Below are 80,935 nucleotides of genomic sequence, written 5' to 3' on the forward strand. Positions count from 1 at the left end.
GCCATTTCAACGGCGTCGGCCGGATTGGGCGCGCGCCGCACCTCATCCAGCGCCTTCAGCAGCATCTGCCAGGTGCGCGACAGGGTGGCGGCCGGAATTGCGGCGCCCAGGGCCGCCAGCTTCTGCGCCTGGTCATTGGGCAGTCGGGTCGCATTGGGGCCCAGCATCTTGGCCACCGAGGCGGCGTGGCAGTGTTCAAGCAGGTCGTTGGTCACCTGCACCGGATCGGCGCCGAAACCATACAGGGTGCGAAAATTCTCCAGCGCCTCGGGCGTGCGGCCGGCCATGACGGATTCGAACAGGGCGATGGTCTGGCTGCGGTCGGCGAGGCCGAGCATGTCGCGTACAGTCTCGGTCTTGACCGTCTCGCCGCGCTCGGCCTGGACCAGGGCCTGATCCAGTAGGGACAGGCCGTCGCGCACCGAGCCCTCTGCGGCGCGCGAGATCAGGGCCAGGGCGTCCTGCTCGATCTTCATGCCTTCGCGATGGGCGATCCGGCCCAGGTGTTCGACCAGGATCTCGGGTTCGACCCGACGCAGGTCGAAGCGTTGGCAACGGGACAGGATGGTCACCGGCACCTTGCGGATCTCGGTGGTGGCGAAGATGAATTTGGCGTGGGGCGGCGGCTCCTCCAGCGTCTTCAGCAGGGCGTTGAACGCCTGCGTCGACAGCATGTGGACCTCGTCGAGGACATAGACCTTGTAGCGCGCCTCGACCGGGGCGTAACGGACACTCTCCAGGATGTCGCGGATGTCGTTGACGCCGGTGTGGGATGCGGCGTCCATCTCCATCACGTCCATGTGCTGGCCGGCCATGATGGCGGCGTCGTGCCGTCCCTGCCCCGTCAGGGCCAGGGACGGCTTGTCGATGACGTCCGTCTCGTTGTTCAGGGCGCGGGCCAGCAGACGGGCGGTCGTCGTCTTGCCGACGCCCCGGACCCCGGTCAGCATGAAGGCGTGGGCGATCCGGCCGGTGGCGAAGGCGTTGGTCAGGGTGCGCACCATCGCCTCCTGACCGATCAGATCCTCGAAGGTGCGGGGGCGGTATTTGCGGGCCAGCACCTGATAGGCGGCGCCGTCTTCCGCAGCAGGCTCCGGCGCAGGGGCAGGCGTGGACGCGGCGACGGGCGATGCGGTCTCTACGGGTGCAGGCTCAGGCGCAGCGGCGGGCGCGCCGAACATGTCGTCGGTGTTCTCGTCGCGTTCGACGACGTCGTCCTCTTCCCAGGGTGGGCCGTCGAGATTCGGGTCGTTGTCCGTCATGCGAAAAGTCTTACAGCGGGCGAGGTCCGCAGCGAAGCGGCCGTTCACTGAAAAGGTCGGATTCTCGCAGGTCGAAAACCAGACGCCTAAGCGTGATCGTGCAGGGGCACGTTCATCAGCCGCACGTGTTCATATCCGCGAGCCTGCAAGTCCCTAAGGATTCCAACCACGTCGGTAAAACGGTTGGATGCTTTCGGCTCGACGTAGATCGGGTTTCTAACGTCGACGTCGAGTTCGTATAGGCGAAGGCCGATTTCGCTCGCCGGGACGCGCGCAGACTTGTCGCCGTTATAGGTCGAAATCTCGACGGTCCCGTCCGGGTTGAGGTCGATCTGCGCGCCGTTTGTCTGAAGGGCTGTCTCGTAACATCCCATCGTCCGATACAGGCGGAACTCACTCACCTGCGGACGCGGCTCTTCAGGCGCCGATCCACAGGCGCACAAACCCAGCAGTCCAAGGAGCCATACAGGTTTCACAGGACAATGTTCGCAGAAGTTGTGTCTCCCCACAACCGTCCGCCTTGTCGTCTGGTGGGCGACGCCCACACGCGCTCAAGCAGCGAGCCGCCGCGCGGCGAGTGTTAGCGCAAAAAGAATGGAAGTAGAGACCGCGACCCGAAGGGGAATTCGTTGTGGCTGCTGCCTTCCGGCCCTGACCAGATTGGCGAAGCCTTCGCCCGCGATCTCCGAGAGGGGATATGACGGGTGCGGCGGGCGGAATCAAGGCCTACATAGGCGCATGGCCCATCAGAACATCTTCGCCGGCAATCCGCTCGACCGGGCCGGCGACCTGCGCAACGATCCCGAATGGCTGGCCGAACAGGCCGACAAGCCCTACGCCCAGGCGCTGATCCTGTGGGAGGGCCGCCCCCTGATCGAGGAGACGGCCGAGGGGCCGCGCCTGGCCTGGGTGTCCATGGCCCACGCCCGCGACATGGTCCGCGACCGCGAGGTCTTCCTGGGCCTGTGGAAGGCGGCGCCGGTCTTCGCCATCGAGTTCGAGGGTTCGATCGACCCGGCCGAGGGGCCGGTGCGCGGCCTGGGCGCCTTTCACGACATGCGCTCGGCGGCGGCCCTGCTGCCGGCGACGGACGCGGCCATGGCGGGCGGGGCCAAGAGCCTGTTCGACTGGCGGCGGAGGCACGGCTTCTGCGCCAATTGCGGCACGCTGAGCGAGACGGCCTCGGGCGGCTGGAAGCGGCGCTGCCCGGCTTGCGGGACCGAACATTTCCCGCGCGTCGATCCGGTCACCATCATGCTGCCGGTCTACAAGGGCGGGCCTGAGCCCCTCTGCCTGCTGGGCCGTCAGGCGGCCTGGGCGCCGGGGCGGATGTCGGCCTTGGCCGGCTTTCTGGAGCCCGGTGAATCGATCGAGGAGGCCTGCGCCCGCGAGGTCAAGGAAGAGGCGGGCCTGACCGTGGTCGACGCCGTCTATCACTCCAGCCAGCCTTGGCCCTTCCCGTCACAGCTGATGATCGGTCTGATCGCCGAGGTGTCGGACGACCAGGCCCAGCCGGACCAGACCGAGCTGGAGAGCGTGGCCTGGCTGACGCGGGCCGAGGCGAGGGCGGTGCTGGCGGGCGAACATCCGGCCATTTCGGCCCCGCCGCCCTTCGCCATCGCCCATGCTCTGATCCAGGCCTGGGTGGAGGGGGAATGAGCGACAGTGTCGTCGTGTCGGTGAAGTCGCGGTCCATGGCAATGGTCCCGGCCCTGTTGGCGTGTCTCGCTCTGGCGGGATGGGGTTCGACGGCGGCGGCGGACGATGATCTCGTCGGCTTTTCCGATCCTCTTTACTGCGTGCCGAACCCGACCTTTTCCGCACTGCTGAACGGCATGGTCGAGATGCAGCACTCCGGCGTCAGCTATGTCCCAGTGCTCAAGACGCCGCCGGTTCCGGCGCGCTTCGAAGATCGGGTCGGACCGCCGGTCCTCACGATCGACGGTGATCAATACAGGGCGACGTCGCCTCTGCGCGGCGCCTGGCAAGGTCTGCCGCTTCGTTCGCTCACTGTGATCGGTTGGGTCGAAAGCGAGGAGGGGTTCATCCTCGCCTTCGATGCGGATCGCGACGAGGTGCTGGCTGCAGTGAATCGCGCCGGCTTCGATATTCCGCCTGCAGGCTCCCTCTACCGGGAAGACGTCGTGATGGGCGTCAACATGGGGGTCGGAGAGCATGACGGGGCCGCCACGCTCTTCTGCATCCCCGGCTGATCGTCGGTCGTTTCGTCTCAGGCCAGCGCCCGCGCCGCCTCCAGATCAGCGGGATTGTCGACCGACAAGGGCGCCTCGTCGATGACGGAGGCCCAGATCTGCATCCCCATCTCCAGGGCGCGCAACTGCTCCAGCTTCTCACGCTTCTCCAGCGGCGACTGGGGCGCGGCGCAGAAGCGGTTCAGGGCCTCGCGGCGATAGCCGTAGACGCCGATGTGGCGCCAGATCGGGGTGTCGCCGTACAGGGTCGACCGGGTGAAATAGAGGGCGCGGCCCTGACGTTCGTTCTCGCCCAGGGCCAGGACCGCCTTGACCACGTCGGGGTTGGTGCGGTCCGAGGCGTCGGCTTCCGCGGCGACCAGGGTGGCGATGTCGCAGGTCGGCTCGCCATGCAGTATGGCGGCGCAGGCGACGGCCAGGCCCGGATCGGCGAAGGGCATGTCGCCCTGGACGTTGATGACGGCGTCGAAGTCGCCTTCCGGATCGATGGCGTCGACGGCGGCGCGGATGCGGTCCGAACCCGAGGGCAGGTCGGGATCGGTCAGAATGGCGCGGCCGCCGATGGCCTCGATGGCGGCGACGATCTCGGGGTCGCCGGCGGCGACGGCGACCGGCAAGCCCGAGGCCTCGGCCTGCTGATAGGCCCGCACGATCATGGGCTTGCCGCCGATATCGGCCAGCGGCTTGTTCGGCAGACGGGTCGCCGCCATGCGAGCGGGTATCATTATCAATGGATTCATCGGTCTGCCTCGTTCGATCGGCGTCCGGCGCGCGCCTGGCGCCGGTTGCGAACCCCGCGCTACCGTGCCAGACGTGAACAGGCAAGGAAGGCTTCGCTGCGTAAGATGGCGAGTACGGGAAACCTCTGGGACGGGAAGAGACGACGCGCATGAGCGGCGATCTGAAGTGGAACAAGATTTTCGGCGCGGCCCTGGGGACGGCGTTCGTCATCCTGGTCGTGCAACAGGCCTCGGGCCTGATCTATCATTCCGAGCCGCCCGAGAAGATGGGCTATTTCGTCGATGCGCCGGAAGAGGCCGCAGGCGGCGAGACGGCCGAGCTGCCGCCGGACTGGGGCACGGTCCTGCCGACCGCCGATCTGGCCGCCGGCGAGGCCGCCTTCGCCCGCTGCCAGGCCTGTCACGACGCGCACCAGGGCGGGGCCGACAAGATCGGTCCGAATCTGTGGGGCGTGGTCGGCGGACCGGTGATGCACCGCGCGGGCTTCGCCTATTCGGACGCCATGCAAAAGCACAAGGCCGAGGCCCCGACCTGGGGCTATGACCAGATCAACAGCTTCATCACGGCGCCGGCCCGCTATGTGCCGGGCACCAAGATGTCTTTCGCGGGTATTCGCGATACGCAGACGCGGATCAATCTGATCGCCTGGCTGCGGACCCAAGGCTCGGGCGGTTTCGCCATCCCTGCGCCGGATCCGACCCGTCAGCCGGGCGCAGCGGCCCCGGCCGAGGGCGCAGCCCCGGCCGATCCGGCGGCGGAAGGCGCGCCCGCGACCGAAGCGACCGGCGAAACCCCGACGACGGGCGCTCCGGCGACGACCCAGGCGACGCCGGCGGCTCCGCCCGCCGCGACCAGCCCGGCGCCTGCCGCACACTGATCCCGGCTCGAACATGAAAAAGGGCGGCCCCTCGGGCCGCCCTTCGTCGTTTAGGGCTTGGCGATCCTCAGAGGATCTTCGCCGCCTCGTCAAACGACAGTCGCGGCGAGCGCGGGAACAGATTCTCGTCCGTGCCATAGCCCAGGTTGATGATGAAGTTCGGCTCGACAGTGCTATCGGGGAAGAACTCGGCCTTTACCCCCGCGGCGTCGAAGCCGGACATCGGACCGACGTCCAGGCCCAGGGCGCGGGCCGCGATGGTCAGGTATCCGCCCTGCAGCGAGGCGTTGCGGAAGGCGCTTTCGCGACGGCCCGCCTCGTCGGCGAACCAGGCCTTGGCGCCCGGCGCGTGCGGGAACAGGGTGTCGAGATGTTCGTGGAAGTCGATGTCCTGGGCGATGATCAGGTTCACCGGCGCCTGCTGGGTCTTGGCGCGATTGCCCTCGCTCATCAGCGGGATCAGGCGCGCCTTGGCCTCGGGCGAGGTGACGAAGACGAACCGGGCCGGGTTGGCGTTGACCGCCGTGGGGCCGAACTTGGTCAGGTCATACAGTTTCTGCAGCAGTTCCGGCGCGACGGGGCGGTCGCTCCAGGCGTTGCGGGTGCGCGCCTCGGTGAAGAGTTGCGACAGGGCGGCGTCCGACAACGGGGCGTCGCGATTGGTTACAGCGTCATAGGCCATGGGGAGGCGTCCTGATTACAAAAGCAACAAATGCTGGTGCAGATCTAATGGCTTCCGCAACCGCATCAAGTGTGAATGGCGAAATTCACCGTTTCAGGATGTGAGGCGGGCGGGGCGGGTTGTGACGAAACACCCCTGTCGCGCGGCTGCGCTTCGCCCTATCTAGGGGGCATGAAAGACCTTACCCAACTGATGCAGCAGGCCCAGGCGATGCAGCAAAAGCTGCAGGACGCCCAGGCCAAGATGGCCGAAACCTCAGCCGAGGGCTCCTCGGGCGGCGGACTGGTGAGCCTGTCCCTGAAGGGCGCCGGCGAAATCGTCGGCATCAAGATCGACGACAGCCTGCTGACCCCCGGCGAGGGCGAGATCCTGGCTGACCTGATCGTCGCCGCCCATGCCGACGCCAAGCGCAAGCTGGACGAGATCAACAACGCCCTGATGCGCGAGGCCGCCGGCCCGATGGCGGGGATGAATATCCCCGGAATGCCGAAACTGTTCTGATGGCCGCCTCCGCCGGGCCGGAAATCGAACGGCTCATCTCCCTGCTGGCCAAGCTGCCGGGGCTGGGGCCGCGTTCGGCCCGGCGTGCGGCCCTGGCCCTGCTGAAGCGGCGCGAGCAATTGCTCGTCCCCCTGGCGGCGTCGCTGGCCGAGACGGCCGAGAAGGTCGTGTCCTGCTCGGTTTGCGGCGCGCCGGACACGCGCGATCCCTGCGCCATCTGTTCGGACGGATCGCGCGACAACGGCCTGATCTGCGTGGTCGAGGAGGCCGGCGCCCTGTGGGCCATGGAGCGGTCCGGCGCCTTCCGCGGCAAATATCACGTGCTTGGGGGGCTGCTGTCGGCCCTGGACGGGGTCGGACCGGACCAACTGCGTGTCGCTGAGTTGATCGGCCGGGTGAGGGGCGGCGGGGTGCGCGAGGTCGTCCTGGCCCTGCCCGCCACCGTCGACGGCCAGACCACCGCCCACTACATCGCCGAACGCATCTCCGGCCCGGAGGTCGAGGTCACCAGCCTGGCGCGCGGCGTCCCGGTCGGCGGCGATCTGGACTGGCTGGACGACGGCACCATCGTCCAGGCGTTGAGGGCCAGGCGCCCCACCTGACACCCGCCGTGACGATCCGTCCGGATTGATCCGATTCGCGAAACACGCTCTAGGTCGTGCTGACACCACCGTCGGGGGACGCAATGGGACGTGAAGTGAAGGTGGCGCTGGGCGCCGCGGCGGGCATAGCCGCCCTCGTGATCGGGTTCATCGTCCTGATCCGCTTCGCCGTGCCCCTGATCCTGGAAGCCCATTTCGCCGGCAGTCTGATCACCGCCTCGGTGGTCGGGATCGCCGGCATACTGGTCCTGTGCTGGGCCGCACGGCGACTGTTTGTCTGGGCGTCTCGCGCCCTGGGAGTCTCGGGGGGAGACCAATGAGCTTTGGAATCGGATCGGGCGGGATCAAGCCGCCGTCATTTCGTGGTGGCTCGGTAGGCCGCACCCTGCTGATGATCGGGGGGATACTGGTCCTGATCGTCGTCGCCTCCATGACCGTCTCCTCGTGCAGCGTCACGGTCGAGAGCGGCTATATGGGCATCAAGACCACCAAGTTCGGTCCGAACCCCGGCGTGCAGAAGGACGAACTGGGCCCCGGCTTCCACTGGGAGGGGATCGGCGAGAAGATCCGCACCTACCAGACCCTGCAGCGCACCTATTCCTACACGCGCGAGCCGAACGCCGACGGGCGCGAGAACGAGGAGATCACCTTCTCCGACGTCCTGGGCCTGCCCATGACGGCAGACGTGGCCCTGACCTTCAAGGTGCGCGAGGATCGCGCCGCCGACCTCTACGCCACCTGGCGTCAGGAGTTCGACGCCTTCATCGACGGACCGCTGCGGACCTCTGTCCGCGCCGCCATCGCCCGCGAGACGGAAAAGCTGCCGGTCGCCTGCAACGCCCAGCAGTCGACCGAGCCGGTCGTCTTGCCCGCCGTCGCCGCGCCCGGCGCGCCCATCGCGCCGGTTGGCACCCAGGACGCCGAGGACTGCCCCGGCCAGCTGATCGGCCCAGGCCGCCAGATCGTGCTGCAGAAGGCGATGCAGGCCCTGCAACGCGAATGGGCGCCCCAGGGGCTGGATATCATCCGCATGGAGTGGGTCGGTTCGATCCGCTATCCGGAGAGCGTCGTCACCGCCATCCAGTCGCGCACCACGGCCGAGCAGAACACCCGCGCCGCCCTGGAACGCGTCAATCTGGAACGCGCCAACGCCGAGGCCCGCATCGCCCAGGCCCGTGGCCAGGCCGAGGCCAACCGGTTGCTGGCGGAATCGATCCGCTCCAACCCCGAGGTGGTGCGTTTGCGTGAGGTCGAACGCACCCTGGGCGTCTGTCCTCTGGACGCCGAGACCTGTGTGGTCGGATCCGGCATCGACGTCTCGGCCCTGATCGCGTCGCGCAATGCGGCGGCGGGGGCGGATCGCTAGTCGAATTTCGCCTTCACGTCGCCCTGGTCGTCGATGGGAAAGCCGGGGTTCCAGGCGATCTCCCACAGATGACCGTCCGGATCCGCGACATAGCTGGTGCGGCCGCCCCAGTCGCTGTCGTGGGCCGGGCGGGTGATCCGGGCGCCGGCCGCCTCCATCCGCGCCAGGACGGCGTCGACCTCGTCGCGCGAGCGGGTGTTGTAGGCCAGGGCGATCCGGCCCGAGGGCGCGTCGTCGTTCGCGTCCTCGACCCCGGCGTCCCTCGCCTGATGGACATAGAGGGACAGGACCACGCCGTTCAGCTGAATGAAGGCGACCTCGTCCATCGGCGGGCCGGCCGGGGTCCAGCCGAGGGCCTGGTAGAAGGCGAGGGATCGGGCCAGGTCGGCGACCTGAAGGCCGACGACGGACAGGCGGGGCTCCATGGGCGGCTTCTCCTGGATTGCGCCGGATCGGCGATTCCGGTTAGGAACGGAGCATGAACATGCTGGTTCCGATCCTCGCCGTCCTCGCCGCCGCTCTCGGAGGCGGATTCCTGTGGGCCTTCATGGGGTGGCAGAGGACGCGGGGCGAGCTCGCCGCCGCCGAGGCGCGGATCAATCTGGTCGAGGAGAGCCGGGTCACCATGGCCGAACTGGTCAAGGCCCAGGCCGCCCAGTCGGCCCAGGCGGTGGCGGACCAGATGGTGTCGCGGGCGACCGAGACCTTCCGCGCCCAGGACCAGCTGGCGCGCGAACGGATGGCCGCCCAGCTGAAGCCGGTCGCCGACACCCTGACCAAATTCCAGGAACACGTCGCCGCACTGGAGAAGACCCGTTCGGAAGAGACCGGCGGCCTGAAGGAGCAGCTGACCCAGTTGATGGCGGCGTCTTCGGCGACCCGTGACGAGGCGCGCAAACTGACCGAGGCGCTTCGCGGCAACACCGGCCGGCGCGGGCGCTGGGGCGAACAGACCTGCCGCAACGTACTGGAGGCCGCCGGCATGGCCGGCCGCTTCGACTTTCAGGAGCAGAACTCGGCCGCCGACGACGAGGGGCGTCAGAACCGGCCCGACTTCATCGTGCGCCTGCCCGGCGGCGGCATGTTCGTGATCGACGCCAAGGTGCCCCTGGCCTTCGACGACGGCGAGGGCGACGAGGAGGCGCGCGCCCGTTCGGTCGGCCTGCGCACCGCCGCCAGCCTGAAGACACACGTCCGCCAGCTGTCGTCCAAGGCCTATCAGGACCAGTTCAAGCCCAGCCCGGACTTCGTCGTCCTGTTCGTGCCGGGCGACAGCTTCCTGTCCGTCGCCCTGGACCATGAGCCCGACCTGCTGTCGAACGCGATGGAATCGCGCGTGGTCATCGCCACTCCCTCGACCCTGTTCGCCCTGTGCAAGGCCGTCGCCTACGGCTGGCGCGCCGAGGAGCAGGCGGCCAACGCCGACAAGGTCGCGGCCCTGGGGCGCGAACTCTACAAGCGGCTGTCGGTCATGGGCGGGCACGCCTCGGCGGTCGGACGGGCCCTGGATCAGGCGGTCGGCAAATACAACCAGTTCGTCGGTTCGCTGGAGAGCCAGGTCATGGTCTCAGCCCGCCGGTTCGAGGATCTGCAGGTCGACCACGAAGGCAAGGAAATCCCCGCCCTGCCGCAGGTCGAGACCCAGCCCCGCACCATCACCCGACCCGAACTGACGGGACCATCGGACAACTGAGCTTGTCTATTTGACAAGCCTACTTGACATGGGGGCGGGGGTAGGTAAAGTGACCTTGTCATAAAGACAAGGAGGCATTCCGTGCCGCGCACTGTCGTGAAAATCCTGATCGGCCTGGCCGGCTTCCTCGCGGCGGCCTTCGTCCTCGCTTACGGGGCCGGTTATGTGATCGGCTATTTCTTCGCCGACGACGCAAAGGCCATGGCGTGGCTGACGGCCGTGGCCGCGCCGATCGTGCTGGGCCTGATCGGCCTGGTGACGATGGTCGGCGCCCTGTGGCTCGGGGCCATCTGGATGCGCTCCATCGACGAAGCGGCCCGCGAAGCGCACAAGTCGGCCTGGTTCTGGGGCGGCTCCGCCGGCATGGCGACGGGCGGTCTGGCGATCATCCTGTCCTTCCTGCCCCAGGCGTCGACCTGGCCGTTTCCCATCACCTTCCTCGGCCGCCAGGATCCCGCCGCCTACGCCGCCGGCGGCGCCTACGCCATGATGCTGATGATGCTGGTCGGCTATTGCATCGCCTGGGCCTGGTGGTGGTGGAAGCGTCGGTGAGGGCTGAACCATGAACAACCGCCTCAAGGTTCTGCGCGCCGAGCGCGACTGGTCCCAGGCGCATCTGGCCGAACTGCTGGGCGTGTCGCGTCAGACGGTCAATGCGCTGGAGACCGGCCGTTACGACCCGTCCCTGCCGCTGGCCTTCAAGATCGCCCGCGTCTTCGAACAACCCATCGAATCCATCTTCTCGGAATAGGAGATCGCCATGTCGATCCTGTCTTCCAAGTCTCCCAAGACCTTGACGCGGATTTTGCGTGCATTGATCATCGGCGCTGTAATGGGCGGGGCCGGCTGGTTCGTCGGCAAGGCCGTCGCAGATGCGACCGGCGGCGGCGACCTGAACCTGACCTGGTCCGACGTTCTGGCGGCCATTGTGGCTCTGGGCCTGTTCGTCAGCGCGGTCGCCGTGCTGATCACCAGCCTGGATCCCGTGAGGCTTAGCAAAATGTACGGGCAGGAGGAGGCCTCCACCCCAGCCGAGGTCGCTCAGGCGCGCGGCCAGTCGCTGTTGATCGGCTTCTCCGGTCTGCTGATGGTCCTGCCGCTGGCGCTTGAGCGCCTTGCGGCGCCCGCAGCGCCGGCGATGGCGGGCGTGCTCGTCCTCCTAGCCCTTCACACGGTGATGAACATTCGCGCCTATCTCCGGCTGGACGAACTGTACCGTCGCGCGGTGCAGGAACAGGTAATGGCCACCTTCCTACTGGGGCAGGGCCTTCTGTTTGTCTGGGCCGTGGGCGAACGCCTGGTTGGCCTGCCCGCCCTGGCCGCGTGGGACATCTACGTCCTGCTGATGACCTTCTATCTGGCCGCCAGCACCGTCGTCAGCGTGCGGCGCGGCCTGGCCTGATCCTTCTTCTGCAGATGAACTTCAATCCAAGGACAAGACCATGACACTTTCCGGACGCCTCAAATCCACTGTCTCCACCCTGGTCCAGGGCGCCGCCGGCGTCGCCGCCGGCCTGGCCCTGGTCTTCGCCCTCGCCGGTGTTCCCGGCGAGGCCCTGGCCCAGGCCGCGCCGGCCCCGGCGGCCGCAGCCCCCGCCATCCAGGGCGAAGGCCCGGCCCTGTGGGTGATCAAGGACGCCGACTCCACCCTCTATCTCTTCGGTTCCGTCCACGTGTTGCGCCCGACGACCGGCTGGGCCAGCCCGCGCGTCAACGCCGCCTTCGACAGCGCCTCGGACATCTGGTTCGAGATCAGCAATCCGGACGACCAGGCGGCCATGATGCCCCTGATCCAGCAGTACGGCCTGTCGCCGCAGACGCCTCTGTCGACCCGTCTGACGGCCGAGGAGTTCGCCGAACTGGATGTCGCCGCCAAGACCATCGGCGCCTCGGCCGCCCAACTGGAGCCGATGAAGCCCTGGCTGGTCGCCATTACCCTGTCGGTCGCCCCGCTGGTCAAGGCCGGCTATGATCCGCAGTCCGGCGTCGAACTGGCGCTGAAGGCCCGCGCCGAGGCCGCCGGCAAGACCATCCACGGCTTCGAGACGCTCGAGGCCCAGATCGGCATGCTGGCCACCCTGCCGGACGACGTCCAGGTCGACTTCCTGCGCGAGATGCTGAAGGACTACAAGGACGCCGCGACCCTGCTGGACGCCATGGTCGCCGCCTGGGCCCAAGGCGACGTCCCGGCGCTGGAGCGGCTGGTGGTCGAGGACATGAAGGCGGACTCGCCCGAGCTGTACAAGGTGTTGCTGGTCGACCGAAACACCGACTGGGCGAACCAGATCCAGACCCAGCTCCAGGGTTCCGGCACGGCCTTCATCGCCGTGGGCGCCGCCCACCTGGCCGGTCCGGACAGCGTCCAGTCGATCCTGAAATCGCGCGGCGTGACCGTCGAAAACGTCGAATAATCTCCGATCGCGGCGGCGACCTCAGGTCTGATTGACGTCCCAGACGAAGATCACCCAGAGGGCCGCCGCCGCCACGCCCGCCAGCAGGACGACCGCGAGACAGCCGAAACCGATGGCCTTCCCAGCGTCGCCGTCGTCCTGCCGCATGTCGCTCCCCTGATCCCCGGTCAATGACCTTGCCCCGACGCCTTGAGCGACGCCAGTGCTCCCGCTAAGGAGATGGTGAGCGCGGGTGTAGTTCAGAGGTAGAACGTCAGCTTCCCAATCTGGACGAATGCAAGATAATACAATGGTTTATCTGCAAACGGCGCAGACTCCACGCTAGACGACGCCTTGCTTGGCGCTCCCTGTGTAAACGAGTTCAACTTCGTCTTTCACCCTACGGTCCCTCGCTCTGACCACATGGAGGTTGCGCTCCTTCAGAGACCGCCGTAACCCGGTGGTTCCGGGGAGGAATGATGACGATCAATCTTGGCTCGATCTCGTTCGACGAGGCGATACTGCTGCGTCAGCTGCGACAGGATATGCGGGACGACTGGTTCCCGGATGCGTTAGCTTTTGACGACCTGCTGCGCCCCGGCAGTCCTCGCGAGCGTATCGAGGCAAACTTCGATCAGAACCATGGGGAGTACGTTCCGTTTGACCGAGATGTCTTCAATGTCCCAAAATCGAACTTTACGGTTCGCTATGGCCTAGAGACTGGGGTCAATGATCGCCTAGTTTATCACGGCCTGGCCGCGAATATCTCGCGATTTATAGACCCTTTGATCCCTTGGTATGTCTTCAGCCATCGTCGAGATCGCTATCGTGATGATGGACGATATCTTTTTCGAAGAAGTATAGGCGCTTGGCAGGATTTCGTCGGCGCTGTTCGCGCTCAGGTTACGACCGGAACGGTGCTCCTATCGACGGATTTAACTAACTACTTCGATAACATTAATATATCAAAGCTGAGAGTTCAGCTTAACTCGATGATACGAAGCGCATCCTGCTCGCCGTCGCAGAAAGGAGTGATGCGAAGCGAAGTGTCATTGCTGTTTGATTTACTGTCCAGATGGAGCTTTGATAGCGAGAGGGGGTTGCCGCAGAACCGAGATGCGTCATCATTTCTCGCGAACACCTACATGATGCCCATAGACGTTTTTATGCGGGATCGGGGGTATACATATTTTCGATATATGGACGATATCAAGATCGTCTGCGCCAGCGCATTTGAAGCGCGGCGGGCATTGAAGGATCTGGTTGTCGCCCTGCGCGATCTGGGCCTAGCCGTGAACTCAAAGAAAACTGTGATCTGTGATAGCGCAGATACCGCTACTCTTGACGAATGCCTTGATGCCGGAAGTCCGGACATTGCTCGTCTGGATGCGCTGTGGGCAACAAAGTCACGGACATCGGTTTCATCATCATTCCCTTTGCTTCGATCTGTAACGTCGCGCCTTCTCACAGATAGCGACGGCGTCGGTGTCGATGGTCGGGAGTTTCGCTACTGCATGAACCGGATGATCATGCTCGCTACGTGCACCGAGTTTGCGGTACCGGCTGCCTACTTCTCGCCAGTCACATCACTCGTCGTGTCTCGTTTAGCGGATCGTCCAGCAGCTACTGACCAGTTCGCGAGGTACCTTCGCGCGGTTGAGATCGATGCAATCAACGAAGATGCGCTCGCTGGGCTACTCTGCGATGATCGACGGTCTCTTTATGGTTGGCAGAACTACCGGCTGTGGTGCTTGGTCGCCCAGAAGGAGGTGCTGCGGGCAGACCTTCTAGCCCGCGCCCATGCGGTGCTTGCAGAGAAAACTGATGGCCCCTCAAGAGCCGGCGCGTCTCTCTATCTGGGAGTTGTTGGGCAGGAGGCGGATCGGTCAGCGGTCGCCCAACGGTTCTCAACCCTGAGCTCTTATCTCGGGCAGAGGTCGGCACTCATTTCGCTTCAAGGCTTCCGTTATGGCCCGATCATGCGTGAGAACGTGACGCCTTATGTTCGTTCCGATTTGGTGGGCGTCTATCGAAGTTTGCAGCGCGGGCCGCGTGTGTACTTCTCACCGCTAGAGCGCACTTCGATCACCAAAATCGTCGACTCGGAGCGTGATTATGCGTGACGTTGGCATCCTTGTTTTCTTGCCGGACTTCTTCGATCTCGACCGAGCGATGTTTATCTTTAAGGCATCGCCCAACGACCCTGCGCTGGTCGTGGAGCCGGGCAGTCTTAGGGCAATCCATCGACCAACAGTTGTGGTGGATGCGGCGAAGTTGGTTGCCGAACTCAAGCGCGGCGATCACCTGCCGCCAACGTGGCTACTCGATTTTTCTGACGCGCTGAAGTTGCTGAATGGTGTGGCAAAGAATGACGGTGGAGCGAAGCGGAATGACGCTTGGAGGTTCGTAGCGGCTCATGCCCGTGCTGCAAGCTCGTCGACTGTCGTCTCGCAGGTTCGAGAGTTGTTCAACGCCAGCGTGGATTGGCCGGAGTCGGCGGACGGTCCTGTCGAGCAGCTCACCCTCTTCGCTGAAGAAGTTTCGTCGGCGTGGTCCGCTGTATGTGATGCCCTGGAGGCCGCTGGCGAAGATGAACGCTACGAGCAGGTAGAGGCACCGGCCTCGCAGGTCTTTTTCGAGCGACAATCGTCCGGGATCGGCGTGGACCAGGATAAGCTCAAGAGGCTCCTGGAAGTCGCTGAGCGTGATAAGTACGTCGCGTACAACGAACTTGCTGAGATCATTAAGGCCAGCCCGTCTGGGTTAAGCGCTCGCAACGTCGGGCCTGTTTTGGCGGAAACAGATGCATCTCATTTGTCAGCATACGCTGATGCACCGAACTTCGAGGAGTATATACGGTTAGCTGCAAGCGAGTCCTTGTTTGCCGAAACCTTCTACAAGTTCATTCGGGCAGGGCGTGATGTCAGAATACTCGCCAGTCTTCAGGGTGGCGCCGGTTCTCGCGCCTATCCGGAGTTCCAGGTTATGGGCACCGTTACCGGGCGAGTGCTGGTCTCTAATCCAAGCCTCCAGCATCTTCGCAAAGATTTTCGATCCATCTTGGCTCCTGACCGGGGGAAGAAGCTTGCCTATTTAGATTTTGCGCAGTTCGAGCCGGGGATATTGGCGCATCTGTCTGGAGATGAGGGCTTCATCGCCGCCTACAACCGAGCGGATGTGTACGAGGAGCTTGCGATCGCCATGTTTGGCGATCGAGACAAGCGACCTGTCGCGAAGAGAATGTTTCTATCGTTCTGTTATGGCATGAGCCTCGAGCGGATAGTGGATCTCGTGGGTGGCGATGATCTCGACGAGCGTTCTCGGTCATTCAGGGCTTTTGTGGACCGCTTCCCGGGCCTCGCTGCATTCCGGGCGAACGCTGAACGTCAGCTCGTTGAGGATGGGTACGTTGGGACTGCGTTCGGAAATCGACGGTATAGAACTCAGGCAGGGCAAGAGCTGTCCCCTGCAGAGCGCAGGTGGCCGGTCAGTCAGGCGGTCCAGGGGACGGCTTCACTAGTCTTCAAGGAGGCGGTGCTCGCTTTGACTGCGCGTTTCGGCATTGGAGCGGTTTTGCTGCCGGTCCACGATGCTGTGCTCATGCAGTTCGACGTGCGTGGTTACAAGACCTCTGTCCGAGACGCGGCTGAGCTGATGCGACAAGCTATGGCTACTCGGTGCCCGACAGTTCAAGGTCGAGTGGTCGTGGTGGAGACGTTCTGAGGTCTCGCTTGAGTATACCCCGCGAGGCGTCGTCACGAGACGATTTCCCGCGTCTCGCATGGGTTATGTCCCGACTTCCGATACGGTCTCGGTGTATGGTCTAGACCTCAACGAGACAGGAGTGTCGCTTGGCGATCATCGGATACGGGCGGGTCAGTTCGACGGGGCAATCGCTGGAGATCCAGGCTCAACAACTCCGTGCGGCGGGCTGTACCAAGATCTTCGAAGAGAAGGTCAGTGGCACGAGTCAAAAGGGTCGCGTCCAGCTAGCCATAGCCCTGGATTACGTGAGGGATGGGGATGTGTTCGTGGTCACAAGGCTCGATCGTCTCGCGCGGTCCATGTCGGACCTTCGCGACATCGTAGACCGGCTGATGGAGAAGGGCGTCGAGTTTCGCGCGATCCAGCAAGGAGCAATCGACACGACCACGTCCGGCGGAAGGCTCATGCTGAATATGCTGGCGGCGGTGGCAGAGTTCGAAGTCGATCTTCGCCGGGAGCGTCAGCGTGAGGGCATCGATAAGGCTAAGGCTGCCGGAGTGTATCGCGGTAGGCCGAAATCTATCGCCGCTGATGAGGTGCTGCGCCTCCTTCGGGCTGGGGTCGGCCCCGCCGAGACGGCCCGCCGCCTGAAAATCGGGCGAGCGAGCGTGTACAGGATCAAGCGGCAGGCTGGGATGGGGCTAGAAGCCGCTCAGGAGCTCGTGGAGGCCGCATGAGCTGCACTTCCGGGCAAGTCCCTCGCGGGGCACCCCAAGGCGACTCTATGGAGCGGAAAATCGCCCCGTCCCACTTTGCCAAGACATCACGCATGCCGACGAGCGGCATTGACATTTCAGATAAAATGAAGTAATCGTGCGCGCTCGCCCACGTTTCTTATGAACATAATAGATACCGGGTTGATACCTAGTTTCTGATATAAAAAAGAAACGAAGCGGCTGCTGCACGCCTTCGGCGCGCAACTTGCCTACATCTCCAGCTCCTTCGCCAGCGCCTTCGGCGCGCTCCGGAAGCCGTCGATGTCGGCAAGTTCGTTTCAATGGCGCTCGACATACAGCATGCATTGCTGTATCACGCTTAAACGGTTCGAGGTTCGCTTCGACCTCCTCACCCGGACACCGCTCCGGTTCCGCTGACCCTTGAAGGGGTCGGTGGCTGATCCCCGAGGGGGTCAGTATCAAACCTTCTCTCCCCTGTTTGACATGCAATCGCTTTCTGCTGCCGGATCTTGGCTTCCGGCTGTCATCGACCAACGCGCTGCGTTGGCCGCCCTCAACTACGTTTCGCAGCACATCAGCTGGTGTCTGCATTTCTCCGGCTGGGATCCTGTATCCGTTTCGGTCGAAGACCCTACCTATCTCCAACTTTGTGCGGAGGGCATCGAAACTCCCCGATACGAAGATCGCGCTCGTGGTCATGTCGCCGATCAGGTTCTTCAGATCGTCGGCAGGATGACTCACCAGCACCTGCGATATCGCGGGATCGACGCCACCATCCGTGATGATCTCGCGGCGCAACGCGCCAAGCTCGACGATCTGCGATCATTCGTTCTTGCTCGGATCCGGAATGACCTGAACCTGCGAGGGGAGAGTCTCCCCGTCATCTGGTGCGGGAGGGTCGAGGACGAACTGTCCTGGCAGTTGCCAGAGGATGCGAAAGCTGTTCGCGGCTACCTCGGCATGGATCAGGTCGTCGATCCCAAGCCTTTGAAGCAAGGGTTCAACTACGTGTTCAAGTCGATGGCCCTCGCTGTCGATACCTCGGGCGCCCCATCCATCAAGGCAGACCCCTACAAACTGAAGGATGTCTTGAATGCGCGCCATGTCGGCGAACCTCGTGAGCGGGCACGTAATCTCGTCTACCGGGCGAGCTGCGCCTACCTAGCCCTTCTCCCTGCAGTCGAACTCCGGGCGTTGAGCGGCGATGAGGTCGTAGGACTGCTGCAGGCCGAAATCGGCTCACGAATGACATCAAGCGGTTGTTGGGGGCTGATTGATCTCGTCATTGCAAGCGACCGGCAACAGCTCGATCTAAAGCTTCCGGCGCTCGACCCTGTATGCGCTGATCGGCTTCTACGACTCATATCGGAGCAGGAGACGCGGCGATGCCGGGGCCTGTACGGACACATATCCGGAGGTGACAAATGATCACCCCCGTCCCGAGCATCACCATGCCGGACAACATCACCGCCCCCATCGCCTGGGAGGCTGCAGACTTCATCACCCAGCTGACCGACTGGAGGATCATCCAGGCCAACGCCGACCCTTTGACATTCGACATCGAGTGGGATGACGTTTTCGCAGGAGACTTCGACTCCTGCGGTGCCTGGGAAACACGAGACTTCGCAAACGCCCATATCGCCCAGTGGATCGCCGACCTCATCCGGACCGGCCTGAATAAGACCAGCATCCGGAAAATGAGTCTCCAGGTGCCCCAGGAAGCCCAGTCAGAGCCTTTCCTGGCAGGACTTAAGGAAAGGGTCTGCATAGCGCTCAGCGACGCTCTGAGAGTCCATTACGACCAGTCCTTGAAGCAGTGGGAGCGCGACGCTCGAACCTGCACCGGGCTGATTGAGGATCCCATCGATCAAGATCGTTTCCGGGCATATGTCGGTCTGGATCAGGTTGTCAGCGAGGACGCAGCTCGGAAGGCGATCAAATATGTCTTCCACCGGATGCACTGGCACCTTGAGCAGGACGACCGCTGGGTCACGCTTGAGCCTGACTGGCGGTTCTCACGCGCCGCTCCTCGCCGGGATGCTACTGATGAAGCGACCAGAGCAAGGGCATTGGTATGCCGGTGTGTGGACGTGCTGGCGAAGGAGGATCTCGACCTCCGTCTTCACCAAGGCGACCAATCACACATGACCCGCGACACTCTCCGGGACGATCTGGAGAAGCGGTTCGCCAAGGATGGTGTGTGGGGCCTGATCAATCTCGCACTGGTGAGAGACCGGATGGTGTTTTCGATCCCGTCGCCGAACCTGGAGCATAAGAACAGCAAGAAGATCGTGGAGCGTCAGGATAGGCGCTTGTTCAAGCCGCACCGGATGCGGTGGGAACCGAAGTCCTAGAGATCGTCGTCGTATCGGCACCCTGGTGCCTTCGGTGCCGACCGGGTTGGGACGCTTCCCTTACACCCCGGTCGGTGCTGACCATTTCACGACTTCTCAAGTGCAGCGCTGCGCTGCCCTGTTAGACAAATCCGGGGGCTGGGGAGGTGTTGTGAGCATACGCCACTAAAGCACCGCCTGCCCTGATAGCAGGTGTAAGGATTATGACGTGCGACGTCAGTTTCAGGCAATGACCAGTTCGACTTCTCCAATCGTCCGGTACGGCGACGGCTAGCCCTTACCGGGGGAGCGCCGGATCATTCCCGGTGTGCGGCCTAGCCTGGCGCAAGCCTAACTCCGATGTGCCATAGTCAGTCGGCTGACTTGTGCTGCGAGGCGCGGGAATGACGGAAAAGATCATGACGCGGGCCGCTCAATACGTCCGAATGTCGACTGAACGCCAGGATAGCTCAATCCTCCAGCAGAAGGCGGCGATCGCTACCTATGCGGCGCTGAACGGGTACGAGATCGTTCGCACCTATGCAGACGAGGGCGTGAGTGGACTGCTCATCGACCAACGCACCGGCCTCAAGGCAATGTTGGCAGACGTGATTTCCGGATCCCCAGGCTTTGAGGCGATCCTTGTCTATGATGTCAGTCGGTGGGGTCGGTTTCAGAACCCAGATCAGGCCGCCCACTACGAGTTCCTCTGCGTCGAAGCGGGGGTAGCCGTCAAATACTGCGCCGAGCAGTTCGAAAACGACGGCAGCTTCACCGCAACCCTGCTGAAGAACCTCAAGCGGATGATGGCGGCGGAGTACAGCCGGGAACTCTCCGCAAAGGTAGCCCAAGCCAAGGATCAACTTGGAGCTGCCGGCTTCTGGCAAGGCGGCCCGCCGGGTTACGGGCTTCGTCGACGGCATCTGCTGGCCGATGGCACCCTTGGACGAGTGATGGAGAGTGGTGAGCGAAAAGGTCCCCAGAACGGACGCACCACACTCGTGCTCGGTCCCGCTGATGAAGTCGCCGTCATCAGGAGCATCTTCCGAATGTTTGTGGATGAGAAGTTGGGCATCAACACAATCGCACGTCGCCTGACCCAATCGGGTCACTGCCGTGAGGGCCGCCGCCCCTGGAATGCGCACTACGTCCACCACATCCTCACTAGCCCCCGGTACGCAGGCACGAACGTCGTCAGAAAATCCCGTCGCCGGATGCGAGCGACAAACCCAGAGTACCTGCCAAGGTCCGAGTGGGTTTGTGTGCCCGGAGCGTTTGAAGCCCTCGTTGACCAGCGGACGTTCGACGCAGCTCAAGCTCGCCTGCACCGCAACCGGACACCGCTCACCGATCGGCAGATGCTTGATGGCTTAGCGCGGGTGCTAAAGCGCCACGGGACGCTAAATGCTAAGCTCATCAACTCTGCGAGGGAAATCCCCAACGCGCACCGATTTGTCAGGCGTTTCGGGTCTATCAACAACGCCTATCAACTAGTTGGCTATGAGCCGACTCTTCGCCAGACCGCCTCTTCACGAAGCTTGCAAGAACATCGAAAGGTGAAATCGGCGCAGCACACCGTTGATGGTTTGGGCGCTGAGGGTGTGATCAGCCTTCTTAGACGCTTGCTCGCTGAGCACGGTCGGTTGTCCATGAGCCTGATTAATGCCGAGCTTGGCCGTGCTGCGTATCAGCTTCTAGCGACCCGGTTCGGGGGAGGGCGGCGGCTTTACGCACTGGCGGGATATAGGCCAGGCAAGCTTCAGAACTCGAAGTTCAACCGGAGCTGGGATGAGACGCTAACTTCAGAGGAGGCTGAAGCGCTGCGGCTGCGCGTAGTCGGCGGTGAAGCAGTGCCCATTAGCTGGTGGGAGAGGGCGCGCGCGCCTGCCGGTGCCTCTGCTCTGGAGCGCGATTAGGGCCGTGGCTCCTCTCTGATTTTCAGGTCCCCCTCCATCCCGCCCCACCTGGTCAACGGATCAGGCATTTTACGACTCCGAAGGGATAGTGTTTATATCGGCTAAGTCTTTGTGCTGAGCGGGATTTGCAGCATGCCGAACGAACTCCAAGGGATCCTTGCTCTACTCGTCATCATCGGCCCCTTGGCGATCTATGGCGTCTTCCTGAAGCGACGGAGCGATCAACTCGATCGATTGATCGCCGCAGAGGAAGCTGCTGAGCGAGCGCGGGTTATCGACCCTCGCTGACCCCTTCGCTCTACCAACGCGACGCTCGTTGGTCAGAAAATAATATCGTCACCCACTGCGTTCGCCACCTCGTCGATGAGATCTGAGGGCGCAAGCCCGAGGGCTCGTGCGTACGCGACGAACTCTACGAAATCGAGCCGACGCCCCTTCGTCTCGACCTTCGCGACGAACGAGTATGGCTTCCCCATCTTTGCCGCCAAGTCCCGCTGCGACAGTCCAAGCGACTGACGGCGCTCGACGAGGAGGCTGACCGCCGTCTCATAGGAGGGGGACTGAACCCACACTCGTTGCATCGCCGCCTTCCCCTAGTGGAAGGCATTGGCTAGAGGTCGGCGGAAGTGCTTCTATCATGGGAGCATAGCGGAGATGCGGGGTGAAGATGGAAGCGACTAAACGCAGAGGCGTTCAGTGAGGGCGTTTGGTGCATATACGGTGGTCGGGATCCTGACCTTGATGATCGCTGGGTGCGATCAGGAAGGAGCTCGTCAGCGGGAGCAAATCGAAACGGCGCAACAGGCGGTGACCTCGGAGATGATCGACCCCACTTCGGTTCTCTTCAGCGACGTGACTGCTACCGCGACTTCAGTTTGTGGCTGGGTCAATGGAAAGAACCGGCTCGGCGGCTACGCCGGAAAGCAGCGCTTCATCTGGTCGGGCAGTGGACATGTCGAGCTCGAGTCGGAGTCTGACCCGGCGAAGTTCCCCGATCTGAAGCCACAGGCGCGAGATGCAAGCCGGTGCATGTTCAACGCGAGTTTCGGAGCCTGCAAGGGCGATGCGAGTGCTCCTGACGCCCTGTCGTGCATGGACTGGCTCGATACGAGCGTGAAATCCAACTAGCCGGTACGAGCCGGGCAAAAGCCACAACCAACTGACATTGCGTAGGTTACGGTCGCTCCATCCAAACATTGGAGCGACCATGACTACCTACAACCTCATCACCATGCTCGGAGACCAAATCTCAGGACTCGAGCCGATCATCTGCAACGAGCAACAGGATGCTGTCGCGTACTCGTGCGGCGTCCTCACTGAACGCACGAAGTCCCACGCCGAGATGTACGCGAACCTAGGCGTCCACTGGCTGGTCGAAGAAGGGGAGCGCTTTCTGGGAGACGCTACCGTCCCTGCTGGACGGAGAGTCGGCACCTGGAAGCTGGTTTTCTCCGGTGGTCGTCCGAAGCTGGCCTGGGTGGACTACAGCTCTGAAAAGCGATCGGTGAAATCCAGCCCGACAAGCATCTAAATGCCGGGAAAACCTTGTGTTTCTCTCGCGATGTGGTAAACTTCTCTTATCAAGTCGGCACAGGCGTGCTGCTTGTCCTCATCCCCGAGTAATCGGGGCTCAAAGGCGGCGGCAGCGCCTTACTGACTGCCTCAGAGTAAGTTCCCAATGAACCTGGAACCGTTCTCCACGTCCTCTGACGTGATCCCCAACGTGCGCCCTGCACGCCTCCAATCAATCCAGCCTCGTATGTTCACTGCACAGCAGGCCGCGACGTATGTCGGCTACAAGTCGACAGATATTCTGCGCCGCATCCCCGTCACGCCGGTGTCTCTCGCTTCAAATGGTGACGCCGCGCCACGTTGGGATCGGGTCGCACTTGATCAGTGGTTGGATGGGCTCGGTGGCATCGGAGTTGCCAGCTCGCAAGCAACCGATCTTGAAGCCGACTTTGCCGCCTGGGAGGCTGGCAATGGGCATTAAGCGACCATCTCTGCCCCACATACACCGCGTCGTTCGCCGCCTATCGGATGGTCGATACCATATTCACATCTACGCATATCGTGGGCGAGGCGCGCCGCGACTGGCAACATATTCTGGTCGAGATATGCAAACCGCCCGACATGCCGAACTCGCCGGCGTTGACGAACTGGTGAAGAGCTATGCGGCATCTCGCGTTGCAGGGCAGAAGCCAACCAAAACGGTCCACGACCTAGTCGTCCTCTATCGTGGCGACCCGGAAGGTTTGCCGAAGCTGGCTAAAACAACGCGAGCTCAATGGTCTCCCTGGCTCGATAAGATCGACAATCAGTTTGGAAGCCTAGAGCTACGTCTCCTCAAGGCGGCTGGGGCTAGAAACGCGATCAAACGTTGGCGGAACTCCATGGCAGACACCCCACGGAAGGCTGATTATGGCATCCAGGTTCTGCGGCGCGTCCTGTCTTTCGGCATGGAGGAGGGCTTGGTCGAAGCGAACCCGGCGGCGTCGTTCAAGAAGCTCCACAACGTCAATCGAGCCGACCAAATCGTGACCGACGATGAGCTCGCCGCCATACTGGCAAAAGCAACTCCCCGTGCTCGTCACGTGATCGGTCTTGCAGCCGCGACCGGACTCCGGCGAGGCGACCTGGTTGAACTGCAATGGGGTCAAGTTCGAGACGACCACCTAGAGGTGAATACAGGCAAGAGTAGCGGGCGAGTGACTGCGACAGTGCCTCTTACTCCGGCGGCAAGGGCCATCATCGACGACCTTGCTGAAGAACGGAGAGAGAGCGTCGCTAGGGGAGCGATCCCATCCGCGTTCATTTTGACCACGGAGAAGGGTGGGAAGTGGCTTCCAGCGTCCGTCACCCAAGCCTTCATAAGGGCGGCAGCCGCCGCTGGGGTTGCTAAGCGTCTGCATGACCTCCGAGGCACTGCTGCGACGCGACTGCTTCTCGCTGGATGCACTTCGTTTGAAACGGCCAAGATAATGGGCTGGGAAGAGAGGAGCGTCGATCGCATCCTCCACCGCTATGTGGATCCCGGCGCGATCGCCAGGAAGGTAATAGAGCGCCTTGCTCAGGCCGAAGTGACGGGATAGATCGGAACAGCTGGCGAACAACGCTGTAAACCACGCAGTAAACGGTGCATGTTTGTTCCTTTCTGCGTGGTGTCAAGCGATTGAAATCGTTGGGAAATGCGGGTGTAGTTCAGAGGTAGAACGTCAGCTTCCCAAGCTGAATGTCAGGGGTTCGATTCCCCTCACCCGCTCCAAATCCAACGGCGCAGAGGCCGCCTGGTGCGACTAGCGCCTCAGGAACTCGGCGACGGCCTGGTTCAAAGGGGCGGCGCATTCCTCGGGCAGCCAGTGTCCGCAATCCGGGATGACCAGGCCCTCGACATCGGTCCCGTATTCGCGAAGCTGATCGACCTGGAACTGGCCCATGCCGCCGTGCCCGCCTCCGCCGATCGCCAGGACCGGCATGGTCAGCCGCGTCGCCGAAAGAGGCTTGTTCCGCGCTGCGGTCTCGTTGAGGGCGCGGTAGTAGTCGAACGAGGCCTTGAGCGCCTGGGGCTTGGCGTAGGATGCGGCGTAGAGGTCCAGAAGCTCGTCCGAGAAGGCGGCCCGATTGGTGGCGTGTTCCTTGATGAAATGCTCCAGGAACATCCGCTCGTGACCGGTCACCAGCGTCTCGGCCAGGTCGCCCTTCGCCGCGAAGAAGCTGAAGTGCCAGACGAGAGATTCGCCCTGCGGGGTGAAGGCCGGGAAATCATAGATGCGTTCATCCGGGATCGGCGCTTCCATGAAGATCAGCCGGCGGATGTCCTGCTGGTTCTGGACCGCCATCGGATAGGTGTTCCAGATGCCGATGTCATGCGCGACCAGGTCGAACGGCGCATTCGGGCTCAGTTGTTTGGCGAAGGCGTGCAGTGTCGCGGCGACGTCCTGGCCGACATAGGACGGGGGCGGGCTGGATTGTCCCAAACCAGGAAGGTCGACTGCGACCACGGTGTGGGTGCGTGCGAGTTCCGGCATCAACTGATGCCACTCGTACCAGCTCTGGCCGAATCCGTGGACCAGCAGGACCAGGGGGCCTGATCCGCCCTTCACATAGTGAAGATCGACGTCGTCAACGCGGGTGGTCCTGCTTTCGAACCCGGCCGGGACTGGAAACTCCGTCTGTGCCTGGGCCTGCGCAACTTGCGTCTGGGCCTGTGCAGCCGTGGTGGCGAGCGCCGCAGCAAGCGCGGTCGCAGCGATGAGTTTCTTGAGCATTTCGAGTTTGTCCTGTGAGGAATGGGGAATGGGAGAGGTTCAGGCCCGCCGAGGGCCGGGCGGGAAACCCGTGGCGCGCGCGGTGAAGGCGATGGATAGGGCGATGAGCGTCAGGGCGAGAACCGCAGGCGGGAAGGTCCCGGCGCCGCCCTTCCCGAGAAGAATTCCGCCGAGGAGACTGCCGGCCGCGATGGCGCCGTTCCATACGACCACGTTCATCGAGAGGGCGATGTCCGCGCCGTCACCCGCCGTGTCGGCGAGCGCGGTCTGCAACTGTGTTGCGGCGCCGCCGAACGTCAGGCCCCAGGCGGCGGTCGCCACGAGCAGCACGGCCGGATGGGATCCCGCCAGGATCAGGGCGAGGGCGGTGATTGCAAAGATCGACAGCGCGACCAGCACCGAGGCCCGCAGGGCGCGATCGACGAAGCGGCCGGAGATCCAGATGCCGATCAGCGCCGCTGCGCCGAAGATGAACAGGACAAGATCGACGCGGTCCGCCAAGCCTGCGCGGGCGGCGAACGGCGCGATATAGGTGTAGAGCAGATTGTGGGCGAGCATCCAGAACAGCACCACGCCGAGGACGGCGCGTACGCCCGCCAGTCCCGCCACGCGGCCGAGGGGGATGCCCTTGCCGGCCTTCTGACCGGGATAGTTGGGCACGGCGAGAAGAATCCAGGCGATCAGCCCGATCGACATCAAGGACATGACTCCGAAGGCGAGGCGCCAGCCCAAGGTCGCGCCGAGCCATGTCCCAAGAGGCACGCCGAGCGACAGGGCGATCGGGGTGCCGACCATGGCGATGGCCATGGCCTGACCCTGCTGGTGAGGGGCGACCATCCGGCGCGCGTAACCGGCCAGCAGGCTCCAGGCCAGGCCCGCTGCGGCCCCCGCCAGGAAGCGCACGATGAGCGTCAGCCCGTAGTTCTGGGAAAGCGCCGTCAAGGAGTTGAAGACCAGGAAGCCGAAGACGGTCAGCAGCAGGACCGATCGACGTGACCAGGTCTGGGTCAGAAGCGTCAGCGGGATCGCGGCGACGAGCGATCCGAGCGCATAGGCGGCCACGGTTTGCCCCGCCAGGGACTGGGATACGCCAAGCCCGTCCGCGACCTGCGGCAGCAGGCCTGCCGGCAAGGTCTCGGTGGCGATGCAGATGAATCCCGTCATGGCCAGAGCGAGCAGCGCGGCCACCGGCATTCGATCCGCCGGGGGGCCGGACGGAGGGGTTTTTGACTGGGTTTCAGGCATGGCGTCCACTACTTATGTACCGAGCGGTGCGGAAGTAGCCGTGCATGCTTATCTGGTCAACGACTTTCGTATCGAGTAGTACATAAAACGAGAAGGAGGTGAGCGATGGCGCGAACCGGCAGACCGCGGACGTTCGATCGGGACCAGGCCCTGGAGGCGGCGCTTACCTTGTTCTGGCGGCACGGCTACGAGCTGACGTCGCTCAGTCAACTCAAGGAAGCGATGGGGGGGCTGTCCGCGACCAGCTTCTACGCCGCCTTCGGATCCAAGGCGGAGCTCTTTCAGGAAGTTCTTGCTCTTTACCGGTCCACCCAGGGACGGGTCACCGACGCCTTGCGGGACGACACAATCCCCCCACGGCAGGCGATCGAAAACTGTCTGAGAGGCTCGGCGCGGATGCAGACCGAAGCCCACCATCCCTCAGGTTGCCTTATCGCCCTGGGCGATGGGAACAGCGATGCTTGTGATGAGGCCGTGGTTACGGCCCTGCGTCAGGAGCGGCAGCGAAATCGCGACGCGATCAAGGCTCAGATCCAGCGAGCCGTTTCAATCGGCCAACTCCCCCAGACCGCCGATGTCGAGGGCCTCAGCGTGCTCTTCAACACCTTCCTCCTGGGCATTTCCATCGCCGCAAGGGACGGCGCAACGACCAGGCAGCTTGAGCAATCCATCGACCATGTAATGCTGGCTTGGTAGGGGCTCAGGCCCAGCGCCTTGCGGCAACCTGGGTTCTTTCGGAGGATCAACGCCGGCTCGTGGAGCCGACGGCCCCGTCCCGCAGTGGCGGAACGGGACTGCGAGGCGGGGCCTCAGTAAGTCACGGTCAGGGTGACCGTGTCTTCGAGCGCATCGGAAGCCAGACGCGCCGTGTTCGCCGCCGCGGCCGGGATGCGGGCGTAGATGGTGGCCGTGGCGGCCCCGGTGGTCGCATCCGATGTGTCGGCGATCCCTGCCGTGGCCGTCAGCGGCGTGGCGCGAGTCTGGTCGCTGTAAAGCACATAGCTGAGGCTGGACACGCCGTCCGTCAGGGTGCGTCCGCCCGTCGTGCCGGTATTGGCCGTCAGCGAGAAGGCGGTGTCGGCGGTGCAGGCGAGGGTGACGTCCGACTGGCCGAGCGCCTCTTCCACGGGACCGACGTCGCCGAAGTCGAGGGCTTCTGCATTGGTGATTTCGCAGGTCGGGGGCACGGTCGCCGTCACCGAGAGATCGGACGTGCTGGAGGTTTGGGCGAAGGCCGGAGCCGCGATGGAGGCGACCAGCGCCGCAGCGCCGAGGATGAGGGTACGCATGGGAATCCTTTCGAGGGGCGATAAGCGCCGGATGGCGCGGTGATCCATCTCCCCGACGCCCTGATCGGGGGGATAGGCGGTGGGGGCGCGGGCGGCGGCCATCAGTAGGCCACCGTGACGCGCACCGTGTCTGTGTAGGTTCCGGCGTGGACGAGGCGCGTTCCACGCGGGATCGATCCGTGTACGGTGGTCAGGGCGGAACCCTCCCCGAACACCTTGGTCACGCCGCCGACGCCGCCGACGCCGCCGACGCCGGCGGCCAGGCCGTCTTCGCTCCAGGGTTCAAGACAGCCCGCATCCTTGCAGAGGCGGTATGGCAGGCTGTGCCCCTGGCCGTCGGTCATCCGACGCTCACCGTCGGCGGGGAACAGGCCGTCGCCCAAATACAGGGTGTAGGCGGCGCCCTCGCCGCACTGGACCGCGACGCCGCCTTGGCCGGTGGCGGCTTCGGACAATTGTCCGCCGCCTTCCAGGACGCCGAACCGGACCGCCTCCGTGGTCAGAATTCCGCACCAGGCCGTCAGTTCGACCAAGAGTTCCGTCGTCGCCGTGAATGTTCCGCCGGCGACACGCCCCGATGTCCCGTCGCACGCCGCCCCCGTGTCCGATGCCGCGACATAGCCTTCCAGGCCGAGGGTTCCCGCATAGAGGCCCGCGCGGCCGGCGGGCTCGTCCGGCAGGCGAAGATGGATCCGGGTCACGGCGCGGGTGGTGGCGCCCTGGCCGTCGGCCACTGCCGGAATGTCCAGAGTGGTGAACGCGGCCCAGGCTGCGTCCGCGAGGACCGGGCCCGAGGCGGCGCCCGCCGAGAGGTCGTAGGGAATCTCGTCCGTCCCGAAGCGAAGCGCTGGACCGCCGACGCGCGTGAAGGCCAGGCAGACGACGGCGCTTCCCGGCGGCTCGCCGGTCGCGGCCGAGGCCCAGTCGCAACTGACGCTGATCTCGGGCGAGATCTGCGGCGCCGTCCCGCTGACATAGGCGCCCTGTGCGCCGTCCACAGCAGCGGTGCAGGCCTCGATCCGCACGGTCTGGGCGACCGCCGGCAGCGGCGCAAACGGCGCCCCGCCGGCCAGGGTCATCGCGCCGATCCATCCCGCGACCTGGCTCCAGTTCTGACCGGGGCGCACTAGCGACACAGGACTGGCCCGATCGTCGGCTGTACCGGGCCGGCGAGATCATGGTCGAACACGGCGTGGCAGATTCCCGCCGAGCCGAGATCGACGGCGACAGTGTTGTGCGCCTCCAGATCCCGGAGATAGACTTGGCCGTCATAGCCCGAGACGCCGGCGTCCCGCCCGTTGCGCCGGACTGCGAGGCCTGGCGGCAGCAGGCTTCCATCCGGTCGCTGGATCACGATGACGGCCGACTGGACCTTGCGCGCACCGAAATCGACGACGCCGCCCTGGCGCCACCCGGCCACGACGGTCCTCTCGGTCGCCTCGGCTTCCCAACCCTCAGGCAGGTCGATCGGATCGATGGCGATCCGGTGACCGTAGTAGGGAATCAGGGCCGGCAGTAATGCGCGGCCGTCGGCGTCCGTGCGCCCCATGCGCACGCCGCCCTGCATCACCTCGACGCCCGGTCCGGCGTTCCGGACGACGGCGAAGGCCTCGCCGACACGATTGGCGGCGAAAACGCCCCCGCCCGCCGCCACGACCGCCCCCTCGGCCTGAACGCCGAACCGCCATCCCGCCGTTCCCTGGTCCAGTTGCGCCCGCCAGGCCGCCTGGGCCGTCCGATAGCTGACCGAGGCCGTGTGCTGTTCGCCGCCGTCGTCATACCGGCGCGCGGACAGGTTCCAGCCCAGATCGCCCCGTCTCTGGCCGGACGACCGGCCGATCTGGCTCTCGACGCCGGTTCGCCGTGCGTCGCCGACAAGGCTTGTGCTGGCGCTGACGCCTCCCCCGAAACGCAGGCTGATCGTGGCGAAGACGCCGTAGCGATCTCGCCCGTCGAGGTCGGCGTAGCCGCTGACATAGAGGCTGCTCCGGTCGCCTATCGGCCGCGCCAGGGACAGGTTGACCGTGCGCTGGTCGAGGCCTGTCGTCGCGATCCGGGCATAGGACAGATTGACGACGGACCGGTCGAACCCCGGTGCGTAGGTCACGCCCGCACGATCGACGATGTGCGCCGCTTCTGTCGTGTCCCCCCAATTCACCGCCGTGGATCGGCGTCGGTCGGCGTCCCGGTGCAGCGACACCCGGACGAGGTCGTAATAGTCGCCGAAGGTGCGTTCGGTCGTGGCGAACAGTTGAAGGCCGCGCCATCGACCCTGGGCCTCCAGGGTGTATTTCCCCCCGGACGCCTGCCTGTAGCGGCTTGCCGACAGCGAGCCGAGCACGGCCCCGTGGCCGCCCAGCGACTGCACCACGCCGATGCCGCCGCCGATCAGGCCGTCCGCCGCGCCTTCGGTTCGCGCCTCCACGGTCAGGCGATCGCTGACGCCGTAGCGCCCCGACGCCGCGGCGAAGACCGTGTCGTCATAGTCGAAGGAGGTCCGGCCGTAGTTCAGGCGCGGCGCTCCGACGTCGACGGAATACTGCAGCAGGCCGGCCTTCAGTTGGCGACCGAGATAATAGTAGGATCGGCTGGTCTCGATCTGGCGGCCGGCCGCGTCGGTCAGGATGAGGCGGATGTCGTCGCCGGCGACGAACGGCAGGCCCTGCAAGGTGAAGGGGCCTGACGGCGTTTCACCCGAGAAGATGCGCTGTTGGCCCACATAGAGGTCGAGCGTGGAGGGGAGCGCGGCTGCGCCCGAGAATTGCGGCAGGGCGGTCGTGACTATGTCGGTCCGCTGTTCGAATGCGCTGGCGATCTGGAAACCCGCCAGACGAACGCTGCCGGTCCAGGCCAGGGCGTTGCTGGCGAAATCGCCGGCCAGATAGGACCGGACAGCCAGTGGGTCGATCCGCCGCCAGCGGCTGTCGAGCCGGACCAGCGCGTCGTCGCCGAAGGCTCCTCCGCTTCTGAAAAGGGCGGAGTTGGAGACCGCCCCAACGCCGGACAGGCCGACGACCTCGACGTCGCCGCTGAGCGACGCCTGCTCGGATCCGCCCTGTGCATAGAGGCCATAGTTCAGGATCACGCCGTTCAGCGGCCGCAGGTCGCTGATGTCGGTCGGCTGACGATCTCCGCCGATGTCGATCCGGTGGGGTTCGAGCCGCTCGACGGGCGCCGTCAATGCGATCGTCTGGCGCGCCTCGTCATACTGGGCGATCACGCCGAGACGGGACAGGAGGATCTCCGTCTCGCCCGTCTCCAGGCCGTCGGTCCTGATCCGTATGGCCTGCAGTTCGTCGGCGCGCGCCATGAACTCGCCGTTCGGCAATCGGCGCAGAACCAGCAGTTGATGGGTCGGGGCGCCGTTGACGAAGGCCTCGAGCACCATCCGGACCGGCGCATCGGCCGGCGCAGGCGGGCCGGACGGATCGGGGATTCCGGGGGCGGTCATGCGGATCTCGGGATCGGCCCAGGCGGGGGCGACGCCGCAGGCCGCAGCGAGCAGTATTCCCACGCTCCAGCGGCGGCGCATGCGCTTCGGCCCATGGTCAATCACCGCCGACAAGGACAGACTCGCTGATCCGTCGCCCGCCGTCTTGAGCCGTGAGCGTGAGGGTGCGGGACGAAAGCGACTCTGCGCCGTCTGGTCCGATCAAGGGCGCATCGAACCGGCGTGACGCGCCGGCAAGAACATAGGCGTTCAGTCCGTCGCCGAAACGAATGTCGCGACCCTCGGCGGTGCGCGCCGTCAGCCCGGCGATTCGCGCGCGCCGATCTCCGCGATTGACCGCCTCGACGTGGAGGCCGGTCTCGTCCTTCCAGGCGCGCCACTCGATCCGCGCCTGTGCGTTCGAAGGCGTCACGAAGACCGGCACCGAGGCGCGTAACAGCATGGCCACCCCCACCCCCTCGCGCCGCGCCTCCGAGGTCTTGGGCAGTTCGTCGATGACGAGGCGGTAGCCGATCTCCGATCCGGCCGTCTGCGAGGCAGGGCGCGCAATCCTGACCGTGTAGGCCGCGCCGGCCGGAATGGCGGCGAAGGGCGGGCTCACGATCGTCTCGGGCGCGGGCTCCAGGCGATCCTCGCCGTCGACCTGGGACCAGCGAAACAGCCGAATCTGGAAGCTTGCGGCCTCAGTCCCGGTGTTGGTCAGGGTCAGGGCGGCGCCTCTCTGGGTCGGCGTCATCTGAAGGCTGATCGGCGATATCCGCAGGGACGCCGCCTGGGCGGCGTGTGACGTCAAAGGCCGACCGCGAGGGCCGCCACGAGAAAACGCGAGCGCATGAACATGGTGGTTATGTTTGGTAATCAATCGAGGGGGAGCGCGAAGTTAGCTTTATTTCCGAGAAAATAGATCTTTGCGGTACTTAAATCGGTCTATGGATTGGGATCGGAATATCATTCCAAGTAATTTGAACGATATTATTACTTGATTTGAATTCTTAACGACGAAGCTGAGCGGCCGCTTAAATCGTCGGCCTGAACTCGCCCGTCAAGGGAATATTAGACAATCAGAGTTCGTCCGATTGGACCTCTGGTCTCTCGTCCAGGCTGTGAATGTGAGAGGTTGAATCAAAAAATATCTTGAAATAACAAAATGTAAGATGGCCGTATGTCACGGCGTGCCGTCACGATGGGGCGGAAGCCGCATTTATCTTCAGGAGCGATAGGGCTCATATGATTTGGGCGCCTAATCACCGGCGCGTTGGCGCACTAGTCACCTTGCAGGATAAGATTCGGCTACTAAATCATCCTTGATGTGGTGTTTTAGTTAAGTAGTTGTCGATTCAGGACAAGTAAGGATAAGATTTATGGTAAACGTGTCGGGCAAGGTTGTCGTGATCACCGGAGCCGGCAGCGGCCTGGGCGCGGAAACGGCCCGGCATCTGGTTCGCGCCGGCGCACGGGTGGTTCTGGGCGCGCGTCGCCTCGACCAACTGCAAGTCCTCGCCGACGAACTCGGTATCGACCAGGACGCCATCCGCGAGACCGACGTCGTCAACCCCGACCAGGTCAGGGCTCTCGTTGATCACGCCGTGGCGCTGCACGGCCGCATCGATGTGATGATCAACAACGCCGGAATCATGCCGACGGGGCTGCTGGAGCATTTGCGCATCAATGAGTGGGACCGGATCATCGATCTCAACGTCAAAGGCGTCCTGTACGGAATCGCCGCAGCGCTGCCGCACATGAAGGCGCAGAAGAGCGGCCACATCATGAACGTCTCATCGATCGCCGGTCACGTCGTCAATCCGGCGGTCGTTGTCTATTGTGCGACCAAATACGCGGTGCGCGCCATTTCGGAGGGCCTGCGCAAGGAGGTCAGACCCTACAACATACGGTCAACGATCCTGTCGCCGGGAGCGATACTTGGCGGCGGGCCGATGGAGGAGGGCGCGGACCCGACCCGTCACGACACCCTGACGGCCTATTACAGGCGCATCGCCATTCCGGCGTCGAGTTTCGCCCGGAGCGTTCTGTTCGCGATCAGCCAGCCCGAGGATGTCGATATTGATGAGACGCTGTTCGACCTCGCGCCGCAGAATGTCTGAAGGCGCGCGCGACAGGATGCGGATGGGAGCCGAAAGCGCCGGAACGCCGACGCGCCGGCACGCCGCACGTCCGCCTGGAGGCGGCGTCGAGCCCGCCTCCGACGCCCATGCGGACGGTCTCGAATGAAGCGCAATGAACTTGGAGATCTGATCGCCTTCCTGGCCGTGGCGGAAGCGAAGAGCTTCACGCGCGCCGCCGCCAGGCTGGGAACCTCGCAATCCTCGTTGAGCGAGACTGTCAGGCGTCTGGAAGAGCGGCTCGACGTCCGCCTTCTGACCCGCACGACCCGAACCGTCGCGCCGACGGACGCCGGGAGGCAGCTGGTCGAGACCCTCAGGCCGGCGCTCGACGGCATCAAGGACCAGTTGTTGCGGCTCAACGAGACCCGCAACCGGCCGGCGGGCAGGCTGCGGATCACGAGCAGCAAATACGCCGCGCTGACCATTCTCGGTCCCGCAGTCAGCCGGCTGCTGGCCCTGTATCCGTCGATCCAGGTCGAGATCGATGTGAATTCCAGCTTCGTCGACATCGTCCGCGACGGGTATGACGCGGGGGTCCGGCTCGGCGAGAATATCGACAAGGACATGATCGCCGTCCCGCTCAGCGGCGACATGCGGATGGCGGTGGTGGGCGCTCCCGCCTATTTCGTGGAGAGGCCGATCCCGAAAACCCCGCAAGAGCTCGCCGGCCATCTGTGCATCAACCGCCGAATGAGCGACACGGGCGCCCTGAGACTCTGGGAGTTCTCACAGAACAATCGAACGGTGAACGCCCCGGTCCAGGGACAGCTGACGACCAATGACGACGACCTCGTCATCCGATCCTGCCTGGCGGGCGACGGCCTGGCTTTCATGCTGGAAGGCAGCGTCAGGGGCCATGTCGATGACGGTCGGTTGGTCCGGGTGCTGGAGGACTGGTGCCCGCCCTTTCCCGGCTTTCACCTGTACTATCCGAGCCGCCGCCAGTCTTCCGCCGCGTTCCGCCTGTTGCTGGACGCCCTGCGCGGAAGGCTCTGACGGCGCGTCAGCGCTTCAGGCGGGGACTGACCGTTCCGTCGGGGAACGGGCCGCGTCTGGCCGCGCTGAAACGGCACAGGTAGCGACGGAACAGTTCGCCCTGTTCATAGGCGGTGTCCCGGGCGGTGGCGGCGCCGGTCAGAGCCACTTCGCCCTCCTGGTCCAGCACACGCCAGTTCCACAGGCCCGGCTGGACCTCGGCCAGTTGCAAGGCGAAATCGGTCTGTTGGGCAGCCATCACGTCACCTGTTCCAAAGCGGGAAGTTCGCCTGGAACTACGCAATTATACGGCCATCCCGGTCAGGAGCGGGGCGTTCGCCCCGCTCAGGCGCCTCAGGTCACGGCGACCTCAGCGCGGCGCGCGCTTGGCCAGGATGCGCTGCAGGGTGCGGCGGTGCATGCCCAGGCGACGCGCCGTCTCCGAGACATTGTGGTCGCACAGCTCATAGACCCGCTGGATGTGCTCCCAGCGCACCCGGTCGGCGCTCATCGGGTTTTCCGGCGGCTCGGGGGCCTCGTCGCCCGCAGCCAGCAGAGCCTTGACCACATCGTCGGCGTCGGCGGGCTTGGACAGATAGTCGACGGCGCCGGCCTTGACCGCCGCGACCGCCGTGGCGATGGCGCCGTAGCCGGTCAGCATGACGATCCGGGCGTCCTCGCGCTTCTCGCGCACGGCTTCGACGATCTTCAACCCGTTGCCGTCCTCCAGCCGCATGTCCAGCACGGCGAAGGCAGGAGCCTTGTCGCGCAGCAGGACGGTCGCCTCGGCGACGGACTCGGCGGTGGTCACCTGGAAACCGCGGGCTTCCAGCGCGCGCCCCATCCGGGTGCGCAGGGCCTGATCGTCGTCCAGCAGCAGCAGGGACTTGTCGGGCAGGGCGGCGATACGGGCTTCTAGTTCGGACATTCTTCTCTCCTGCCGCTTCAAGTCGGGACCGGAAGCGCGCGGGTCAAGGCCAAGGTTCCCCCTGCGACGCTTCGACCCAATGCGGTAAACCGGCTGCGACCGGACGATATCACGCCGGAACCTCCAGGGCCGGACGGGCCCAGCGCACCGCCACACGGGCGCCGCGCTGCGCGCCCTTGGTCTCCGACTGGGCCAGGCCCTGGCCGACGCTGACCGATCCGCCGGTCCGTTCCAGCAGGGTGCGGGCGATGAAGAAGCCCAGGCCCATGCCGCCCTGGCTGGGGGCTATGGGCGCCTCCATCTCGGCGGGCTTGCGCTTGGACGGGCGGGCTGCGGCGGCGATCTGGGCGGCCAGGGCCTGACGCGCCTTGCCCTGGGGCCGGCTGGTCACATAGGGCTCGCCCAGCCGGGGCAGGATGTCGCTGGCGAAGCCGGGGCCGTCGTCCAGGATGTCGATCTCGATCCAGCCGGCGTCGACCAGGGCCTGGACCCGCACGGTCGTCCGGGCGAAGTCGGCGGCGTTCTCGACCAGGGTCGACAGGCCGTGAACCACCTCCGGCATCCGGCGCACGCGCGGCGCGGGCTGGCCGGGCGGGGTCTTCACCAGCACCTCGAATTCCAGGTCGAAGCCCCGATGCGGCTCGACCACCTCTTCCAGCAGAGCCTTCAGCGCCACATCGGCGTAGAGGGCGTCGTCACCCTCCGGCTGCTGCGACAGCTGGGTCAGAATGCCCCGGCAGCGCTCGGCCTGCTGCAGGATCAGGGCGGCGTCCTCGGCGGCGTCGCTGCCGGGCGCCGAGGCGCGCTGCAACTCCTTGGCCACCACCTGGATGGTCGCCAGGGGCGTGCCCAGTTCGTGCGCCGCCGCCGCCGCCAGACCGCCCAGGGCCGCCAGCCTCTGCTCGCGCTGCAGCACGTCCTGGGTCGTGGCCAGGGCCAGTTCCAGCTTCTCGGCGTCGGCCGCCACCCGCCAGGCGTAGCCGGCGGTGAAGACCACCCCCGTCACCAGGGCCATGGCCATGCCCAGCCGATAGAGCTGGGGCAGGTGGAAATCCTCGTACTCCCGCCACGGCAGGGGCTCGGACCAGAAGAACAATACGCCCACGGCGATCAGGGCCAGTACGCCCAGGAACAGGGCCTGGCGCATCGGCAGGGCCGCCGCCGCGATCGTCACCGGCGCCACCAGCAGCAGGCAGAAGGGGTTCTCCAGCCCGCCGGTCAGCGCCAGCAATATGCCCAGCTGGAAGATGTCGAAGCCGAGGTGCACGGCGGTGGTGCGTCCATCGGGCAGGCTGGCTTCCAGCCGCCGCACCCGCGCCATGGCGCCCACATTCACCGCCGCGCTGATGGCGATGACGATCAGGCAGGGCCACAGGGGCAGGGGGAAGTGCAGGCCCTGGTGCGCCGTCAGGATCGCGGCGCTCTGGCCCAGGATCGTCAGCCAGCGCAATACGATCAGGGTCCGCAGCGAGAAGCCGCGGCCCCGGCGCGGGGCCTCGCGCCAGCCGTCCAGGGCGTCCTGGGCCAGGCTGTTCGAGCCCAGGCCGTTCCGGGCCTGTGCGTCGGGGAAGTGCGGCGCGATGCGGTCTTCTGTCGAGGTCACCGGCCTTCTATAGACCGGCTCAGACTTTTCCGTGAGAGGCCGTCATGCCGCGTCGTTCCATCCTGCTGTTCGCCGGCGCCTGTATCGCCATCGCCGCCGCCCTGGCCATAGTGACGATCGTTGTGGTCAATGCGCGCTCGACCCCGACGACCGGCGAGATCGGCGCCTCGGGCCAGCCCCTGATCGGCGGCGATTTCCAGCTGACGAACCAGGACGGCCGGCCGGTCGACCAGAGCCTGCTGAACGGCAAGTGGAGCCTGGTCTTCTTCGGCTTCACCTACTGCCCCGAGTTCTGTCCCACGACCCTGGCCGAGATGGCGGCGGTGCAGCAGCAACTGGGCGACAAGGCCAAGGATGTTCAGTTCGTCTTCGTCAGCATCGACCCCGAGCGCGACACGCCGCAGCAGATGAAGGACTATCTGTCGTCCGACGGCTTCCCCAAGGGGGCCATCGGCCTGACGGGCACGCCGGAACAGGTGGCCCAGGCGGCCAGGGCCTACCGCGCCGTCTATGAGAAGGTCGGGGAGGGCGAGGGCTATACGATGAACCACTCGCTGCAGGTCTATATCATGGGACCCGACGGCCGGTTCCGGAACCTTCTGGGCTACAACCTCGGCCCGGCCCGCTCGACCAAGATCCTCGAAGACACCATGGCGCGCGGCTGAAAAACGCGGCTGACGATCAGCCGCGTTCCTTGGTCTTGGTGAAGCTCACCTTCGGGAAACGTTCCCCGACATAGCCGGTCTCCCAGCTCGACTTGGCCAGGAAGACCGGCGCCTGGTCGATGTCGCGGGCCATCTGCGGCCGGTATTTGCCGCTGAAGTCCTCGATGTCGGCATCGGTCCCATTGACCCAGCGCGCCTCGGCGTAGGGGCTGGGTTCGAACACCACGTCCAGCCCGTATTCCTCGCCGAGGCGGTCGGCCATGACCTCGAACTGCAGCTGGCCCACGGCGCCGACGATGAAGTCTGACCCGATCTCGGGGCGGAACAACTGGGTCACGCCCTCTTCGGCCAGACCCTCCAGCGCCTTCTTCAGATGCTTGGCCTTCAGCGGATCCTTGACCCGCACCCGCTGCAGGATTTCCGGCGCGAAGTTGGGCAGGCCGGCGAACCGCACCACCCCGCTCTCCGACAGGCTGTCGCCGACGCGCAGCACCCCGTGGTTCGGGATACCGATCACGTCGCCGGCGAAGGCGTCGTCGGCCAGTTCCCGATCCGAGGCGAAGAACATGATCGGCGCATTGACCGACAGCGACTTGCCCGTGTTCTGCACCTTCAGCTTCATGCCGCGCTTGAAGGCGCCCGAGGCCATGCGGAACATGGCGATCCGGTCGCGGTGGTTGGGGTCCATGTTCGCCTGGACCTTGAAGACGAAGCCGGTGACCTCGTTGGCGCCCGGCTCGACCTCGGTCTCGACAGGGACGGGGGCGTTGCGGGTCTCGGGCGGGGATTCCTTCCTCGCCTTCATGATCTTGGGCGCGGGGGCCCAGTCGCCGATGGCCTTCAGCAGTTCGTCGATGCCGAAGTGGCGCAGGGCCGACCCCCACAGTACGGGGGTCATATGGCCTTCCAGGAAGGCCTGGCGGTCGAAGGCCGGATAGCCGCCCTCGACCAGTTCGACGGCCTCGGCCAGGGTGTCCTGCTCGCCCGCCTCGAAATACTGCGCCGCCTGGTCCAGCGGCAGGGCCGCGGGGTGTTCGGGATCCTCGGCCGAACCGGCGGCCTTGCGCGTATAGGGCTGGAACTTGCCGGTTTCGACCTCGACCATGCCGCGCAGCCGGTTGCCGCTCTCGGCTGGCCACCAGATGGGCGCCGGGTCCAGCTGCAGCCGCGACGCGATGTCGTCCAGCAGCGCCATCGGATCCTGGGCCTCGCGGTCCAGCTTGTTGATGAAGGTGATGATCGGAATGTCGCGCAGGCGGCAGACCTCGAACAGTTTCAGCGTCTGCGGCTCGATCCCCTTGGCGGCGTCCAGCACCATGATGGCGCAGTCGGCGGCGGTCAGGGTGCGATAGGTGTCTTCCGAGAAGTCCTCGTGCCCCGGCGTGTCCAGCAGGTTGAACATCTTGCCGTCGTGCTCGAAGGTCATGACCGAGGCGCTGACGGAAATCCCGCGCTCCTTCTCGATCTTCATCCAGTCCGACCGGGTCCGCCGGTTCTCGCCGCGCGCCCGCACGGCGCCGGCCGCGCGAATGGCGCCGCCGGCCAGCAGGATGTGCTCGGTCAGGGTGGTCTTGCCCGCGTCGGGGTGGGCGATGATGGCGAAGGTCCGGCGGCGCGCCGCTTCTTCGGGCAGTGTCAGTGTCATGGCGCGCGACTACCCCGCCGCGCGCCGAAAGTCACTCGCTGCTGGGCGTCGGAGACGATTCCGGCTCGCCTGCGGGCGCGGTTTCGGGGGCGTCGCCGGTTTCGCCCTCCGGTTCGCTCTCGCTGATCTGCGCCGCCTCCGCCTCTTCGGTGAGGCCGGGAAGGGCGTCGCCGGCCTCGAGCGCGGCGATCATCCTGCCCGCGAACTCGGACGCGCCTCCGCCGTGAGGATTGTTGGTCAGGGGGCGCAGCACCGCGATGGCTTCGGCCGTCTCGTCGCGATCCGCCAGGGCGCTGGCGTAGCTGAAGCGCACGCCGGCCAGTTGCGGCGCCCTGTCGAGGGCCAGGCCCAGGGTCAGCATGTCGTTGTCATTGGGGAAGCCGGGTTGGCCCTGACGCAGTTCGATCAGCAGGGCCAGGGTCTGGTAGTCGTTGTCGCCGGCCGCATAGGCCCGCGCCAGATAGGCCCGCGCCTCGCGTTTCAGCGCCGTCTCCTGCGCCTCGTCCTCGGCATCGCGCGCCTGGCGCAACTTCTCCTGCGCCAGGAATTGCAAGGCTTCGACATGGTTGGGATCAATCTCGATCAGTCGAAGAAGGGCGCGTTCGCCTGCAGGCCGGTCGCCGAAATGCAGCCCCGCGTGGCCCGCCGCCAGCAGCGCCAGGGGATCGTCGCCATGGCGGGCGGCGATCCGCGCCACTTCCCGGCCCAGGGCTTCCCGATCGTCGTCCAGCACCCCGACCTTCAGCCTCTGATTGATCAGCAGCAGGTCGTTCGCCGACCTGGGCAGGCGGGTGACGGTCACCGGCGTCTCGGGGAACTGGCCGAAGATTTTCGTCGCCGCCAGCCGTTCGCGTGTGTAGCGGCGCAGGGCGGACCGCAACTCGTTCAGCGACATTCCCGTCGCGTCTTCCATCGCCTGCACGGGGTCGGCGCCGTCGGCGACGTCGTTCACATAGGCCTGCAACTGCCCGGCCCGGGTCGGATCGCTCATGAACCAGTGGGTCAGCAGCCAGGCGATGGGATAATAGGTGGCGCGCTGGCTGTTCGATCTGATCTCGCCGGGATGCGACCGCAGCAGGGTCTCCAGCGGAATCCAGTTCTCGTTCATGATCCAGTAGGCGCGGTTCTGGTTGAAGCCGCCCAGAACCACCTCGTTCTCCTCGATCTCGGCGGTCATGTAATATTCGGCAAACCCCTCCACGAACCAGGCGGGATAGGCGCCGGGCATGTTCCCCAGCATGAAATGGTGGGCATATTCGTGCAGCAGCACGTCGTCGCCGTCTATGTCGTCGCCGTTGCCGCGCCGGATGGCCACAGCGAAGATGTCCTCCTCCGTCGGGAAATAGACGCCGACGATGTTCGGCGCGGCTGTCGTCCGAACCTTTAGAAGTCCCGCCCGGTTGCCGACCAGATAGATGGGCAGTTTGCGCGGCGGTGTTTCGGACAGGGAGATGTTGGACCGAAACCGCATGACGCGATCGAACATCTCGAGCTTGCGGACATAGTCCCGTAGCGACCGTTCGCTGCCTTCGCTGTAGACGATGAAGCGTTCGCTCTCGGCGCGCAGCCAGTCTGCATGGGCCGCGGATGCGGTGGACATCAGGCCGAGGCCGGCCAATGCGCCGGCGACGCCGGCGCGCAAGTTCGAGAATTTCATAACCCCTCCACTGACCGCGACAGTCGCAGAGGTTGTGCTTGGCCGTAAAGCGGGATGTTGCGCCACCCTGCTGATTTCAATCGTTGGGGTGGGTTTGTCCCAGATCAAATAACCCCTCGTCAGACGGGGCTATTGGAGTCATTGTCGGGTCTGAGGAGACGATCAGGCCGTCAGAGCCCGACGCTCCCATCCCGGAAATTTCCGGGACCCATAGGGAAAGGAAAAGACGATGGCTGTGATCCATCCGGAAGACCGTATCGCCGGTCTCGAACGCGTGACGCCCGAACGCCCGCACAGGCTGCACCCCGCATTGGGACTGGCGATGGGCTTCGGCTTCATCTTCGCCGTCGCCACAGTGGTGCACGTCGCCTTCTCGGCCTTCTGACGGGCCGGCCCTGAGGCTAGGCCCCCGCGTGGTCTATGGCGGGGGTGGTGGCCATGTCCTGGGTGGCGGCGTCGGTCGCCAGCATGGGACGGCGCGCGCGTTTCAGTATGTCCTGGGCGACCCGGGCGGCGACGCCGGCGTGGGGCGAGTTGGCCAGTGATTCCAGCAGGGGCACGGCCTCGTCCGGTTTGCCCGCCTTGATCAGGGCCTCGCTGTAATCGATCCGCAGCGCCGCCACCTGGGGCGCCAGGTTGAAGGCCGACTGCAGGGTCCGCAGATCCTCTTCCTCGGGCGTCGCACCGCCCGACAGACGGGTGTGGGCCATCAGGTACAGCGTGTATGCGTCGTTCGGATTGGCGCGGCAGGCTTCGGCGAGATAGGTCCGGGCCTCATCCATGTGGACGTCGCGCTCGGCCGGCGTCTGGCGCGCCAGGTGCTCGGCCCGGTGGGCCATCAGCTGCAGGGCGTCGACATTGGCGGGGTCCTGGTTCAGCAGGGTCCGCAGAATCCGCTCTCCCTCGTCGCCATCGCCATATTCGATTTCGGTCCGGGCGCGCTGCAGCTGGACGAATGTGTCGTCGGGATAGAGGCGGGCCAGATCGCGGCTTTCGCTCAGGGCCTGGGCGCGCTCGGGGCGGGTCAGGTCGAACTTCAGGCGCTGGGCCAGCAGCAGGGCGTCCCCGGTGGAACGCGGCACGTCCGTCACCGTGACCTGGGCCGTGGGGAATTTGCCCTCGTAGCGGATCGTCTGCATCGGCTGGTTGAGATAGGCGCGCAGGGCCGCTTCCAGCTGGGGCATGGTCAGGCCGGTGGCGTCGGTCATGGCCTTGACCGGAGAGACGCCGCTCTTGACCGCCGCCATATAGGCGTCCCGCTTGGCGATGCCGTCAGGACTGTTCATCAGCCAGTGGGTCAGCAGCCAGGCGACCGGATAATAGCTGTCGCGGTCGGGACCCATCGGGGCGCTGTCCGGCGTGTTGGTCAGCAGGGTCTCCAGCGGAATCCAGCGCCCGCGTTTCAGCCGCGCCAGCCGCGCCGGATTGGCCGCGCCGATCTCGACCACGCGGTCGCTGATCCTGACGGTCATGAAATACTCGGCCAGCCCCTCGATCAGCCAGGCCGGACGGTTGCTGCCGTCACGGTTCTGGAAGGCGAAGTGGTGGTGGTATTCGTGGAAGATATAATCCTGGTCGGCGTTGCGCAGCGTGACCGCGAATATGCCTTCCAGGGTGGGGTAGTAGGCGCCGGCGTACATCCGGTCCAGATGCGGATTGATCGCCTCCAGTCCGGCGTTGTTGGCCACCAGATAGATCGGCAGCTTGTTCTTGGGCGGCGTGTTCAGCGGCAGGTGATTGCGATACCGCAGCATATAGTCGAAGGTTTCCAGCTGCTGGACGTAGCGGGTCAGGGCCGCGTTGGATCCGCCCTGGGAATAGACGACGAACGACTGGCTTTCAGCCCTTTTCCATTCCTGCGCCTGGGTCGCGCTCGCGCAGAACCAGGTCACGATCATGAACAGGACGGCGGCGATGCGAGTCATCATCGAAACCTCGGTCTTTACGCCACTAACTCTACGGTTGGGGCACGGATACACAGTCGCGCGACGGCGTCATTCCGTCGCCCGCTGCAGGCGAAAACTGAAACTGAAGGGGGGGGAGAACTAGGCGGCGAGGCGATTCCACACCGCGCGGTCGGCGGCGACGGCGTCGAGACGACGCCCCTTGTGATGGAGTTGTTTCATGACCGTGTCAGGCAGGGCGCAGAAGCGCGGCTCGACGAGATCGGGATTGCAGGCGGCGGCGGGGGCGGCGAACAGGGCCGCGTTGACGTCGGGGCTGCGCTCGGCGATCAGCCAGGCCAGGCGGCGCGCCCGGGCGGGATCGGTGCGGTGCAGCAGGGGATCTTCGGCGAACAGTTCGCAGCCCAGTTCCAGCACATAGTCGAAGCCCAGCTTCTCGAACCGGCGCGCGTCGGCGGCCGTGACCGGGCAGGCCTCGTCCAGGTCGAACACGACGTCGTTCAGGAGAAACAGCATGGGCGAAACGCTTCTGGCGAACCGGACGGGATGTCGTCCGTATCCCGACACTAACCGCCCGCGCTTGCAGTCCCGTTCACGGACGCGGTTAAGGCTTTCTGACCGGTCAAGCTGGGGAATCTACCAGAAATTCAAGGCGGGCTAGGGTCGAGCGCGACCATATGCCGTTGAAAACAGGCGCGGTTCACGCGGTGCGCCAGAAGGGCCCCGGGCCGGCGCCCGCCCCCCTTTCGGCTAGGGATGAATACGGGGTGGGGATTTCGGCGATTAATCAGACTGCCGCCGCCTAGACCAAAAGCGAAGGGGGTGACGCGACGTGACCCTTGCGGACCTCCTTGCGGTCGGCTTACGTCATCACGCATTGTTACAGGCCCGGCCTCTGCCGCCGGAGAAGAGGCCGCCATGACGTCCTATCAAGATCGCGCCGGACTGCAGGTCGCGACCGAACTCGCGGCCCTGATCGAGCAGGAGGTGCTGCCCGGTCTGGATCTGGACGCGGCCGCCTTCTGGAGCGGGACCGCCGACCTGTTCGCCCGGTTCGCGCCTGAGAACCGCGACCTGCTGGAGGTTCGCGACGCCCTGCAGATGCGGATCGACCACTGGCACGCCGCCCGCAGGGGCCAGCCCTACGACGTCGGCGCGTCGCAGGCCTTCCTGCGCGAGATCGGCTATCTGGTCGACGAACCGGCGCCCTTCGCCGTCGGCACGACCGGCGTGGACGCCGAGATCGCAACGATGGCCGGGCCGCAGCTGGTCGTGCCGATCCTGAACGCCCGCTTCCTGCTGAACGCCGCCAACGCCCGCTGGGGCAGCCTGTACGACGCCCTCTACGGCACGGATGCTCTGGGCGACCTGCCGGCCGGCGGCGGCTACGATCCCGAACGCGGCGCCCGCGTCGTGGCCCGCGCCAAGGCGTTTCTGGATCAGGCGGTCCCGCTGGCCCGGGGCTCCTGGGCCGATCTGACCGACATCGACGCCGTCGTGCTGCAGGAACCGACCCAATTCGTGGGGCGCACGGAAACCTCGCGCCTGTTCCGCCACAACGGCCTGCATATCGAGGTCATCGTCGACCGCGCCCATTCCATCGGCCGCTCCGACCCGGCGGGCATCGCCGATGTGGTTCTGGAATCGGCCCTGACCACCATCTGCGATCTGGAGGACTCGGTCGCCGCCGTCGACGCCGCCGACAAGGTCGTCGCCTATCGCAACTGGCTGGGCCTGATGAAGGGCGATCTGGTCGAGACCTTCGACAAGGGCGGCAAGACCCTGACCCGGCGCCTGAACCCGGACCGCGTCTTCACCGCCCCGGACGGATCGAGCCTGACCCTGAAGGGCCGTTCCCTGCTGTTCGTCCGCAACGTCGGCCATCTGATGACCACCCCCGCCGTGCGTCTGGCCGACGGCCGGGACGCGCCCGAAGGCGTCCTCGACGCGGTGGTCACCAGCCTGATCGCCCGGCACAAGGGGCTCAGCGGGCGCGGCAACAGCACGACCGGCTCGATCTATATCGTCAAGCCGAAGATGCACGGGCCGGACGAGTGCGGCTTCACCGACCGCCTGTTCGACGCGGTCGAGGATCTGCTGGCCCTGCCGCGCCATACGATCAAGGTCGGGGTCATGGACGAGGAGCGCCGCACCTCGGCCAATCTCGCCGCCTGCATCCAGGCGGTGAAGGACCGGATCGTCTTCATCAACACCGGCTTCCTGGACCGCACCGGCGACGAGATCCACACCGCCATGCAGGCCGGTCCGGTGGTGCGCAAGGCCGACATCAAGTCCAGCGCCTGGATCGCCGCCTACGAGGCGCGCAATGTCGCCATCGGTCTGGCCTGCGGCCTGTCCGGCAAGGCCCAGATCGGCAAGGGCATGTGGGCCGCGCCCGACCGGATGGCCGACATGCTGGAACAGAAGATCGGCCACCCCAAGACCGGCGCCAACACCGCCTGGGTGCCCAGCCCGACGGCGGCGACCCTGCACGCGCTGCATTATCACGCCGTCGACGTCTTCGCCGTCCGGGCCGAGGTCGCGACCCGGCCGACGCCGGGGCTGGAGGCCCTGCTGACCCCGCCGCTGGCCAATGGCGTGAACTGGTCCGAGGACGAGGTGACGGCCGAACTGGACAACAACGCCCAGGGCATCCTCGGCTATGTGGTCCGCTGGATCGACCAGGGCGTCGGCTGTTCCAAGGTGCCCGACATCCACGACATCGGCCTGATGGAGGACCGGGCGACGCTGCGGATCAGTTCGCAGCATATCGCCAACTGGCTGCTGCACGGGGTCTGTACGCCGGACCAGGTCGAGGCCGCCCTGCGGCGGATGGCGGCCAAGGTCGACGCCCAGAACGCCGGCGATCCCCTCTATCGGCCGATGGCGCCCGACCCCGACGCCAGCCTGGCCTATCAGGCCGCCCGCGCCCTGGTGTTCGAGGGCGTGGATCAGCCGAACGGCTATACCGAACCCCTGCTGCACGCCTTCCGGCTGAGGGTGAAGGCGCAAGGTTGAGATCGGTTGCTCTCGGGCGGGGCAAATGCGCTGCGCGACCCTTTGCCGGCGGTGCGGATGTCTAGTTCCGGGCTGGCGTCCCTTCGGGAGTGAGGGCAAACATTAGGGTCATGACAGCTAGCTTTGTGCGCCGCCTATTTGACCGCCTGGCCGGGCGCCGTGCCGTGGCGGCTAGATCTTGGATCTGCCCCACCTGTGGCGAGACCCACGATGATCTGCCGGCGGTAGTGGCATCTGCTCCGCTCGTCTGGGAGCAGGCCTCCGAGCAGGAGCGGGCAGAGGACTTCGACCTGACCACCGACACCTGCATCTGGAAAGACGAGCACTACTTCATTCGCGGTGTCCTGGAGGTGCCACTGACGGACCGTGACGGGGTGCTCAGCTTCGGCGTCTGGACAAGCCTCAGCCGCGATAGCTTCTTCCGTTACCTGCCGACCTTCGAGGAGGAGAACGAAGCTGACCGCATCGAGCTTCCGCCGATGTTCGGCTGGTTTGCCAACAGTCTGCCTGGTTATCCTGAAACCCTGAACCTCAAGTGTAGCGTACATGCTCGAACAGGCGGATTGAGGCCACTCATCGAACTGGAGCAGGTCGACCACCCGCTTTCGATCGCTCAACGGGCCGGTATCCCCTTCGGTCGGGCGGTCGAGTACGTTCACGCGCATTTGGGAATCTAGCGCGACGAAGGGGCCGCCGGGAGGCTGACTCTCCCGAACCGCCTTTAGCCGAGAACAGCCCCCGGTCCTTGGGCAGGTGGCCCCTAACCCCCCGTCCGACCCGGCGGCGGCCCCGGCGCGGGCTCCAGCGGCCCTTCCTCGTCCTCGGCCTTCATCAGATCCTCGGCGGCGTCGTTACTGGCAGCCGTCTGGCCCTGGGGGGCGGCCGGCGTCGGCTTGGTCCCCCGGCCATAGCCCAGCCGGCGCAGGGCGTCGTCGCCCTCCAGGCCGAAGGCGCTGCGGATCCGCAGGTCGGTCTGGGGGAAGGGCACCTCGATCCCGGCCCCGTCCAGGGCGTCGGCGATCAGCCAGGTATAGGCCGCGTGCATGGCCGCCGGCCGTTTGACCGCATCGCGCGTGGGCCAGACCAGAAGTTCGAACTCCAGCCCCTTGTCGCCGAACCCGACCAGCCAGACCTGGCTCTTCCTCGCCTCGGTCTCGGGCAGGGTGAAGGGGCTTGCCCGCGCCGCCGCCAGCACCGCGTCCCGCACCTGGCCCCGGTCCGACCCATAGGCCACGGCGAAGGGCACATGGATGCGCCGGGTGTCGCCGCGCAGGGTCCAGTTGGTCACCGGCTGTTCGATGAAGCGCGAGTTCGGCACCAGGACATTGACGTTATCGTTGGTCCTGACCCGCGTCGCCCGCGGCCCGATCTCCATGATGGCGCCGCGAATGCCGATGTCCTCGATCTCGATATAGTCCCCGACCGACACCATCCGGTCGAAGATCAGAAACAGGCCGGACACGAACTCCTTGACCACCCCCTGCAGGCCCAGACCCACGCCGATCCCCAGGGCGCCGGCGAAGACCGCCAGGGACGACAGGTTCACCCCCGCCGCCGACAGGGCCGACATCACCCCGATGACGATGATGGCGTAACCGGCCAGCCGCTCCAGCAGATAGACGGCTTGGCGGCTGCGATCCGCCCGTTCACGCACCCGGCGCAGGGCCCGGGTCACCAGCCAGCTGGCCGCGAAGGTCACGCCCAGGATCACCGCCGCGCTGACCAGTCCCCCGACCGTCAGGCTGGCGCCCGCCACGCGGATCACCTGCGACTGTTCGATCGCCTGCAGGCTCAGCTTCTCGACGGCGGTGGTCATGGGGCTCAAGCGCGCGTCATACGGTCAAGGTTCCCGCAGCAGGCTCTCGATCACCGTCATCGCCCGGCCCCGGATCAGCACCCGGTCGCCGGCCATCCGAGTCTGCAGATCGCCGCCCCGTCCGGGATAGGCCTGATGGAAGCGCAATTCCTCGCGGCCCTGCCTGTCGCTGAACAGGGGCGCCAGGATGCAATGGGCCGATCCGGTCGTCGGATCCTCGTCGATCCCGCAGCCGGGGGCGAAGAACCGGTCGACCACGTCGAAATCGGGATCATCGGATGCGGCGCAGACGATCACCTGACCCGGCTCGACCGAATGACCGACCAGGGCGGCGATGGCGCGGATGACGGGCTGCACCGTCCGCACCGCCGTCTCGTCGGCCAGGATGGCGACCAGATAGCGGGCGCTCCACACCTCGACCGGCTCCACGCCCAGAGCCTCAGTCAGGGCGGGCAGGGGCGCGATCCGGCGCGGCGGATCGGCGGGGAAGTCCATCTCGTAACCCTGATCCTGTCGCCGCACGATCAGTCGCCCGGATCGAGTGGAAAAGGTCAGAGCCTCGGCCTTGCCGCCCATTTCGGCGAACAGGGCGTGGGCGGCGGCCAGGGTGGCGTGACCGCACAGATCCACCTCGGTCGCCGGGGTGAACCAGCGCAGGTCGAAGGCGGCCGGATCGGCCGTGCGGCGCAGGAAGGCGGTCTCGGCCTGATTGTTCTCGCGCGCCAGAGCCTGCATCCAGTCGTCGGACGCCCAGGCCTCGACGGGGGCGACGACACAGGCGGGATTGCCAAGGAAGGGGCGGGCGGCGAAGGCGTCTATGGTCCACTGGCGCATCGGGACCATCTAGCCGATCCCGCCGCCGCCGTCAGTCCGAGATCCGCGTCAGCACCGCCGCCACCGGCAGGTCGGGCGAGGCGCTCAGCGCTCCCGTCATGGCCGAGGCCTTGACGCCGGGCTGGCCCTCCAGCCGGATGTCGATGGCGCGCCATTTGCCGCTCAGTCCGCCGCGCCCCTGTTTGCGGCGTTCGACCTGGATCTCGGCGACGATCCGGCGGCTGTCGCCGGTGCAGACCCCTTTGAAGGAATAGTCCGCATCTCCGCCGCGCAGCCGCCCGTCCTGCAGGGTCGCCACGCCCGAGCCCGAGCCGAAGGCGGTCTGGAAAACCACATGATACAGGCCGTCGGTCATCATCGGGGGCGGTCTCGTCTGCCGGAGCCCTGCGCCCCGACCTCGCCGCCAGATTCACCGCCCGCCGGGATTCGTCCACGCGCCCGCCGCGCCCGACCGGGCAAAACGCACCAAAGTTATAGATTCGCCCGCGATCCGCCCGACGGGGCGTGGCCCACCTCGTCCAACCCGAGCCATCGGGCCATCAGTTGCAGTTCCTCCCCCAGCCGCTCCGGCGTCGCCGCCGGCGCACCGGGCTCGAGATGAATGGCCAGCACCTTCAAGGTCCGGCTCGCCCGGTCCGCCTTCAGATCGACCCGCGCGACCAGGGCCCCGTCCATCAGGAAGGGCAGGACATAATAGCCGTGCACCCGCTTGTGGGCCGGGGTGTAGATCTCCAGTCTGTAGATGAAGCCGAACAGCCGCTCGGCCCGATCCCGGTTCCACACCAGCGGATCGAAGGGCGACAGCAGGGCCTGACCGGACAGCCGACGCCCCGCCCTGGCGTCCCGGTGCAGCCAGGCGGTCTGGCCCCAGCCCTGCACTTGAACGGGCGCGATCACGCCCGCCTCCACCAGATCCGGCAGGGCGGCGCGCACGTCCTGGGGCGACAGGCGGAAATAGTCGCGCAGGTCGGTCGCCGTGACCACGCCCAGGGCGCGGGCCGAGCGTTCGATCAGCAGGCGTTTGGCCTCCGCCGGCGTCGGCGTCGGGGTCTCGACCACGGCGCGGGGCAGGGCGCGTTCGGTCAGGTCATAGACCCGCTCGAAACTGCCGCGTCTGTGGGTGGCCGTGACCCGGCCCGACCAGAACAGCCATTCCATCGCCTTCTTGCCGTCGCTCCACGCCCACATCCCCTTGCGCGCGGGCCGTTCGCCCAGATCCGAAGCCGCCAGCGGCCCGTCCGTTCGGATCCGGTCGAGCAGGGCCTCGGCCTCGGCGCGTCGTTCGCCGGCGAAGGGGCTGACCCCACTCCAGACGCCGCGCCCCTGTTCCGCCTCGGCCATGCGCCAGCGCAGCAAGGGCTGGAGCGCGACAGGCAGCAGCGAGGCCTCGTGCGCCCAGTATTCGAACAGCTTGCGCGGGCGGCGCACGGTCTCGGCGTCCAGCAGATCCCGCCCATACGGCCCCAGCCGCGAATACAGGGGCATATAGTGGGCGCGCACCAGCACATTGACGCTGTCGACCTGCAGCAGGTTCAGCCGGTCGATCGCTCGGTGCAGGGCGGCGGCCCCGATCTCGGTTCGGTCCCGAAATCCGTTGAAGCCCTGGGCGGTCAGGGCGATGCGTCGGGCTTCGTTCGCGGACAGGGACAGCGTCATGCGGCGTTTGTCCACGAGACGGCGCCGGAAAGCAAAGAAGGCCGGCTGCGTTCGCAACCGGCCTTCAGGAAACTGGTGGAGCTTAGCGGAGTCGAACCGCTGACCTCTTGCATGCCATGCAAGCGCTCTACCAACTGAGCTAAAGCCCCGGACCTTGCGGTCTGGTTCGCCCGGTTCATCTTGCGATGGCCCCCGGCGAGGCGGCGGAACCTATGTCAGAGCTTTTTTGCAATCAAGCCCGTTTCGACATTTATTTTCGCATCGGTTCCGGAAGCGAAAAACAGCAGCGATTTCAAACCGAACGGTGGTCCGAGAAGGCTGTTTGCCTGCCGCGCTTCCTCTAGCGGGAAACGCGGCAGACGCAACAAAAAAGATCAGTCGTCGTCGCGCGACGGCTTGGCGATCTCGTCGTCGATCGAGTCATCGTCGTCGTCTTCGATGAACGGCACGGAGTCGTCATCGTCGTCGCCCAGGTCGTCGTCGCCGTCGGTCGAACCCATGCCGGCTTCTTCCGAAGCATCGGCGGGCGCGTCGTCGTCGTCGTCGTCCGGGGTCAGGATCGGCTCGTGGCCTTCCTCGTCGATTTCCGGAGCCCGGACTTCTTCGTCCTCGTCCTCGTCGGACTCGGCCTTCTTGTCCTTGACCTGGTCTTCCGTGTCCTCGTCGTCGGCCGGATAGCCGGGACGGACACGACGGCTGCGCAGCTTCATCGCCTCTTCAGGGTCGAAGTCGGTGCCGCATTTCGGGCAGTGGGCGGGACGGCGGTTCAGGTCGTAGAACTTCGCCTGACAGTTCGGGCAAACCTGCTTGGCGCCCAGTTCGGGATTGGCCACGTTAGGAACCTTACAACGGGTTGAATTCGGGGCGGTCCCTTGCCACCCCTAGGAGCCGCTGTCAAAAGCCATCTTTCGCGCCGCCCGCGCGGCCCTTTCGCGAACGCAGCCTGAAGCGGGTGAAAATGCCTTCCCAACTGACCTCCAGACGCTCGACCGCCCTTGCCGGAACCGTGCGCGCGCCGGGCGACAAATCCATGTCCCACCGGTCGATGATCCTGGGCGGCATGGCCTCGGGCGTGACCGAGGTCGAGGGGCTGCTGGAGGGCGACGACGTCCTGGCCACCGCCCGCGCGGTCGAGGCCTTCGGCGCCAGGGTCGAACGTCTGGGGGACGGCCAATGGCGTATCCAGGGCGCCGGCGGCTTCAAGACCCCCGTGTCCGTGATCGACTGCGGCAACGCCGGCACCGGGGTGCGTCTGCTGATGGGCGCCGCCGCCGGCTACGCCCTGACCGCGACCTTCGACGGGGACCAGTCGCTGCGGAAACGGCCGATGAGGCGCGTCACAGGCCCCCTGGCCGACATGGGCGCGGGCTTTGACTGGCAGGCGGCCGAGGATCGGCTGCCGGTGGCCCTGACCGGCGGGGCCCTGAAATCCATCGACTATGTGCAGACCGTCGCCTCGGCCCAGGTCAAGTCGGCCATACTGCTCGCCGGGCTGAACGCCGAGGGCGTCACCTCGGTGGTCGAGCCGGAAAGGAGCCGCGACCATACCGAACGCATGTTGCGCGCCTTCGGCGCCGAGGTCGGCGTCGAAGAGCAGGGCGAGGGCTGGAAGGTCACGCTGCGCGGCGGTCAGCCCCTGACCGGAACCTTCGTCGCCGTGCCCGGCGACCCGTCCTCCGCCGCCTTCCCTCTGGCGGCGGGTCTGGTGGTTCCCGGATCCGAGGTCACGGTCGAGGGCGTGATGCTGAACCCGCTCCGCACCGGCCTGTTCGACACCTGGATCGAGATGGGCGCCGACCTGACCATCTCGAACCGGCGCGAGGCCGGCGGCGAGGATGTCGGCGACATCACCGCCCGCCACTCGACGCTGAAGGGCGTGGTCGTGCCCGAGGACCGCGCCGCCTCGATGATCGACGAGTATCCGATCTTGGCCGCCACCGCCGCCTTTGCCGACGGCGTCACCGTCATGCGCGGCGTCGGCGAGATGCGGGTCAAGGAGAGCGACCGCATCGCCCTGATGGTCGCCGGCCTGCGCGCCTGCGGCGTTGCGGTGGAAGAAGAGCCGGAAGGTTTCATCGTCACCGGAGGCCCTGTCCCCGGCGGCGCGACGGTCCACACCGCCCACGATCACCGCATCGCCATGAGCCATCTGGTCCTGGGCCTGGCCGCCGAGGCCCCGGTCTCGGTCGACGAACCCGGCATGATCGCCACCAGCTTCCCCGGCTTCGTCGAGATGATGAACGGTCTGGGCGGGCGGGTCGCTTGACGAAGTGTCGCCTATGGACGACAATCGGGCCGTCAAGTTGGAGTTTGCTTCCGCATTCGACCGATGGCTGCTGAACCTTCGAGACCAGAGGGCCGCAGCCCGTATCACGACCCGTCTGGAGCGATTGTCGCGCGGAGTATCGAGATGAGTGAGGCGACGATCCCGTTCGATCCCGCGCGATATCTGAACTCGCCCGAAGCGGTCGAGGAGTATCTGATCGCCGCCTTCGAGGAGGCGGCCGAGTTCGGCGATCCGCGCCTGATCACCAACGCCCTGGGCGTCGTCGCCCGCACCAAGGGCATGACCCAGATGGCCCGTGACGCCGACCTGTCGCGCACCGCCCTCTATCGTGCCCTCAGCGAAGAGGGGCGGCCCGAGCTTTCGACCATATTCAAGGTGATGCAGGCCCTGGGCCTTCGTCTCGCCCCTGTCCGCGTGGATTCCGCCGCCTGATGCCTCTGATTATCGCTGTCGACGGCCCCGCTGCATCGGGCAAGGGCACCATCGCTGCGCGGCTGGCGCGGACCTATGGCCTGGCGCATCTGGACACCGGGCTTCTGTACCGCGCCGTGGGCGTCAAACTGCTGGAGGCCGGCCGGTCGCTGGACGACGAGGCGGCGGCGACCGAGGCCGCCCGGTCGCTGGACGCGACTGAGGTCTCCGAGGATCCGCGCCTGACCACAGGCGAGGCGGGCGAGGCCGCCAGCCGGATCGCCGGCTATCCCGGCGTGCGCGCTGCCCTGCTGGACCTGCAACAGAGCTTCGCGGCCCAGGCCGGGGGCGCGGTGCTGGACGGGCGCGACATCGGCACCGTCATCGCTCCCGAGGCCCAGGCGAAACTGTTCGTCACCGCCACGGCGGAGGTCCGAGCCGCCCGGCGCTGGAAACAGCTGACCGCGCGCGGGATCGACATCGCCTTCGACGACATGCTGGCCGACATCCAGCGTCGGGACGAGCGCGACGCCGGGCGCGGCGCGGCCCCGATGGTCCAGGCCGAAGACGCGGTCTTGCTGGACACGACCGACATGGGTATAGAGGCCGCCTTCGATGCGGCCCGCCGTATCGTCGAGGCGGCGCGCGCGAAACACGGTCTCTGACCCGTTTCGCAAATCCAACGCGTCCATCCTCGGCTTCCGCGGGCGTCCTGATCGTTCTGAACGACCTCGCATCCTGACGACCTGCCTATCCTTTTCTTCCACCTCGCGCGGGGCCGTTCGGTCGCGCGCCATAGCCCCTACAGGAAGCTTCCCAGCTCCATGACTGACACCCTCTCTCCCTCGCGCGACGATTTCGCCGCGCTGCTCGACGAACAGCTCCAGGGCCGCGACTTCGGCGAAGGCCAGGTCGTTCACGGCCGCGTCGTCGGCATCGAAAAAGACATCGTCATCATCGACGTCGGTCTGAAGACCGAAGGCCGCATCGCCATGCGCGAGTTCGGCCAAGGCGAAGACGGCGCCCTGCCCAAGGTCGGCGATAACGTCGAGGTTTACCTGGAGCGCGTCGAGAACGCCCTGGGCGAAGCCGTCATCAGCCGCGACAAGGCCCGTCGCGAAGAAGCCTGGACCCGTCTGGAAGTCGTGTTCGCCGAAGGCCAGCCGGTCAACGGCGCCATCGTCGGCCGCGTCAAGGGCGGCTTCACCGTCGACCTGGGCGGCGCCTCGGCCTTCCTGCCGGGCTCGCAAGTCGACATCCGTCCGGTCCGCGACGTCGGTCCGCTGATGGGCAAGGAACAGCCCTTCGCCATCCTCAAGATGGACCGTCCGCGCGGCAACATCGTCGTCTCGCGTCGCGCCATCCTGGAAGAAGCCCGCGCCGAACAGCGCACGGAGCTGGTCGGCCAGCTGCAAGAGGGTGAAGTCCGCGAAGGCGTCGTCAAGAACATCACCGACTACGGTGCGTTCGTCGACCTGGGCGGCATCGACGGCCTGCTGCACGTCACCGACATGTCGTGGAAGCGCGTCTCGCACCCGTCGCAGGTTCTCGCCGTCGGCGACACCGTCAAGGTCCAGATCGTCAAGATCAACCCGGACACCCAACGTATCTCGCTGGGCATGAAGCAACTGCAGTCGGACCCCTGGGACGGCGTGGAAGCCAAGTATCCGGTCGGCGCCAAGTACACGGGCCGCATCACCAACATCACCGACTACGGCGCCTTCGTGGAGCTGGAAGCCGGTGTCGAGGGCCTGGTGCACGTCTCGGAAATGTCCTGGACCAAGAAGAACGTCCACCCCGGCAAGATCGTCTCGACCTCGCAGGAAGTCGACGTCGTGGTTCTGGATGTCGACGCCTCCAAGCGCCGCATCTCGCTGGGCCTGAAGCAGGCTCAGGACAATCCGTGGGACGCCTTCGTCGCCAACAACCCGATCGGTTCGACCGTCGAGGGCGAAGTCAAGAACGCCACCGAGTTCGGCCTGTTCATCGGCCTGGACAACGACATCGACGGCATGGTCCACCTGTCCGACCTCGACTGGTCGGTGTCGGGTGAGGAAGCCATCCAGCGTTACCGCAAGGGCGAGATGGTCAAGGCCAAGGTCCTGGACGTCGACGTCGAGAAGGAACGCGTCTCGCTGGGCATCAAGCAGCTGGGCGGCGATCCGATCGGCGAGGGCGACACCTATCGCCGCGGCCAGCAGATCACCGTCACCGTCTCGTCGATCGAGACCGGCGGCATCGAGGTCAAGTTCGGTGAAGACGACGCGCCCGTCACGGCCTTCGTCCGCAAGTCGGACCTGTCGCGCGATCGCAACGAGCAACGTCCGGAACGCTTCGCCGTCGGCGACCGCGTCGACGCCATGATCACCGCCGTCGACAAGGCCTCGCGCCGCGTCTCGGTGTCGATCAAGGCGCTGGAAATGAAGGACGAGCAGGAAGCGATCGAACAGTTCGGCTCGTCCGACTCGGGCGCTTCGCTGGGCGACATCCTGGGCGCCGCGCTGAAGAACGCCGGCACCAAGGACTAAGCGTTTAGGCTGCGGAGCCTTCTGCGCTCCGCGGCCGCGCAAGGCGCCTCGCTCAAGCAGCGAAGCGCCGCGCGCTTCGCGATAGCGAAAAGGATTAAGGGCGGCGGGAGCGATCCCGCCGCCCTTTCTCTATCTGGCACACCGGAATGCACGGAGCCGGACATAAATCTTGCGAATGCCGCGCATCATTGGCGGATAAGGGCTTTTTCGTCCGCCGCGCGAAGGTTAGGGTGTCGCTTCTGGATCGACCTCGGGCGATGGCCCGTCGAACACGAGCTGGCAGGGGCCCTGATGATCAAGTCCGAACTGATCGAGAAGCTGGCGGCCGAGAACACGCACCTGACCCACGCTGAGGTGGAGCGGTTGGTGAACGTCATTCTCGGCAAGATGACCGGGGCGCTGTCCGAAGGCGGCCGGGTCGAGCTGCGCGGCTTCGGCGCCTTTTCCGTACGCTCGCGTCCGGCCCGGGTGGGCCGCAATCCGCGCACCGGCGAGACGGTCGAGGTTCCGGCCAAGGCCGTCCCCTTCTTCAAGAGCGGCAAGGAACTGCGTGAGCGCCTGAACGCTTCCGGAGACGCCTGAGCATTACACGCCGCCTAACCGCCGAGAGAATTAGAGAATGAGCCTGCTGTCCGAGTTCCGCGAATTCGCGGTCAAGGGAAACGTCGTCGATCTGGCGGTCGGCGTGATCATCGGGGCGGCCTTCAACGGCATTGTCAAAAGCCTGGTCGACCAGGTCGTCATGCCGCCGATCGGTCTGCTGACGGGCGGCATCGACTTCTCCGAGCTGGAATGGGTGCTGCGCCCCGAGAACCCGGCCACGGAAGAAATTGAGAAGGTCGCCATCCAGTACGGCGCCTTCGCCAATACGGTGATCCAATTCCTGATCGTGGCCTTCGTCGTCTTCATGGTGGTCAAGGGCATCAACAGCCTGCGTCGTCAGGAAGCCGCCAAGCCGGATCCGGCCCCCGCCGCCCCGACCGCGACCGAGGCCCTGCTGACCGAAATCCGTGACGAGTTGAAGGCGCGCCCCGGCGCCTGACGCCGTCGTCCGGATTTCGGGCCGACTGCGGTCGCCCGGGCTGCGCCTCGTCCAGACCCGGAACCTGATCTATTCTGCGGGAACGAACCGTGGTCCGGTCGTGAGGCCCGTTTGGGCTTGGCCGGCCTGGGACCGGATCGGCGCCCGCCAGGCGCGGGGCAGGGGCACGGCGCGGGCGCAGACCGCATAGTCGCCGTCGAACGGCGTCGGCGCCCAAGACTGGATCAGGGCGGGGTCGTCGACGATGGCGTGGCAATGACCCCAGCCGCCCTCTCGCCGGGCCTTGGGCGCCAAGGCCCCAAGCTGATCCAGAATGTCCGGCGTCGTCACCTGCAGCCGCACCTTGGCGGCGCCCAGGGCGCGGGCGTTGTCGATCAGCACCCCCGCCAGCGCCTCGATCGCCTCGGGCGCGCTCTTCAGCGCCACCAGATCGACGATGTCGAGGCAGGGCGGTTCGATCAGGCTGGTCTTGTTCATCATGGCCGTGGCCGCGCCCACCAGCCGCCCGTCACGCTCCAGCCCCAGCAGGACGGGGGCGAGCGTCTGGTCCGGATCCGACAGGCGCCAGTCCAGAATCTCCGGCCCGCGATCCGCCAGCAGCCGCCCTTCGCCGGCAAGCGCGCGCCAGAAGTCGGCATAGGCCGAGCCCTCGCCGACGTCGCGCAGCACCACGACGTTCGCCGGCAGGCTCAGTCGCCCGGGGCGGAACAGGCGCGGATTCATCAACCGCTCGCCCAGGCGTGTCGCCGCCTCGGCCGAGATGTGGCCCAGCAGTTTGCGCAACAGCCGCCCCTTCAGACAGGCCAGCCGATCGACCGCCCAGGACAGTTTCAGCGCGTGGGTCTCCACCGGTCCGGGCGACATCCCGAACAGCCGGTACAGGGGCGCCGACCGCGAATTGGCGTTCAGCGTATAGCGGGCGAACAGGCCCGACTGGGCCAGGAAGGCCTTGATCAGCGACCGGCTGGCGCCTTTCCGCGCCGGCGGCACGATAATGGAAAATCCGGTCGCTCCGTGCAGGACGCGATCGCCGTGGCGAAACCGCTGGATCAGATTGCCCAGCATGGCGGCCGGTTCGTCGTTCTGGTCGACGACCACCCAGCCGACCGGGGCGTCGATGTCCAGCCGGGCCGGATTCTGCTCCAGCCAGCGCCAACCCGCCTGAGACCGCTCGGGCCAGCCCACCTGTCGATGCAGGCGGTTCAAGGCGTCATAGTCGGATCCGCGTATCGGCCGCACGGGCATCGGCGCTCATTCCCATACTCAACCGGCCCATATTGGAACCGGGGCTACTGCTCGAAGGCGTGACACGCAGGAACCGCGCCGGAATTCACCTTCCGTTAGGCCTGTTTTTGATGGGCGAGCCCCCGCGACGTCCGGTCACGGAGCGTTAGCGCTTGTAAACGAAGGGGCCCGGTGGTCTTTTCTGCGCTTCGCCAAGGGGGCGGGGAGGCGACATGGTCGGCTCCCTTCAATGCGACCGAGGGCCCGCAGCGGCTCCGTATCAAAGGTTAGGCATGAACATCGTCGTTCTCGTGGGGGTGCTTATAACCCTCGCCACGGGCATTCCCGTGCTTCTTCAAATTCTCAAGAACCACCCGCGTGGTCTGATCATCTGCTTCTTCGCCGAGATGTGGGAACGGTTCTCCTACTACGGCATGCGCGGCCTGCTGATCTTCTATCTGACCCAGCACTTCCTGTTCAGCGACAGCGCGGCCGGTTCGATCTACGGCTCCTACACCTCGCTGGTCTATCTGCTGCCCCTGATCGGCGGCATCCTGGCCGACCGCTTCATCGGCACGCGCAAGGCCATCGCCTTCGGCGCCGTCCTGCTGGTCGCCGGTCACGGCATGATGGCCTACGAGGGCCGCGACACCACCCAGACTCTGACCTACGCCAGCCAGACCTATCAGGTCGCCACCGAGGGCCGCGGCTCCAGCGGCGTCAGCGGCATCGTGGTCGACGGCCAGTCCTACGCCTACGCCCCCGCCGAGGGCGGCGGCCTGGCCATCGAGGGCCTGCCCGCGACCTCGGCCCTGCCGGCCGTCCTGCCCGCCGGTTCGTACGAACTGGAAGCCCAGCGCGATCCGGTCGGCGAGAACGTCTTCTTCCTGGCCATCTCCCTGATCATCATGGGCGTCGGCTTCCTGAAGCCGAACATCTCGACCCTGGTGGGCCAGCTCTATCCGCAGGGCGATCCGCGTCGGGATTCGGGCTTCACCCTCTACTACTACGGCATCAACCTCGGCTCGTTCTGGGCCGCCGTTCTCTGCGGGCTGCTGGGTCAGACGGTCGGCTGGTGGGCGGGCTTCGGCCTGGCCGGCGTCGGCATGCTGGCGGGTCTGATCGTCTTCGTCCTGGGCAAGCCCCTGCTGCAGGGCAAGGGCGAGCCCCCCGCGACCGGCAAGCTCAAGACCAAACTGCTGGGTCCGATCAGCCGCGAATACTCGATCTATCTGTTCGGCCTGCTGGGCGTGGTCCCGGTCTGGTTCCTGGTCCAGCGCAACGCCCTGGTCGGCACCGTGCTGGGCATCTCGACCGTGCTGTCCCTGGCCTTTATCGGCTATGTGATGGTGGCGATCTGCAAGACCTGGGCGCAGCGTCAGCGGATGATGCTGGCCGTGGTCCTGATCTTCGGCTCGGTGCTGTTCTTCACCCTGTTCGAACAGGCCGGCACCTCGCTGAACCTGTTCGCCGACCGTAACGTCGACCTGAACCTGCTGTCGGCCGCCGTTCAGTTCGGTCCCTTCACCTTCGGCACCCCGGCTCAGGTGGCCGCCGCCGGCCTGGTCGGCCAGGGCCTGTTCATCGACACCACGATGACGGCCTCGCAGACCCAGTCGTTCAACGCCGGCTTCATCCTGATCTTCGCGCCGATCTTCGCCGCCCTGTGGGTCAAGCTGGGCAAGGCCAAGCGTGACCCGGACCCGACCTTCAAGTTCGGCCTCGGCCTGCTGCAGGTCGGCCTGGGCTTCATGGTCGTGGTGTGGGGCGCCGGCCTGACCAACTCGGCCTTCCAGATGCCCATCGTGCTTCTGGCCCTGCTCTATATGTTCCACACGACGGGCGAGCTGTTCCTGTCGCCTGTGGGTCTGTCGGAGATCACCAAACTGTCGATGGCCCAGGTGGTCAGCTTCATGATGGCGGTCTGGTTCCTGGCCTCGTCCATCGCCCAGTATGTCGGCGGCTGGATCGCCGGCCTGGCGGGCACGGAAACCGTCGGCGGCGAGGTTCTGAACCCCGCCCTGGCGCTGCAGACCTCGCTCGACGTGTTCGAGAAACTGGGTTGGGGCGGCATGATCGCCGGCGTCCTGTTCCTGATCGCCAGCTTCTTCATCAAGGGCTGGTCCAACGGGATCAACGACGGCGACAACCACCCCGGACCCGATCTGACCGATCGTGGTCAGGAAGACGGCAACATCGCCGCGCCGCGGACCTCCACCGTCGGCTGATCCTTCAGGATCGAAACGAAAGAAGCCCCGGCGGAGCGATACGCCGGGGCTTTTTGCTGGACGGCGCGCGCCTCAGAAGGTCTTGCGGACCCGGATCGAGACGAAGGTGCGCGGATCCGCCGTGCTGTCCTCGACAAAGGCCACCGTGCGGGTGGTGCGGTCGGCGAAGACCGTGCGGCGCTGGGTGAAGTCGTCCCACAGGTTCAACTGGGCGCGGATGGCCAGGGTCGTGGTCGGCTTGTACTCGGCGAACATCTCGAAATAGTCCGTGCCGCGCCAGCGCGAGACCTGGTCCGGGCGATAGTTGGGCTGGCCCAGATAGGGCAGCCAGTTGATCCCCCACTGCACCTTGCCGTTCATCAGGTCCTGCTGGACGCCGACATTGGCCTGGGTGGCGCGCACGCCCGAGATGGGGCGCTCGTCGCCGGTGGTCGGATCGGTGACGGCGGTCTTGTTCCAGTCGTTGCGGAAGGTGAACTGCCCGCCCTTGAAGCCGAACTTGTCCAGCGGCACCAGGACGTTGAGCGACAGCTGGTCCAGGGTTCCGTCGCCGATATTGCCCACCGCCGACAGGCCGTCCGCCAGGGGGATGCTGTCGATGGCGTCGATGATCTCGTCGTGGCGATAGCCGATGGAGACGATGCCGTCGCCCCAGAAACGGCGCTCATAGGTCAGTTGCGAGATCCAGCGCTGTTCCGGCTCCAGATCGACGTTGCCGCCATAGACGTTCTGGTCGTTCAGGTCGGCCGAGGCGGCGAAGTCCGAGAAGTCCAGCTGGCCCAGTTCGCGCTCGAAGCGGAAGCGGATCTGGTTGTTCGGCATCGGCGTCCAGGTGGCCTGGAAGCGGGGCTTGGCGAAGAAGAAGCTCTTCTCCTGATCCGCATCGCCCGACTGTTTGATGGTCGAGGCCTCCAGCCGCAGACCGGCCTCCAGCGTCAGGTCGGGGTGCAGCCGCCAGGTGCCCTTGGAGAAGATCTCGCCGCGCGTCTCCTCGACCTTGACCGAGGCGCTGGGCAGGGGAATGGCCACGCCGCCCTCGGTATAGGCCTGTTCGGTCTGGCGCATGTTGTAGGCCACCTCCCCGCCGGTCTCGACCGTCAGCTTGGGCGACCGCTCGTGGCGGATCAGGGCGCGCAGGATGGTCTCGGAGCTTTCGCCCGAATAGTCGAAGACCTGTTCCGGCGCGTCCACGCCATTGCTCAGGACATTGTAGGTCGAGACCCCGTCCCAGCTGCCGAACTCGTGCATCAGCCGGGTCTCCAGCTTGAAGCGCGCGTTCAGGGGGCGTTCCCAGGTGACGCCGAACTCGCCGCCGTCGCTGTCCTCGGCGTCGGTGCTCTCGCGGAACATCGCGGGTGAGGCGCTGGTGTTGTAGCCCTGCCAGTCATTGATGCCGTAGCGGGCGGTCAGGTCGATCTTGCCGCCGGCCAGCGGCCCGGCGTAGACGCCGCGGATCGAGTTGCCGCCGCCGTAGCCGTCGGTGTCGGTCTGTTCGTCGCGCAGGACATTGCCGGCGGCGTCGCGGCGGATCAGGCGGCCGGGGCCGTTGGAGTCGCTCATGCTGATCCCGTCGGACAGGGTCACGCCCCAGCTGCGGTCGCCGTCGCGGGCGGTGAACTGATAGCTGCCGCCGTGCAGGTCCTGGCCCGAGCCCTCGAACTGGGTGGTGTTCCAGGTCAGGATCGATTGGTGGGTGCTCTCCTTCTTCAGGATGACGTTCACCACTACCGAGAAGCCCTGCATGTCGATGCCCGGCGCGCCGCCGCGGATCAGCTCGATCCGCTCGACCTGGCGGGCCAGGGTGCGGTTCAGGACGTTGGAGCCTGTGTCGTTCTTGGACGCCGGGCGGGCGTTGTTGATCAGGACGTTGCCGACCGCGCCCTCGAAGCCGCGTGCGCCGGACCCGTCGTCCAGATCGAAGCCCGGCACCCGGTTGACCATGTCCAGGGCGGTGTTGGGCTGTTGAGCGGCGAAGAAGTCGGGCGTGAAGACCAGCACCCCGCGCTGGGTCGCATCGGCCAGCGGCGCCTGGTTGGTCGGGCCGGTCGGCACCGGAACCTCGGCGACCTGCGGCGTGTCGCCCGCGAAGGCGGCGCCGGCGGACAGGAACAGGGCGGCGGCGCTGGTCAGCAGAATGGTCTTGGTCATCGGTTTCCCCTCGGTTCGTTGGCGAGAGGTGTGCCGATCCGTCGCATTCATCTCCAGTTACAAGGCTGAAAGGTGGATTAAATCGGCTCCATCATTACAGGGAGTTCATTACGTAACTGCAAGTAATCGATCTAGGCTCATGTAATGCGCCATTCGAAGATCAATCTGTTCTTGGGGTTCTTGGGGTTCTGGGCTTGCGTCGCCGTATCGACCGGCGCAATCGCCCAGGAGACGGTTCCGGAAGCGGCGTCGGACGAGGTCGAGGAGATCGTCGTCAGCGCGCGCCGGATCGAGGGGCCGATGTGGCAGGTGCGGCGTGGCGACAGTGTGCTGATCCTGGTCACGCCGATCGACCTGCCCAAGGATATGGAGTGGCGGACCGAGGCCCTGGTCTCGGCGGTGGACCGGGCGGACCGGGTGCTGTTTCCGGTCGAGGGGCGGGGATCCCTGGCCGATATCGGAAGAATGATCTGGCGGTTTCGCACCCTGACCCGCTTGCCGGACGGCCGGACCAGCGCGGACTATCTGTCACCGGAACTGGAGGCGCGGGTCGAGGCGCTGACGGGCGAGGGACCCAGCCGCCAGAGCTTCTGGCTGCTGGCGGACGATCTGATGGAAATCGGCGGCGGGGGCGGCGGACAGTCGGCGGCCAACGTCGTGCGGCGGGCGACACGGGCCAACCGCACCCCGGCCCGGGCGGTCGGGACGCTGCGGGGCGACGAACTGGTCGACAAGATCCTGACCACGCCGCCCGAACAGTATCGTGACTGTATCGCCGCTGCGGTGATCGCCGGGGAGGCGGGGCCGCAGGGTGGAGCAAAGCGGGCCGAGGACTGGCGGATGCGGCGCGTTCCCGCCCTTCGGAGCTCGCCGTTGCAGCAGGCCGTCGACGCCTGTTCCTACTTCTCGATCATGGGCCAGTCGGACACGCTGCGCAGGATCTGGAACACGGCCGTCGAGGAGAGTCTGGCCCAGACGGGCGCCACCGTAGCCATAGCGCCGCTGGTCGTGGTGACCGAGCCGGGCGGCGTGCTGGATATGTTGGAGGGCCAGGGCCTCGAGATCATCGGCCCCGATTGGAAGGCCGCGCCCGCACCCTGACCCTCCTTGGGTTCGACCCCTAGTTGGCCGGGGCCGGAGCCCGTTCCGGAACGGCGTCGCGGGCGGCGTCGCCGATGTTCTCGGCGGCGTTGCCGACGCTCTCGGCCGCGCCGGCGACGGCGTTGGATTCGACGGCGTCGTTGCGGTTCATGTTCATCAGGAACCAGCCGATGACCAGGACCAGGGCCAGGCCGATGACCAGGGCGACGATCCCGCCCAGGCCGCCGCCGCTGCGGCCGCGCTCGACGATGACGGGGCCGGAAGCGGCGGGGGCCGCGTCGCTCTCGGTGATGCGTTCGATGCGGCCGTCGGGATGCTCGACAGTACGTTCGGTAGCCATTGAGACGTTTCCTCTCCAGTGTGGCGGGGAAACACTCCGTCGGCGACTAGGGTTCCGCCCGGCTCAGACCGCCGTTCCGCCGACGGTCAGTCCGCCCATCTTCAGCGAGGGCTGGCCGATGCCCACCGGGACGCCCTGGCCGGCCTTGCCGCAGACGCCGACGCCGGGGTCGAAGGCGAAGTCGTCGCCGATCATCTGGATCCTGGTCAGGGCCGTGGCCCCGTCGCCGATCAGGGTGGCGCCGCGGACGGGGGCGGTGATCCTGCCGTCCTCGATCAGATAGGCCTCGGTGCACTGGAAGACGAACTTGCCGTTGGTGATGTCCACCTGGCCGCCGCCGAAGTTTGCGGCGTAGAGGCCGCGCTTGGTCGAGGCGATCATGTCGGCCTTCGAGTCCCGGCCGCCCTCCATGAAGGTGTTGGTCATGCGCGGCATCGGCATATGGGCGAAGGACTGGCGCCGGCCGTTGCCGGTGGCGGCGACGCCCAGCTGACGCGCCGACAGCCGGTCGTGCATCAGGCCGACCATGATCCCGTCCTCGATCAGGACGGTGCGCTGGGTCGGGGTGCCCTCGTCGTCGATCGACAGGGAGCCGCGACGGCCGGCGATGGAGCCGTCATCGACCACGGTGACGCCCGGCGCGGCGACGCGCTTGCCCATCATGCCGTTGAAGACGGACGAGCCCTTGCGGTGGAAGTCGCCCTCGAAGCCGTGGCCGATGGCCTCGTGCAGCAGGACGCCGGGCCAGCCGGCGCCCAGGACCACGTCCATCTCGCCCGCCGGACAGTCGATGGCGTCCAGATTGGTCAGGGCCTGGCGCAGGGCCTCGTCCACCTGGGCCTGCCAGCGTTCGGGAGCGACCCAGGTCTCGAACCCGGCCCGGCCGCCGGCGCCCGACGAGGCGCTCTCGCGCCGGCCGTCCTGTTCGACGGTGACCGAGACGTTCAGCCGGACCAGGGGGCGGATGTCGCGCACCATCCGGTCGTCGGCGCGCAGGATCTCGATGGCGCGGCGCTCGCCCACCAGGGAGGCCGAGACCTGGACCACGCGCGGGTCGCGGGCGCGAGCCCAGGCGTCGATCTCGGCCAGAAGCGCGATCTTGTCGGAGAAGGCGGGCGAGGCGAGGGGATCGACCTCGCCATACAGTTTCTGGTTGGTGGCGCGCGGGCCGTCAGCGACGACGGCGGCGTGGCCCGCCTTGGCCAGGGCGGCGCTGTCGGCGGCGCGGCGCAGGGCGGCGGCGGAGATCTCGTTGGCGTGGGCGTATCCGGCGGTTTCGCCCGCCACGACCCGCAGGCCGAAGCCCTCGGTGGCGTCATAGGCGGCGGACTTCAGTCGGCCGTCGTCGAAGACCAGGCTCTCGCTCTCGGACCGTTCGAGGAACAGTTCGCCGTCGTCGGCGCCGGCCAGGGCCGTCTTCAGGATCGACAGGGCTTCGTCGGTGTCGACGCCGGCGGCGTCGAGGATGGGCGGCGGGGAGGCGTGAACGGTCATGGGCGATAGGTAGGGGCTGGAGGGCGGTTCGTCACCTGCCGGGGCGGATTCGGACGGCGGGGCGGGAAAATGGAGTGTCCGAACTGTCCGAAACGTCCGAAATCGGGCCCGACGGTCCGGGGTGCGGGAAAAACAGTGTCCGAAACGTCCGAAATGTCTGAAATCTCCAACGCGGCGAAAGGGGCGGGGAGTATATCACGGGCCGGACGGGCGCCGCGTCGAATGCCGGGCGCGGGCGACAAGGCGTTGAAAAGCCTCGGGTCAGGGCAGCGTCATTAGGCGATCAGAGGGTCTCCTCCCCGTCGCGGAGCGCAGCGGAGAGACGGAGGGGGTCTTCAAAGCGCGAAGACCCGACGTCGGTGGGGCTTCAAGAACCCCTCCACCGCTTCGCGGTCCCCCTCCCCATCTGCGATGGGGAGAAGACGCCGTCTCTGCTCTCTATCCTATCTGGCCAGCTTGCCCTTGGCCTTCTTCGCCGGGAAGACCACGTCCTCGTCCGGCGCCTCGACCTCGTCGGTGTGGTCCAGGACCTTCAGGATGTGACGGATCAGGTTCAGGCGGGCGGTCTTCTTGTCGTCGGTGGCGATGACGGTCCAGGGGGCGAAGTCGCGGTCGGTCTCGTCCAGCATCCGGTCACGGGCGTCGGAATAGGCGTCGAACCGGGCCTCGGCCTCGGCGTCCAGCGACGACAGCTTGAACTGTTTCAGCGGATCGATGCGGCGTTCCTTAAGCCGCTTCGCCTGTTCCTTGCGCGAGATGTCGAGCCACAGCTTGATCAGGATCACGCCGTCGTCGGTCAGCATCCGCTCGAAGCGCGGGGCGTCGGTCATGAACTGGGCGTACTGTTCCGGCGAGCAATAGCCCATCACCGGCTCGACCCCGGCGCGGTTGTACCAGGAGCGGTTGAAGATGACCGTCTCGCCTGCCGCCGGCAGGTGGGGGACGTAGCGCTGGAAATACCACTGGCTGGTTTCGCGGTCGCTGGGCTTGGGCAGGGCGACGACGCGGGTCTGGCGCGGCGACATGAACTCGGTCAGCCGTTTGATGGCCCCGTCCTTGCCGGCGGTGTCGCGCCCCTCCAGCACGATGACGACCCGCAGACCGTGTTCGATGGTCCAGGCCTGGGTCTTGACGATGGCGAGTTGCAGCCGTTCGAGGTCGGCTTCGTAGGCGTCTGATTTCTTTCCCATGACCGGAGACTGGGCCGGGGCGGCCGCGAGTTCAAGCGGTGCGGCGATCGGGGATCAGCGCGCCTGGTCCAGGTCCGCGATCCAGGCTTCCAGGCCCTCGGTGTCCGACAGGTCGCCGGTCCAGGTCGCGGAGGGTTTGGCGGTCTCGTTGTTGCCGCGCTTGCGTCCGCGATAGACCTTCATGGGCACGTCGATCGCGGCGCGGCCGCTGGTCAGGCGTTGCTCGCGGGCGTTCATATAGACGCTGTCGGCCGAGGTTTCCCGTCCCACATGACGTGCGCCGAGGGCGGTCAGCAGGTCCACGGCGTCGAGGCAGGCCGAGACGCAGCCATAGTCGGTCAGGACATAGGTTCGGGCGTGCATCTCGGTTTTGGCGGAAGCGGGAGGCGGGGCGTCGTCCGAGGTCTGTCGCCACAGGGGGCGGCCCGCCGCGCGCGCGCCGGTCAGGCCCGTTTCCACCGCGTCGACCCAGGCGAGCAGGGTGGGATTGTCCGCCAGTTGGGTGCGGTAGGACGCGATCTCGTCCAGATTGGCCTGGGAGGCGCGCCAGTCGACGCCCTGGGAGCGGGTCTGGTTCGCGGCGACCCAGTCCTCTCCCCACAGGACACGGGCCATGTCGGACATCCAGATGGACGAGCCGCCCTGGTTGCCCCTCAGGTCGAAGACGACGACCTGTTTGTCGCGTAGGTCGGCGGCCTGGGCCGTCACGGTGTCGGCCAGGGCCGAGAGGGCGGTTTCGGCGGCGCCGCCGCGCGTGGAATCGAAACTGCTCATGCTGATCCAGACGCCGTTCGCGCCGTAGGGCCGCAGTCCGATCGGAGGGGCGAAGGGCAGGTTCCGGCCCGTGGCCAGGCCTTGGTCGCGCTCGGCGTCGGCCAGCGGTCGCCAGCGCAGGTCGAAGCTCTGTTCGGCGCCGTCCACCCGGAAGATGCAGGTCGAGGCGCGACGCACATAGGGGTTGGTCTGATCGACGAAGAGGGTGTTCGAGAAGATTTCGCGGCGCTCCTTCAGGTTCCAGCGGCCGACGCCGGTCCCGACGAATTCGGCGGCGAAGGCTTCGGCGGGACGACCGTCGCAGGACACCAGTTCGGCGCCGAGCGGCGGCGCGGACGGATCGCGGTTGTAGGAGACCAGATTGGCGTCGCCCCGCTGGATCGTCAGAAAGCCGGGCCATTCCATGCGCCAGGGATTGGGGTTGGCCTGGAACCGGCCAAGCGACAGGTGGGCGTCGTCGAACGAGGCCGCATACTGGCCCAGGGCGAAATACCAGTCCTCGTAGGTTCGGGCCGTCTCGGCGCGGTGTAGGGCCGTCTGCAGCCCCTGCTCCAGCAGGGTGTGGAAACCGGGGTTGTCGGGATCGACGGGGCCGGGGTGGGAGTCGGCGATGACGTCGTGGATGTCCTGGGCGTCCTGGCGCAGCGCCTGGCCCCAGTCCTGAGGTTCCGGGGAGGCGGAGGGCTGACCTTGCGCCTGAACGGCGCCCCCGCACACGAGCGCAAATCCCAAGCCGATCGCCAAACGCCGCATTCCATCCCCCGATGACTGTACTGTCTACTGTGGCGATAAGCGCTGCAAGTTTGACGCGAGTAAAGGGGGCGGACGATTAACTCGCGTCCACGCGGGATGACGAACTTCTCACGTGTGGCGCATGCGTCCGGCGGTTAGTCTGACGCCGATCAGGGGAGAGACCTCATGCCGATGAGCCGCCGAACCATAATGGCCGCCGGGGGCGCCGCCGCCGCCTTTGGCGGAGGCCTGCCCGCCTCGGCGCGGGACGCGGCCCGTTACGAGGCCGTTCTGGACGCCGTCTTCGTCGAGAAGGCTCCGGTGGCCCTGGCGGGCGGGGTTGTGACGCGCGAGGGGCTGGTCTGGTCCGGCGTTCGCGGCGTGCGCCGGTTCGGCGGGAACGATCCCGCCACCCTGGACGACCGCTGGCACCTGGGGTCGAACACCAAGGCGATGACGGCGGCCCTGTATGGGCGGCTGGTCGAGCAGGGCCGGGCGCGGTGGTCGGCGCCGCTGGGCGAGGTCTTTCCCGGCGTGGCGATCGATCCGGCCTGGGCGGGGACGACGATCCGCGACGTCATGGGGCACAGGGCCGGGGTGAAGGATGCGGCCGCCCTGGGCATGGTCTTCTTCATGACGGCGCGGGACGATCCGCGTCCGTCGCCGGAACAGCGGGCGGCCCTGGTCGAACGGGTGCTGGGCGCGCCGCCGAGCGGGGCCAGGGGCGTCTATGAATACAGCAACGCCGGTTACATGATCGTCGGCGCCGCCGTCGAACGGATCACCGGCGTCGCCTGGGAGGAGGCGATGCGGGCCGAGGTCTATGGCCCCCTGGGCCTGACGACGGGCGGGTTCGGCGGGCCGGTCGAAAGCGCCGGGGGCGGGGCCAATGTCTGGGGCCATGTCGGTGCCGGAGACCAGAGGGTCGCCATGGATCCGACCGATCCGGGATCGGACAATCCCCTGGCCCTGGGGCCGGCGGGGACGGCGCACATGACCTTGGCCGACTATGCCAAATGGCTGGGCGTCTTCCTGAACGACGGGGCGGGGTGGATTAAGCCGGAGACGGTCACGACCCTGGCCATGCCCCTGCCGGGCGAGGGGGTGCCCTACGGGGCGGGTTGGATCGTCCTGCCGGGACAGACCTGGTCCAAGGGGCCGATCCTGACCCACGATGGGTCGAATACGATGTGGTACGCGACCGCCGTCGTCGCACCGGGCCTGGGCGCGGCCTTCATCGGTCTGACCAACCAGGGGGAGGGGGCGGCGGCGACGGGGCTGATGCCGGGCCTGGTGCGGGCGTTCGGGAGTGGGAGATGAATATCCGTCGGCCGCGTTCTGCTCCAGTCCTCCTGAGCGCCCTCATGGCGGCGGCGCTTCCCCTGGGGGGATGCTGGTGGGAGACCCCGCCGCCGAAACTCGCAGAGGGTCTGGTGGTCTCGGTCGCCAACGATGAGTGGCCTCCACGCCTACGTAGCCGCTTTCCGGTCGGAACGGCCGAAGCGGAACTGCTTGGTGTCCTGAACACCCAGGGGTTCGCCATCGACGGACGGGGGCGAAAGGCCAAGGCGGATTGGGTGCAGGGCGTCTGCAATCACGAGGTGACGGTCGTCTGGCAGGTCAAGCCAGACAATACGCTCGCGGATATCGATGGCCGTTATTTCCCCGCCTGTCCCTGATCGTGCGTTCTTTGCCTGACGGCTCTCAAGTCTCTATATGACCCCCGCAGAGGCCACGTCCTCGCCCGCGCCTGCGGGTCTTCAAGTCCGGGACGGCCCGGCGTTTCCTGAAGAAAAGGAACGCCGTCATGCCCTGGATCTATCTGATCATCGCCGGCCTGCTGGAGGTCGTCTGGGCCCTGCTGATGAAACAGTCGCAGGGGTTCACGCGGCTGTGGCCCAGCGTGGGGACCCTGGTCTTCATGGCCGCCAGTTTCGGCCTGCTGTCCCTGGCCATGCGGACCCTGCCGCTGGGGACCGCCTATACGATCTGGACCGGGATCGGGGCGGTGGGGGCCTTTCTGGTCGGCGTCATCGTGCTGGGCGAGAGCCTGACGCCGATGCGGGTCGGGGCGGCGATCCTGATCGTGGCCGGTCTGGTGATGATGAAACTGTCGTCGTCGCATTGATTGGGGCGCATTGATCTGAACGGATCGGGCTTCGCGGCGTTTGCCAGCGGGGCCGTTTCGGGCTCTGACTGGGGCCGCATGAAGCGCGATTTCGCCGATTTCTGGAATCTGCTGTGGGAGGTGGGGCTCTTGGCCTGCGCCGCCTTCGCCCTGTTGAACCTGTATGCGCCGCCGCAGGACCTGCCGTGGAAGCCGCTGGACCTGAACCATCCGGTCGGGCGGGCGACGGCGGCCAAGGTGGCGGACTTCGACATTCCCACGACCGCCGCACCGGAAGAGGTCCAGGGGGCGACCGAGGCCTGTATGGCCGCCCTGCGCGACGCGGGCGTCCAGGTCGAGCGGGCGCAGGACCGGGACGACGGCGGCTTCTGCGTGGTGCGGGGCGCGGTGCGGATCACCGGCGGGGCGGTGACGCCCCTGGCCCCGGCCGGGGTGGTGATGCAGTGCCCGCTGGCGGTGCGCTACGTCATCTGGGACCGGCAGGTGCTGCAGCCGGCGGCGCGCGACATCCTGGGGTCCGCCCCGGCGCGGGTCGAGAACTACGGGACCTATTCCTGCCGCCGGATCTACGGCTCTCAGGAGACGACCGAACGGCCCAGCGAGCACGCCCGGGCCAATGCGCTGGACGTCGCCGGGGTGACGCTGGAGGACGGGCGGACGGTCAGCGTGCTTAACGACTGGCGCGGTCAGGGACCGGCCGGAGAACCGGGGTCGCGCTTCCTGCATCAGGTGCGAAACGGAGCCTGCAGGCTGTTCTCGACGGTGCTGACGCCCGACTATAACGCCGCACATGAGAACCATCTGCACGTCGACGGGGCCGACCGGGGTATCTGCCGTTAAGGTTGAATCAGCCTCTACGCGAATCGCTTTGCTGTTGACCGACCGGAAAAGCCGGGTGACAACATCAGCACAGTCCGGATTTTGCGTGGGGTCCACACCCGCGTCTCGCTCCTTCGCCTGAACGAGCTGTCCAGATGGGCTGTCGGGTCACCTCGAGGGGGATCCGCCTGGAAAAGCGCGTTTACGGAGACGCAGACATGGCGACCGGCACGGTCAAGTGGTTCAACCCCACCAAGGGCTACGGCTTCATCCAGCCCGATAGCGGCGGCTCGGACGTGTTCGTTCACGTCACGGCCGTCCAGAAGGCCGGACTTCAGGGCCTCGATGAGAACGCCAAGGTCGAATACGAGCTGGAAAACCAGCGCGGCAAGACCTCGGCGATCGACCTCAAGGTTCTCTGAGTCGATTAGCCTCTAAGGCTTAGAGACAGGCGCGGCGGCTTCGGCTTCCGCGCCTGTTTTCTTTGTTGGCTTGGGCTACCGCGCTTCGCGCTGCTTGAGCCCGTTTTGTCTGGGCTACCGCGCTTCGCGCTGCTTGAGCCCGTTTGTCGGGGCTATCGCCCTTCGGGCTGCTTGAGCCCGGCGGGCTTGGCCCGCTGCGACCTCTGCGCCAGCACGACGGCGCCGAGGACCAGGGCGCCGCCCAGGGCCTGGATCGGGGTCAGGGTCTCGTCGAAGATCCACCAGCCCAGCAGGCCCGCCACGACCGGCTGGATCAGGATGGTGACGGCGGTGATCGAGGCCGGCAGCTTGCCCAGGGCCCAGGCGACGCCGCCCTGGCCGAAGACATGCATCACCCCCATGCCGATACAGGCGGCCCAGCCGGCCCAGGTGGCGGGGATAATGTCCTCGCCCAGGGCCAGGGCCACGACCAGCAGCAGGGGCGCGCCCAGCAGGGTGGCCCAGAAGGTGACGCGCATGGCGCCGGCCGTGGCGCGCGCCGCCTTCACCGCCAGGAAATAGCCGGAATACCAGACCGCCACCGACAGGGAGAAGGCGTCGCCCAGCGGCGGATTGGTCCCCTGTCCGCCGTCCGCCCCCGCCGCCATGGCGAAGGCGCCGAGCATGGCCAGGGCCAGGGCGACCAGAAACAGCCGGTGCGGCGTCTCCTTCAGCACGAACCAGCCGAACAGGGTGACGACGACCGGGGTCAGGTTGCACAGGACCGTGGCGTTGGCGACCGAGGTCATGACGATGCCGTAGTGCCAGAAGCTGAGGTCGAGCGCGAAGAACAGCCCGGCCAGCAGGGCCCATCTGGACGGGGTCGCGATCCCGCCCGGCTCGCGCGACGCCAGCACCGTCAGCAGGGGCAGGGCGAACAGGAAGCGCCAGAAGCCGGCGGCGGCCGGACCCGTCTCGGTCAGACGCACCAGGATCGGCGCCAGGCCCAGGACGCAGGCGGCGATCAGCAGGACGATCAGGGCGAAGGCGCGCGGCGAGACGCCGGAGAAGACGCGGGAGGCGGGGGACATGCGGGCCTCTTACGCCGCACCGTGGCCCGTGACCACGGGACTTAGGTCAGACACTCAGGTCAGGGGGTCGATCCGCGCCTTGAGCACGACTTCCAGGCCGGGATCCTGGTCGCGATAGTCGATGACGCCGTCCAGCTGGCCGACCAGGCTGCCGATCATCATCGAGCCGAAGCCCTTGCCCGCCTTGTGCCCGCCCTTGCCCTCGTCGGCGACGGCGAGGCGCAGAATGTCGTCGGCCTCCGTCAGGCTGATGCGCAGCGGCCCCGGCCTGCCGTCATAGGCGTATTTCTGGGCGTTGATGATCAGTTCGGTCAGGATCAGGCCCAGGGTCACGGCGCGGCCGGCGTCGACGCAGACCGGGGCCAGGTCGGTCTCGATCACGGCGGCCCAGTCGGCGCCCATGCTGGCGCCCAGGTCCTCGACCAGTTCGCCGATGTAGCGGGACATGTCGATCGTGGTGTCCTGGTCGCCGCGATACAGGCGGGTGTGGACGGTGGAGACGGCGCGGACGCGGCGCCGCGCCTCCTGCAGGGCCGAACCGGCGGGGCTGTCGCCCAGGTCGCGGGCCTGCAGGCCCAGGAAGCTGGACACCAGGGTCAGGCTGTTCTGGACCCGGTGATTGACCTCGCGCATCAGGAACTGCTGCTGCTCCAGCCGCAGGTCGCGCTCGGACAGGCGGGCCTGCAGCGACTGGTTCAGGGTGCGCAACTGGTTGACGGCGGCGAAGTCGGACAGGGCGTCGCGCAGCCGGGCGGCGGATTCCACGGCGGCGGCGCTCCAGCGGCGGGCGCGGCCGGACACGGTCTCGGACCATTCCTCGAACGAGGCGCGGGGCGTCAGGGCGCCGTCGGCGGCCGAGGCGGACTTGTTCGCCGTCGACGGATTGCCGGCCCAGCGCACGGTCTCGAGGATTTCGGAACGGAACCACAGCAGGGACAGGGGCTGGTCGCCCGGCAGGCGCACGGCCAGCAGGCCGCTGGCGTGGGTGCGCCAGGCCTCGGCCTCGGGCACCAGGGTCGACAGGGCGTTGGACGAAACGGGACGCAGGCCCGGCTGCTGGTCCAGCCAGTCGGACAGGCGGCGCACGGCCGCTTCCGGCGGGGCATGGCCGAAACAGGCGATCCGGCCGTCGCGGACGATGGCCAGGCCGTCGGCGCCGACCAGTTCGGTCAGCTGGCCGGAGCGCTCGGCCAGGGCGGCGTCCAGGCTGCGATCGGTCGGCAGGCGGACGATCAACTCGTCTTCCAGACGGCGCAGGCGGACCCGTTCGCGATACAGTTCGGCGTCGGCCTTGGTCTTCAGCTGGCGAGCCAGGGTGCGGGCCAGGGTGGTGCAGGCGACGCGCAGCTCATAGGGCAGCAGCTGCGGCGTGGCGCTGTGACAGGCGACCAGGCCCCAAAGGACGTCGTCGACGATGATCGACACCGAGGCCGAGGCGCGCACGCCCATGTTCTTCAGATACTGCAGATGGACCGGCGAGACCGACCGCAGGCCGCTGTCGCTCATGTCCAGCGGGGGCTCGCCGGGTTCGATCGGTCGCAGCGGCTGGGGCCGATAGTGGCTGTCGGGAATGACCCGGACCGGATTGCGCAGATACAGGGCGCGGGCCTGACGCGGAATGTCGGTCGCCGGGAAATGGTGGTTGAGGAAGGAGCCGGTGTCGAGCGTGCGCGACTCGGCCACCACCTGGCCCGCCTCGTCGTCGAGGAAGCGGTAGATCATGATCCGCTCGAAACCGGTCAGCTTGCGGAAGGCGTCGGCGGCGCGTTCGCACACGGCCTGGACCGTGCCGGCCCGTTCCAGGGCTGCGCCCGCGGCGTCGAGGCGGGCGATCAGTTCGACGCCGAGCCGGGCCTGTTGCGAGCTCTGCTCGACCTCGACCACCATCCGCTCATGGGGACGGCCCTGACCCTGGCCGGGGGTGAAGTGGACGACGACGTCATATTCGAGCCGGTTCACCGCGCGCCAGCGGCCGGCGAAGCCCGTCTCCTCGGTCCGCGCCATCTCGCGCAGGCGGCGGCCGATCGCGTCGCCCAGCAGGGCGGCGGCGGGCTGGCCCGTCCAGGTCGTCTTGCCGGTCAGGTCCTCGATCAGGCCTGCGCCCTGTTCGATCGTCTGGGTCTCGAGATCCAGCACCAGAAGGAAGCCATGCGGCTGGATCGCCTGGGGGACGTGGATCGGCTCGCGATCGCAGTCGGTCAGATCGATCTCGGAACGGACGGCGGAGTCGGTCATGCGTACTGGGCTTCCGCCTTGAGGGTGGGGGACGTGCGGACCGGGACTGCGGCGCAAGCCGTCGCCCCCGTCGCGACATTGGCCCAGGACTGGCCAACGCCGCGGAAGCGTAACCGTTCCCGCCGGGAAGGTCGAAAAGGGTGCGACAGGGCGGTCATACGGGTTTCACCGTAACATATTGTCGAGGCTTGTCGATTTCCGGACAACAGTGTCCGGTTCCGGACATTACCGATGCGTCGGTCGGACACGGAACGGCCGCAGTCGCATGGCGTTGAGGCGCCGTTCCCCTGTTCGACTGGTCCCCCCTTCATGAAACTGCGCGTGCGCGCCGAGCTCGTCTATCGTTTCGATCCGCCGACGGACGCCATCTACAAGATCCAGGTCGCCCACTGGCCGGGGCAGGACATTCTGGAAGAGACCCTGACCTTCGACCCGCCGGTCGAGTTCCAGGAGGACGAGGACGTCGATTTCGGCGCCCGGACCCTGCGCTGCCACGTCGAGGGCGAGGTGCGTCTGACCTATGAGGCCCTGGTCGAGAACGGGGTGCTGAAGGGCCTGCCGCCCGAGGTGGCGCAACACGACTGGGGCGAGCTGCCGGCCGAGGTCCTGCCCTATCTGCAGCCCAGCCGCTATTGCCCGTCGGACCAGTTCGGCCGGTTCGTGACGCGCGAGTTCGGCGACACGGCGGGCGGGGCGCGGGTTCTGGCCATCCTGAACTGGATCACCGGGAACGTCGATTACGAACACGGGGTGTCGGACACCGAGACCACGGCGGCGCGGACCTTCATCGACCGGGCCGGGGTGTGCCGCGACTTCACCCATCTGGGCATGACCCTGTGCCGGGCCTCGGGGATTCCGGCGCGGGCGGTCAGCGCCTACGCCTTCGATCTGACCCCGCCCGACTTCCACGCCATCTTCGAGGTCTGGCTGGACAACGGCTGGTGGCTGGTCGACGCGACCGGCCTGGCCCAGGTCGAGGGTCTGGTGCGGATCGCCTGCGGCCGCGACGCGGCGGACATCGCCTTCCTGACGACCCAGGAGCGCTGCCAGTTCGTGCGCCAGTCGGTGACGGTGGAGACGGCCTGATCCTTGCCCTCTCCCTGTGGGAGAGGGCTTGAGCGCACGGCGGCGAAGCCGTCGTTCTGGCGCGAAAGGGTGAGGGGGCGATCATGCGCCCTGGCCCACCGGCGGAACCCTCATCCGGCCCTTCGGGCCACCTTCTCCCAGGGGGAGAAGGATCAGGTCTTCGGCTTCTGCGCCGCCTTGTAGGCCTGAAGCGCGTCGACCACGTCAGACTGACGCAAGACCTTGTTCTGCGGGTCGATCAGGACGTGGGCGCCGGCGGGGGCTGTGATCGCGCCCCGGCCGTCGGTCATGGGCACGGTCTGAAGCGCGCCGTCGATCTCGACCTCGACCGGCATGGGGAAGACCGTCCCGTCGCCGGTGGTCCATTGCAGGTTCAGGCGGTCGCCCTCGCGGGTCTGGTTCAGGACCGGCAGGGCGGCGTTGTAGAGATACCCCTTGAAGAACCAGACGTAGTCCTGGCCGGTCACCTGGTTGACGATGGTCAGGAAGTCGTCGGTAGAACGGTACAGGGGCTGGAAATTGCCCGGCCGGGGATCGGGGCGGCCATAGACCAGCCGGGTGATCGCCTCGTGGAAGGCCGCGTCGCCGATCAGCATCCGCAGCGAATGGGCGATCAGGGAGCCCTTGGAATAGATGTCGTTGCCGGGGCCGACGTCGCCCTTGTAGACCTCGTCCTCGGTCTTGGGCGTGCCGGACACCACGGGGTATTTGTTGATCAGCCCCTCGCGCTGGCCCGCCAGTTCGCGCTGCATGTAGCGGTCGCCCAGCAGCCAGCGGGCGTAGAGGGGCTGCATGTAGGAGCCCAGCCCCTCGTGCAGCCACATGTCGTCGGCGTTCTGGTTGGTCAGCTGGTTGCCGAACCATTCGTGGGCGAACTCGTGCTGCAGCAGCCAGTCATAGCCCCGGCCGTCGATCTTGTAGCCGTTGCCATAGGCGTTGATGGTCTGGTGCTCCATGCCCAGGTGCGGGGTCTCGACCACCCCCATCTTCTCGTCGCCGAAGGGGAAGGGGCCGACGCTGGCCTCGAAGAAGTCCAGCATCTGCGGGAACTGGGCGAACAGGGCCTGGACCTGCTCGGGCGTGTCCGACTTCAGATGCCAGTAGTTCATCGGGATCACATTGCCGAAACGGCTGCGGTACTCGCCCGTCATCTCTTCATAGGGGCCGACGTTCAGGGCGATGGCGTAGGTGTTGGGGGACTTGGCAGACCAGTTCCAGGTGGTCCAGCCGTCGCCGTGATCGACCTTGCCCAGGAAACGGCCGTTGGACGGGGCGGACAGGTCGGACGGGACGGTGATGTGCAGATCGACCCGGCCCGGCTCGCCGTGCGGGCTGTCGATACAGGGCCAGAAGATGTCGCAGCCCTCGCCCTGGACGGCGGTGGCGATCCAGGGCTCGCCCGAAGGGGCGGTGGACCAGACGAAGCCGCCGTCCCAGGGGGCGCGCGGAGCGACGCGGGGCTTGCCGGCATAGGCGACGCGCAGGGCCACCGTCTCGCCGGCGGCGAGGGGGCGGGGCAGGCGGACGGTCAGCTTGCCCTCGGGATTGGACCACTGGTCGACGGCGCGTTCGACACCGTCGATCTGGACGGAGGAAATGGGCAGCAGGGTGTCGAGGTCCACGACCAGGGCGTCCAGCGGGGCCCTGGCGGTGAAGTCCAGCACGGCGACGGCCTCGATGGCCTTGTCGGCGGGGAGGAGCTTGATCGTCAGGTCGGCCTTGTCGAACCGCATGGCTTGCTGCTCGACCGTCAGCGGCTGGTCGGTGGCCAGGGTGTAGGGGGTGGATTCGCGCGCGATCTCGACGGCGTGGGTCGGGGCGGTGACGCAGGCGGTCAGGGTCAGCAGACTCGCGGCGGCGATCAGAAGCTTGGTGCGCATCGATTTCCCTTCGGCGTGGCGGGGGAAGGCTTAGCGCGAGCGCGAAAGGGCGCAAAGAAAAAGGCCGGTGTTTCCACCGGCCTCTTCCAGATCGTTCTGTCGTCGCTGGTTAGGCGGCGGCCTGCTCGGCCAGCTTGGCGCGGACCTGGCGCTTGATGCGCTGGGCGGCGATCGACAGCTGCTCGTCGCGAGCCTTGACGATGAAGGCGTCCAGGCCGCCCTTGTAGTCGAGGGTGCGCAGGGCGGCGTTCGAGATACGCAGCGAGAAGGTCTGACCCAGGGCTTCCGAGTTGACCTTGACCGTCTTCAGCGACGGCAGGAAGCGGCGCTTGGTCTTGATGTTCGAGTGGCTCACGTTGTGGCCGACCATCGGGCCGATACCGGTGAGTTCGCAACGACGCGACATCGTCAGATCCTTAAGGTGCGGCGTCCGGCCCGAAACCTGGGAGAAGACGCATGAAACAGGTACGCGCGGGAGGTAGCCCGCGCGAGAGGGGGCCGTATAAGGGAAGACGAGGTTCGGCGTCAAGCTGAGTCTGGTCGGGTTTCGCGCCCGTCGAGTCTGCACGCCGGGGAACGCGTTCGTTCAGGCGTCATTCAAATGACGTGCTGTATGCGTCATATCATGAAGACCCCAGATGAACAGAAGGCCGCCATGTCCCGTCCGTCCCTGATCGATCGCCTGCCCAGGAGGGCGCTGGCCGTTCTCGCGCCAGTCGTCGCAGGCGGCTTCATGCTGGCCTCGCCCGCCATCGCGCCCGCCCAGACCGCCGCCCAGGCGGAGGTTCTGCCCGGCTACTGGGAATATACGACCAGCGCCGTGGGCCAGCGCGACACCCTGCAGAAATGCGTGCGGCCCAGCGAGATCAACCGCTTCTTCGGCGGCCTGTCGACCAACAAGTGGCGCTGCACCTATCCGACCCGGGTGGTCGGCGACGGCAACGCCCGCTTCGAGGGCACCTGCCAGGACAGGAAGGGCCGCCGCATCAATGTGCGGCTGAACGGTGCCTATACGGAAACCAGCTTCAGCTTCCGCGGCGGGGCCCAGATCGTGCGCGGCACCCCCTATATTCCCGCCAGCATCACGGCGCACCGCATCAGCGCCCAGTGCCCGGCGAACGCGGAATATTTCTGAGGCCGCAGATCGAAGGTTCAGACCGGCTCGGCGCGGGCGACCACATAGGTGTGGGTCTGGTCGCCTGCGGCCAGGCTGACGTATTCGCCGGTCTCGAAGGTCTCGTCCGACAGGCGGAAGCCGTGGACGTCGTCTTCCACGCCCGGCTCGAAGTCCAGGAACCAGCGGTCCGGACCCGCATGGCGCAACCGGCCGAAGGTCAGGGTCGCCCCATGGGAGAAGCGGCGGACGCGGCATTTCTCCGGCGCCTCGCGCCAGACGGCGGCGTCCAGCCGGCGCTCGGCGGTCAGGGGCGCGAGAATATCATAGCCCACCTCGGGATCGCCGCCGGGGTTCAGCGGCTCGCGGGCCAGTTCCAGGCGGATGTGACAGAAGCCCAGAGGCGGTGTCTGGGCGGCGGCGTCGGTCATGATCAGGCTCCGTGTTCCGGGGGGATCAGGACGGAGTCGCAGGCGGCCCGCCTTGATGCCGGTCAAAACAAAAAGGCCCCGGAGCGATCCGGGGCCTTTTCGTTGTCCGATAGCTGAAGCTCAGGCGGCTTCGGCGGTCGGGATCGGCTTCTTGGCGCTGAGCGACTTGGCCAGCAGTTCGACGGCGGCGTCCTTGTCGATCTTGTTGGCGGCGGCGACTTCGCGCGCCATCCGGTCCAGGGCCGATTCATAGAGCTGGCGCTCCGAATAGGACTGTTCCGGCTGGGTGTCGGCGCGGTGCAGGTCGCGGACCACTTCGGCGATGGAGATCAGGTCGCCCGAGTTGATCTTGGCTTCGTATTCCTGGGCGCGACGCGACCACATGGTGCGCTTGATGCGCGCGCGGCCCTTCAGGGTGGTCAGGGCCTTGGTCACGACGTCGTCGGCGGCCAGCGAACGCAGGCCGGCCGTCGCGGCCTTCTTGGTGGGGACGCGCAGGGTCATCTTCTCGTGGTCGAAGGTCACGACATAGACTTCCAGCGACATGCCCGCGACTTCCTGGGTCTCGACGGCCGCGACCTTGCCGACGCCATGCGCCGGATAGACGACCGCGTCGCCAACCTTGAACTCCAGACCAGTCTTGCTCGTCATATTCGTCCTTTCCCGGTCAGGGCCGGGCGACGCGAAGGCGCAGGAAACGCAAACAGGATCTCGCCCGGCGGATCGCTCCGTCGGTCGGGATGATGCAGGACGTCAAATGCGGAAACGGATCACCAAACCTCTGGCCGATCCCGTCTGTGGGCGGGATTCTGTCGCAAACACGGGCGGCGCGAGGATTTCGCGGACCGCCCGATCCAATGAAACAGAACCTATCACAAAATGACGGAATTTCAAAACGTCCACAGGGCGGACGTGGATTTGCGATCGTTCGAGCTTAAGCTTTTGGCCGCAAGCGGGGCCGAAAGTCCCTGTGGAATCAGGATCCCTTGCCCGGCTTGGGGCTGAAGTATTTCTCGTACTTGCCGGTCTCGCGCTCGAACTGTTCGCGGTCGGCGGGGGGCGTGCCCTTGACGGTGATGTTGGGCCAGGACTTGGCGTATTCGGCGTTGATCTGCAGCCACTTGCCGTCCGGCTCGTCCTCGGTGTCGGGGACGATGGCGTCGACGGGGCATTCCGGCTCGCAGACGCCGCAGTCGATGCACTCGTCCGGCGCGATGACCAGGAAGTTCTCGCCCTCGTAGAAGCAGTCGACCGGACACACTTCCACGCAGTCCATGAACTTACATTTCACGCAGGCGTCGGTGACGATGTAGGTCATTGGGCGGAGGAACGGGTCGAGGCTGTGAGCGGGAGGCCTGCGACATGGCGGCCACGCAACCAACTGTCAACAGCAGGGCTTAAGGCGAGAGACGTTCGCAAGGCGGTCTGACGCGACTTGACAACAGTCAGGCTTAATCGCAACTGTAGTGATTGCATATTCATTTCCGCAACAGGAACACCCTCCATGCGCTCCGCCTTCATGAAATACGCCCTCGCCGGCGCCCTGGCTGTCAGCCTCGCCGCCGGCGGCGCGGTCGTGGCCCAGTCGGCCCTGACCACCACCCCGTCGGAAGTGACCGCCGGCGCCTATGACCTGGACGCCAGCCACGGCAAGATCACCTGGTCGGTGACCCACTTCGGCCTGTCGACCTACACGGGTCAGTTCGTCAATGTGAAGGCGGAGCTGAAGCTGGATCCGGCCAATCCGTCGGCCAGCACCCTGACCGCCACCATCCCCCTGACGGACGTGGCGCCCAACAGCGACGGCCTGAAGGCCCACCTGCAGACGCCCGACTTCTTCGACACCGCCAACCACCCGAACGCCACCTTCGTCTCGCGCTCGGTCACGGTCGATCCGTCGAACGCCAGCAAGGCCACGGTGGTCGGCGATCTGACCCTGAAGGGCGTGACCAAGCCCGTCACCATCGCCGTCACCTTCAACGGCGCAGGCGAAGTCATGGGCGCCTACAAGGCCGGCTTCGACGGCGAGGCGACCATCAAGCGTTCGGACTTCGGCGTGAACTACGCCGTGCCGGCCGTGTCGGACGAGGTGAAGCTGCACATCGAGGGCGAGTTCGCCATCAAGAAGTAAGACCTGTCGCGGCCTGACGAGGCGT

The 80,935-nt window shown here is 66.3% G+C and carries 84 protein-coding genes, 2 tRNA genes and 1 other RNA gene (1 of these 87 running past the window's edge); 47 read left to right on the plus strand and 40 right to left on the minus strand.

Going from position 1 to position 80,935, the window contains the following annotated elements; genetic code table 11:
- From ACIQ1T_RS09885 to ffs, 3 genes are all read right to left on the minus strand, one after another.
- Window positions 1–1,262, minus strand: partial view of a DNA polymerase III subunit gamma/tau gene (locus tag ACIQ1T_RS09885; RefSeq protein WP_395944376.1) — the 5' portion only. The gene continues 589 nt to the left of window position 1, outside the view; only the first 1,262 of its 1,851 coding nucleotides appear in the window; the start codon lies at window positions 1,260–1,262; its stop codon lies beyond the left edge, outside the window.
- A gap of 86 nt (window positions 1,263–1,348) precedes the next feature.
- Window positions 1,349–1,663, minus strand: a complete 315-nt coding sequence (locus ACIQ1T_RS09890) for a hypothetical protein (RefSeq protein ID WP_395944377.1) — start codon at window positions 1,661–1,663, stop codon at window positions 1,349–1,351.
- 194 nt (window positions 1,664–1,857) lie between these two features.
- Window positions 1,858–1,953, minus strand: an RNA gene (ffs, locus tag ACIQ1T_RS09895) — signal recognition particle sRNA small type.
- Window positions 1,954–2,000: 47 nt separating this feature from the next.
- On the opposite strand from ffs, the gene nudC reads away from it, so the two are divergent.
- Both nudC and ACIQ1T_RS09905 read left to right on the plus strand, forming a co-directional pair.
- Complete coding sequence (nudC, locus tag ACIQ1T_RS09900; protein ID WP_395944378.1) at window positions 2,001–2,921, plus strand: NAD(+) diphosphatase; 921 nt, start codon at window positions 2,001–2,003, stop codon at window positions 2,919–2,921.
- Complete coding sequence (locus ACIQ1T_RS09905) at window positions 2,918–3,475, plus strand: hypothetical protein (RefSeq protein WP_395944379.1); 558 nt, start codon at window positions 2,918–2,920, stop codon at window positions 3,473–3,475. Before nudC ends, ACIQ1T_RS09905 begins: the two co-directional genes overlap by 4 nt.
- 17 nt (window positions 3,476–3,492) lie before the next feature.
- Here the strand turns inward: ACIQ1T_RS09905 and ACIQ1T_RS09910 are convergent, their stop codons facing one another.
- Window positions 3,493–4,215 carry a 3-deoxy-manno-octulosonate cytidylyltransferase gene (locus ACIQ1T_RS09910; RefSeq protein WP_395944380.1) on the minus strand — a complete coding sequence of 241 codons (723 nt, stop codon included), beginning with the start codon at window positions 4,213–4,215 and terminating at the stop codon, window positions 3,493–3,495.
- Window positions 4,216–4,364: 149 nt separating this feature from the next.
- Here ACIQ1T_RS09910 and ACIQ1T_RS09915 point away from each other — a divergent pair, with 149 nt between their 5' ends.
- On the plus strand, window positions 4,365–5,093 hold the full coding sequence (locus ACIQ1T_RS09915) for a c-type cytochrome (RefSeq protein ID WP_395944381.1): 729 nt from the start codon (window positions 4,365–4,367) through the stop codon (window positions 5,091–5,093).
- A gap of 67 nt (window positions 5,094–5,160) precedes the next feature.
- Here the strand turns inward: ACIQ1T_RS09915 and ACIQ1T_RS09920 are convergent, their stop codons facing one another.
- Window positions 5,161–5,775, minus strand: coding sequence for a malonic semialdehyde reductase (locus ACIQ1T_RS09920; RefSeq protein WP_395944382.1), 615 nt, complete (start codon window positions 5,773–5,775; stop codon window positions 5,161–5,163).
- 171 nt (window positions 5,776–5,946) lie between these two features.
- Between ACIQ1T_RS09920 and ACIQ1T_RS09925 the strand changes: the two genes are divergently transcribed.
- The 4 genes from ACIQ1T_RS09925 (at window position 5,947) to ACIQ1T_RS09940 (ending at window position 8,244) form a co-directional block, all read left to right on the plus strand.
- The gene (locus ACIQ1T_RS09925) at window positions 5,947–6,276 is read left to right on the plus strand and encodes a YbaB/EbfC family nucleoid-associated protein (protein WP_395944383.1); all 330 of its coding nucleotides are present in this window, start codon (window positions 5,947–5,949) and stop codon (window positions 6,274–6,276) included.
- A complete protein-coding gene (gene recR, locus ACIQ1T_RS09930; RefSeq protein WP_395944384.1) occupies window positions 6,276–6,878 on the plus strand; it encodes a recombination mediator RecR in 603 nt (200 codons plus the stop codon). Before ACIQ1T_RS09925 ends, recR begins: the two co-directional genes overlap by 1 nt.
- Before the next feature lie 83 nt (window positions 6,879–6,961).
- The gene (locus ACIQ1T_RS09935) at window positions 6,962–7,198 is read left to right on the plus strand and encodes a hypothetical protein (RefSeq protein WP_395944385.1); all 237 of its coding nucleotides are present in this window, start codon (window positions 6,962–6,964) and stop codon (window positions 7,196–7,198) included.
- Window positions 7,195–8,244 (plus strand): SPFH domain-containing protein, encoded by a 1,050-nt coding sequence (locus ACIQ1T_RS09940; protein WP_395944386.1) that lies wholly within the window; start codon window positions 7,195–7,197, stop codon window positions 8,242–8,244. The genes ACIQ1T_RS09935 and ACIQ1T_RS09940 overlap by 4 nt, the downstream gene beginning before the upstream one ends.
- Here ACIQ1T_RS09940 and ACIQ1T_RS09945 read toward each other — a convergent pair.
- On the minus strand, window positions 8,241–8,669 hold the full coding sequence (locus ACIQ1T_RS09945) for a VOC family protein (protein ID WP_395944387.1): 429 nt from the start codon (window positions 8,667–8,669) through the stop codon (window positions 8,241–8,243). The genes ACIQ1T_RS09940 and ACIQ1T_RS09945 overlap by 4 nt on opposite strands.
- Window positions 8,670–8,722: 53 nt before the next feature.
- Between ACIQ1T_RS09945 and ACIQ1T_RS09950 the strand changes: the two genes are divergently transcribed.
- The 5 genes from ACIQ1T_RS09950 (at window position 8,723) to ACIQ1T_RS09970 (ending at window position 12,348) form a co-directional block, all read left to right on the plus strand.
- Entirely contained in the window at window positions 8,723–9,937 is a 1,215-nt protein-coding gene (locus ACIQ1T_RS09950) for a DNA recombination protein RmuC (RefSeq protein WP_395944388.1), read from the plus strand.
- An 81-nt stretch (window positions 9,938–10,018) separates the two neighbouring features.
- Window positions 10,019–10,489, plus strand: coding sequence for a hypothetical protein (locus ACIQ1T_RS09955; protein ID WP_395944389.1), 471 nt, complete (start codon window positions 10,019–10,021; stop codon window positions 10,487–10,489).
- A 10-nt stretch (window positions 10,490–10,499) separates the two neighbouring features.
- Window positions 10,500–10,688, plus strand: a complete 189-nt coding sequence (locus tag ACIQ1T_RS09960) for a helix-turn-helix transcriptional regulator (RefSeq protein ID WP_395944390.1) — start codon at window positions 10,500–10,502, stop codon at window positions 10,686–10,688.
- Window positions 10,689–10,697: 9 nt separating this feature from the next.
- Window positions 10,698–11,339 (plus strand): hypothetical protein, encoded by a 642-nt coding sequence (locus tag ACIQ1T_RS09965; RefSeq protein ID WP_395944391.1) that lies wholly within the window; start codon window positions 10,698–10,700, stop codon window positions 11,337–11,339.
- Window positions 11,340–11,379: 40 nt separating this feature from the next.
- Window positions 11,380–12,348, plus strand: coding sequence for a TraB/GumN family protein (locus ACIQ1T_RS09970; protein ID WP_395944392.1), 969 nt, complete (start codon window positions 11,380–11,382; stop codon window positions 12,346–12,348).
- A 21-nt stretch (window positions 12,349–12,369) separates the two neighbouring features.
- Here the strand turns inward: ACIQ1T_RS09970 and ACIQ1T_RS09975 are convergent, their stop codons facing one another.
- Window positions 12,370–12,495 (minus strand): hypothetical protein, encoded by a 126-nt coding sequence (locus tag ACIQ1T_RS09975; RefSeq protein WP_395944393.1) that lies wholly within the window; start codon window positions 12,493–12,495, stop codon window positions 12,370–12,372.
- Window positions 12,496–12,803: 308 nt separating this feature from the next.
- Between ACIQ1T_RS09975 and ACIQ1T_RS09980 the strand changes: the two genes are divergently transcribed.
- From ACIQ1T_RS09980 to ACIQ1T_RS10010, 7 genes are all read left to right on the plus strand, one after another.
- Window positions 12,804–14,450 carry an RNA-directed DNA polymerase gene (locus ACIQ1T_RS09980; protein WP_395944394.1) on the plus strand — a complete coding sequence of 549 codons (1,647 nt, stop codon included), beginning with the start codon at window positions 12,804–12,806 and terminating at the stop codon, window positions 14,448–14,450.
- The gene (locus tag ACIQ1T_RS09985; protein WP_395944395.1) at window positions 14,443–16,050 is read left to right on the plus strand and encodes a DNA polymerase; all 1,608 of its coding nucleotides are present in this window, start codon (window positions 14,443–14,445) and stop codon (window positions 16,048–16,050) included. The genes ACIQ1T_RS09980 and ACIQ1T_RS09985 overlap by 8 nt, the downstream gene beginning before the upstream one ends.
- A 128-nt stretch (window positions 16,051–16,178) precedes the next feature.
- Window positions 16,179–16,769, plus strand: a complete 591-nt coding sequence (locus ACIQ1T_RS09990; RefSeq protein WP_395944396.1) for a recombinase family protein — start codon at window positions 16,179–16,181, stop codon at window positions 16,767–16,769.
- Between the two features lie 432 nt (window positions 16,770–17,201).
- Entirely contained in the window at window positions 17,202–18,197 is a 996-nt protein-coding gene (locus ACIQ1T_RS09995; protein WP_395944397.1) for a hypothetical protein, read from the plus strand.
- A complete protein-coding gene (locus ACIQ1T_RS10000; protein ID WP_395944398.1) occupies window positions 18,194–19,123 on the plus strand; it encodes a hypothetical protein in 930 nt (309 codons plus the stop codon). The genes ACIQ1T_RS09995 and ACIQ1T_RS10000 overlap by 4 nt, the downstream gene beginning before the upstream one ends.
- A gap of 383 nt (window positions 19,124–19,506) precedes the next feature.
- Window positions 19,507–21,018, plus strand: coding sequence for a recombinase family protein (locus ACIQ1T_RS10005; protein WP_395944399.1), 1,512 nt, complete (start codon window positions 19,507–19,509; stop codon window positions 21,016–21,018).
- Between the two features lie 132 nt (window positions 21,019–21,150).
- Window positions 21,151–21,306 carry a hypothetical protein gene (locus ACIQ1T_RS10010; protein ID WP_395944400.1) on the plus strand — a complete coding sequence of 52 codons (156 nt, stop codon included), beginning with the start codon at window positions 21,151–21,153 and terminating at the stop codon, window positions 21,304–21,306.
- Between the two features lie 32 nt (window positions 21,307–21,338).
- On the opposite strand, the gene ACIQ1T_RS10015 is transcribed toward ACIQ1T_RS10010, so the two are convergent.
- Window positions 21,339–21,599, minus strand: coding sequence for a helix-turn-helix domain-containing protein (locus ACIQ1T_RS10015; protein WP_395944401.1), 261 nt, complete (start codon window positions 21,597–21,599; stop codon window positions 21,339–21,341).
- Window positions 21,600–21,756: 157 nt separating this feature from the next.
- Here ACIQ1T_RS10015 and ACIQ1T_RS10020 point away from each other — a divergent pair, with 157 nt between their 5' ends.
- The 5 genes from ACIQ1T_RS10020 to ACIQ1T_RS10040 all read left to right on the plus strand — a co-directional run bounded on the left by ACIQ1T_RS10020 (window position 21,757) and on the right by ACIQ1T_RS10040 (window position 24,283).
- Entirely contained in the window at window positions 21,757–22,146 is a 390-nt protein-coding gene (locus ACIQ1T_RS10020; protein WP_395944402.1) for a hypothetical protein, read from the plus strand.
- A 79-nt stretch (window positions 22,147–22,225) separates the two neighbouring features.
- Window positions 22,226–22,549 (plus strand): hypothetical protein, encoded by a 324-nt coding sequence (locus ACIQ1T_RS10025; RefSeq protein ID WP_395944403.1) that lies wholly within the window; start codon window positions 22,226–22,228, stop codon window positions 22,547–22,549.
- A 147-nt stretch (window positions 22,550–22,696) separates the two neighbouring features.
- Window positions 22,697–23,011 (plus strand): hypothetical protein, encoded by a 315-nt coding sequence (locus ACIQ1T_RS10030; protein WP_395944404.1) that lies wholly within the window; start codon window positions 22,697–22,699, stop codon window positions 23,009–23,011.
- 124 nt (window positions 23,012–23,135) lie between these two features.
- Window positions 23,136–24,110: a tyrosine-type recombinase/integrase gene (locus tag ACIQ1T_RS10035; RefSeq protein WP_395944405.1), complete on the plus strand. Its 975-nt coding sequence runs from the start codon at window positions 23,136–23,138 to the stop codon at window positions 24,108–24,110.
- Window positions 24,111–24,208: 98 nt separating this feature from the next.
- Window positions 24,209–24,283: transfer RNA gene (locus ACIQ1T_RS10040), tRNA-Gly, on the plus strand.
- 31 nt (window positions 24,284–24,314) lie between these two features.
- Here ACIQ1T_RS10040 and ACIQ1T_RS10045 read toward each other — a convergent pair.
- Window positions 24,315–25,286 carry an alpha/beta fold hydrolase gene (locus ACIQ1T_RS10045; RefSeq protein ID WP_395944406.1) on the minus strand — a complete coding sequence of 324 codons (972 nt, stop codon included), beginning with the start codon at window positions 25,284–25,286 and terminating at the stop codon, window positions 24,315–24,317.
- 39 nt (window positions 25,287–25,325) lie between these two features.
- Window positions 25,326–26,474 carry an MFS transporter gene (locus tag ACIQ1T_RS10050; RefSeq protein WP_395944407.1) on the minus strand — a complete coding sequence of 383 codons (1,149 nt, stop codon included), beginning with the start codon at window positions 26,472–26,474 and terminating at the stop codon, window positions 25,326–25,328.
- 162 nt (window positions 26,475–26,636) lie between these two features.
- Here ACIQ1T_RS10050 and ACIQ1T_RS10055 point away from each other — a divergent pair, with 162 nt between their 5' ends.
- Window positions 26,637–27,227 (plus strand): TetR/AcrR family transcriptional regulator, encoded by a 591-nt coding sequence (locus ACIQ1T_RS10055; RefSeq protein ID WP_395944408.1) that lies wholly within the window; start codon window positions 26,637–26,639, stop codon window positions 27,225–27,227.
- 113 nt (window positions 27,228–27,340) lie between these two features.
- On the opposite strand, the gene ACIQ1T_RS10060 is transcribed toward ACIQ1T_RS10055, so the two are convergent.
- From ACIQ1T_RS10060 to ACIQ1T_RS10075, 4 genes are all read right to left on the minus strand, one after another.
- A complete protein-coding gene (locus ACIQ1T_RS10060; RefSeq protein WP_395944409.1) occupies window positions 27,341–27,820 on the minus strand; it encodes a spore coat protein U domain-containing protein in 480 nt (159 codons plus the stop codon).
- A gap of 101 nt (window positions 27,821–27,921) precedes the next feature.
- On the minus strand, window positions 27,922–28,899 hold the full coding sequence (locus tag ACIQ1T_RS10065; RefSeq protein ID WP_395944410.1) for a spore coat protein U domain-containing protein: 978 nt from the start codon (window positions 28,897–28,899) through the stop codon (window positions 27,922–27,924).
- Between the two features lie 47 nt (window positions 28,900–28,946).
- Complete coding sequence (locus ACIQ1T_RS10070) at window positions 28,947–31,352, minus strand: fimbria/pilus outer membrane usher protein (RefSeq protein ID WP_395944411.1); 2,406 nt, start codon at window positions 31,350–31,352, stop codon at window positions 28,947–28,949.
- A 16-nt stretch (window positions 31,353–31,368) separates the two neighbouring features.
- Window positions 31,369–32,064 carry a molecular chaperone gene (locus ACIQ1T_RS10075; protein ID WP_395944412.1) on the minus strand — a complete coding sequence of 232 codons (696 nt, stop codon included), beginning with the start codon at window positions 32,062–32,064 and terminating at the stop codon, window positions 31,369–31,371.
- Window positions 32,065–32,632: 568 nt separating this feature from the next.
- On the opposite strand from ACIQ1T_RS10075, the gene ACIQ1T_RS10080 reads away from it, so the two are divergent.
- The gene (locus ACIQ1T_RS10080) at window positions 32,633–33,373 is read left to right on the plus strand and encodes an SDR family oxidoreductase (protein WP_395944413.1); all 741 of its coding nucleotides are present in this window, start codon (window positions 32,633–32,635) and stop codon (window positions 33,371–33,373) included.
- 123 nt (window positions 33,374–33,496) lie between these two features.
- On the plus strand, window positions 33,497–34,390 hold the full coding sequence (locus ACIQ1T_RS10085; RefSeq protein WP_395944414.1) for a LysR family transcriptional regulator: 894 nt from the start codon (window positions 33,497–33,499) through the stop codon (window positions 34,388–34,390).
- A 7-nt stretch (window positions 34,391–34,397) separates the two neighbouring features.
- On the opposite strand, the gene ACIQ1T_RS10090 is transcribed toward ACIQ1T_RS10085, so the two are convergent.
- From ACIQ1T_RS10090 to ACIQ1T_RS10100, 3 genes are all read right to left on the minus strand, one after another.
- On the minus strand, window positions 34,398–34,628 hold the full coding sequence (locus ACIQ1T_RS10090) for a hypothetical protein (RefSeq protein WP_395944415.1): 231 nt from the start codon (window positions 34,626–34,628) through the stop codon (window positions 34,398–34,400).
- A 111-nt stretch (window positions 34,629–34,739) separates the two neighbouring features.
- Window positions 34,740–35,297 carry an ActR/PrrA/RegA family redox response regulator transcription factor gene (locus ACIQ1T_RS10095; RefSeq protein WP_395944416.1) on the minus strand — a complete coding sequence of 186 codons (558 nt, stop codon included), beginning with the start codon at window positions 35,295–35,297 and terminating at the stop codon, window positions 34,740–34,742.
- 109 nt (window positions 35,298–35,406) lie between these two features.
- Window positions 35,407–36,900 (minus strand): ActS/PrrB/RegB family redox-sensitive histidine kinase, encoded by a 1,494-nt coding sequence (locus tag ACIQ1T_RS10100; RefSeq protein WP_395944417.1) that lies wholly within the window; start codon window positions 36,898–36,900, stop codon window positions 35,407–35,409.
- A gap of 44 nt (window positions 36,901–36,944) precedes the next feature.
- On the opposite strand from ACIQ1T_RS10100, the gene ACIQ1T_RS10105 reads away from it, so the two are divergent.
- Complete coding sequence (locus tag ACIQ1T_RS10105) at window positions 36,945–37,565, plus strand: SCO family protein (RefSeq protein ID WP_395944418.1); 621 nt, start codon at window positions 36,945–36,947, stop codon at window positions 37,563–37,565.
- A 16-nt stretch (window positions 37,566–37,581) separates the two neighbouring features.
- Here the strand turns inward: ACIQ1T_RS10105 and ACIQ1T_RS10110 are convergent, their stop codons facing one another.
- Together ACIQ1T_RS10110 and ACIQ1T_RS10115 are read right to left on the minus strand one after the other, a co-directional pair.
- A complete protein-coding gene (locus tag ACIQ1T_RS10110) occupies window positions 37,582–39,210 on the minus strand; it encodes a peptide chain release factor 3 (protein ID WP_395944419.1) in 1,629 nt (542 codons plus the stop codon).
- Between the two features lie 31 nt (window positions 39,211–39,241).
- Window positions 39,242–40,867 carry a hypothetical protein gene (locus ACIQ1T_RS10115; protein WP_395944420.1) on the minus strand — a complete coding sequence of 542 codons (1,626 nt, stop codon included), beginning with the start codon at window positions 40,865–40,867 and terminating at the stop codon, window positions 39,242–39,244.
- A 229-nt stretch (window positions 40,868–41,096) separates the two neighbouring features.
- Between ACIQ1T_RS10115 and ACIQ1T_RS10120 the strand changes: the two genes are divergently transcribed.
- Window positions 41,097–41,252, plus strand: a complete 156-nt coding sequence (locus ACIQ1T_RS10120; RefSeq protein ID WP_395944421.1) for a hypothetical protein — start codon at window positions 41,097–41,099, stop codon at window positions 41,250–41,252.
- A 16-nt stretch (window positions 41,253–41,268) separates the two neighbouring features.
- Here the strand turns inward: ACIQ1T_RS10120 and ACIQ1T_RS10125 are convergent, their stop codons facing one another.
- Together ACIQ1T_RS10125 and ACIQ1T_RS10130 are read right to left on the minus strand one after the other, a co-directional pair.
- The gene (locus ACIQ1T_RS10125; protein ID WP_395944422.1) at window positions 41,269–42,795 is read right to left on the minus strand and encodes a hypothetical protein; all 1,527 of its coding nucleotides are present in this window, start codon (window positions 42,793–42,795) and stop codon (window positions 41,269–41,271) included.
- Between the two features lie 117 nt (window positions 42,796–42,912).
- The gene (locus tag ACIQ1T_RS10130) at window positions 42,913–43,287 is read right to left on the minus strand and encodes a hypothetical protein (RefSeq protein WP_395944423.1); all 375 of its coding nucleotides are present in this window, start codon (window positions 43,285–43,287) and stop codon (window positions 42,913–42,915) included.
- Between the two features lie 402 nt (window positions 43,288–43,689).
- Here ACIQ1T_RS10130 and ACIQ1T_RS10135 point away from each other — a divergent pair, with 402 nt between their 5' ends.
- Window positions 43,690–45,789: a malate synthase G gene (locus ACIQ1T_RS10135; protein ID WP_395944424.1), complete on the plus strand. Its 2,100-nt coding sequence runs from the start codon at window positions 43,690–43,692 to the stop codon at window positions 45,787–45,789.
- Between the two features lie 110 nt (window positions 45,790–45,899).
- A complete protein-coding gene (locus tag ACIQ1T_RS10140; RefSeq protein WP_395944425.1) occupies window positions 45,900–46,466 on the plus strand; it encodes a DUF2199 domain-containing protein in 567 nt (188 codons plus the stop codon).
- A gap of 83 nt (window positions 46,467–46,549) precedes the next feature.
- Here the strand turns inward: ACIQ1T_RS10140 and ACIQ1T_RS10145 are convergent, their stop codons facing one another.
- From ACIQ1T_RS10145 to ACIQ1T_RS10170, 6 genes are all read right to left on the minus strand, one after another.
- Window positions 46,550–47,605, minus strand: a complete 1,056-nt coding sequence (locus tag ACIQ1T_RS10145; protein WP_395944426.1) for a mechanosensitive ion channel family protein — start codon at window positions 47,603–47,605, stop codon at window positions 46,550–46,552.
- Between the two features lie 24 nt (window positions 47,606–47,629).
- Window positions 47,630–48,439, minus strand: coding sequence for a PhzF family phenazine biosynthesis protein (locus ACIQ1T_RS10150; RefSeq protein ID WP_395944460.1), 810 nt, complete (start codon window positions 48,437–48,439; stop codon window positions 47,630–47,632).
- 31 nt (window positions 48,440–48,470) lie between these two features.
- Window positions 48,471–48,797 (minus strand): hypothetical protein, encoded by a 327-nt coding sequence (locus ACIQ1T_RS10155; protein WP_395944427.1) that lies wholly within the window; start codon window positions 48,795–48,797, stop codon window positions 48,471–48,473.
- A gap of 113 nt (window positions 48,798–48,910) precedes the next feature.
- Window positions 48,911–50,095, minus strand: a complete 1,185-nt coding sequence (locus ACIQ1T_RS10160) for a winged helix-turn-helix domain-containing protein (protein ID WP_395944428.1) — start codon at window positions 50,093–50,095, stop codon at window positions 48,911–48,913.
- A gap of 73 nt (window positions 50,096–50,168) precedes the next feature.
- Window positions 50,169–50,244 (minus strand) — tRNA-Ala (locus tag ACIQ1T_RS10165).
- Between the two features lie 225 nt (window positions 50,245–50,469).
- Window positions 50,470–50,928 carry a TIGR02300 family protein gene (locus tag ACIQ1T_RS10170; RefSeq protein WP_395944429.1) on the minus strand — a complete coding sequence of 153 codons (459 nt, stop codon included), beginning with the start codon at window positions 50,926–50,928 and terminating at the stop codon, window positions 50,470–50,472.
- A 125-nt stretch (window positions 50,929–51,053) separates the two neighbouring features.
- On the opposite strand from ACIQ1T_RS10170, the gene aroA reads away from it, so the two are divergent.
- From aroA to mscL, 6 genes are all read left to right on the plus strand, one after another.
- Window positions 51,054–52,361, plus strand: a complete 1,308-nt coding sequence (gene aroA / locus ACIQ1T_RS10175) for a 3-phosphoshikimate 1-carboxyvinyltransferase (protein ID WP_395944430.1) — start codon at window positions 51,054–51,056, stop codon at window positions 52,359–52,361.
- A gap of 144 nt (window positions 52,362–52,505) precedes the next feature.
- On the plus strand, window positions 52,506–52,814 hold the full coding sequence (locus tag ACIQ1T_RS10180; RefSeq protein WP_395944431.1) for an addiction module antidote protein: 309 nt from the start codon (window positions 52,506–52,508) through the stop codon (window positions 52,812–52,814).
- A complete protein-coding gene (gene cmk, locus ACIQ1T_RS10185; RefSeq protein ID WP_395944432.1) occupies window positions 52,814–53,458 on the plus strand; it encodes a (d)CMP kinase in 645 nt (214 codons plus the stop codon). Before ACIQ1T_RS10180 ends, cmk begins: the two co-directional genes overlap by 1 nt.
- Window positions 53,459–53,617: 159 nt before the next feature.
- A complete protein-coding gene (gene rpsA, locus ACIQ1T_RS10190) occupies window positions 53,618–55,321 on the plus strand; it encodes a 30S ribosomal protein S1 (protein WP_395944433.1) in 1,704 nt (567 codons plus the stop codon).
- Window positions 55,322–55,612: 291 nt separating this feature from the next.
- On the plus strand, window positions 55,613–55,903 hold the full coding sequence (locus ACIQ1T_RS10195) for an integration host factor subunit beta (protein WP_395944434.1): 291 nt from the start codon (window positions 55,613–55,615) through the stop codon (window positions 55,901–55,903).
- Window positions 55,904–55,940: 37 nt separating this feature from the next.
- The gene (gene mscL / locus ACIQ1T_RS10200) at window positions 55,941–56,363 is read left to right on the plus strand and encodes a large-conductance mechanosensitive channel protein MscL (RefSeq protein ID WP_395944435.1); all 423 of its coding nucleotides are present in this window, start codon (window positions 55,941–55,943) and stop codon (window positions 56,361–56,363) included.
- Between the two features lie 69 nt (window positions 56,364–56,432).
- On the opposite strand, the gene ACIQ1T_RS10205 is transcribed toward mscL, so the two are convergent.
- Window positions 56,433–57,608: an N-acetyltransferase gene (locus ACIQ1T_RS10205; RefSeq protein WP_395944436.1), complete on the minus strand. Its 1,176-nt coding sequence runs from the start codon at window positions 57,606–57,608 to the stop codon at window positions 56,433–56,435.
- A gap of 272 nt (window positions 57,609–57,880) precedes the next feature.
- On the opposite strand from ACIQ1T_RS10205, the gene ACIQ1T_RS10210 reads away from it, so the two are divergent.
- Window positions 57,881–59,815: a peptide MFS transporter gene (locus ACIQ1T_RS10210; RefSeq protein WP_395944437.1), complete on the plus strand. Its 1,935-nt coding sequence runs from the start codon at window positions 57,881–57,883 to the stop codon at window positions 59,813–59,815.
- Window positions 59,816–59,887: 72 nt separating this feature from the next.
- Here ACIQ1T_RS10210 and ACIQ1T_RS10215 read toward each other — a convergent pair whose 3' ends face one another.
- Window positions 59,888–61,963 (minus strand): TonB-dependent receptor plug domain-containing protein, encoded by a 2,076-nt coding sequence (locus ACIQ1T_RS10215; RefSeq protein WP_395944438.1) that lies wholly within the window; start codon window positions 61,961–61,963, stop codon window positions 59,888–59,890.
- A 144-nt stretch (window positions 61,964–62,107) separates the two neighbouring features.
- Here ACIQ1T_RS10215 and ACIQ1T_RS10220 point away from each other — a divergent pair, with 144 nt between their 5' ends.
- Window positions 62,108–63,064 carry a TraB/GumN family protein gene (locus tag ACIQ1T_RS10220; protein WP_395944439.1) on the plus strand — a complete coding sequence of 319 codons (957 nt, stop codon included), beginning with the start codon at window positions 62,108–62,110 and terminating at the stop codon, window positions 63,062–63,064.
- Between the two features lie 19 nt (window positions 63,065–63,083).
- Here the strand turns inward: ACIQ1T_RS10220 and ACIQ1T_RS10225 are convergent, their stop codons facing one another.
- From ACIQ1T_RS10225 to ACIQ1T_RS10240, 4 genes are all read right to left on the minus strand, one after another.
- Entirely contained in the window at window positions 63,084–63,404 is a 321-nt protein-coding gene (locus ACIQ1T_RS10225) for a hypothetical protein (RefSeq protein ID WP_395944440.1), read from the minus strand.
- 63 nt (window positions 63,405–63,467) lie between these two features.
- Window positions 63,468–64,898 (minus strand): metalloprotease TldD, encoded by a 1,431-nt coding sequence (tldD, locus tag ACIQ1T_RS10230; RefSeq protein ID WP_395944441.1) that lies wholly within the window; start codon window positions 64,896–64,898, stop codon window positions 63,468–63,470.
- A gap of 443 nt (window positions 64,899–65,341) precedes the next feature.
- The gene (gene ppk2 / locus ACIQ1T_RS10235; RefSeq protein WP_395944442.1) at window positions 65,342–66,088 is read right to left on the minus strand and encodes a polyphosphate kinase 2; all 747 of its coding nucleotides are present in this window, start codon (window positions 66,086–66,088) and stop codon (window positions 65,342–65,344) included.
- Window positions 66,089–66,142: 54 nt separating this feature from the next.
- Complete coding sequence (locus ACIQ1T_RS10240; RefSeq protein ID WP_395944443.1) at window positions 66,143–67,615, minus strand: peptidase S41; 1,473 nt, start codon at window positions 67,613–67,615, stop codon at window positions 66,143–66,145.
- Between the two features lie 171 nt (window positions 67,616–67,786).
- Between ACIQ1T_RS10240 and ACIQ1T_RS10245 the strand changes: the two genes are divergently transcribed.
- The 5 genes from ACIQ1T_RS10245 (at window position 67,787) to ACIQ1T_RS10265 (ending at window position 70,963) form a co-directional block, all read left to right on the plus strand.
- Window positions 67,787–68,914 carry a serine hydrolase domain-containing protein gene (locus ACIQ1T_RS10245; protein ID WP_395944444.1) on the plus strand — a complete coding sequence of 376 codons (1,128 nt, stop codon included), beginning with the start codon at window positions 67,787–67,789 and terminating at the stop codon, window positions 68,912–68,914.
- Between the two features lie 44 nt (window positions 68,915–68,958).
- Window positions 68,959–69,273, plus strand: coding sequence for a hypothetical protein (locus tag ACIQ1T_RS10250; protein WP_395944445.1), 315 nt, complete (start codon window positions 68,959–68,961; stop codon window positions 69,271–69,273).
- A 128-nt stretch (window positions 69,274–69,401) separates the two neighbouring features.
- The gene (locus ACIQ1T_RS10255; protein WP_395944446.1) at window positions 69,402–69,722 is read left to right on the plus strand and encodes a DMT family transporter; all 321 of its coding nucleotides are present in this window, start codon (window positions 69,402–69,404) and stop codon (window positions 69,720–69,722) included.
- Between the two features lie 78 nt (window positions 69,723–69,800).
- Window positions 69,801–70,562: an extensin family protein gene (locus tag ACIQ1T_RS10260; protein ID WP_395944447.1), complete on the plus strand. Its 762-nt coding sequence runs from the start codon at window positions 69,801–69,803 to the stop codon at window positions 70,560–70,562.
- A gap of 197 nt (window positions 70,563–70,759) precedes the next feature.
- Window positions 70,760–70,963 carry a cold-shock protein gene (locus tag ACIQ1T_RS10265; protein WP_017505920.1) on the plus strand — a complete coding sequence of 68 codons (204 nt, stop codon included), beginning with the start codon at window positions 70,760–70,762 and terminating at the stop codon, window positions 70,961–70,963.
- Between the two features lie 152 nt (window positions 70,964–71,115).
- On the opposite strand, the gene ACIQ1T_RS10270 is transcribed toward ACIQ1T_RS10265, so the two are convergent.
- Together ACIQ1T_RS10270 and ACIQ1T_RS10275 are read right to left on the minus strand one after the other, a co-directional pair.
- The gene (locus ACIQ1T_RS10270; RefSeq protein ID WP_395944448.1) at window positions 71,116–72,033 is read right to left on the minus strand and encodes a DMT family transporter; all 918 of its coding nucleotides are present in this window, start codon (window positions 72,031–72,033) and stop codon (window positions 71,116–71,118) included.
- 54 nt (window positions 72,034–72,087) lie between these two features.
- The gene (locus ACIQ1T_RS10275) at window positions 72,088–74,268 is read right to left on the minus strand and encodes a histidine kinase dimerization/phosphoacceptor domain -containing protein (protein WP_395944449.1); all 2,181 of its coding nucleotides are present in this window, start codon (window positions 74,266–74,268) and stop codon (window positions 72,088–72,090) included.
- Window positions 74,269–74,589: 321 nt separating this feature from the next.
- Here ACIQ1T_RS10275 and ACIQ1T_RS10280 point away from each other — a divergent pair, with 321 nt between their 5' ends.
- A complete protein-coding gene (locus tag ACIQ1T_RS10280) occupies window positions 74,590–75,354 on the plus strand; it encodes a transglutaminase family protein (protein ID WP_395944450.1) in 765 nt (254 codons plus the stop codon).
- A 152-nt stretch (window positions 75,355–75,506) separates the two neighbouring features.
- On the opposite strand, the gene ACIQ1T_RS10285 is transcribed toward ACIQ1T_RS10280, so the two are convergent.
- Both ACIQ1T_RS10285 and rpmB read right to left on the minus strand, forming a co-directional pair.
- The gene (locus ACIQ1T_RS10285) at window positions 75,507–77,234 is read right to left on the minus strand and encodes a M1 family metallopeptidase (protein WP_395944451.1); all 1,728 of its coding nucleotides are present in this window, start codon (window positions 77,232–77,234) and stop codon (window positions 75,507–75,509) included.
- Window positions 77,235–77,343: 109 nt separating this feature from the next.
- A complete protein-coding gene (gene rpmB, locus ACIQ1T_RS10290) occupies window positions 77,344–77,640 on the minus strand; it encodes a 50S ribosomal protein L28 (RefSeq protein WP_087120703.1) in 297 nt (98 codons plus the stop codon).
- A gap of 219 nt (window positions 77,641–77,859) precedes the next feature.
- On the opposite strand from rpmB, the gene ACIQ1T_RS10295 reads away from it, so the two are divergent.
- Window positions 77,860–78,369 (plus strand): DUF3617 domain-containing protein, encoded by a 510-nt coding sequence (locus ACIQ1T_RS10295; protein WP_395944452.1) that lies wholly within the window; start codon window positions 77,860–77,862, stop codon window positions 78,367–78,369.
- Between the two features lie 17 nt (window positions 78,370–78,386).
- Here ACIQ1T_RS10295 and ACIQ1T_RS10300 read toward each other — a convergent pair whose 3' ends face one another.
- From ACIQ1T_RS10300 to fdxA, 3 genes are all read right to left on the minus strand, one after another.
- A complete protein-coding gene (locus ACIQ1T_RS10300; RefSeq protein ID WP_395944453.1) occupies window positions 78,387–78,779 on the minus strand; it encodes a hypothetical protein in 393 nt (130 codons plus the stop codon).
- Between the two features lie 120 nt (window positions 78,780–78,899).
- Window positions 78,900–79,430: a CarD family transcriptional regulator gene (locus ACIQ1T_RS10305; protein ID WP_008260268.1), complete on the minus strand. Its 531-nt coding sequence runs from the start codon at window positions 79,428–79,430 to the stop codon at window positions 78,900–78,902.
- Window positions 79,431–79,755: 325 nt separating this feature from the next.
- Window positions 79,756–80,097, minus strand: a complete 342-nt coding sequence (gene fdxA, locus ACIQ1T_RS10310; protein ID WP_395944454.1) for a ferredoxin FdxA — start codon at window positions 80,095–80,097, stop codon at window positions 79,756–79,758.
- A gap of 186 nt (window positions 80,098–80,283) precedes the next feature.
- Here fdxA and ACIQ1T_RS10315 point away from each other — a divergent pair, with 186 nt between their 5' ends.
- The gene (locus tag ACIQ1T_RS10315; protein WP_395944455.1) at window positions 80,284–80,910 is read left to right on the plus strand and encodes a YceI family protein; all 627 of its coding nucleotides are present in this window, start codon (window positions 80,284–80,286) and stop codon (window positions 80,908–80,910) included.
- Window positions 80,911–80,935: the final 25 nt, after the last annotated feature.

Source organism: Brevundimonas sp. (assembly GCF_044336875.1).
GTDB lineage: Bacteria > Pseudomonadota > Alphaproteobacteria > Caulobacterales > Caulobacteraceae > Brevundimonas.

What these genes read in the sequence shown, in the direction of transcription:
- nudC (WP_395944378.1), top strand. Translation starts at nt 2,001, where the DNA reads ATGGCCCATCAGAACATCTTCGCCGGCAATCCGCTCGACCGGGCCGGC.
- ACIQ1T_RS09905 (WP_395944379.1), top strand. Translation starts at nt 2,918, where the DNA reads ATGAGCGACAGTGTCGTCGTGTCGGTGAAGTCGCGGTCCATGGCAATG.
- ACIQ1T_RS09910 (WP_395944380.1), bottom strand. Translation starts at nt 4,215, where the DNA reads ATGAATCCATTGATAATGATACCCGCTCGCATGGCGGCGACCCGTCTG.
- ACIQ1T_RS09915 (WP_395944381.1), top strand. Translation starts at nt 4,365, where the DNA reads ATGAGCGGCGATCTGAAGTGGAACAAGATTTTCGGCGCGGCCCTGGGG.
- ACIQ1T_RS09920 (WP_395944382.1), bottom strand. Translation starts at nt 5,775, where the DNA reads ATGGCCTATGACGCTGTAACCAATCGCGACGCCCCGTTGTCGGACGCC.
- ACIQ1T_RS09925 (WP_395944383.1), top strand. Translation starts at nt 5,947, where the DNA reads ATGAAAGACCTTACCCAACTGATGCAGCAGGCCCAGGCGATGCAGCAA.
- recR (WP_395944384.1), top strand. Translation starts at nt 6,276, where the DNA reads ATGGCCGCCTCCGCCGGGCCGGAAATCGAACGGCTCATCTCCCTGCTG.
- ACIQ1T_RS09935 (WP_395944385.1), top strand. Translation starts at nt 6,962, where the DNA reads ATGGGACGTGAAGTGAAGGTGGCGCTGGGCGCCGCGGCGGGCATAGCC.
- ACIQ1T_RS09940 (WP_395944386.1), top strand. Translation starts at nt 7,195, where the DNA reads ATGAGCTTTGGAATCGGATCGGGCGGGATCAAGCCGCCGTCATTTCGT.
- ACIQ1T_RS09945 (WP_395944387.1), bottom strand. Translation starts at nt 8,669, where the DNA reads ATGGAGCCCCGCCTGTCCGTCGTCGGCCTTCAGGTCGCCGACCTGGCC.
- ACIQ1T_RS09950 (WP_395944388.1), top strand. Translation starts at nt 8,723, where the DNA reads ATGAACATGCTGGTTCCGATCCTCGCCGTCCTCGCCGCCGCTCTCGGA.
- ACIQ1T_RS09960 (WP_395944390.1), top strand. Translation starts at nt 10,500, where the DNA reads ATGAACAACCGCCTCAAGGTTCTGCGCGCCGAGCGCGACTGGTCCCAG.
- ACIQ1T_RS09965 (WP_395944391.1), top strand. Translation starts at nt 10,698, where the DNA reads ATGTCGATCCTGTCTTCCAAGTCTCCCAAGACCTTGACGCGGATTTTG.
- ACIQ1T_RS09970 (WP_395944392.1), top strand. Translation starts at nt 11,380, where the DNA reads ATGACACTTTCCGGACGCCTCAAATCCACTGTCTCCACCCTGGTCCAG.
- ACIQ1T_RS09975 (WP_395944393.1), bottom strand. Translation starts at nt 12,495, where the DNA reads ATGCGGCAGGACGACGGCGACGCTGGGAAGGCCATCGGTTTCGGCTGT.
- ACIQ1T_RS09980 (WP_395944394.1), top strand. Translation starts at nt 12,804, where the DNA reads ATGATGACGATCAATCTTGGCTCGATCTCGTTCGACGAGGCGATACTG.
- ACIQ1T_RS09985 (WP_395944395.1), top strand. Translation starts at nt 14,443, where the DNA reads ATGCGTGACGTTGGCATCCTTGTTTTCTTGCCGGACTTCTTCGATCTC.
- ACIQ1T_RS10000 (WP_395944398.1), top strand. Translation starts at nt 18,194, where the DNA reads ATGATCACCCCCGTCCCGAGCATCACCATGCCGGACAACATCACCGCC.
- ACIQ1T_RS10005 (WP_395944399.1), top strand. Translation starts at nt 19,507, where the DNA reads ATGACGGAAAAGATCATGACGCGGGCCGCTCAATACGTCCGAATGTCG.
- ACIQ1T_RS10010 (WP_395944400.1), top strand. Translation starts at nt 21,151, where the DNA reads ATGCCGAACGAACTCCAAGGGATCCTTGCTCTACTCGTCATCATCGGC.
- ACIQ1T_RS10015 (WP_395944401.1), bottom strand. Translation starts at nt 21,599, where the DNA reads ATGCAACGAGTGTGGGTTCAGTCCCCCTCCTATGAGACGGCGGTCAGC.
- ACIQ1T_RS10025 (WP_395944403.1), top strand. Translation starts at nt 22,226, where the DNA reads ATGACTACCTACAACCTCATCACCATGCTCGGAGACCAAATCTCAGGA.
- ACIQ1T_RS10030 (WP_395944404.1), top strand. Translation starts at nt 22,697, where the DNA reads ATGAACCTGGAACCGTTCTCCACGTCCTCTGACGTGATCCCCAACGTG.
- ACIQ1T_RS10035 (WP_395944405.1), top strand. Translation starts at nt 23,136, where the DNA reads ATGCAAACCGCCCGACATGCCGAACTCGCCGGCGTTGACGAACTGGTG.
- ACIQ1T_RS10045 (WP_395944406.1), bottom strand. Translation starts at nt 25,286, where the DNA reads ATGCTCAAGAAACTCATCGCTGCGACCGCGCTTGCTGCGGCGCTCGCC.
- ACIQ1T_RS10055 (WP_395944408.1), top strand. Translation starts at nt 26,637, where the DNA reads ATGGCGCGAACCGGCAGACCGCGGACGTTCGATCGGGACCAGGCCCTG.
- ACIQ1T_RS10060 (WP_395944409.1), bottom strand. Translation starts at nt 27,820, where the DNA reads ATGCGTACCCTCATCCTCGGCGCTGCGGCGCTGGTCGCCTCCATCGCG.
- ACIQ1T_RS10065 (WP_395944410.1), bottom strand. Translation starts at nt 28,899, where the DNA reads ATGACCCTGGCCGGCGGGGCGCCGTTTGCGCCGCTGCCGGCGGTCGCC.
- ACIQ1T_RS10070 (WP_395944411.1), bottom strand. Translation starts at nt 31,352, where the DNA reads ATGCGCCGCCGCTGGAGCGTGGGAATACTGCTCGCTGCGGCCTGCGGC.
- ACIQ1T_RS10080 (WP_395944413.1), top strand. Translation starts at nt 32,633, where the DNA reads ATGGTAAACGTGTCGGGCAAGGTTGTCGTGATCACCGGAGCCGGCAGC.
- ACIQ1T_RS10085 (WP_395944414.1), top strand. Translation starts at nt 33,497, where the DNA reads ATGAAGCGCAATGAACTTGGAGATCTGATCGCCTTCCTGGCCGTGGCG.
- ACIQ1T_RS10090 (WP_395944415.1), bottom strand. Translation starts at nt 34,628, where the DNA reads ATGGCTGCCCAACAGACCGATTTCGCCTTGCAACTGGCCGAGGTCCAG.
- ACIQ1T_RS10095 (WP_395944416.1), bottom strand. Translation starts at nt 35,297, where the DNA reads ATGTCCGAACTAGAAGCCCGTATCGCCGCCCTGCCCGACAAGTCCCTG.
- ACIQ1T_RS10105 (WP_395944418.1), top strand. Translation starts at nt 36,945, where the DNA reads ATGCCGCGTCGTTCCATCCTGCTGTTCGCCGGCGCCTGTATCGCCATC.
- ACIQ1T_RS10110 (WP_395944419.1), bottom strand. Translation starts at nt 39,210, where the DNA reads ATGACACTGACACTGCCCGAAGAAGCGGCGCGCCGCCGGACCTTCGCC.
- ACIQ1T_RS10115 (WP_395944420.1), bottom strand. Translation starts at nt 40,867, where the DNA reads ATGAAATTCTCGAACTTGCGCGCCGGCGTCGCCGGCGCATTGGCCGGC.
- ACIQ1T_RS10120 (WP_395944421.1), top strand. Translation starts at nt 41,097, where the DNA reads ATGGCTGTGATCCATCCGGAAGACCGTATCGCCGGTCTCGAACGCGTG.
- ACIQ1T_RS10125 (WP_395944422.1), bottom strand. Translation starts at nt 42,795, where the DNA reads ATGATGACTCGCATCGCCGCCGTCCTGTTCATGATCGTGACCTGGTTC.
- ACIQ1T_RS10130 (WP_395944423.1), bottom strand. Translation starts at nt 43,287, where the DNA reads ATGCTGTTTCTCCTGAACGACGTCGTGTTCGACCTGGACGAGGCCTGC.
- ACIQ1T_RS10135 (WP_395944424.1), top strand. Translation starts at nt 43,690, where the DNA reads ATGACGTCCTATCAAGATCGCGCCGGACTGCAGGTCGCGACCGAACTC.
- ACIQ1T_RS10140 (WP_395944425.1), top strand. Translation starts at nt 45,900, where the DNA reads ATGACAGCTAGCTTTGTGCGCCGCCTATTTGACCGCCTGGCCGGGCGC.
- ACIQ1T_RS10145 (WP_395944426.1), bottom strand. Translation starts at nt 47,605, where the DNA reads ATGACCACCGCCGTCGAGAAGCTGAGCCTGCAGGCGATCGAACAGTCG.
- ACIQ1T_RS10150 (WP_395944460.1), bottom strand. Translation starts at nt 48,439, where the DNA reads ATGCGCCAGTGGACCATAGACGCCTTCGCCGCCCGCCCCTTCCTTGGC.
- ACIQ1T_RS10155 (WP_395944427.1), bottom strand. Translation starts at nt 48,797, where the DNA reads ATGATGACCGACGGCCTGTATCATGTGGTTTTCCAGACCGCCTTCGGC.
- ACIQ1T_RS10160 (WP_395944428.1), bottom strand. Translation starts at nt 50,095, where the DNA reads ATGACGCTGTCCCTGTCCGCGAACGAAGCCCGACGCATCGCCCTGACC.
- aroA (WP_395944430.1), top strand. Translation starts at nt 51,054, where the DNA reads ATGCCTTCCCAACTGACCTCCAGACGCTCGACCGCCCTTGCCGGAACC.
- ACIQ1T_RS10180 (WP_395944431.1), top strand. Translation starts at nt 52,506, where the DNA reads ATGAGTGAGGCGACGATCCCGTTCGATCCCGCGCGATATCTGAACTCG.
- cmk (WP_395944432.1), top strand. Translation starts at nt 52,814, where the DNA reads ATGCCTCTGATTATCGCTGTCGACGGCCCCGCTGCATCGGGCAAGGGC.
- rpsA (WP_395944433.1), top strand. Translation starts at nt 53,618, where the DNA reads ATGACTGACACCCTCTCTCCCTCGCGCGACGATTTCGCCGCGCTGCTC.
- ACIQ1T_RS10195 (WP_395944434.1), top strand. Translation starts at nt 55,613, where the DNA reads ATGATCAAGTCCGAACTGATCGAGAAGCTGGCGGCCGAGAACACGCAC.
- mscL (WP_395944435.1), top strand. Translation starts at nt 55,941, where the DNA reads ATGAGCCTGCTGTCCGAGTTCCGCGAATTCGCGGTCAAGGGAAACGTC.
- ACIQ1T_RS10205 (WP_395944436.1), bottom strand. Translation starts at nt 57,608, where the DNA reads ATGCCCGTGCGGCCGATACGCGGATCCGACTATGACGCCTTGAACCGC.
- ACIQ1T_RS10210 (WP_395944437.1), top strand. Translation starts at nt 57,881, where the DNA reads ATGAACATCGTCGTTCTCGTGGGGGTGCTTATAACCCTCGCCACGGGC.
- ACIQ1T_RS10215 (WP_395944438.1), bottom strand. Translation starts at nt 61,963, where the DNA reads ATGACCAAGACCATTCTGCTGACCAGCGCCGCCGCCCTGTTCCTGTCC.
- ACIQ1T_RS10220 (WP_395944439.1), top strand. Translation starts at nt 62,108, where the DNA reads ATGCGCCATTCGAAGATCAATCTGTTCTTGGGGTTCTTGGGGTTCTGG.
- ACIQ1T_RS10225 (WP_395944440.1), bottom strand. Translation starts at nt 63,404, where the DNA reads ATGGCTACCGAACGTACTGTCGAGCATCCCGACGGCCGCATCGAACGC.
- tldD (WP_395944441.1), bottom strand. Translation starts at nt 64,898, where the DNA reads ATGACCGTTCACGCCTCCCCGCCGCCCATCCTCGACGCCGCCGGCGTC.
- ppk2 (WP_395944442.1), bottom strand. Translation starts at nt 66,088, where the DNA reads ATGGGAAAGAAATCAGACGCCTACGAAGCCGACCTCGAACGGCTGCAA.
- ACIQ1T_RS10240 (WP_395944443.1), bottom strand. Translation starts at nt 67,615, where the DNA reads ATGCGGCGTTTGGCGATCGGCTTGGGATTTGCGCTCGTGTGCGGGGGC.
- ACIQ1T_RS10245 (WP_395944444.1), top strand. Translation starts at nt 67,787, where the DNA reads ATGAGCCGCCGAACCATAATGGCCGCCGGGGGCGCCGCCGCCGCCTTT.
- ACIQ1T_RS10250 (WP_395944445.1), top strand. Translation starts at nt 68,959, where the DNA reads ATGGCGGCGGCGCTTCCCCTGGGGGGATGCTGGTGGGAGACCCCGCCG.
- ACIQ1T_RS10255 (WP_395944446.1), top strand. Translation starts at nt 69,402, where the DNA reads ATGCCCTGGATCTATCTGATCATCGCCGGCCTGCTGGAGGTCGTCTGG.
- ACIQ1T_RS10260 (WP_395944447.1), top strand. Translation starts at nt 69,801, where the DNA reads ATGAAGCGCGATTTCGCCGATTTCTGGAATCTGCTGTGGGAGGTGGGG.
- ACIQ1T_RS10265 (WP_017505920.1), top strand. Translation starts at nt 70,760, where the DNA reads ATGGCGACCGGCACGGTCAAGTGGTTCAACCCCACCAAGGGCTACGGC.
- ACIQ1T_RS10270 (WP_395944448.1), bottom strand. Translation starts at nt 72,033, where the DNA reads ATGTCCCCCGCCTCCCGCGTCTTCTCCGGCGTCTCGCCGCGCGCCTTC.
- ACIQ1T_RS10275 (WP_395944449.1), bottom strand. Translation starts at nt 74,268, where the DNA reads ATGACCGACTCCGCCGTCCGTTCCGAGATCGATCTGACCGACTGCGAT.
- ACIQ1T_RS10285 (WP_395944451.1), bottom strand. Translation starts at nt 77,234, where the DNA reads ATGCGCACCAAGCTTCTGATCGCCGCCGCGAGTCTGCTGACCCTGACC.
- rpmB (WP_087120703.1), bottom strand. Translation starts at nt 77,640, where the DNA reads ATGTCGCGTCGTTGCGAACTCACCGGTATCGGCCCGATGGTCGGCCAC.
- ACIQ1T_RS10295 (WP_395944452.1), top strand. Translation starts at nt 77,860, where the DNA reads ATGAAGACCCCAGATGAACAGAAGGCCGCCATGTCCCGTCCGTCCCTG.
- ACIQ1T_RS10300 (WP_395944453.1), bottom strand. Translation starts at nt 78,779, where the DNA reads ATGACCGACGCCGCCGCCCAGACACCGCCTCTGGGCTTCTGTCACATC.
- ACIQ1T_RS10305 (WP_008260268.1), bottom strand. Translation starts at nt 79,430, where the DNA reads ATGACGAGCAAGACTGGTCTGGAGTTCAAGGTTGGCGACGCGGTCGTC.
- fdxA (WP_395944454.1), bottom strand. Translation starts at nt 80,097, where the DNA reads ATGACCTACATCGTCACCGACGCCTGCGTGAAATGTAAGTTCATGGAC.
- ACIQ1T_RS10315 (WP_395944455.1), top strand. Translation starts at nt 80,284, where the DNA reads ATGCGCTCCGCCTTCATGAAATACGCCCTCGCCGGCGCCCTGGCTGTC.